The sequence below is a fragment of the Shinella agrisoli genome, assembly GCF_046557955.1.
GTDB lineage: Bacteria > Pseudomonadota > Alphaproteobacteria > Rhizobiales > Rhizobiaceae > Shinella.
Genome location: NZ_JBJIEP010000001.1, coordinates 277,754 through 387,039, shown reverse-complemented (window position 1 = coordinate 387,039; position 109,286 = coordinate 277,754). Strand labels below are relative to the sequence as shown.

The following is a 109,286-nucleotide window of genomic DNA, read 5'->3' as shown; positions in this document are numbered from 1 at the left end:
CAACCGCATCAACGTCGCCATCGCCATCTGGCAGTGGGGCAGCTATTTCAATCCGGCCGAAAAGCTGAAGGGCATCCGCCTCGACATCGCCGAGTACCGCCGCCCCGATCCGCGCACCGCGCCGTCGAAGTCCAAGGCCGCCGGCCTCTACATGATCTGCACGATCTCCAAGCACGCCGCCGAGGCCAAGGGCTATGCGGATGCGCTGATGCTCGATTATCGCGGCCAGGTGGCCGAGGCGACCGGCGCCAACGTCTTCTTCGTCAAGGACGGCGTCATCCACACCCCGCTGCCCGACTGCTTCCTCGACGGCATCACGCGCCGCACGGTCATCGACCTTGCCAAGCGCCGCGGCTATCAGGTGGTCGAGCGGGCGATCATGCCGGAAGAGCTCTCCGGCTTCTCCGAATGCTTCCTGACGGGCTCGGCCGCGGAGGTCACGCCGGTCTCGGAAATCGGGCCGTACCGCTTCACGCCGGGCACGATCTCGGAAACGCTGATGAACGACTACATGAAGGAAGTCTATCCGGTTGCCGCCGCCGCGGAATAAGCGGCGGGCATAGCCCTCCCGATAGCTTTCCGGTGAATAGGCGGCCCTTTCGGGCCGCCTTTCCGATGCAGCCGTCAGGCTGCCTTCTTGCCGAGCACCGCACCGACGATGGCGGTCAGCACGCCGCCGCCGACGAGGCCGCCGATGCCGTCGGCAACCAGGCCGGTGAGGCCCGCTTCGCCGCCCACCAGTTGCAGGAGGAGACCGCCCCCGACGCCGCCGATGGCGCCGACGACGGTCCGCACGATCGCGCTCACGGCCGCCTGTTTGAGGGCGGCGCCCGCGACATTGCCGCCGACGGCGCCGGCGACGAGCTGCGTGATGATGGGCACCAATGCTTCCATGACTTCCCCTCCGAAAGGTCCGCCCGGAAGCAGAGAGTGGTCCGGGCCGGATGCCTGCCTCGTTGCCGGGGCGCGGTCTGGAGCCCGCGCGCCCGCTGCCGAAAAATTCGGCACCCGCAACGTGCGGACAATTTTGGGATCTGTCAATTTGTCCGAGTGGCTCGTGCACCGGAGTCTTGCAAAAGCAAAGAGGCGGCCGCTCGGCGGCCGCCTCTTCCTTCCCCGCAGTGGCTTGGTTGCCGCGGTTGTTATTCTGCTGCGATGACGCCCCGGCGGATCTGGTCCTCCTCGATCGATTCGAAGAGCGCGCGGAAATTGCCCTCGCCGAAACCCTCGTCGCCCTTGCGCTGGATGAATTCGAAGAAGATCGGGCCGATCACGGTCTTCGAGAAGATCTGGAGCAGGATCTTCGTCATGCCGCCGTCGACGACGCCTTCGCCGTCGATCAGGATGCCGTGCTTCTTCATGCGCTCGACCGGCTCCTCGTGGCCGACGACGCGCACATAGGAGCGGTCGTAATAGGTGTCCGGCGGGCCGGGCATGAACTTCACGCCGTTTTCGGCCAGCCTGTCGGTCGCGTCGTAGATCGCGTCCGTGCCGACGGCGATGTGCTGGATGCCTTCGCCCTTGTACTTCTTCAGGTACTCGACGATCTGGCTCGTCTCGTCCTTCGATTCGTTGAGCGGAATGCGGATCTTGCCGCAGGGCGAGGTGATGGCGCGCGAGACGAGGCCGGTGATGCGGCCGTCGATGTCGAAGAAGTGGATCTGCTTGAAGCCGAAGAGCTCGCGGTAGAAATCCCACCACTTGTCCATGTTGCCGCGATAGACGTTGTGGGTCAGGTGGTCGAGATAGTAGAAGCCGACACCTTCGGGCTTCGGATCGCGCTCGCCCGTCCACTCGAACTCGGCGTCATAGGCCGAGCCCTTGGCGCCGTACGTCTCGACGAAATAGAGCAGGGAGCCGCCGATGCCCACGATGGCCGGCACGTCGAGCGCCTTGTCGTCGCCCTCGTAGGGCGTGGCGCCCTTGGAGACGGCATGCTCGAAGGCGTGTTTTGCATCGACCACGCGCCAGGCCATGGAGGCGGCGCAGGGGCCGTGCAGCTCCGTGAACTTCATGGCATGCGAGCCGGGCTCGGCGTTGACGACGTAGTTGATGTCGCCCTGGCGCCAGACGGAAATCGCCTTGGTGCGATGCGTGGCGACCTTGCTGTAGCCCATGCGGGCGAAGAGGTCTTCCAGCTTTTCCGGCTCGGGATGGGCGAACTCGACGAACTCGAAGCCGTCCGTGCCCGCCGGGTTGTCGGCCGTGATCTCGGCCGGCGGCGCGTCATGCGGAAATGGGCCCATCGTTCGTCCTCCTCGAAATTGATGTGGAGGGAAGTATGACGCGATTTCCATGCAATGTGCGTGCATAGTGCTTGCGCTTTGGCAATTCCATGCCATGTTCGTGCATGGAGAAGGGAAATGGAGGGCAGATCGTGCAACTGGATGAGTTCGACCGCAAGCTGCTGACGCATCTGCAGGAGGACGCGCGCCTGACGAACAACGAGCTGTCGGAGCGCATCAATCTCTCGCCCTCGCAATGTTCGCGCCGGCGCATCAGGCTGGAGGAGGAGGGCATCATCCGGGCCTACCGGGCGGAGCTCGACCGGGAGAAGCTCGATCTCGGCATCGTCATCGTCGTCACCGTGACGCTCTCGACCCACAACCGCGACAATGCCGTGCGCTTCGCGCGGTTGATCTCCAACCTGCCGGAGGTGCTGGAGGCCTATTCGCTGACGGGGGAGATGGATTACATCATCAAGGTCGTGGTGCCGAACCTGAAGGCGCTTTCCGCCTTCGTCAACGACGTGCTTCTGCCGCACGAATCCGTTTCGCATGTGAAGACGGCCATCGTGCTCGATACGCTGAAGGAAACCACGGCCCTGCCGCTCTGACCACTGTTGCCTTGAAGCAACAGCCGCTCGCCTTGCCTGTTCCCTGTGGAACTGGCCGGATTCCCGCGTCGTTGTAGAAGCGATCCAGCAATGTGGGGCCGAACGCGGCCGAAGCCAGAGGGAACAGGACAATGCAAGCCGATCCGAAGAAGCAGAACCCGGTCGCCGACCGCCTCCGCCCGGTGGTCTATCTCTATGCCGCCATCAATATCGCGGTCGTCGCGCTTCTCTTCTCCACCGTCTCGCCGACGCTCGCCACCGGCCCCGCCCAGGAGATGGCGAGCCTGCGCTGAGTTCTCGCTTGGTCTTCGCGCGCGCTTGCGGCTATACGGGTTCGACACGCGGCAATCGAGCGAGGACCTCATGGGCATGCTTCAGGCGGGCATCATTCCCGTCACTCCCTTCCAGCAGAACTGCACCATCATCTTCGACACCGAGACGAAGGAAGGCGTGGCCGTCGATCCGGGCGGCGACGTCGAGGTTATCCTTGAGACGGCCAGAAAAAGCGGCATCGCCTTGCAGGCGATCTGGCTGACGCACGGCCATATCGACCATGCGGGCGGCGCGAAGGAACTGAAGGACGCGCTCGGCATCGACGTCATCGGTCCGCACAAGGACGATCTTTCGCTGCTCCAGCGGCTGGAGGCGCAGGCCTCGATGTTCGGCGTGCCGATGAAGGTGGCGAACGTGGTGCCGGACCGCTGGCTGGAGGACGGCGATACGGTCTCCTTCGGCGATCACGAGTTCGAGGTCTACCATACGCCGGGCCATGCGCCCGGCCACGTGATCTACTTCAACCGCAAGCAGGGCTTCGCCCATCTCGGCGACGTGCTTTTCCAGGGCTCGATCGGGCGCACCGACCTGCCGGGCGGCAACCACCAGCAGCTTCTGGATTCGATCCGCGACAAGGTGTTCCCGCTGGGAGACGAGGTCGGCTTCCTCTGCGGCCATGGGCCGGGCGGAAAGATCGGCGAGGAACGGCGCACCAACCCGTTCCTGCGCGGGCTTTAGGAGAGGAGAAGGGTACTCTCAGCCTGTTGACAGGCCTTGCCCTAAGCCCTCCGTCATCCTCGGGCTTGGCCCGAGGGCCGGCCATGACGAAGGAGAGGTTGGGCGGACTTTGCCGGAGGTGAGGGCGCCGCACGGCGCCCTTCTCGTTTCGATGCTTCCGGTGTCAGCCGGCGACGCAGAAGTGCTCGCGGCCGTCATAACCGACGAAGGTGCCGGTATCCGGGTTGAACGAGCGGTAGCGCCGCGAGCAGTATTCGTACCAGGACTGCGTCCAGGGCTCATAGCTCGGCGCCGGGCGATAGATCACGCGCCGTTCGGGCTCCGGATAGTATTCCGGCTCCACATAGACGCGGCGCTCGTCATAACGCGGCTGCGAGGCGATGGCGCCGCCGATGATCATGCCGGTCGCAAGCCCCAGCGCGCCGCCAATGAGGGCATCGCGGTCGCCGCGGTGGCGGCGATGATGGCGGTAACCGTCTCCGCGCCAGTAGCCGTCGCGATCGCGCGCCTCGGCGAGGCCCGCGGTTGCGGTGAGCGTCGTCGCGGCGACGGCAACGGACAGCACGAGTGTCTTGATGACTTTGTTCATGACGTCGTTCCTTTGGATCCGGCCCATGCCGGTCGATCACGGGAACAAACTAGAAGACTGAGGCTGAATGGAGGCTGAATGAAAAAACCCGGCATCTCTGCCGGGCTTCAACTGAAAGTCCTGAGAGAGCCGGATCAGCCGGCGATCTGCAGGTTGACCGCCTTCGGCCCTTTGCCGCGGCGATCGGGTTCCGTGTCGAAGCTTACCTTCTGGTTTTCGGAAAGGCCGTTCAGGCCCGAGGCCTGCACAGCAGAAATGTGTACGAAGATATCCGCACCACCGTTGTCGGGCTTGATGAAGCCGAAGCCCTTCTCGGTGTTGAAGAATTTTACAGTGCCAGTTTCGGCCATGCGTCAGGTCCTTTTCTCTCTGCCCGTATGGATTTGGCGGCGGGCAGCATAACAGTTTTGCCCCGAGGGGCGTTAGGCAGGCAGTTCTCGAGGTTGAGGAAAGGGTCCTGTTTTCACCGCAGCCAGCCAACCACAGGGTCACAAGGACCATCCAGATGTTGGCTGCCCGGAATTGTTTCGCGTCTCCGGCGCGCTTTTATTCAAGGTCTTCCCGTGTTCGCAAATTGCCCGAACGGCGCAAGAGTGATGCGTTTGCGTTAAATTGGCAAGCAAAAGTTTTGGTACGCGTCCAAGGCGCCTCACTTTGGTCAAATTCCGGGCGATTGCCAAAAAATCCCGCAATTTCCACGGGGTTTTTACGGTTCTAGTATGATTTATATTGCGGCGCCGAAGAAAAGGCCGGCGGCAGCGCGCAGCCTTGGCCGCCAGCGGCGTCAGTCCGTCGCGGTGGAACGGAAGACCCGCAGCAGCGCGCCGTCCGTGTCGTCCGTCAGCAGGAGCAGCGCGCCGTCGGGGGCGACGATAACGTCGCGGATGCGGCCGAACTCGCCGTCGAACAGCCGTTCCTCCGAGACGATCGCGCCGCTTTCGTCGCGCTCGAGGCGGGCGACGAGCTGGTATTTCAACGCGGCGACGATCAGGTCGCCCTCCCATTCCGGGAACATCGCGCCGCGATAGACGGCGATCGCGCCGGGCGCGATGGACGGATCCCAATAGTAGAGCGGCGGCTCGTAGCCCTCGGCGGAAGAGCCGAGGTCGAATTCCGCGCCCGAATAGTGCCGGCCGTAGGAGACGAGCGGCCAGCCGTAGTTGCGGCCGGGCTGCGGATTGTTGATCTCGTCGCCGCCGCGCGCGCCGTGCTCGGCGGAGAGCAGCGTGCCGTCCTTGGGGTCGATGGCGAGCCCCTGCGGATTCCGGTGGCCCTTCGACCAGATTTCCGCAAGGCCCTCGGACGTTCCGAGGAAGGGGTTGTCGGCGTGCGGGCTGCCATCCGGGTTGATGTGCAGGATCGCGCCGGCGTGGTCGCGCGGATCCTGGGAGCGGGAGCCTTGCCCGCGGTCGCCGATGCCGAAGAACAGGCTGCCGTCGCCGGCGATCGCGATGCGCGAGCCGAAATGCTGGCCGCGCGGGGTGAGGCGGTTCATCAGGAAGATGCGGGCCGTGTCCTGAAGCCTGGTGCCGTCGTCCGAGAGCCTTGCCCTGGCGACGGCCGTGCCGGCACCGCCGTCGCCGCGGGCGCTATAGGTGAGGTAGAGCGTGCGGCTGCGGGCGAAATCGGGGGCGAGCGCGATGTCGAGCAAGCCGCCCTGGCCGTTCGTCGCGACCTCCGGCACGCCGCTGATGGGCGCGGAGACCTTGCCGTTGCGCACGATGCGGAGCGTGCCGCCCTTTTCCGAAACGAGATAGCCGCCGTCCGGCAGGACTTCGACCGACCACGGCTGCTTCAGGCCGCTTGCCAGCGTCTCGACGGCGAGCGCGGCCTTCTTGCTGGGGAACTCGCGCACTTCCGCGGCGGAGAATACGGGAGAAAACGTCAGGGCGAGGAAGACTGCGGCAGCCGCGCCGTTCAGAATGTCCTTCAAGCCGCCGGTGTCCCTTCGCATCGCCATCTCCCGCCCTTTGCCGTTAACTGGCCCGGAACACGGCGGCTTTCAAGGGCGATGCCGGCGGGCGGAAGTCACTTTTGCGTGGGTTCGAACTGCGAGGCGCTCTTCTCGATGCCCGAGGTCTTGATCGTGTCGATCGCGACGGCGGGGGGCGAGACCAGGCTGACGACCATGGCCACGCAGCCGGCGAGGGCCGTCATGGCGATCAGGAACATGGCCCGGGATTCCCGTGCCTTCGGCGTGCCGTCGGTCTTGTCTTCATCCAGAAACATCGTCGTCCCCTTTTCTCCGCTTTTTCCGCGCTGTGGGTACGAAAAGGCCTGCCGAAATCGGCGCGACAAGGACCGAATTGCGGCAAGGCCCGACATTTATTGCGGCAAAAAGATGGCATGGTAAAAAAGCCGGATTTTCAGCATATTCCGGCGAATAGACCGGGCATTTGCGCCGTTCTAGACGCCGCGTCTGCCGAAGTGGCGTAGGGGGCGCACGACACGGGTCTCGGCGGTCGCCGGGGAAGCCTCCGGCGGCGCCGGCGCGGGCTCGTCCGGCAGTTCCGGAAAGGCGAGGTTGAAGCTCGTCGGGGCGAGTTCGGGACGGGCCAGCAGGTAGCCCTGCATCAGCGGACCGCCCATCTCGCGGCAGAGGGCGATCATGTCCGGCTCCTCGATGCCCGCGACGACGGCGCGGATGCCCTTGCGGGCGAACTGGCCGACCACCACGCGCAGCAAGGCAAGGCCCGCGGAGTTCTCCGCAAAGCCGCGCAGCCAGGCGGGATCGAAGGTCACGAATTGCGGTTTCAGGCGCTGCAGGCGTTCGAGGTCGCGGTCCTCGCCGGTATAGTCGTCGATGGCGATGGAAAAGCCGCTGTCATGCAATTTTGCGGCGAACCGCGCCAGCGCGTCGGGATCATCGAGGGGATGCTCGCGGATCTCGCAGGCGATCGCTTCGGGCGGCAGGCCCGCCTCGTGGGCCGCAAGCCGCAGCCGCTCGACCTCCTGGCGCATCGCCTGCGCCGTCATGTAGAGGCCGGTGTGGAAATTGACGACGAGGGCGGCATGGCGGCGGCCGAGCGCACCGGTGTTGAGGATGTGCAGGCTGCGGCAAAGACCGTCCACCGCCGCGCGTTCGTCCGCGGGCACGCCCTGGAAGAATTCCGCCGGCGAGCAGGGCATGCCGCCCGTGCTGGCCCGGATCAGGCCCTTGAAGGCGGCGATCTGCAACTGGCCGTCGGTTCGTTCGCAAAAGATCGGCTGGAGCGCGGATTGCAGGAGGTAAGAGCCGTAGACGGCGCTGAAGGCGCCGTCCGGCTGGCGAACGAGGTTGGAGAAGATGCTTTTTTCGCTCATGCAGCGCACCATCCGCTGGAACGATGTCGACGGTGCAAGCATAGGAGGCACCCGTTAACGCCGGCTTAATCCTTCGCGTAAAACTTTTTGCTGTTCCTTGTCGTTTCAACCATTTCGTGTGGAAGGGCCGGGGCGAGACGGCAATCCATTCGCGTCGTTAATGGCGTTCATGAAAATTTGCGCGCGGGCCCGCATTTCCCGCTTTTTTCGCCCTTCGCGCTTGCAAGACCGGCCCACATTCGACATAGACCTAACCGCTATGGAGCCCGGCGCTCCGGGTCCATGGCGCCAAGCCGTCTTTGAACCCGATGAGGACATCTCCATCATGGCCTTTCTTGCCGACGCCCTTTCCCGTGTGAAGCCCTCCGCCACCATCGCCGTTTCCCAGAAAGCGCGCGAGCTGAAAGCGAAAGGCCGCGACGTCATTGGGCTCGGCGCGGGCGAGCCGGATTTCGACACGCCGGACAACATCAAGCAGGCGGCGATCGAAGCCATCAACCGCGGCGAGACGAAGTACACGCCGGTTTCCGGCATCCCGGAACTGCGCGAGGCGATCGCCAGGAAGTTCAAGCGCGAGAACAACCTCGACTACACCGCCGCGCAGACCATCGTCGGCACGGGCGGGAAGCAGATCCTCTTCAACGCCTTCATGGCGACGCTGAATGCGGGCGACGAGGTTGTCATCCCGACGCCCTATTGGGTCTCCTACCCGGAAATGGTGTCGCTGTGCGGAGGCACGCCGGTCTTCGTGGCGACGACCCAGGAAAACAAGTTCAAGCTGAAGGCCGAGGACCTTGAGAAGGCCATCACGCCGAAGACCAAGTGGTTCATCTTCAACTCGCCGTCCAACCCGTCGGGCGCGGCCTACAGCCACGACGAGCTGAAGGCGCTGACGGACGTCCTGATGCGCCATCCGCATGTCTGGGTGCTGACCGACGACATGTACGAGCACCTGACCTACGGCGACTTCAAGTTCGCGACCCCGGTCGAGGTCGAGCCCGGCCTCTACGACCGCACGCTGACGATGAACGGCGTCTCCAAGGCCTATGCGATGACCGGCTGGCGTATCGGCTATGCGGCCGGTCCGCTCTCCCTCATCAAGGCCATGGACATGATCCAGGGCCAGCAGACGTCGGGCGCCTGCTCGGTCGCCCAGTGGGCCGCCGTCGAGGCGCTGAACGGCACGCAGGACTTCATTCCGGAAAACAAGAAGATCTTCGAGGGCCGCCGCGACCTCGTCGTCTCCATGCTCAACCAGGCCAAGGGGATCGAGTGCCCCTCGCCGGAGGGGGCCTTCTACGTCTATCCGTCCTGCAAGGGGCTGATCGGCAAGACGGCGCCGTCGGGCAAGGTCATAGAGACGGACGAGGACTTCGTGTCGGAACTGCTGGAAGCCGAAGGCGTCGCCGTCGTGCACGGCTCGGCCTTCGGCCTCGGCCCGAACTTCCGCATCTCCTATGCGACCTCGGAGGCGCAGCTGGAAGAAGCTTGCAAGCGCATCCAGCGCTTCTGCGCCGCCTGCACGTGAGCCGTCTCCTCCTTTGCAAATGAGAAACCCGCCGGAAACGGCGGGTTCCGACCGCCGACGAAGCCGCCAAACCTTCCCGTCATGGTCGGCCTCGCGTTTTTTCTCGTCCGCTCGGTGAAATTTTCGCCTTCGTTGCCGATATAATGAAGCGATACGGAAACACCGGAGCAGCATGATGAAAGCCACGTCCCTCTCCCTCGCCGCCCTGCTGGCGCTCGCCGCTACGGCTTCTGCCTTTGCCGCCGACAATTATGGCGACGGAAGCGAAGAGGCGCCGCGCGGCAGGATCGTCGTCAGCGAGCGCCCGGCGATGATGACGGCCTGGGACTACTTCTTCAACAATCCGGAGAAGTACCGCCTGACGCGCAACGATCCCGGCGAATACCACGTCGGCGGCATGCGCCGTTAAAAGGGGACGCCTGGAACTGCGGCGATTTTCTAAAGCCCGATCATCGTCAGCATGATGAAGGTGGCGAAGAGGATGAAATGCGTCATGCCCTCGATGGCGTTCGTCTCGCCGTCGTTGAGGTTGATGGCCGCGGCGATGAGCGTGATCGCCACCATGACGGTCTGCGTGGGCGACATCGCCATGACGAAGGGCTGGCCGGTGTAGAGCGCGATCGCCTCCATGACGGGCACCGTGAGGATGACCGTCGAGAGCGAGGCGCCCATCGCGATGTTGACGACGGACTGCATGCGGTTGGCAAGCGCGGCGCGCAGCGCCGTCAGGATTTCCGGCGCGGCGGAGATCGCGGCAACGACCACGGCCATCAGCGCCGGCGGGGCGCCGGTGCCCTTGAGGCCGGTGGACAGCATCACCGACATGACTTCGGCAAGCGCGCCGATCAGCACGACGCCGACGACGATGACGATGATCGAGAACGTCGCCGGCTCGTTTTCGTCCGGCGCCTTGCTCGGCAGACCGTCCTTCCGCTCGGCGCGCGGATAGGCGTAGCTGAAGAAATAGCTGTGCGCGCCGACCTGCATGCGCAGGAACAGGGCGTAGAGCGCCATCATCGCGCCGATGGTGAAGGCGGAGTAGAGGTGCCAGCTTTCGCGCGGCACGAATTCCGGCACGACCATGGAGATGCCCATGGCCGTCAGGATCATCACGCCGTAGGTCTTGCCCGAATCGTCGTTGTAGGGCTGCTCGCCGTGGCGGATGCCGCCGAGCAGGGCCGCAAGGCCGAGGATGCCGTTGATGTCCAGCATCACGGCCGCGTAGATCGTGTCGCGCACCAGCGTCGGCGACGTCTCGCCCTGCATCATGATCGCCAGCACGACGACCTCCACCAGCACGGCCGAGAGCGTCAGGATCATCGTGCCATAGGGGTCGCCGACCTTGGAGGCGAGGATTTCCGCATGATGGGCGATGCGCGTGGAAACGAGGATGATCGCGGCGACGAGTGCAAAGGCCGCCACGAGCACCGGAAGGCGCCCCATTTCCAGCAGGCTGTGCTCCGTCGCATAGGCGATGACCGCGGCGGCGAGGCCGACGAACAGGAAACGTTCCTTCAGCAGGCTGGTGAGCATGGGGCGGGCGGGCTCCTCGATGACGGCGCTGAAGGTAGATGTAGCCGAGCCATGCAAAAAGGAAACGCCCGCGGCGGAGGAAACCGCGGGCGTTCCTCACGCTCCCCTGGGCAGCCGGGCGCCGGATTGCGCGGCCTCCCGGCATGCGGAGCGTCAGGCGACGTTTTCCAGCACCGGATAGTCCGTATAGCCCCTGGCGCCGCCGCCGTAGAACGTGTCCTTGTCCGGCGTGTTCAGCACCGTGTCGTTCTTCAGCCGCTCCACGAGGTCCGGGTTGGCGATGAAGAGCTTGCCGAAGGCGACGAGGTCGGCCTTTCCGCTTTCCACCGCGTCGATGGCGAGCGCCCGGTCGTAGCCGTTGTTGACCATCCAGGCCGCCTTGCCGCCGGCGGCATGGTAGGCCGCACGCAGCGCCGCGTAATCGAACGGCTTGTCGCCCTGCCGGTGATCGCGCGCGCCGCCCGTGGCGCCCTCGATGACGTGGATGTAGGCCAGATCGTACCTGGCGAGCCCCTCGACGATGTAGGTGAACAGCGGCTGGGGATCGGGATCGGAGGCGTCGTTCGCGGGCGTCACCGGCGAGATGCGGATCGCGGTGCGGCCGGCGCCGATCTCCTTCGTGACGGCGTCGACCACCTCGAACAGGAAGCGGGCACGGTTCTCGATCGAGCCGCCGTATTCGTCGGTGCGGTGGTTGCTGCCGGAGCGCAGGAACTGGTCGATCAGGTAGCCGTTTGCCGCGTGGACCTCGACGCCGTCGAAGCCGGCATCGATGGCGGCGCGGGCGGCGCGGCGATAGTCTTCCACGATGCCGGGAAGCTCATCCTTCTCCAGCGCGCGGGGTTCGGACGTCTCGGCGAAGCTGCCGGTGCCTTCGGGGTCGATGAGATAGGTCTTCGACTTGGCGCGGATCGCCGAGGGAGCGACCGGCTTTGCGCCGCCGGGCTGGAGCGATTCGTGCGAGATGCGGCCGACGTGCCACATCTGCACCACGATCTTGCCGCCGGCCTTGTGGACGGCGTCCGTGACCTGCTTCCAGCCGGCAAGCGCTTCCGGCGTATAGAGGCCCGGCACGTCGGCGTAACCCTGGCCCTGCTGGGTGATGGCGGTGGCCTCGGTGATCAGCAGGCCGGCGCTGGCGCGCTGCTCGTAATAGGCGGCGTTCAGCGTGTTCGGCACGGCGCCCGGCGAACGGTTGCGCGTCAGCGGCGCCATGACGATGCGGTTGGCAAGCTGGATGTCGCCGATCTTGATGGGGTCGAAGAGCGAGGTCATGAAAAGTCCTTTTTCTGGGAGGGCGCCTAGAGGACGCGGTTGATGTGGTGGAGAAAGGCCGCGATCTTGTCTTCGTCGCGTTTGAAGAACACCCACTGGCCGACCTTGCGCGTCGTCACGAGCCCGGCGCGCTGCAAGGTGGCGAGATGGGAGGAAACCGTGGACTGCGAGAGGTCGCAGCGCTTTTCGATCTGGCCGGCGCAGACGCCGAATTCCAGCGGATGCTCCTGGCCGGCGAAATACTGTTCCGGCTCCTTCAGCCAGGCGAGAATCTCCAGCCGCTTCGGATGGGCGAGGGCCTTGAGGATTTCGTCGGTGTCGAGCGCGGTCATTCGGTCCATCGTGTTCCGGCGATGTCTATATCGATCTTTACCGATATTGGGTTCGCCATTTTCCGATACAAGGGAGTCGGCAAAAAAAGAGGGCCACAAGCGAAGCTTGGGCCCTGCAAAGTCAGAAGGTTCAAAAACCTCCAGAGGGGAACAGCCAACGCGCGGCACTGGGAGGAGAAAGACCGCAAGTGCGTCGGCTGTCCTAGATATGGGGGAGGGAAGGCATTTCTGCAAGAGAAACGCGTGCCAAGTTTTGCGGGAACTTTGAAATTTCTGTCTTGGTTAATGAAAGGCAAAAAAAGAGGGCCGCAAGATCAACTTGGGCCCTTTATAGTTTTGAAGGTAATAAAACCTCCAGAGGGGAACAGCTGCTGCGGTGGCACTGGGAGGAAAAAGCCACCAAAGTGCATCAGCTGTGCGCGATATGATGGTTTTTTGGGCATACATCAATCATTTAATGTGCATGCCAGCCATGCGTGAGGCGCAGGCCTTGCCGGAAAGCCCCTGTCAGAAGTTCCAGTTGCGCGCCTTGGCGACGATGAAGTCCCTGAAAACCTTGAGCTTGGCGGAGTTCTTCATCTCGCTCGGATAGCAGAAATAGGTGTCGAACGAGGGAATGTCGGCGCTCACGGGCAGCTGGATAAGTCCCGGATCGCGGCCGACAATATAGTCCGGCAGCATCGCGATGCCGATTCCGAGCAGGCAGGCGCGCTTGATCGAGGTCTGGCTGTTGATCTGCAGCACGGAGGGGCGGGGATTGTCCGAATCGCGGCCGGCGACCTCCAGCCAGTTGACGTCGAGCAGGTAGCTCGGCGCAGGCTCGCCGAAGGTGATGATCTTGTGGTTGTCGAGGTCGTCGATCGACTGCGGCTCGCCGTAGCGGTTGATGTAGGAGGGCGCGGCGTAGATGTGCATGTGCACGGTGAACAGGCGGCGCTGGATGAGGTCGGACTGCTGCGGCTCGCGCAGGCGAATGGCGCAGTCGGCGTGGCGCATGTTCACGTCCAGCTCCTCGTTGTCGAGGATGAGCTGCACCTGCATGTCGGGATAAAGGGCGAGGAACTCCTGCACCTTGTCCGTCAGCCAGCCCTGGCCGAGGCCGACGGTCGTGGTGATGCGCAGCTTGCCGCTCGGCTTCTCGGTGTTCTCCGTCAGCTGCACGCGCACGCTTTCGAGCTTCATCAGCACGTCGTGCGCGGTGCGATAGAGGATCTCGCCCTGCTCGGTGAGGATGAGGCCGCGCGCATGGCGGTGGAAGAGCTTTATGCCGACATCCTGCTCCAGCGCGCTCACCTGGCGGCTGATGGCCGATTGAGAAAGGTGCAGCTTGTCTGCGGCGTGCGTGAACGAGCCGGCCTCGGCCGCGGCGTGGAAAATCCGCAGCTTGTCCCAATCGAGCGGCATTCTATCCCCCATATGTCTGTAAGGCGGGGAGCGCGTGCCTCCCGCCCGGTCGCTGATTCGACTGTTCCCACTCGGCAGGTCGGACGAGACCGCCTCCCTTCGTTGGCGGCTTCTACTCGGCCGCAATTGCGACAGGCATATGACCTGCAAGGTATTTTTCGGTTTCCAGCGCCGCCATGCAGCCCATGCCGGCGGCCGTGACCGCCTGGCGATAGATGTCGTCGGTGACGTCGCCTGCGGCAAAAACGCCCGGCACGTCCGTCGCCGTCGAATCGGGGGCGGTCCACAGGTAGCCGTTCGGCTTCTGGCGCAGCTTGCCCTTGAAGAGCTCGACAGCCGGCGCATGGCCGATCGCCACGAACACGCCGTCCGTCGCCATGTCGCGCGTCTCGCCGGTCCTTACGTTGCGCAGCTTCACGCCGTTGACGGAGGCCGGCATCGGGGGCTTGGCCTCGGCGCCGAGATATTCGACGACCTCGTGATCCCAGACGATCCTGACGTTCTCCCTGGCGAACAGCCGCTCCTGCAGGATCCTCTCGGCGCGGAACGCGTCGCGGCGGTGCACGACCGTCACGCTCCTGGCGAGGTTGGAAAGGTAGAGGGCTTCCTCGACGGCCGAGTTGCCACCGCCCACGACGATCACGTCCTTGCCCCGGTAGAAGAAGCCGTCGCAGGTGGCGCAGGCCGAAACGCCGAAGCCCATGAACTTCTGCTCGGTGTCGATGCCGAGCCACTTCGCCTTGGCGCCGGTGGCGATGATCAGCGCGTCGGCGGTCCACTCCGTCCCGCTGTCGGTGGAGATGCGGAAGGGCCGCACGTCGAGGTCGACGTTCGTCACGAGGTCGTTGACGATCTCGGCGCCGACATGCTGGGCCTGCTTGAGCATCTGCTCCATCATCCACGGGCCCTGCACCGGGTCGGCATAGCCGGGATAGTTCTCCACGTCCGTGGTGATCATCAGCTGGCCGCCCTGTTCCATGCCGGCGATCAGCACGGGCTCCAGCATGGCGCGGGCGGTATAGATGGCCGCGGTGTAGCCGGCCGGGCCGGACCCGATGATCAGCACCTTGACGTGCCTGCTGTTGACGGATGGGCCGGACATGGTCGTTCCTTCCGGGGTTTTCGACCCCAATCATCGGCCCGCCGCGCGGTCTCGCGCAGGGCACGGGCCAGCGTGTCTCTGTTCGTTGCTCATTTATGAGGGGAGTGCGGGGAGTTTCAAGTGCGCGCGGCCCTTTGCCAACAGGCAAGCGAACGCGCGTGACATATTTGTGCCTATTGCAGTAACAATGTTGCGCTTGCGTGGCGATTCGGGTTACTTCCGGTCGCCATCCTGAAAGGTCTCAAAAGCCCCCATGTTTCGTGCCGAACTCGACGCCATCGACATCCGCATCCTGAAGGAGCTTCAGGCCGATGGCCGGATGACCAATGTGGAGCTTGCCGCACGCGCGGGCATCTCCGCGCCGCCCTGTCTGCGCCGCGTGCGCAAGCTGGAGGAAGCGGGCATCATCGAGGGCTATACGGCGATCTTGAACGCGCCGGCGCTCGGCTACGATCTCGTGGCCTTCTGCATGGTCGGCCTCAAGCACCAGTCGGAGGCGAACCTCAAGGCCTTTGCCGCCGCGACGGGCGAATGGCCGATGGTGCGCCAGGCCTGGATGGTCTCGGGCGACAGCGACTTCCTGCTGCATTGCGTTGCCGAGAACCTCACCCGCTTCCAGGATTTCGTCATCGAGGAACTGACCGCCAATGCGCAGGTCGACACGGTGCGCACCATGCTGACCATCCGCCAGGTCAAGAAGGTCGGGCTGGTCGAGCTCTAGTCGCCGCCTATTGCCTGAGCATAGACGAGGCCCAGCTGCCGGGCCTCGTTCTCGATCGCGAAATTGGCCGTGACGTGGCTGCGCCCGCGGTGTCCTGCCGCCTCCCGGCGGCCATCGTCGTCAAGGAAGGCGGCCGCCGCCTCCACCATTGCCGGCAGGTCGTCCGGTCCGACAAGAATCCCCGTCTCCCCGGCGCCGCCGACGATCTGCTCGCTGAAGGCGCCGACATCGGTTGCGACGACCGGTACCCCGCTTGCCATGGCTTCGAGCGGCGTGAGGCCGAACCCTTCCCATCGCTGCGGCGCGACGAACAGGTCGAGCGCGCGGTACCAGCGGTTGATGTCGGCATGTTCGCCGACGAAGAGGATCCTGTCCGCCAGGCCGGCGTTGCGTACCCTCTGCCTGAGCCCGGCCTCGAAGGCGGCGTGCTGCGGGGTGGTCCGCCCCGCGACGATCGCGGACCAGCCGGGCCTCGACGGCAGCAAGGCGATCATCGCATCGACGAAGAGATCGGTGCCCTTCTGGTGGCGCACGCGGCCGAAGCAGCCGGCGAACTTCTGGCCGGAATTGAGGCCGCACGCCGCTTTTGCCGCCGCCTTGTCCGCGGGAGGCGAGAAACGCTCGACATCGATGCCGTGCATGACGACGGTGTTCGGCACGCCGAGGTAGGAGGCGGTCTTCCTGCTGGTCGCGACCACGGCATCCATCCTTGAAACCAGGAGGCGCGTCCAGGCACTGTGCCTTCGCTGGGAGGCGGACGTGAAGACCAGCTTCAGCTTCATGCGCAGCACGTCGCGCAGAAGGATGCCGGGCAGCATCTCGATGTTGCGGCGCGCATGCCAGATGCGAAGAGGCCGCCGGCCCGGTGCCTTCCAGAGGGCGGGAAGGTCGCGCCAGCGCATTGCCGGCAGATCTCCGGGCAGGCCCGGCCCCAGGGTTGCAACCTTCTGGCCGAGCCTGTTCTGGACGGGGACGAGCTGGATGATCGTGGATGTAACGCCGGACAGCCGCCGCTTGAAGTTCGGCGCGATGACCTCGACGTCCCGCATGTCCTCTACGAATGGCATCTGGAGCGTGTTCAGCCCCAGGTGACGGCGAGGATTTCGTATGCCTTGGAACCGCCCGGAGCGTTCACTTCGATGCTGTCGCCGACTTCCTTGCCGATCAGCGCGCGCGCGATGGGCGAGGAGATGGAGATGCGGCCGGCCTTCACGTCGGCTTCCTGGTCGCCGACGATCTGGTAGACCTTCTCCTCCTCGGTGTCCTCGTCGACGAGCTTCACCTTGGCGCCGAACTTGATCTTGGAGCCGGACATCTTGGAAAGATCGATGACCTCGGCACGGGCCACGAAGTCTTCCAGCTCCGTGATGCGGCCTTCATTGTGGCTTTGCGCTTCCTTGGCGGCATGGTACTCGGCGTTTTCCGAAAGGTCGCCATGGGCGCGTGCTTCGGCGATTGCCTCGATGATTCGTGGACGCTCTTCCTGTTGACGCCAGCGCAGTTCCTCCTGCAGCTTGACGAAACCGCCCTGGGTCATCGGTACCTTTTCAACCATTTTATCCCGTCCTTCAGACCGCGCCGCCCGAGCACCAGGCCCGCGCGGACGCAAAAGAAAACGGTCTCCGGAGAAGAATCCCCGGAACCGTCGAAAGCATTTGAACGCCCCTTATAGCAGATTGCGGCGCCCGAAAGCCAGTTTTTTCGCCGCAGGCCGGGTGCCCGCCCACAGACGCCCGGAACAATCGCCCGGTGCTGCCGTTAGGCCGATAGTGCGGGAGGTGGGCATGGCCATCGACAATACGGTGCACCTGGAAGGCAGGATCAATGCGCATAGGCGCCTGCTCGTCGAGCTCATTTCGGTGGTCGCCGCCATTCCCGAGGCGCGCCAGGCGCTGGTCGCCATGGCGCGCGACAACGAAACGGTCTCCGACCACGAGGAGGATCCCGGCGTCGAGCCCGACGCCGCCTTCGCCGCCCAGCAGATCGCCGACGACGAGATCCGCGCGATCCTGAAGGCCGCGATGGCCCGCCTCGAAACCAAGCTGTGAGGATGGAACGATGGGTATGATGCAGACGATTTCCGGTTACTTCAAGCAGTTCGCCGGCGAGGTGTTCGGCAATCAGGCGGTCTATGACGAAGGACGCCGCGAGGCGGCGGATGCGGGCTATCAGGAAAAGGACGAGCAGGTCGTGCCCGTCGAGCCGCGCAGCGTGCCGGATGCCGACAGCGTCGTCTCGGCCGAGACGGGCCGCGAGAAGATCATCCATGCGGATGCCGTGCCGCAGTTCAAGGTCTCGCAGGTCGGCCGGACCAATGACGGCGTTTCCAGCGCCAAGCCGCGCGTCATCACCGGCAGCGACGATGCGACGGCGCACCGCACGCCGCCGGGCATGGAGGCGCCCGCCCGCGACTGGTCCGTCGGCTTCGACGAGAATGCGCCGCGGCAGGATACCGAGGCGCCCGTCGCCGACTATTCCGATACCGAGCAGCTGAAGCTCTACCGCCTGGTCCCGATCGCCTCGCCGACCGACACGAACTGGGACCTGGCGCCGAACCAGGGCGAGGTGGTGGTGCGCGCCCGCTCCAGCGGCGACGCCCGCGTCGTGGCGGCGGAAGCCGAGCTCGACTATCTGGAGGTCGACGCGCTTCCGGGGGACGGCAACTCCACGACGTCGTCCAGCGCCTTCCGCAACGAGAAACTCTATACGGTCGTCGACGAGACCGACCCCGCCTATCCGGTCGAAGGCCCGCGTGAGGTCGTCGCCGGCACGGTCCGCGTCGACAACATCCGTCCCACCGAGCTTTGAGGAGGCCCCCATGGCGAAGAGCCAGTCCGCCCGCACGGCGGCGAAGCAGCGCGACATCCAGGACGAGGTGGCGAAGGCCGACCGCAAGGAAAAGGGCGGCAAGCCGGACGCCATGCAGGCCGGCGCGCGGCTCTATCCCGTGCCGCCCTTTCCGCGGCAGCATCAGCCCAAGCCGGGCAGCGAGGCCAGGCTCGATCCCCCGCCGATGTACGACGCGCCTTTCTACAAGGGGTCGGAAAAGCTGAAGGGCAAGGTCGCGCTCATCACGGGCGGCGATTCGGGGATCGGCCGGGCCGTCGCCGTGCTCTTTGCGCGTGAGGGCGCGGACGTGGCGATCGCCCATCTTGCCGAAGGGCAGGATGCCAAGGACACGATCGCCGCCGTCGAGGCGGAGGGCCGGCGCTGCATCGCCTTTGCCGGCGACGTCAAGGACAAGGCCTTCTGCCGCGAGATCGTGAAATGCACGGTCAAGGACCTCGGCCGGCTCGACATACTCGTGAACAATGCCGCCTTCCAGGTCCACGCCAAGGACATCCTCGATCTTTCGGAAGAGCATTTCGACGAGACGCTGAAGACCAACCTCTACGGCTATTTTTTCATGGCGCAGGCCGCGGTGCCGCACATGGAGCCCGGCTCGGCCATCATCAACACCGGCTCCGTCACCGGCCTCGAGGGTTCGAAAGCCCTGCTCGACTATTCGATGACCAAGGGCGGCATCCATGCCTTCACGCGTTCGCTGGCAAGCCAGCTCGTCGATCGCGGCATCCGCGTCAACGCCGTGGCGCCGGGACCTGTCTGGACCCCGCTCAACCCATCCGACAAGGAGGCGGAGGACGTCGCCGAATTCGGCGCCGACACGCCGATGAAGCGCCCCGCGCAACCGGAGGAGCTGGCGCCCGCCTATGTCTTCCTCGCCTCGCCGCAATGCTCCAGCTACATCACCGGCGAGGTGCTTCCCATCATCGGCGGCTACTGAGCCGCCGATGATGGGCAGGCTGTTGACTCGATTTTTCAGAACATATAGTGAACAAATATGAAGAAATCGCTGCAGCAACGCCTGGCCATCCTTTCGGATGCCGCCAAATACGATGCCTCGTGCGCTTCGAGCGGAACGGTCAAGCGCGACTCCGTGCAGACGGGCGGGCTTGGGTCGACGGAAGGGGCGGGCATCTGCCATGCTTATGCGCCGGACGGGCGGTGCATTTCGCTCCTGAAGATCCTGCTCACCAATTTCTGCATCTACGACTGCGCCTATTGCATCAACCGCTCGTCCAGCAATGTGGAGCGTGCCCGCTTCACGCCGGAGGAAGTCGTCTGGCTGACGCTGGAGTTCTACCGGCGCAATTACATCGAGGGGCTGTTTCTGTCCTCCGGCATCATCCGCTCGCCCGACCATACGATGGGCGAGATTGTGCGCGTGGCGCGGGAGCTGCGCGTCACGCACGGCTTTCGCGGCTATATCCACCTCAAGTCCATTCCCGACGCCGCGCCGGAGCTCATCGAGGAGGCGGGGCTTTATGCCGATCGCCTGTCGCTCAACATCGAGCTGCCGACGGATGCCGGCATCGGCCGGCTCGCCCCGGAAAAGCGGCCGGAGGGCATCCGCCGGGCCATGGGGGACCTGCGCCGCAAGATCGAGGCGGCAAACGAGCCGACCTTGCAGACGAAGCGGCGCAAGCGCTTCGTGCCGGGCGGTCAGAGCACGCAGATGATCGTCGGCGCAGACGGTGCGGACGATGCGACGATCCTGAAGGCCAGCGCGCGCCTTTATGGGAGCTACGGCCTGAAGCGCGTCTATTATTCCGCCTTCAGCCCCATTCCCGACGCGTCGCGCGCGCTGCCGCTGATCAGGCCGCCGCTCGTGCGCGAGCACCGGCTCTACCAGGCGGACTGGCTCTATCGCTTCTACGGTTTCGGCGTGGACGAGATCACCGCGGCGACCGGCGGCATGCTGGATCTCGACATGGATCCCAAGCTCGCCTGGGCTCTTGCCAACCGCCATGCCTTTCCGGTCGACGTCAACCGGGCGGAGCGCGGGCTGCTGCTGCGTGTGCCGGGGCTCGGCACGAAGACGGTGGACGCCATCCTCTCCAGCCGCCGTTTCCGCCGTCTGCGGCTGGAGGACCTGGCGCGGCTCGGCGTGTCGCTGCGCAAGGTGCGCGCCTTCATCGAGGCGGAAGGCTGGACGCCGCGGCGCCTTGCCGATCGCGCCGACCTCAGGGCGCTTTTCGCGCCGAAGCCGGAACAGCTGTCGCTGCTGTGATGCAGACGATCCCTCTTGTCGGCCGGGGCGACTTTTCCGAGTGGCGGGACGCGGCCCGTGCCCTCGCTGCGGCCGGCGTTTCGCCGCGCGAGGTGGACTGGCGCGCCGGCGGTCCGGACGAGCAGCTTTTTACAGCCGTTCCGCCGGATCTGCCGAAGCCGGATCCCGCCTCGCAGCCGATCACGGTGCCGCCCGCCTTCCTGCCGCTCGCCGAAGCCGTCGTCTGCCATACCGAGCCCGGCCGGTTCCATCTGCTCTACCGGCTGCTCTGGCGCCTGCAGTCGGATCGCCGCCTCCTGGAGTTGACGGCGGACAAGGATGTCGCCTGGGCGCGGCTGCTCGCCAAGAACGTCCATCGCGACGGCCACAAGATGACGGCCTTCGTACGCTTCAAGGAAATCGCCGGGGAAACGGAAGGCCGCCGGCGCTTCTTCGCCTGGTTCGAGCCGTCGCATTTCGTCGTCGCCCGCACCGCGCCGTTCTTCCGCCGGCGCTTCGCCGACATGGACTGGATCATCGCCACGCCGAAAGGCACGGCGAGCTGGGACGGAGAGAGCCTGATCTTCGATACCCGGCCCGGCGAGAATCCCGGCCATGGCGATCCGACCGACGCGCTCTGGCGCACCTATTATGCGAGCATCTTCAATCCGGCGCGTCTGAAGCTGAAGGCCATGCAGGCGGAAATGCCGAAGAAATACTGGCGCAACCTGCCGGAGGCGGACCTCATCCCGGGGATGATCGCCAATGCCGAGGAGGAGGTGCGCGCCATGGCCGCGCGCGCCGCCAGCGATCCGCCGCCGTTCCACCACCGCCTTCAGGATGCGGCCCGGACGGCGGCACAGGCCTTGCCCGCCAACGCCGATCCTTTCGACGCCCTGCGCGAGGAGGCGCGCCGCTGCACGCGCTGCCCGCTGCATTGCACCGCGACGCAGACGGTCTTCGGCGAGGGGCCGCGGGACGCGCATGTGATGATGGTCGGCGAGCAGCCGGGCGATCAGGAGGATCTTGCCGGCCGGCCCTTCGTCGGCCCCGCGGGCCAGGTCTTCGATGCGGTGCTGAAGGAGGCCGGGATTACGCGCGAGAAGCTCTACCTCACCAATGCGGTCAAGCATTTCAAATATGTGCCGCGCGGCAAACGCCGCATCCACCAGAAGCCGGGGAGGGAGGAGATCGAGCATTGCCGCTGGTGGCTGTCCAAGGAGGTCGAGCTCGTCAGGCCCCGCCTGATCGTCGCCCTCGGCGCCACCGCCGTCTATGCCCTCAGCGGCGAACGCAGGCCGCTCAGCCAGCTGCGCGGCAGGCCGCTCGCCATGCAGGGCGACACGATCCTCTACCCGACCGTCCACCCCTCCTATCTGCTGCGCCTGCCCGACGAGGCCGAACGCCGGCGCCATCACGCCCTCTTCGTCGAGGACATGAAGACGATCCGGCATCTGGCAGAAACGCTTGCCGTCGCGGGCTAGGCGGCCTGGGACAAGAGGTCTTTCGGCAGATGGGCCCGCGCGCCGAGCACTTCGAGGCCGACGATCCGGCCGTCGCCGGCAGTCTTCCACGCGGCCATTCCGGTGCCCGGACGGTGGACTCGATCCAGGCCGGGTCAAGCCTGCGCTCCCGCATCACGGTTTCGGCGTGAAGCGAGCAGCGCAGGGGCTTGATCATGGCGGAGCCTCAGAAATACGCCTGCAGCGGCCGGACTTCCAGCTGCCCCTGCTTGAGCGCCTTGATCGCCTGGGCGGCGGCGAGGGCGCCGGCCATGGTGGTGTAGTAGGGCACCTTCTGCATCAGGGCGGCGCGGCGGAGCGACTTCGAATCCGAGATCGCCTTGCTGCCGTCCGTCGTGTTGATGACGAGCTGGACCTGGCGGTTGCGGATGGCGTCCTCGACATGCGGGCGGCCTTCCTGCACCTTGTTGATCTTGACCGCCTCGATGCCCTTCTCGCCGAGGAAGCGCGCGGTGCCGGAGGTCGCCATCACCTTGAAGCCGATGTCGGTCAGCATGCGGACGGCCGGCAGCACGCGCTCCTTGTCCTCGTCGCGGATCGAAACGAAGACCGTGCCCTCGCGCGGCAGGTCGACGCCGGCGCCGAGCTGCGACTTGGCGAAGGCGAGCGCGAAATCCGTGTCGAGGCCGATGACCTCGCCGGTCGAGCGCATTTCCGGGCCGAGCAGCGTATCGACGCCCGGGAAGCGGGCGAAGGGGAACACGGCTTCCTTGACGGCGATGTGCTTGAGGTTTCGCGGGTCCGGCTTCGCGCCATAGGCGGCGATGGCCGCATCGAGGGCTTCGCCGGCCATGACGCGCGCGGCGATCTTGGCGATGGGCGCGCCGATGGTCTTGGCGACGAAGGGCACCGTGCGCGAGGCGCGCGGGTTCACCTCCAGAACGTAGATCGTGCCGTCCTTGATGGCGTATTGCACGTTCATCAGGCCGCCGACGTTGAGGGCCTTGGCGAGTGCCTTGGTCTGGCGCTCCAGCTCGTCGACGATCTCGCCGGAGAGCGTGTGGACGGGCAGCGAGCAGGCCGAGTCGCCGGAATGGATGCCGGCTTCCTCGATATGCTCCATGATGCCCGAGACGAAGACGTCCCTGCCGTCCGAGAGCGCGTCGACGTCGACTTCGGTCGCATTGGTCAGGTAGCTGTCGAAGAGCAGCGGGTTCTTGCCGAGCAGGGTGTTGATCTGGCCGGTCTTGTCGTTCGGGTAGCGCTGCTTGATGTCTTCCGGCACCAGTTCCGGAACCGTGTCGAGCAGGTAGGTCTGGAGCTGGCCTTCCGAATGGATGATCTGCATGGCGCGCCCGCCGAGCACGTAGGACGGGCGCACGACGAGCGGGAAGCCGATCTCGCCGGCCACCAGGCGCGCCTGCTCGACCGAATAGGCGATGCCGTTGTTCGGCTGGGCGAGGTCGAGCTTCTGGAGGAGCTTCTGGAAGCGGTCGCGGTCCTCGGCAAGGTCGATGGCGTCCGGCGCGGTGCCGAGGATCGGGATGCCGTTCTTTTCGAGCGCCTCGGCGAGCTTCAGCGGCGTCTGGCCGCCGAACTGCACGATGACGCCGACGAGCTCGCCGTTGGTCTGCTCGGCCTTCAGGATCTCGATGACGTCCTCGGCGGTCAGCGGCTCGAAATAGAGGCGGTCGGAGGTGTCGTAGTCGGTCGAGACGGTCTCCGGGTTGCAGTTGACCATGATCGCCTCGTAGCCGGCGTCCTTCAGCGCGAAGGCGGCATGGCAGCAGCAATAGTCGAACTCGATGCCCTGGCCGATGCGGTTCGGCCCGCCGCCGAGGATGACGACCTTCCTGCGGTCGGAAATGCCGGCTTCCGAGCGCGTGGCACCGGCAAAAGGCGTCTCGTAGGTGGAATACATGTAGGCTGTCGGCGAGGCGAATTCGGCCGCGCAGGTGTCGATGCGCTTGAAGACCGGGCGTACGTCCAGGCCGTTGCGCAGCTCGGCGACTTCCTTCGGGCGCTTGCCCGAGAGGGTGGCGAGGCGCGCATCGGAAAAGCCCATGGCCTTGAGCATGCGCAGGTTCTCGGCATCCCCGGGCAGGCCATGCTCGCGGATGCGGGCCTCCATGTCGACGATGGCCTTGAACTGCTCGATGAACCACGGGTCGATCTTCGAGCCCTCGTGCACCTCCTCCGGCGTCAGGCCGAGGCGCAGCGCCTGGGCGACCATGCGCAGGCGGTCCGGGGTGGGCGTCGAGATGGCGGCGCGGACGGCGTTCTTGTCGTTGCCGTCGCCAAGGCCGGGGATTTCGATCTCGTCGAGGCCGGTGAGGCCCGTTTCGAGGCCGCGCAGCGCCTTCTGGAGCGATTCGGCGAAGGTGCGGCCGATAGCCATGACCTCGCCGACCGACTTCATGGCGGTGGTCAGCGTCGGCTCGGCACCGGGGAACTTCTCGAAGGCGAAGCGCGGGATCTTCGTGACGACGTAGTCGATGGACGGCTCGAACGAGGCAGGCGTCGCACCGCCCGTGATGTCGTTCTCAAGCTCGTCGAGCGTGTAGCCGATGGCAAGCTTGGCGGCGATCTTGGCGATCGGGAAGCCGGTCGCCTTTGAGGCGAGCGCGGAGGAGCGCGAGACGCGCGGGTTCATCTCGATGACGACGAGGCGGCCGTTCTTCGGGTTGACGGCGAACTGCACGTTCGAGCCGCCGGTCTCCACCCCGATCTCGCGCAGCACCGCGATCGAAGCGTTGCGCATGATCTGGTATTCCTTGTCCGTCAGCGTCAGGGCAGGGGCCACCGTGATGCTGTCGCCCGTGTGCACGCCCATCGGGTCGATGTTCTCGATGGAGCAGATGATGATGCAGTTGTCCGCCTTGTCGCGGACGACCTCCATCTCGTATTCCTTCCAGCCGAGCACCGACTCCTCGATGAGCACTTCCGTCGTCGGCGATGCGTCGAGGCCGCCGGAGACGATGTCGAAGAACTCCGAGCGGTTGTAGGCGATGCCGCCGCCGGTGCCGCCGAGCGTGAAGGAGGGGCGGATGATGGCGGGCAGGCCGATCTCGTCCAGCGCCTGGGCGGCGATCGCCATGGCGTGGCTCATGTAGCGCTGCTTGCGGTCGGTCTCGCCGAGGTTCCACTGGTTCTCCAGCTCGTCCAGCGCCTTGTCGAGCGCGTCGCCGGAAAGCTCGGCCTTCAGCTTGGCACGCTCGGCCTCGTGGACCTTGCGGTCCTGTTCCTTGATGTCGGTGGCGTTGGCGAGCATCGACTTCGGCGTCTCGAGGCCGATCCTGGCCATGGCCTCGCGGAAGAGCGCGCGGTCCTCGGCCTTGTCGATGGCCTCGGGCTTGGCGCCGATCATCTCGACATTGTAGCGGTCGAGCACGCCCATGCGCTTCAGGGAGAGCGCCGTGTTGAGCGCCGTCTGGCCGCCCATGGTCGGCAGCAGCGCGTCCGGGCGTTCCTTGGCGATGATCTTCGCCACGACTTCCGGGGTGATCGGCTCGACGTACGTGGCGTCGGCAAGGCCCGGGTCGGTCATGATCGTCGCCGGATTGGAATTGACGAGGATGACGCGGTAGCCTTCCTCCTTCAGCGCCTTGCACGCCTGTGTGCCGGAATAGTCGAATTCGCAGGCCTGCCCGATGACGATCGGCCCCGCGCCGATGATGAGGATCGATTTCAAATCTTGGCGCTTGGGCATCTCTCTATCCGTTCTCCGGCGTGCGCGAAAAACCGGCCATGGTGAAGGGATCACCGGCCGGGCGCGCATCTATGGTCTTTCAAGGCTAGAAGCGGCTTATAGGCAAATGCAGGGGGGAGCGGAACCCCGAAAATCGCCGAATCGACAGGAAAAGTGCAGCCCGGTTTCAGCGCCGCGCGCCGTCTATGTAGCCCTGGATCGAGCGGCCGACCTCCGCGATGAGCCGTTCGCGCGAAAGGGCGACGACGGGCGGCAGCTTCAGCACGTAGCGGGTGAAGGCGAGGCCGAGGATCTGGGTCGCGACGAGGCCGGCGACGGCCGGTGCGTCCGGCCCTGCGAGCCGCGCGATGGCGGGGGCGACCTGCGTCGCGAAGATCTCGCGCAGCCGCGCGGCGGCAAGGTCGTTGGACGCGGCGGACCGTAGGGCGATCGGCAGGGCGCTGGTGCCGCCGTCGCCTTCCCAGACGGAGAGGAAATGGCGGGCCAGCGTCTCGCCGGCGGCCTCGCGGGGGAGGGCGGCGAGGTCGGGCAGCCGCAGGTCGATGTCGGCCGCCCGGGCGAACAGCATGTCCTTGCCGCCGAAATAGCGGATCACCATGGCCGGGTCGATGCTGGCGGCGGCGGCGATGTCGCGCACCGTCGTGCCGTCGTACCCCCTTTCCGCGAAGAGAAGGCGAGCGGCCTCCAGGATCGCGTCGCGGGTGCGGTCGGACTTCGTTTTCCTGGCCGGGGAATCGCTCATGCGGAGAAAATGCCAACGACTGTTGACAAATTCAAGCCGCGCACATAAAAGTCAACGTGTGTTGATTTTTTTGGAGTCTGAACCATGCTGCCGCAAGAGACCGATGTGCTGGTCGTCGGAGCGGGACCGACGGGCCTTGCCCTCGCCATCGCCCTGCAACAGGCCGGTATCCGCCATGTGGTCGTCGACCGGTTGCCGGCCGGCCACAACACCTCCCGCGCCGCCGTCATCCATGCCCACACGCTCGAGGTGCTCGAACGCATCGGCGTGACCGGCGAACTGGAGCGCCGCGGCCTGCCGCTCACCCGCTTTGCGCTGCGGGATCATGACAAGGCGCTGCTCGAGCTGGATTTCTCCATGCTGCCCTCGCGTTTCGCGCAGATCCTGATGATCCCGCAGGACGAGACGGAGGCGGTCTTTGCCGAGCGCCTGCACAGCCTTGGCGGGGACATCCGGCGCGGCGTCACGGCAAGGAAGGTCGAGCCGGATGCCGCCGGCGCGACGGTGCACCTCGATACGCCGGAGGGAGGATGCACGATCCGCGCCCGCTACGTGGTCGGGGGCGACGGCATGCACAGCGTGGTGCGCGAGGCCGCGGGCATCGCCTTCGACGGCGAGACCTACGGCCAGTCCTTCGTGCTCGCCGACGTGCATATGGACTGGGGACTGAGCGAGGAGGTGACGCTGTTCTTCTCGCCGGAGGGCATGGGCGTCGTCGCGCCGTTGCCGGAGAGCCGCTACCGCATCGTCGCCCCGGTCGAGGAAGCGCCTGAAGCGCCGGATGCGGCCTTCGTGCAGGCGCTTCTCGATGCGCGCGGCCCGCGCAAGAGGCCCGGCCGGGTGCGCGACGTGATCTGGAGCTCGCGCTTCCGCGTTCACCACCGGGTCGCCGCGCGCTATCGCTCCGGCCCGCTCTTCGTCATGGGCGATGCCGCCCACGTGCACAGTCCCGCCGGCGGGCAGGGCATGAACACGGGGCTGGTCGACGCGGTCGTGCTCGGCCAACTGCTTGCCGATGTCGTCCGCGGCAAGGCGCCGGAGGCGACGCTCGACCTCTACGAGGAAAAGCGCCGACCGGCTGCCGCCGAGGTGCTGGAGCTCGCAAGCCGCCTGACGAGGATCGCGACGATGCGCAGTCTTCCCGGACGCATCGTCCGCAACCTCGTCCTGCGTGCGCTCGGCGCCTCGCCCGTCTTCCGCCGCAAGCTTGCCCTCAACCTCTCGGGGCTCGCCCGCAAGGGCCTCGGCATGGTTCCGACGCGATAGGCGGTGCGCGTGAAAACGAGATCGTCAGCGGCCGGCAGGGCATCGGCCGCGAAAGGCGCATGTCAGCCACCTTCCTCGAATTTGATTCCCCCGCAAAAGATCGATACTGGTCTCAGCCATTAGGAAAACTGGGGCATCGCCATGGTTCGGCCCTATCTGCCGCTGAACGCCTTCCGCGCTTTCGAGGCTTCCGCCCGGCATTTGAGCTTCACACGCGCAGCGATCGAGCTGAACGTCACCCAGGCCGCCGTCAGCCATCAGGTGAAGGGACTGGAGGAGCAACTCGGCGTCGTGCTGTTCAAGCGCCTGCCGCGCGGGCTGATGATCACGGCGGAAGGGGAAAGCCTGCTGCCGGTGCTGCGCGACAGCTTCGACCGCATGGCGGATGTCGTGGAGCGGTTTCGCGGCGGGCATGTGCGGGAAATCCTGACGGTGGGCGCCGTCGGCACCTTCGCCGTCGGCTGGCTGCTGCCGCGGCTTGCCGCCTTCCGCGAGCGCCACCCCTTCATCGAGGTGCGGCTTTCCACCAACAACAACCGCGTGGACCTCGCCGCCGAGGGCCTCGACTTCGCCATCCGCTTCGGCGCCGGGGCCTGGCACGGCACGGACGCCGTGCGCCTCTTCGACGCGCCGCTTTCGGTGCTTGCCGTTCCCGCCATCGCCCGCGACCTTAAGGAGCCGGCCGATCTCCTCGGCATGACGCTGCTGCGCTCCTATCGCCGCGACGAGTGGACCCGGTGGTTCGAGGCCGCCGGCCTGCCGCGCACCTTGCCGCCGCAGAACGCCATCGTCTTCGATACCTCGCTCGCGATGATGGAGGCGGTGCTGCAGGGCGCCGGCGTCGGCCTCGCGCCGCCGCTGATGTTCTCGCGGCTGCTCGCCTCCGGCGCCGTGGTCCAGCCGTTCACGACGAGCGTGGCGCTCGGCAGCTACTGGCTGACCCGGCTGCAATCGCGCGCCGTCACCCCAGCCATGTCCGCCTTCGCGGCCTGGCTGGAGGAGGCGGTGGCGGAGGAAGGGCTCGGCTGACGCGGGTCAGGTCAGGCCCGGCATGACCAACACCTTCACCTCGCCCGGCCGCGGCGGATTGGCGACGGCATCCGGCAGGTCGTCGAGGCCGATGCGGCGCGAGATGAGGCGGTCGACCTCGATCTTGCCGGAGGCGATGAGGGCTGCGGCGCGACCGTGCACGAAGGGGTTCAGGAAGGAGGTCAGGATCTTCACCTCGCGGAAGAGCAGGTCGAACGGCTCGAAGGCGACCGTCTCGCCCTGCGGCATCACGCCGAGGACGACGACCGTGCCGCCGTTGCGGGCGAGCCTCGGCGCCTGCGCCATGGTCTCGGCCACACCCGCGCATTCGATGACCACGTCCGCGCCGCCCGGCAGAAGGCCGCTCCTGCCGGTTATACCCGCGACGGCATCGCCGGCGCTGGGATCGAAGGAGCCGGTGGCGCCGATCTCCTCGGCGAGCGTTCGGCGTACTGCCTGCCGCGTGACGAGGACGACGGCGGTGGCGCCGGCGAGGCGGGCGAGCTGCACGACCAGCATGCCGATCACCCCGCCGCCGAGCACCACGACGGAGCTGCCCGCCTCGATGCCGGCCATGCCCATGCCGTGCAGGCAGCAGGCGAGCGGTTCGCAGAACGCCCCATGCTCCGGCGGCAGCGAGAGCGGCAGTTCATAGGCCTGTTTCTGCGGCACGATCGCGTATTCGGCAAAGCCGCCGTCGCGGTGGATGCCGATCGCCTGAAGGTTTTCGCACAGGTTGACGCGGCCGCGCCGGCATTGGACGCAGCGGCCGCAATGGATGTTCGGATCGCCGGTGATGCGCATGCCGGGGCGGAAATGCAGCACGGCATCGCCGACGGCCTCGACGATGCCGGACAATTCATGGCCGAGCGTGACCGGCGGCCTTGAGGGGAATTCGCCGTGGAAGAGATGGCGGTCCGTTCCGCAGATGCCGGCGGCCTCGATGCGTACCAGCAGGCCGTCCGGGCCGGGCACCGGCTTTTCCACCTCGCGCACAAAGAAACCGCCGATCGCCTCCAGCCGTGCCGCCTTCATGCCGTCCTCCCGTTCTCCTCGAAGACGATTGGAGCGGGAACGGAAGGGACGGTCAAGGCTGTCCTCGCTGGGCGGGTTTCAGGTCAGGTTGCGGCGGCGCTCCAGCTCGGCATCCGTCGGCTGGTCGAATTCGAAGGAGCCGGTCTCGACCTCGCCGCTGCACAGATACCGGCTGATGACGATGCCGGAATCGCTCGTGCTCGATTCGACGAGCTTCAGTCCCTTCGGCGCGGAATCCTCGCCGAAAAGGCGCTTGCCCTTTCCGAGGATGACCGGAAAGACCGAGACCTGGATTTCGTCGACGAGCCCGTGCTCGAACAGCGCCTTGAGGAATTCGGTCGAGCCCTGGGTCATGAGGGCCGGGCCGTCCTGCGCCTTCAGCGCCTTCACCGCCGCGACGGCATCGGGGCCGAGCACGTGGCTGTTCTGCCAGCTCGGGCTGAAGCGCGGATTGCGCGTGGCGACATATTTCCTGATGCGGTCGAAGAGCGAGCCGATCGGGTCGTCTGCTCCCGTATGCGGCCAGTGGGCGGCGAAGATGTCGTAGGTCTTGCGGCCGAGCAGCAGGTCGAACGGCTCGGCGAAGAGCTTGTCGATCGTCTGGCCCATCTTCTCGTCGAAGTGCGGCACGCCCCAGCCGCCGAACGTGAAGCCGCCGACCGGATCCTCGTCCGGCCCGCCCGGCGCCTGCATGATGCCGTCGAGGCTGGTGAATGCGCCGACAATGATCTTTCTCATGGGGTCCTCCCGGTAGGTTTGACAGACGGATACCTAGAGACGAACGGCGGGAGCGCCACCCGACGGACGCCGGGAAAAAATTGCCGCCCGGTTCCGGCGGGCTCTTCCTTCCTAGCCCCAGCGGCTGCGCACCGCGTCCGCGCGGCTGCGGCTGACCGGGATTTCCTTTCCGTCCTTCATGCGGATCGCCAGCCGGCCGTCGGCGCGCAGAAGCTTCTCGACATGGATGTCGGCGACGAAATGCGAGCGGTGCACCCGCAGGCCGGGCGTGCCGCCGATTTCCTCCAGCGCATCGGAAAAGCGCAGGAGGATCAGCTCGCGCCCGCGGCTCGTCGTCACTTCGGTGTAGTGGTCGGCGACGGTGATGTGCAGGATCGGCCCGCGGTTCTCCGGCTTCAGGCGGCGCAGCAGCGGCACGTCCGCCTGCTCCTGCGCCGGCGGGGCGGGAGAAAGCGCTTCGGCCTGCTTGCTGCTCATCGTCATGAAGGTGAGCCCGCAGAACAGCGCGGAGAGGAGAAGGCCGCTCACGATGCTTTCGGTGAGGCCCGAGAGCGTCGGCGTGCCGCCGAAGGTCAGACGGCTGATCGCTTCCGTCGCGAGGCCGACAGGAACGCCGGCGATCAGCGTACCGAGCGCCATGCGGCCCGCAAGGCTCGCGATCCTGTGCAGCAGAAGCGTGTTGGCGATGACGATGGTGGTGACGGCGATGCCCCAGGCGACGGCGTGCAGCACCAGCCAGAAGCCGAGCCGCGGCACGGTGGCGAGCCGCTCCGTCGTGCCGTAGGGACCCGTCACCCAGAAGATCAGCACCACGGCGCCGAAGGTCGCCCAGAAGCGTGGCGAGCGCAGGAAGACCTGCAGTTCACGAAGCGCGGATTGCAGGAATGGGCGTTCCACGTAGTTTTCCCGTCCGTTCGGGCCAAAGCGTTTGAGGCGCCCCGATCAATGGCGCAAGCGGGGGCCGAATTCAACCGCACCCGGAGACGCCATGACTCTCGAACCGCTTCTCAATGCCCCCTTCGCCGTGCAGTTCCATGTGGCGACCGTGCTTCCGGCCGCCGTGCTCGGCGCTTTCCTGCTCGCCCGCCCGAAGGGCACGCCCACCCACCGTTTCCTCGGAAAGGTCTGGCTGCTCATGATGGTCACGACCAGCTTCTCGACCTTCTTCATCCACGATCTCAGGACGGTCGGGAACTTCAGCCCCATCCATCTCCTGTCCATCTACGTCATCGCCGGCAGCGTGCCGGCTGTCGCGGCCGCGCGCCGCGGCGACATCCGCGCGCATCGGGCCCAGGTCGCCGGCATGTATTTCGGCGGCATCGTCGTGGCGGGGCTTTTCACCCTGGTGCCGCGCCGGGTGATGGGGGCGATGATCTTCGACGGCGCCTCCGGTCTCGCAAGCGGGCTGGCCGCCGCGGTCGTCGGCGTCCTGTTCGTCGCGGCGGGCGCGCTTGCGGTCCGCGAAGCCGGCTGGGCGACCCTCGTCAGGGCGGCCTTCCGGCGGCGCTGACACGGCGCTTTTCGTTTTGCAAGCAAACCCGGCAGGCCCTATAAGCTGATGCCGAGGAACGAATTCACGCCGTGAGCGTTCGTCGGCCATCAATGCGGGGAAATGCGCCATGGAATGGAAAGGTCGTCGCCAGTCGAGCAACATCGAGGACCAGCGCGGGGCCGGGCCTTCGATGGGAGGCAACAATCCCTTCGGCCGCGGCGGCGGGTTCCGCATTCCGATGGGCGGACGCCGGGCCGGCGGCGGCATGAGCATCGGCACGATCATCTTCCTCGTCGTCATCTACTTCGTCTTCAAGGCGATGGGCATCGACCTGCTGCAGGTGTTGGGCAATGGCGGGCAGGTCAGCATGCCGGGCTTCGAGCAGACGGAAAGCGCAAGCCGCCGCACCTCGCCGCAGGAAGAGGAGACCAAGGCCTTCATGGCGACGGTGCTCGCCGAGACCGAAGACACCTGGAACGGCATCTTCCAGGCCGCCGGCGAGCGCTACGAGGAGCCGAAGATGGTGCTCTTCTCCGGTTCCGTGCAGTCGGCCTGCGGTTTTGCCTCGGCAGCGTCCGGCCCGTTCTATTGCCCGGGCGACCGCAAGGTCTATCTCGACATGAGCTTCTTCGACGAGCTTGCCAGCAAGTTCGACGCCGCCGGCGACTTCGCGCAGGCCTATGTCGTCGCGCACGAGGTCGGCCATCACGTGCAGAACCTCACGGGCGTGCTGCCGCGCTTCAACCAGCAGCGCCGCACGATGAGCGAGGTCGAGGCCAACCAGATGTCCATCCGCGTCGAGCTCCAGGCCGATTGCTACGCCGGCATCTGGGGCAAGTACACCGAGCAGAAGGGCCTTCTGGAACGCGGCGACCTCGAGGAGGCGCTGAACGCCGCCACCCAGATCGGCGACGATACGTTGCAGAAGCGCATGCAGGGCTTTGTCGTGCCGGAAAGCTTCAACCACGGCACGTCCGAGCAGCGCCGCCGCTGGTTCCAGCGCGGTTTCGATACCGGCCGCGTCGATGCCTGCAACACCTTCCAGGGCGACGTCTGACGCCGCATGATCGGCCTGAACGAAGAGACCCTCCGGCCCGTCGGCCGGAGGGTCTTTCGTTTCATGCCTGCTTTTCGCTATCCATGTGCACGAGCTGGGCGGCCGGGTAGCGCTCGCCCGCGGCGGCGCCCTTCGGCATTGCGGCCTCGATCGCGGCAAGGTCGGTTCGGCTGAGCGCGACCTGCTGCGCGCCCAGCGCCTCGGCCAGCCTATCGCGGCGGCGGGCGCCGACGAGCGGCAGGATGTCCTCGCCCTGCGCCGCGACCCAGGCGATGGCGAGCTGCGCGACGGTCACGCCCTTCTCCTCGGCCACGCGGCGCAGCGCCTCGACGAGCGCGAGGTTGCGCTCGACATTGCCCTCCTGGAAGCGCGGGCTCGCGGCGCGGAAATCGCCGCCGCCGGCCGCACCCTTCTGCCAGTGGCCGCTGATAAGGCCGCGCGAGAGCACGCCATAGGCGGTGACGGGAATGCCGAGCGCCCGGCAGGTCGGCAGGATGTCGTCCTCGATGCCGCGGGAGACCAGCGAGTATTCGATCTGCAGATCCGAGATGGGGTGCACGGCCGCCGCGCGGCGGATCGTTTCCGAACCCACCTCGGAAAGCCCGATATGGCGGATGTAGCCGGCCTTCACGAGATCGGCGAGCGCACCGATCGTCTCCTCGATCGGCACGGCCGGATCGAGGCGGGAAGGGCGATAGATGTCGATATGGTCGGTGCCGAGCCGTTGCAGCGAATAGGAGAGGAAGTTCCTGATCGCCGCGGGGCGGGAATCGTAGCCGCTCCAGGCACCGTCCGGGCCGCGCAGCGCGCCGAACTTCACGCTGAGCACCACGTCCTCGCGGCGGCGGCCCTTCAGCGCCTCGGCGATCAGCATCTCGTTGTGGCCCATGCCGTAGAAGTCGCCGGTGTCGAGGAGGTTGATGCCGGCATCGAGCGCGGCGTGGATGGTGGCGATGCTTTCCGCCCGGTCGGCCGGGCCGTACATGCCCGACATCCCCATGCAGCCGAGCCCGATGGTGGAAACGACGGGGCCGGCCTTGCCGAGGGTGATGGTCTTCATGGTGTCTCTCCTGTGATCTGCCTTTCGGTCGCCTCCCTTTTACCGTGCCAGGCTTTGTGCGATAATCCGTTCTCTCTTGAACAGCTTGTGCGGTTTCCCGAACAGTGAGCCAGATCCCCCTTGCCGACCTCGATGCCTTCGTCGCCATCGCGCGGGTGAAGAGTTTTCGCGCGGCGGCGAAACTGCGAGGGGTTTCCGCCTCGGCGCTCTCCGAGGCGATGAGGCGGCTGGAAGCGCGGCTCGATCTGCGCCTCTTCAACCGCACGACGCGCAGCGTGACGCTGACGGACGCCGGCGAGCGCCTGCTGGAGCGGCTGGCGCCCGCGCTTGGCGAAGTGGAGGCGGCGATCGACGGCGTCAACAGCCTGCGCGACAGGCCCGTGGGCCGGCTGCGGCTCAACGTGCCGGGCATCGTCGCCCGCTTCGTCCTTCCGCCGATCGCGACGCCCTTCCTTACGGCCTATCCGGGCATCACGCTGGAGGTCGCCGTCAACGATGCGCTGGTGGACGTGCTGGCCGCTGGCTTCGACGCCGGCATCCGCTACGAGGAATCGCTGCACCAGGACATGATCGCCGTGCCGATCGGCCCGCGCCGCCAGCGCTACATCGTCGCCGCCGCGCCGTCCTACGTCGCGGAGCACGGCGCGCCGCAGCACCCGCGCGACCTGATGCACCACCGCTGCATCCTGCATCGCTTTGCGAGCGGCCATGTCCTGCCCTGGGTCTTCGAGCGGGGCGGGGAGCGGGTCTCCATCATGCCGCCCGCCGCCCTCGTCTCCGAATCGAACGAAATGGAGCAGCATGCGGCGGCCGCGGGCCTCGGCATCGTCTGTACGTTCGAGGAGTTTCTGGCGCCGAACCTTGCCTCCGGTGCGCTGCAGGTGCTCATGCCGGACTGGATCCAGACCTTTTCCGGCCCCTTCCTCTATTATCCGAGCCGCACGCTGATGCCCGCGCCGCTGCGCGCCTTCGTCGATTTCGTGAAGGCCAACCCCTGGCCGGACTGACGCCTTGCATCACCGAAGCGCCTGCAAACCATCAAAACTTTGCGATGTTCACGGATTGTTTCGCTGAAAAAAGTGAAATAGGACTCGCCGCCTGACATTTTTGCCCCCGCGGGGGCGCCATTCGTTTCGAGGTGAAACCATGATCGATGCCAGGTCCACCCGGCGCGGGCTCTTCCTCGTCTTCATGATCATGTTCCTCGACGTGATCGGCATCGCCATCATCATGCCGGTGCTGCCGACCTATCTGCGCGAACTGACGGGCGACGACATCAGCCAGGCGGCGATCGACGGCGGATGGCTGCTGCTCGTCTATGCCGGTATGCAGTTTCTCTTCGCGCCTTTCGTCGGCAACCTCTCGGACCGATTCGGCCGGAGGCCGGTGCTGCTCGCCTGCATCCTCACCTTCGCGATCGACAACCTCATCTGCGCGCTGGCGACGAGCTACTGGATGCTCTTCGTCGGCCGCGTGCTGGCGGGCATCAGCGGCGCGAGCTTCGGCACGGCCGCCGCCTATATCGCCGACGTCTCGACGGACGAGACGCGGGCGAAGAATTTCGGGCTGATGGGCATCGCCTTCGGCACGGGCTTCGCGCTCGGCCCGGTCATCGGCGGCGTGCTCGGCGAGTTCGGCCCGCGCATCCCTTTCTATGGCGCGGCGGTGCTCGCCTTCCTCAATTTCGTCGCCGCCTGGTTCCTGCTGCCGGAAAGCCTGGCGCCGGCGAACCGCCGCCGCTTCGACCTTTCCAGGGCCAATCCGCTCGGTGCGCTCCTGCAGATGCGCAACTATCCCGGCGTGCTGTGGGTCGGCCTCGTCTTCTTCTGCTACTGGCTGGCGCATGCCGTCTACCCGGTCGTCTGGTCCTTCGTTTCGGCGTTCCGCTACGGCTGGAGCGAAGGGCAGATCGGGCTGTCGCTCGGTATCTTCGGCGTTGGCGGGGCGATCGTCATGGCTTTCGTGCTGCCGCGCGTCGTGCCGAGGCTCGGGGAATACCGCACGGCGGTCGTCGGTCTCTCCTTCGCGGTGCTCGGCCTCGCCGGCTACGCCGCCTCCTGGCAGGGCTGGATGATCTATGCGGTGATCGTGCTGACGGCGCTCGAAAGCCTGGCCGATCCGCCGCTGCGTTCCATCGCTTCCGCCCGCGTGCCGCCCTCCGCGCAGGGCGAATTGCAGGGTGCGCTCACCAGCGTCTCGAGCATCACCACGATCATCGGGCCGCTCATCTTCACGCAGGTCTTCAGCCGCTTCACGGGGCCGTCCGCGCCGGTCGTCTTCGCCGGCGCGCCGTTCGCCCTGGCGGGGCTGATCCTCTTTGCGGGCCTCCTGATCTTCGTCGTGAAGCTGAGAGGGGCCGGTGCCGGCCCGACGGGGACTCTGGCCGCAAAAAGCGCCTGAAGCGCTTTCAAACGCGGCATTCCGGCGGAGTTTCCGCGCGAATCCGGCGTGCAGAGCCCGTTTCCGAGCATTTTTGATGAAAAGATCAAATCTATTCGATTGATCGCCGCCCGATCTTGTGATCGGAAGCGAGGCGAAAGTGAGAACTATCATGCACATCGCACCTCATCGCGAGGACAACGGCTGGGGCGCGCATTTCCGCGCGACCTTCGCCCTCGGCGTGCCGCTGATCGGCGCGCAGCTCGCCCAGCTCGGCATCCACACGACGGACGTGGTCATCCTCGGACGCCTCGGCGCCGCGCACCTTGCGGCGATCGTGCTGGCGAGCCAGTTCTTCTTCACCATCTTCATCCTCGGCTCGGGTTTCTCCAATGCCGTCATGCCCATGGTGGCGCAGGCCTATGGCCGGGGCGACACCGTGTCCGTCCGCCGCGCCGTGCGCATGGGCATGTGGGTCGTGCTGATCTACGCCCTCCTGATGACGCCGATCTTCTACAATGCCGAGAGCATCCTGCTCCATGCCGGCCAGAAGCCGGAGGTGGCGGCGCTCGCCGGCAGCTATCTGGAGATCGCGCAATGGGGGATGGCCCCGGGACTTCTCTTCATGACCCTGCGCGGCCTCGTGAGCGCGCATGGCCGGGCGGGGATCGTGCTCTACATCACGATCGTCATCCTGACGGTCAATGCCGTCTTCGCCTATGCGCTGGTGCTCGGCCACTTCGGCCTGCCGGCGATGGGCATCGTGGGGGCGGCCATCGTCTCGCTCGGCGTCAACATCCTGAGCTTCGTGCTCATCACCGCCTATATCCAGTTCCGGCCCGAGATGCGCCGCTACGAGCTTTTCGTGCGCTTCTGGCGGCCCGACTGGCCCGCATTCCGCGAGGTCGTCCACCTCGGCCTGCCGATCGGCCTGACCATGCTTGCGGAGGTCGGCCTCTTCACGGGCGCCTCGCTGCTGATGGGCAATATCGGCACGCTGGAGCTCGCCGCCCACGGCATCGCGCTCCAGCTCGCCTCCATCGCCTTCATGATTCCGCTCGGCCTTGCGCAGGCCGGGACGGTGCGTGTCGGCGTGGCGCACGGGCGCGGCGACCATCTCGGCATCGTGCGCGCGTCCTGGGCGGTGCTCATCGTGGCTGCGGCCATCGCGGTCGCGGGCGGCATCCTCTTCGCGCTCATCCCGACGACGCTCGCCTCCATCTTCCTCGGCAAGACCGGCAAGGATTCGGCGGCGGTGCTTGCGATCGCCGGCCCCTTCGTGGTGATCGCCGGCGTCTTCCAGCTCGTCGACGGGATGCAGGCGATTGCCGCCGGCCTGCTGCGCGGCCTGAAGGACACGCGCATCCCGATGGTCCTGGCGCTGATCTCCTACTGGCCGATCGGCTTCCTCTCCGCCTGGTTCTTCGCCTTCCCCGCGGGTTTCGGCGGCATCGGCGTCTGGTTCGGCTTCCTCGCCGGCCTTTCGGCCGCCTCCATCCTGCTTAACTGGCGTTTCTACCGGCTGGTGAGGCAGGCGCGCTGACCACCAAGACGACAGGCCCCGGGCGCGATGTCCGAGGCCTGTCGTCTTGGTGGAATGGGGCTTAAGCCCGTTCGGGAATGGCTTCCTCGCCCTTCCTCTCGCGCACCAGGTTGATGAAGCGGCGGAAGAGGTAGTGGCTGTCCTGCGGGCCGGGGGAGGCTTCCGGGTGGTGCTGCACGGAGAAGACCGGCTTGCCGGTAAGACGCAGGCCGCAGTTCGAGCCGTCGAACAGCGAGACGTGGGTTTCCTCGACGCCCTCCGGCAGCGAGGAGGAAGCGACGGCGAAGCCGTGGTTCATCGAGACGATCTCGACCTTGCCGGTCGTGTGGTCCTTCACCGGGTGGTTCGCGCCGTGGTGGCCCTGGTGCATCTTCTCGGTGGTCGCGCCGACGGCAAGGCCGAGCATCTGGTGGCCGAGGCAGATGCCGAAGACGGGGATGCCCGTCTCGATCAGCGTCTTGATGACCGGCACGGCATATTCGCCGGTGGCCGCCGGGTCGCCCGGACCGTTGGAGAGGAAGATGCCGTCCGGCTTCTGGGCCAGCACGTCGTCCGCGCTGGAGGTCGCCGGCATGACGGTGACCTTGCAGCCGAGGCCGGAGAACAGGCGCAGGATGTTGCGCTTCACGCCGTAGTCGAGCGCGACGATGTGATACTTCGCGTCGCCTTCCGCGAGGTCTTCGTAGCCCTCGTTCCAGACCCACGGCTTCTCGCTCCAGCGCGAGGACTGGCCGGAGGAGGCGACCTTGGCGAGGTCGAGGCCGACGAGGCCGCTCCAGGCCTTCGCCTCCGCCTTCAGCGTCTCGACGTCGAAGACGCCGTTCGGATCGTGGGCGATCACCGCGTTCGGCGCGCCGTTCTCGCGGATCCAGGCGGTGAGCGCGCGCGTGTCGATGCCGGAAAGGCCGATGATGCCGCGGGCCTTCAGCCATTGGTCGAGGTGCTTTGCGGCGCGGTAGTTCGACGGGTCGGTGATGTCGGCCTTGAAGATCGTGCCGACGGCGCCGTGGCGGGCGGCGGGCGTCAGGTCCTCGATGTCCTCGTCGTTGGCGCCGATATTGCCGATATGCGGGAAGGTGAAGGTGACGATCTGGCCGAGATAGGAGGGGTCGGTCAGGATTTCCTGGTAGCCCGTCAAGGCGGTGTTGAAGCAGACTTCCGCGGTCACCTTGCCGGTGGCGCCGATGCCCTTGCCTTCGATCACCGTGCCGTCGGCAAGGACGAGCAGGGCGGTCGGCTTTTCGGTGGTCCATGCGGGGGTCGAGGTCATGAGTATCCCGTTTCCGGCACCGAGCGCTTGAAAGGTCCAGCGTCGGGCACCATTTAGATCGCAGGCAAAGGCGCGCGGAAACCCGCGTTGGTTCGCCCTGATTGCCGATTTTCGTGCAGGTGCCGGAAAATAGACAAAGCGGATGACGGGGTCAACCGCCTCCTTACGGATTGCATGGAATTATAAAGCATTGAAATTCAATCGCTTGCGTAATCCGTTTGCCGGCGGGCCCTCTGCCGGTCTATGAGCATGCACAATCGAACGATGATCGAGGCCTTTCGTGCGTCCGGCGCCGGCGGCCTCCAATGGAGAAAAGAATGCGCGAGACCATCGCAAACGCCCTCAAGGATGCGCTCAAGGCCAAGGACGCCTGCCGTGTCTCCACGCTGCGCCTGATCCAGGCGACGCTGAAGGACCGCGATATCGCCAACCGCGGTGTCGGCAAGGGCCCCGTGGAGAACGACGAACTCCTGCAGATCCTCGCCAAGATGATCAAGCAGCGCGAGGAATCCGCCAGGATCTTCGCCGAGAACGGCCGCCCGGAGCTCGCCGCCCAGGAGCGCGAGGAAATCGCCGTGATCAAGGGCTTCCTGCCGGAACAGCTTTCCGACGAGAAGGTCCGGGAACTGATCGCCGGCGTCATCGCGGAGATCGGCGCGCAGGGCCTGCGCGACATGGGCAAGGTCATGGCTGTGCTCAAGGAGCGCTATCCCGGCCAGATGGACTTCGCCAAGGCCTCGGGCGTGGTGAAGGACCTGTTGAAGTAACGGATGGAAGGGCGGCCGAAGCCGCCCTTCTTTCGTCTCGTCCTGTGAATTGCTGTGGGCAGGGCGGTAGTGCTGGCGGTTGGCCGCCCGCATGGTTATATGGACCTCGACCGAGGTACCCATGCGCTTTTCCAATGCCTTCCTAGACGAGATTCGCGACCGCGTCCCCATTTCGGACGTGATCGGCAAGCGCGTGACCTGGGACCGCAAGAAGACCAATGTCTCGCGCGGCGACTACTGGGCCTGCTGCCCGTTCCACGGCGAGAAGTCGCCGAGCTTCCACTGCGAGGACCGCAAGGGCCGCTACCATTGCTTCGGCTGCGGCGTTTCCGGCGATCATTTCCGTTTCCTGACCGATCTCGACGGGCTCTCCTTCCCGGAAGCCGTGCAGCAGATCGCCGATCTGGCGGGCGTCGCGATGCCCCAGCCGGACCCGCAGGCCGAGCAGCGCGAGAAGGAGCGCATGGGCCTCGTCGAGGTTATGGAGATGGCGGCACGCTTCTTCCAGGACCAGCTGCAGACGCCGGCGGGAGCGAAGGCGCGCGCCTATCTGCGCGACCGCGGGCTGGCCGGCCGCACCATCGAGACCTTCCGCCTCGGTTATGCGCCGGACAGCCGCAACGCGCTGAAGGAGTTCCTCGCCGGCAAGGGCGTGCCGAAGGAGGCGATCGAGGCGTGCGGCCTCGTCGTGCACGGGCCGGAGATCCCCGTTTCCTACGACCGGTTCCGCGACCGCATCATGTTCCCCATCCTTTCTGTCCGGGAAAAGGTCATCGCCTTCGGGGGACGCGCCATGTCGCCGGACGCGCCGGCCAAGTACCTCAATTCCAACGAGACCGAGCTCTTCCACAAGGGCAGCGTGCTCTACAATCACGCCCGCGCCCGCAAGGCCGCCCAGGGCGCCGACGGCGCGGGTACGGTCATCGCGGTCGAAGGCTATATGGACGTGATCGCGCTGCATCAGGCGGGCATCGAGAATGCCGTGGCGCCGCTCGGCACGGCGCTGACGGAAAACCAGCTCGAGCTGCTCTGGAAGATGACGCCGCAGCCGGTGCTCTGCTTCGACGGCGACGGGGCGGGCATCCGGGCTGCGAACCGCGCCGCCGACCTTGCGCTGCCCTTCATCAGGCCGGGCCGCACGGTGCGCTTCGCGCTGCTTCCCGATGGCAAGGACCCGGACGACCTCGTGCGCCAGGAGGGCCGCGCGCCCTTCGACAAGGTGCTGGCGAACGCCCGCCCGCTGGCGGACATGATCTGGAACCGCGAAGTGCAGGGCGCGACGCTTGACACGCCGGAAAGCCGCGCCGAGCTGGAATCGCGCCTGCGCCGGATCGCGGCGGCGATCGCCGACGAGGACGTGCGCCGCCACTACCAGCAGGACATGCGCGACCGGCTGAACGCCTTCTTCCGCCCGGGCCCGCGGCCGGGCGGCGGCGGCTTTTCCGGCGGCCGGCAGGGCAGGGGCGGCGGCCGCGGCGCGCCGCAGGGCAATGCGGCTCCTTCCGCGATCTCCGACCGGCTGGCGCGCTCGACACTAGTGCGCGGCGCGCAGGATCTGCCGGCGCTGCGCGAAAGCGTGCTGGCGCTCACCGTGGTCAATCATCCGGGCCTGCTCTTCAGCGACTACGACGAGATCGCCATCATCGAATACGAGAACCGCGACCTGCAGCGCCTCTGGTCTTCGCTCCTCGGCATCGCCGGCTCGGTCGGCGCGCGGCTCGACCGCGAGCGGCTGGTCGAGGAACTGGAGGCCGCCGGTTTCGGCGTGCTTCTGAAGGGCCTCGACCAGCAGATCCGCAATTCCCGCCTGTGGACCGCGACGGCGGAGGCGGCGCCGGAGGACGCCCGCGAGGGCTACCTCCAGGCGCTCGCCCTTCACAAGCGCACCCGCGCGCTGCTGTGGCAGCGCCGCGAACTGGAGCGGGAGCTTGCCGTGGCGACGGAAGAGGGCGACGACGAACGGGTGCCGCAGATTCTCCGCGCGCTTCAGGAAGTGCAGATGGAGACGGTGCGGATGGAGAACCAGGAGGCGATCATCGAGGGCTTCGGCGTGCTCTCCGGCCGGGTGAAGGGGCCTGCCGGGAAGTAGGCGGACCGGGTTGCCTCCCCAGGGCGCAGGCGCCATAGTCGCCGCAAACGAAGACGGAATCGCATGCTCGACATTTCCACCGATAGCGCCCGCCCATCGCCGCTCGACGTGCTCAAGCGCGTCTATGGCTACGATGCCTTCCGCAGCAGGCAGGAAGAGGTGGTCGGGCATGTGACGGCGGGCGGCGATGCGGTGGTGCTGTTTCCGACCGGCGCCGGCAAGTCCCTCTGCTTCCAGATCCCGGCGCTCTGCCGGGACGGGGTCGGCATCGTCATCTCGCCGCTGATCGCGCTGATGCGCGACCAGGTGGAGGCCTTGAAGCAGCTCGGCGTGCGCGCGGCGGCGCTCAACTCCTCGCTCACGCGCGAGGAGTTCTTCTCCGTGCGCAATGCGATGCGCACGGGCGATCTCGACCTTCTCTACGTCACGCCGGAGCGCATCGTCACGGACGGCTTCGCCGAGCTTGCCGCCGATGCCCGCATCGCGCTCTTCGCCATCGACGAGGCCCATTGCGTCTCGCAATGGGGCCATGACTTCCGGCCGGAATACCGGGCGCTCGGCGTGCTCGGCGAACGCTATCCCGGCGTGCCGCGCATCGCGCTGACGGCGACGGCCGATCCGCACACCCGCCAGGACATCATCGAGCGCCTCGGCCTTGGCGGCGCGAAGGTCTTCACCACCAGCTTCGACCGGCCGAACATTTCCTACGAGATCGCCGAGCGCGACCAGGCGCGCCAGCAGCTCCTTCGCTTCCTGTCGCGGCACAAGGGCGAGAGCGGCATCGTCTATTGCCTGTCGCGCGCCAAGGTGGAGGACACCGCCGACTGGCTGAACGCGCAGGGCATCCGCGCGCTGCCCTACCACGCGGGCTTCGACCGGGCGGTGCGCGAGGCCAACCAGGATGCGTTCCTCAAGGAGGAAAACCTCTGCCTGGTCGCCACCGTCGCCTTCGGCATGGGCATCGACAAGCCGGATGTGCGCTACGTCGCCCATCTCGACCTGCCGGGCTCCGTGGAGGCCTATTACCAGGAGACGGGGCGGGCGGGACGCGACGGCCTGCCGTCCGAGGTCTGGATGGCCTACGGCATGGCGGACGTCGTGCAGCGGCGCAGGATGATCGACGAGGGCGGGGCGGCCGACGAGGTGAAGCGCATCGAGCGCGCCAAGCTGACGGCGCTGCTCGCCATCTGCGAGACGGCCGGTTGCCGGCGCAAGGCGATCCTTGCCCATTTCGGCGAAGCCCATCCGGGCCATTGCGGCAATTGCGATACGTGCCGCAATCCGGTCGAGACCTGGGACGGCACGGAAGCCGCCATCAAGGCGCTCGCCGCCGTCTACCGCACCGGCGAACGGTTCGGCGCGGCCCATGTCATCGACGTGCTGGTGGGCGCCGCCAACGAGAAGACGGAGCGCTTCGGCCACACCTCCATGCCCGTTTTCGGCGCCGGCAAGGACATCGCCCCGCGCGTCTGGCAGTCGATCTTCCGCCAACTGCTCGCCATGGGCCTCGTCAGCGTCGATCACGCCGCCTACGGCGCGCTGAAGCTCGAGCCGGAGGCGCGTGCCGTCTTCCGCCACGAGCGGCAGGTCTTCTTCCGCAAGGACCGGCCGCAGGCGGGCCGCAAGGCGAAGGCCGGCGGTTCGCCCGCCGCCCGCGAGCGCTCCAACCTCTCCGGCTCCGACCGCGAGCTTTTCGAGCTGCTGCGCGCCGAGCGCCTTGCCATCGCCAAGGAGCTCGACGTGCCGCCCTATGTCGTCTTCCCGGATACGACGCTGATCGCGCTCGCCAAGGAGCGCCCGCGCGACCGCGAGGAACTGCTGGACATTCCCGGCATCGGCCTTTCCAAGCGCGACCGGTTCGGCGACGCCTTCCTGGCGGTGATCGAGGCGTTTGCCGGTTAGGCCGATTTTTTCACCGGTCCTGTCGGAACGTTCCGCCTTCTTTCGTCCTTGAGCATCTTCACCAAGGAGGACGTCACGATGAAGGTCACGCAGCATCTCTGGTTCGAGAAGGACATGGAGGCCGCCATCGGCTTCTACACATCGCTCATCCCCGGTTCCTCGGTCCACTGGGTCTCGCCGCTTCCGGCGGAGACGCCGAGCGGCCCGCCGGGCAGCGTCAGGATCGCGAGCTTCACCCTCGGCGACCAGCGCTACATGGCGATCGAGGCCGGTCCGCTCGATCCGTTCAACCACAGCTTCTCCATCATGGTCGAATGCGAGACGCAGGGAGACCTGGACCGGCTCTGGGACGCGCTCAAGGAAGGCGGATCGGTGGAGCAGTGCGGCTGGCTGAAGGATCGCTGGGGCCTGTCCTGGCAGATCGCGCCGACCAGGCTCGGCGAGCTGATGAGCGATCCGGACCCGGAAAAGGTCAAGCGGGTCACCGAGGCCATGCTGAAGATGGTCAAGCTCGAGATCGCGCCGCTGGAGGCCGCGGCTGCGGGATGAGGGCGCTTGCGGCCTACATCCTGACGGTCATCCCCCCGTCCACCACCAGCACATGGCCGTTGACGAAGGAGGCGGCGTCGCTCGCGAGGAACAGGGCGGCGCCGGCGATCTCGTCGGGCCTCGCCCAGCGCTGCACGGGAATGCGCTGGCGCACGAAGGGCATCAGGCCCTCGTCGGCGGCCATCGCCGCATTGGTTTCCGTCGCGAACCAGCCGGGCGCGATGGCATTGCTGGTGATTCCGTGGGGGCCGTATTCGACGGCCATGCTGCGCATCAGGCCGGTCAGGCCCTGCTTGGCGGCGGGATAGACGCCGTCGTTCGGCATGGCCACGTGGCCGCCGATCGAGGTCAATGCGATCAGCCGGCCGTGGCCGTGCCGTTTCATGATCGCGGCTGCGTCGCGCGACAGGCTGGCGGCGGCGGCAAGGTCGGTGCGGATCAGCTCGTCGATCGCCTCGTCGTCCATCTCGGACAACGGACGGCGGTCGCGCGCGCCGACATTGTTGACGAGCACGTCGAGCCGGCCGTGCCGGTTCTCTATGTCCGCAAGCGCGGCGCGCTGGGCTTTCCGGTCGGCGATGTCGAAGGCCGCGGCCGAGGCGCTGCCGCCAGCGGCGGCGATCGTCGCGGCGGCTTCGTCGAGCGTTGCGGCCGTGCGCCCCGTCACCACCACATGCGCGCCGGCCTCCGCCAGCGCCTTGGCGATCTCGAAGCCGAGGCCGCGCCCGCCGCCGGTCACGAGCGCCACGCGCCCCTTCTGGGAAAACCTGTCCAGTATCGTCATGACCCCGCATCCTTTCCTGGCATAACCGGACAGCGGCAGGGCGCTTCTGTCAACCCTTGCGCCGATCGCCCGCGAGCGTGCCTGAAAACATGGCTGCGGCCCTTTACGCGGGCTGTTGCTGCGCTAGAACTATCGCGTGGAGCAACATCGCCGGCATCACGATCAAAAAGACAGGCCGGCGTGCATCGGAAGGGGAGCCGGGCCCATGAACAGATCGACCTTGCCGCTCGACGGGGCATGCCGCTGCGGGCGGGTTCAGATCCGCATCAGCGCGCCGCAGATGCTCACCATGTTCGAGGATACGGGCTGGTACAGTCCCTTCGTCGAGACCTATACGAGCGAGAAGCTCGCCTGGGCGGTGACGCCGGCCGTGCACCGCTACGAGAAATTCCCGCCGATGGAGGACTATGAAAACTCGTCGCCGCCTATGCCGCGCATGCCGCCTGAACCGTCGCCGTCTTCACATCTCCTGTCATCTTCATGAGTGCGTGCCCATGACCTCCGCCTTCCTCGCCCATCTCAGAACCGAACTCGACGGCCTCAAGTCCGCCGGCCTCTACAAGTCGGAGCGCGTGATCACCTCCAAGCAGGGCGGCGAGATCGCCGTCGCCTCTGGCGAACGCGTGCTGAACTTCTGCGCCAACAACTATCTCGGTCTTGCCGACAACGAGGACCTTGCACAAGCCGGCAAGCAGGCGCTCGACCGCTACGGCTACGGCATGGCCTCGGTGCGCTTCATCTGCGGCACGCAGGAGGAGCACAAGCAGCTCGAGGCGCGCATCTCCGCCTTCCTCGGGCTGGAGGATACGATCCTCTATTCCTCCTGCTTCGATGCCAATGGCGGCCTCTTCGAGACGCTGCTTTCCGAGGAGGACGCCATCATCTCCGATGCGCTGAACCATGCCTCGATCATCGACGGCGTCCGCCTCTCGAAGGCCAGGCGCTTCCGCTACGCCAACAACGACATGGCCGCGCTGGAGGAGGAATTGAAGAAGGCCGAGGGCAGCCGCTTCAAGATGATCGCCACCGACGGCGTCTTCTCGATGGACGGCATCATCGCCAATCTTGAGGGCGTCTGCGACCTTGCGGAAAAGTACGGCGCGATGGTCATGGTGGACGACAGCCATGCGGTCGGCTTCGTCGGCAGGCATGGGCGCGGCTCGGCGGAGCATTGCGGCGTGGAAGGCCGCGTCGACATCATCACCGGCACGCTCGGCAAGGCGCTCGGCGGCGCGTCGGGCGGCTACACCTCCGGCCGGCGCGAGGTGGTGGAATGGCTGCGCCAGCGCTCGCGGCCCTATCTCTTCTCCAACACGCTCGCCCCTGTCATCGCTAGCGCCTCGCTCAAGGTCTTCGACCTGATCGAAAACGGCGATGCGCTGCGAAAGCGTCTCTACGCCAATGCCGACCTCTTCCGCATCGAGATGACGAAGCTCGGCTTCACCCTTGCGGGGGAGGGCCATCCGATCATTCCCGTCATGCTGGGCGATGCGAGCCTTGCGCAGGAAATGGCGAGCCGCATGCTGGAAAGGGGCGTCTACGTCATCGGCTTTTCCTTTCCCGTCGTGCCGCGCGGGCAGGCGCGCATCCGCACCCAGATGTCGGCCGCCCATAGCGAGGCGGATGTTCGAACGGCGATTGAGGTCTTCGCCGAAGTCGGGCGCGAACTGGGCGTCATTTGAACTGCCTTCTGAATCCCTTGCGGAGTTTTCGTCATGTCGAACATGATGCGTGCGCTGGTTAAAGCGAAACCTGAGGTCGGGCTCTGGATGGAGCATGTGCCGGTGCCGGAGGCCGGTCCGAACGACGTGCTGATCCGGGTGAAGAAATCCGCCATCTGCGGCACGGACGTGCATATCTGGAACTGGGACCACTGGGCGCAGAAGACGATCCCGGTGCCGATGGTCGTCGGCCATGAATTCGTCGGCGAGATCGCCGAGATCGGCTCCGCCGTCACCAAGTACAAGGTGGGCGAGCGCGTCTCGGGCGAGGGGCACATCGTCTGCGGCAAGTGCCGCAACTGCCGCGCCGGGCGCGGGCACCTCTGCCACTATACCAAGGGCGTCGGCGTCAACCGGCCGGGCTCCTTCGGCGAGTTCGTCGCGATCCCCGAGCACAATGTCGTGCCGATCCCGGACGACGTGCCGGACGAGGTGGCGGCGATCTTCGATCCGTTCGGCAATGCCGTGCACACGGCGCTCTCCTTTGATCTCGTCGGCGAGGACGTGCTCGTCACCGGCGCCGGGCCGATCGGCATCATGGGGGCGATGGTGGCGAAGCGCTCCGGCGCGCGCAAGGTCGTCATCACCGACATCAACCCCGTCCGCCTCGACCTCGCCCGCAAGGTCGGCATCGACCATGTGGTCGACGCCTCCAGGCAGGACCTTTCCGACGTGATGACCGAGATCGGCATGACGGAGGGCTTCGACGTCGGGCTTGAAATGTCCGGCGCGCCGGCCGCCTTCCGCTCGATGATCGACACGATGAACAACGGCGGCAAGATCGCCATCCTCGGCATCGCGCCGGACGGTTTCGGCATCGACTGGAACAAGGTCATCTTCAAGATGCTCACGCTGAAGGGCATCTACGGCCGCGAGATGTTCGAGACCTGGTACAAGATGATCGCCTTCGTGCAGGGCGGGCTCGACCTTGCGCCGATCATCACCCACCGCATCGGGATCGACGATTTCCGCGATGGCTTCGAGGCGATGCGCTCGGGCAATTCCGGCAAGGTCGTCATGGACTGGTAATAGAAGGAGGACCTGGGATGAGGTACGAGGGAAGCTGTCATTGCGGCAACGTCGCCTTCGACAGCGGCGAGGGGATCAGCCCGAACGGGAACAGGATGGCGGCGATCAACCTGCGGTGCCTTCCGGCGATCGATCTTGAGACACTGGCGATCACCAAGATGGACGGGCGCTCGTTCTGACGAAGTGATTCGGGCGTGCGTGCGCCGGGTTGCGGCTCTTGTCTTTCCGGGATTTGCGCCTACATGAAGGCTCAATCGCCCGGATCCGCTGACAGTCCTGTCCGCGAACCCGAATCGGAACCTTTTGCGGCTTTTTTGCCGGAAAAGCTTGACGTAACCGAAAATTCTGGGAATCACCATTGTTGGCTGTGAAGGAATGGGTACGGCGGATCGGGAAGTCATGTCAATTGTGTTGCCTCGGCAACATGCCCACCATCCTGCGGGCCGGGACGTGGTTAATCGGGATTTAATTGTCAATCCGTTAGGTCAGGAACGCTGATTTGCGTTTGCGCATGCCGAAGGGCGATCGGCTGCGGGAGACCCTGACTGCTTGGAAACTGATGCTCAGGAAAGCGACGAAATAAATGGCGACAAAGGTCAAAGAGAACGAGGAAGTCGAAAACGAACGCGAAGGCGCATCCGACGGCCCTCTTCTCGATCTTTCCGATGATGCCGTCAAGAAGATGATCAAGGCCGCCAAGAAGCGCGGCTATGTCACGATGGACGAGCTGAACTCCGTCCTGCCCTCCGAGGAAGTCACCTCGGAGCAGATCGAGGACACGATGGCCATGCTTTCGGACATGGGCATCAACGTCATCGAGGACGAGGACGCCGAAGAGGCGGCCCAGGGCGACGACGAGGGCGGCGACGACGACGGTGACAGCGAGGGCGGGGAACTCGCCGCTTCCGGCGGCACCGCGCTTGCGGCCGCCAAGAAGAAGGAGCCGACGGACCGCACGGACGACCCGGTGCGCATGTACCTGCGCGAGATGGGCTCCGTCGAGCTCCTGTCGCGCGAGGGCGAGATCGCCATCGCCAAGCGCATCGAAGCCGGCCGCGAGACGATGATCGCCGGCCTCTGTGAGAGCCCGCTGACGTTCCAGGCCATCATCATCTGGCGGGATGAACTCAACGAAGGCCAGACGCTTCTGCGCGAGATCATCGACCTCGAGACGACGTATTCCGGTCCCGAGGCGAAGGCTGCCCCGCAGTTCCAGAGCCCGGAGAAGATCGAGGCCGACCGCAAGGCGGCCGAGGAGAAGGAAAGGAACCGCAAGCCGCGCGCTGCCGCCAACGACGACGACATCACCAATGTCGGCGGCGAGGGCCTGCCGATCGAGGAGGAGGAAGAGGACGACGACGAATCGAACCTCTCGCTCGCCGCGATGGAAGCGGAACTGCGCCCGCAGGTCATGGCGACGCTCGACACGATCGCCGAGACCTACAAGAAGCTGCGCAAGCTCCAGGACCAGCAGGTGGAAGCCCGCCTGCAGGCGACCGGCACGCTGTCGCCCGCCCAGGAGCGCCGCTACAAGGAGCTCAAGGACGAGCTGATCACGGCGGTCAAGTCGCTCTCGCTCAACCAGAACCGCGTCGACAGCCTCGTCGAGCAGCTCTACGACATCAACAAGCGCCTCGTGCAGAACGAGGGTCGCCTGCTGCGTCTTGCCGAGAGCTACGGCGTCAAGCGCGACTCGTTCCTCGAGCAGTACAACGGGGCGGAGCTCGATCCGAACTGGATGAAGTCGATCGCCAACCTTTCGGCCCGCGGCTGGAAGGAATTCGCGAGGAACGAGAACACGACGATCCGCGACATCCGCCAGGAGATCCAGAACCTCGCCACCGAGACCGGCATCTCCATCTCGGAGTTCCGCCGCATCGTGCACATGGTCCAGAAGGGCGAGCGCGAGGCGCGCATCGCCAAGAAGGAGATGGTGGAGGCCAACCTGCGCCTCGTGATCTCGATCGCCAAGAAGTACACGAACCGCGGCCTGCAGTTCCTGGACCTCATCCAGGAGGGCAATATCGGCCTCATGAAGGCGGTCGACAAGTTCGAGTACCGCCGCGGCTACAAGTTCTCCACCTATGCGACCTGGTGGATCCGGCAGGCGATCACCCGCTCGATCGCCGACCAGGCCCGCACGATCCGCATTCCGGTGCACATGATCGAGACGATCAACAAGATCGTGCGCACCTCGCGCCAGATGCTGCACGAGATCGGCCGCGAGCCGACGCCGGAGGAACTGGCCGAAAAGCTCGCCATGCCGCTCGAGAAGGTCCGCAAGGTCCTGAAGATCGCCAAGGAGCCGATCTCGCTGGAAACGCCGGTCGGCGACGAGGAGGACAGCCACCTCGGCGACTTCATCGAGGACAAGAACGCGCTGCTGCCGATCGACGCCGCCATCCAGGCGAACCTGCGCGAGACGACGACCCGCGTGCTGGCCTCGCTGACGCCGCGCGAGGAGCGCGTCCTTCGCATGCGCTTCGGCATCGGCATGAACACGGACCATACGCTGGAAGAGGTCGGCCAGCAGTTCTCGGTCACCCGCGAACGCATCCGCCAGATCGAGGCGAAGGCGCTGCGCAAGCTCAAGCACCCGAGCCGTTCCAGGAAGCTGAGAAGCTTCCTGGACAGCTAGGCAAGCCGCAAGCTGCGCTCGTTCCTCGACGGCTGAGGCAGCGGAGACACGGAAAAAGCCCCGCGACACGAAAGGTCGCGGGGCTTTTTGCCGTTCGGGAACGGCAAGGCGCCGACGGCCTTCGGGCGGGCGCCTTGCCGCCTACCAGCCGCCGCAGCTCTTCAACTGGCGCGAATAGTTGACGGCCATGGTCGCGGCCCGCTTCGCACCCGCCTTTGCGGTCGCGCTCCAGTTGCCGCGCTGGTAGCCGGTATGGCCGTGATAATAGGCGATGTAGAGCCGGTAGGTGTCGTTGAGCGCAATGCCGTTCTTGCGGTTGCTCTCGCTGTGGTACCAGGCGATGAAGCGGATCGCATCGCCGAAATCGGTGCGCTTGGCCGCCCAGCGGCCCGTCACCCGCTTGTATTGCGCCCAGGTGCCGTCGAGCGCCTGGGAGAAGCCGAGCGCGGTCGACTGGCGCTTCCACGGGATGAAGCCGAAGAGCTTCGTGCGCGGCGGACGCGCATTATGCCGGAAGCCGGACTCCGTGTAGATCGTCGCCATCAGCACGGGAACGGGCACGCCGTATTCACGCTGGGCACCGTAGGCGGCGCGCCGCCAGTTGTCGAAGAGGCCGTCACGTTGCTCGAAGATGGCACAGGCATTCTGCGTCTGTCGGGGGACGGACGCGCATCCGGCGATGAGCAGGAGGACGACGATCAATACGCAACGCATCGCAGATCCTCAAAATTTCCGGATGTTTATAAATGGTAAATCTTAACAATCCGTTTTGATTCAATTGCGATTCATCGTCTCCCATTCATGGACGTGATCCGCTTATCAAATATGCAAATGCATTATTTTGTTGCGCTTTTTGCCCTTCCGGCCTAATCAATCCTCAGCACGCCGGCCCTTCGCGCACGATTGTTCCGGACCGTGAAAGTACCGCTCTGCCATCGGATTTCGGCCGGCGCCGACCGGGCGCATGACGGTTTGCGACCGGGCCTTTCCAAGGCCCCAGTTCAGGAGAAAGACCATGAAGAAGCCAATTTTCGCCGGTGCCCTGCTTGCGGCCTCCGTCGCCTTCGCGCCGCTCGCCCATGCCGACATCGTCATCGGGCTCATCGCGCCGCTGACCGGCCCGGTTGCGGCCTATGGCGACCAGGTCAAGAACGGCGCGGAAGCTGCCGTCGCCGAGATCAACAAGAACGGCGGCATCCTCGGCGAGCAGGTCGTCCTCAAGCTGGCCGACGACGCCGGCGAGCCCAAGCAGGGCGTTTCGGCGGCCAACCAGATCGTCGGCGAAGGCATCCGTTTCGTCGTCGGCCCGGTCACGTCCGGCGTTGCCATCCCGGCCTCCGACGTTCTGGCCGAAAACGGCATCCTGATGGTCACCCCGACCGCGACCGCCCCGGATCTCACGGCCCGCGGCCTCACCAACGTCCTGCGCACCTGCGGCCGTGACGACCAGCAGGCCGAAGTCGCCGCCGCCTATGTGCTGGCGAACCTCAAGGACAAGAAGGTCGCCGTGATCCACGACAAGGGCGCCTACGGCAAGGGCCTTGCGGATGCCTTCAAGGCGGCGCTCAACAAGGGCGGCGTTACCGAGGCGCTCTACGATTCGGTCACCCCGGGCGACAAGGATTTCAGCGCGCTGATCACCCGCCTCAAGTCCGACGGCGTCGAAGTCGTCTATTTCGGCGGCTATCATCCGGAAGGCGGCCTGCTCGCCCGCCAGCTGAAGGACCTTTCGGTCGACGCCACGATCATCGGCGGTGAAGGCCTGTCGAACAGCGAATACTGGGCGATCGGCAACGAGGCTGCGGCCGGCACGCTCTTCACCAACGCTTCCGACGCGCTGAAGAGCCCCGATTCCCAGGCGGCCGTCGCCGCCCTCAAGGAAAAGGGCGTCCCGCCGGAAGCCTTCACGCTCAACGCCTATGCCGCCGTCGAAGTGCTGAAGGCCGGCATCGAGAAGGCCGGCAGCGCCGAAGACGCCGGCGCCGTCGCCACGGCGCTCAAGTCCGGCGAGGCCATCCCGACCGCCATCGGCAAGCTCACCTACGGCGAAAGCGGCGACCTCACCTCGCAGAGCTTCTCGCTCTTCAAGTGGGAAGACGGCAAGATCGTCGCCGCCGAATAAGGTTCGGCGCATCGGGAATGGAACGCCGGGGTTTTGCCCCGGCGTTTTCGCTCGTGGGAAGGATGCGGTTCACGAGGCGCCTGCGGTCGTTGATCCTCGGGCTTGACCCGAGGATCAACAGCCCCAAGCTGACTGCCATCCGTCACCGCCCCGCCCGGAACCTCTCCTTCAGCCGCGCGATGTCCGCCTCGCTCCAGTCCGTGACATCGGTCACCGCGATCCACGGATCGATGTAGTGTTCCCCGGCATAGACATGCCCCAGTCCCATGGGCGCGGTCGTCGCCATCGCCATGTCGAGCGTCAGTTGCAGGAAGGTGACGACGGGATACCACTGGAAGTCCGGCGAGACGTCCGGCCCGCGGGGCGCAGCCATCCAGGCGGGCTGGCGGTAGAAGGCGTAAGGGTCGTAGAAGGTGACCGGGTCGCTGGCATATTGCAGGTAGACGATGCGCATCGGTCCCCACCGGCCGCCCGCCTCCGGCAAGGCGTTGCGCTGGCTGGTGAAGCGCACGTAGGAGCCGTCGCGGAAGCGCGGCAGCCAGGCGGGCGTGCCGGCGTTGCGGTCCGCCGTCATCTTGCGCCAGATGCGGCTGGGGAAGGGCGGGCCGGCCCAGAGCGCGCCCTGATAGGGATCGCCGATCACCTCGAAGAGTTCCGCCGACTGCTCGGACGACAGCGCGCCGAGGCTGAGGCCGTAGAGATGGAGCTTCGGGCGGCTTTCCTTCGGCAGGCCCGTCCAGTGGCCGTAGACGGCGCGGAAGAGCGCGCGCGCCGCCTCGGCGCCGTAGTCGGGCTCGGCGAGCAGCGAAAGCCAGCTCGCGAGGTAGGAATACTGGATGGCGACGCTGGCGATATCGCCGTGATGCAGGTACTCGACCGTGTCGATCCCTTCCGGGTCGATCCAGCCCGTCCCGGTCGGCATGATGACGATGAGCGTGGAGCGCTCGAAGCCGCCGACGCGGATCAGTTCGTCGAGCGCGATCTTCGCCCGCGCTTCGGGCGTCTCGGCGGCGTTGAGGCCGGCATAGACGCGCAGGGGCTCGAGCGCCGGCTTGCCGGTGAAGGCGGAAATCTCCGCCGCCGTCGGGCCGCTTGCCACGAAGGAACGCCCCATGCGGCCGAGCTCGTCCCATCGCACCAATGAGGCGGCGCTTCCGGATTTCATGGGGTCGGAAGGCTCGGCCGTATCCGGCTCGATCACCTGGTCGAGCCGGCGGAACGACGAATCGGCCGTGTGCAGCACGAAGCGCACGAGCAGGCCGTCCGCCAGGGTCCAGAACAGCGTGGCGGCAAGCGCCGTGCCGATGACCCAGGAAAGGCGCCGCGGGGCCGCGCGGCGCGAGGTGCTGGCGAAGAGCCGGACGAAGAGGGCGAACAGCCGCCCGAGGCCGAACAGCACGAGGAACACGGCAAGCGCGATGAGGCCGACATAGAACGGATGGGCCGTCTCGATCGGCGGCAGGTGCATCAGCGTGCGGATGGAATTCTGCCACCCGGCCGTGCGCCAGAGGAAGGCGAGCACCACGGCGCCGCAGACGCCGCCGGCAACCGCCTTGATCCAGAGCCGTGCGCGATCCTTCGGCTCGGGCAGCTCCAGCCAGAGCCAGAGGACGGCGAGGAGCACGCCGAGGCCGTAGCCGCATGCCATGGCGACGCCGGAAAGCAGCCCTTGCGTGAGATAGGTGCGCGGCAGGAGGCTCGGCGTCAGCGAGGCCGCGAAGAAAAGCGTGCCGAGCACGAGGCCGGTGGCGGAGAGGGAGAGCACAAGACGCCAGAACCAATCCCGCACGACGATCTCCAATCCGCTTCGCATGCCTTACGCCGCAAACCTTGCACGCCGTTCCGGGCGGTGCAACCGGCCTTCCGCCCTTCCGGTGACGCTTGGTGTTTCCGGGCGGTTTCGCCGCGGGAGGCAGACGACATGATGCGCAAGACGGTGGACACCGCGATTGCCGCGCGGCTGGCGCGCGAAGCGGTGCGGCTGAACGCCGAGATCGGCGATCCGACGAAAGCCTCGTAGCCTGCGGGGCCCCCGCAAACAAAAATTTCACCCCCCTTGTCGGATCGGCGCGGCGTTCCACGTCCTTGTTATGTCTGAACCAAAGGAGGAGACGATCATGACCTATGTCGATGGATTCCTGCTGGCCGTGCCGAAGGCCAAGCTGGAGGTTTACAAGGAAATGGCGCGCACGGCGGGCGATATCTGGAAGGAATACGGTGCGATCGATTATGTCGAATGCATCGGCGACGACGTGCCCTACGGAGAGGTGACCTCGTTCCCCCGCGCCGTGCAGGCAACCGATGACGAGATCGTGATCTTCTCGTGGATCACCTACGAATCCCGCGAGCGGCGCGACGAAATCCTTGCCAAGGTGATGGCCGACGAGCGGTTGCAGGAGGAAGCCTGGAAGGACGTCTTCGACGGCAAGCGCATGATCTTCGGCGGCTTCGAGGCCTTCGTCGAGTTGTGAGCGAGGGGCGGGTGCGTTATCAAGCACCCGTTACCCAAGGAAAGGGCTTGCCATGATAGACCTCTACTACGCGATCGTCGGCACGACGACGGACACCAATGCGGGCCTGGCGCGATTCATGGGCGTGATCCTCGCCTTCATCGTGATCGTCGGCACGCTGTTCTGGGCGATCGGCTGAGGCGGGCCGCGCCGTGCCGCAGACGATCGTGACGGTTTCGACCCGCGGGCAGGGGCTCTACGAGTTCACGGACGAGGCCGAGGCTTTCGTGCGCGATGCGGGCATCGGGGAGGGTGTGCTCACGGTCTTCGTGCGCCACACCTCCTGCTCGCTGCTCGTCCAGGAAAATGCCGACCCCGACGTTAGGCGCGACCTCGACCGGTTCTTCCGGCGCCTCGTGCCGCCCTCGGACGATCCTTCCATGCGCTGGATCGTGCACACGATGGAGGGGCCGGACGACATGCCGGCCCATATCAAGGCGGCGCTGACGCAGGTTTCCATCGGCATTCCGGTCATGGCCGGGCGCCTTGCGCTCGGCACCTGGCAGGGTCTCTACCTCTTCGAGCATCGCGACCGCCCGCACCGGCGCGAAATCGTGCTGCATCTCGGCCCTTGACGGAACTGCGTCACACGATGGAACGTTCCTGCGGCGGTCCATCGAGAGGAGAGGTTCATGGCTGGCACCGAGAGCATCAATCACGCCGTCATCGAGGCGCTGAACGCCCGCGACTTCGCGGCGCTCGCCGATAAGGTCCACGAGGATGTGGCGATTTCCGGCATCGGGGAGGGCAGCGACAACGGCCGCGAGGCGTTGCGCGAGCGCCTTGCCCGGCATTTCGAGGCCTATGACGAAACCTATGGCGATGCGCTGGTGATGAGCGATGCGCTCGGCCACAATGTCGCGATCCGCGTGACGGCGCGCGGCAAAGGCCCCGAAGGCGCCGCCTATTCGAAGGAAAAGGTCCTTCTCCTCGAGCTGGAGGACGGCACGATCAGCCGCATTGCCGTCTTTGCCGGTTCATGAAGTTGAACGCAGCCTGAACGGCGGATTCGGACTGCGTTCAGGCATGCCGTCCTATGGTCTCCCCAATCGCCGGCCAGAACGGCCCGGCCGGAGCGAACAGGAGAACCTTCCATGACGTCCATTGTGAAAAAGACCCTTCTTGCCGCAGTCCTCGGCCTCGGCGCGATGGCTGCCTCCGTTCCGGCCGCCTCCGCCGCCGGCATCGACGTGAGGATCGAGACCGTCGGCTACCGCAACGGCTTCCTCCAGGTGCAGGACCGCGACGGTGGCCGGGACGGCTGGGGCCGCGACCGTGACCGCGGCCGCGATCGCTGGGACCGCCGCGATGACCGCCGCCATGGCGGGTGGGGCCGCCGCGGCCGGTGCTCACCGGACCTCGCCGTCGCCAAGGCGCGCGATTTCGGCCTGCGCCGCGCCCGCATCGCGGACATGTCGCCGCGCCGGGTCGTGGTCGAAGGTTTCCGCCGCGGCGATTACCGCCGCATCGTCTTCGCCAACGATCGCGGTTGCCCGATCATGTGGCGTTAAGGAGGGAGGCCGGTCCCGTGCCGGCGTCCTCCTGACGGAAACCGTCCACCTTGTCACCCCCGGCTGGCGGACGGCCACCCTCCCGGTTCTGCCGGGAGGGTTTTTGCGTTCCGCTCCGCAGGAAGACAGGCCGGTTGCCGGTTGCGGCGGCCGATGTTCGCGGGTCGGCCACCGGCAGCACGCCCAAAGGCTGGTCCATCTCATCGCCCGCCGGATTATCGCAGCATGCGCCTGCCGGCCTTTCCGGTGACGATGACACATTCCGTCAGCCTTGCGCGCGGCCGGTCCGGCTGTGCGTCCGCCATGTTCGCCCCTCGGCGACGGCGCGGCTTTTCCTCGTGGAGGACGATCGGCAAGGCGCGGCGAGCCCGAGGGGCCGGCAAGTCGCCGCTGCAAACGAAGAGGGCCGGTTTCCCGGCCCCCGCTGCGTTCGGTCGGCGTGCTTACCCTGCTCAGTTGTCGAGCGCGAAGGTCACGTTGACGACGACGGAGTAGCTGTTCTCGCCGGTGGCAAGCGGCACGGCGCCGCCTTCGGCATAGTCCTTCGCCACGGCGCGCATCATCGGCATGGGCTCGGCGCGGTAGCTCGTTTCCGAAATCTCCAGCACGCGGCCGAGGCCGACGCCGGCGGCGTCCGTCAGTTCCTTCGCCTTGGCCATGGCGTTCTCGACGGCCTTCTTGCGCGCCGCGCTCACGGCGGTATCCGGCTTGTCGTTGACGAAGCGGATGCCGCCGCCCTGGTTGGCACCGAGCGTCACGGCCTTGTCGAGGATCTCGCCGAGCTTGCCGAGGTCGCGCACGCGCAGCGTCACCGTGTTGGTGACCTGGAAGCCGAGAAGGACCGGCGGCGGATTCTCGCCCGCCGAGCTCTGCGGATACTGGTACTGCGGGTTGATCATGAAACCGGAGGTCTGCAGGTCGCGCTCCTCGATGCCCGCTTCCTTCAATGCCGCGAGAATCTCGGCCATGGCCTTGTTGTTGGCATCGAGCGCCTCGCGGGCGGTCTTGGCGTCCTTGACGACGCCGAGGTCGATCAGCGCCATGTCGGGAGCCATTTCGGCCTTGCCTTCGCCCGTGACGACGATGGTCGATTCGCGCGGCTTCGCCGTCTCCTGCGCCTTTACGGCCACCGGAACGGCGGCGGCGAGAGCGAGCGTGAGGGCGACGAGGCTGGCGCCCGTGCGGCGGCCCAAGCTTCCGTGGAACATGATGGAATGTCTCCTGATGGTTGTGTCCCTGGCGCCGTTCTTCGCGCGCCATTGTGTAGAGAATACGGCAGCGCTTGTGAGACGGGCCGAATTCGTCTAGACGCATTCTTGCCGTCGGCCGCCATTGACCGACGGCCCCCGGCCGCCCGGCCGGGCCGGGCCTGTAGCTCAATGGTTAGAGCCGGCGGCTCATAACCGCTTGGTTGGGGGTTCGAGTCCCTCCGGGCCCACCATTTTCTCTTTTTCTCCTATATTTTTCAATGTGTTACTGATGTATTTGGCTAACGCCGAAAACGGGTTAGCCAATTTCTGTTTTTCGTTCGTTCTCATCCTACATCCTTAAGCTTCGCGATTGCGGCCTGTGCGAGCCGTTTTTTGTTCACGGCGGCGCAATAGGTTTCAATCTCTTTTATGTTCGTGTGGGTGCAGGGCGAGCTTGAGCTTGCCGACACTGACATTCTCATGGAGTATCACGACTGGTCGCTCGCCGACCATTCGCCGAAGCTGGAGGCCAAGGACTTCGCCATTCAGGCGACGGCGGACACGTTCGAGATCGACATCGACCAGCAGCGGCTATTCGTGAAGTACGCTGACCAGAGCGCCCAGCTTCTGCTTGACATCCCTGTCGAGGGCTGGAGCGAACAGACGCTTGTGCTGTTCCTCGATCGTCAGGTGCGAGACAAGTTCGTCGGACAGGGGGAACTGGTCCGCTGGTTGACCGAGTTGGTGAACTACCTGACCGGGCCGCGCAACATCCCATTGTCGGCGCTGATGCAGTGCAAGTATCCGCTCGCCCGCAAGGTCAAGGAGCGTATCGCCGAAATCCGCGCCAAGGAGCGCGAGGGCGTCTATCAACGCTCGCTGTTCGCGCCAGACGCGAAGCCCGAAATCTCCTTCGACAGCGGCTTCGTATTCGCCGACAACATGTTCGCCGGGGTCCGCACCTATCGTGGCTCCTATCGGTTCTCTAGACACTTCACTGGTTGGGATCAGGTCGCCGCTTTCGATGGGGCCGACGATGGCGAAGAGTTGAACTGCGCCAAGCTGCTCGACAGCCTGACAGAGGTTAAGCACTGGATCAGAAACGTACCGCGCCACCCGAAAGCGTTCTGGTTGCCGACCGCATCAGGCAAATTCTACCCCGACTTCGTAGCCGAACTGACCGATGGCCGCATCCTGGTGGTGGAGTACAAGGGGGAGCATCTCACTGACGCTGCCGACACCGACGAGAAACGGGCCATCGGGGCGCTCTGGGAGAAGGCCAGCGGCGGCAAGGGGCTATTCCTGATGGCAGAAAAGCAGATTGACGGGAAGGACGTGCGGCAGCAGCTAAGGCAAAAGGTCAGTAAACAATAACTAAGCATCACTGCATTGCAGCCGGGGGAATGCAATGAAATCACCGCGTTTTGACACACGCGCCGCTCCATTACGCAAAATCTTTTCTCCTTCCAACCTTGAGCGAATTTGGAAGGGGAAAGTTCGCATCGCTATGCGCGATCAGTTTTTGAACGATGGCATTGAAAACTTTGATTTCCACGTCGCTCGGAAAGCAGAGTGCCAAAAGCTGTCGAGGCTGATCCTAGACGGCGACTACGTACCTGCTCGCGCTCAGCGAATACTGGTCGAGAAGAGCAAGGGCCTTTGTCGCCAATTGGTCATTCCAAGCGTACGGGATGTGATTGTCCTTCAATGCCTCTCAGATGCTCTTTATGCTGAGATACGTGGAAAAGCTCCAACCAAGAAATCATTTTTCGAACCGAAAGAGCACAGCTTTTCGTCCACACGCCACGACTACGGCACCTTTGCTGCGTGGCTGAATTTCCAGAAGGAACTTTTCAGGTTCTCGAAGAGCCGTGATTTCATCGTCGTTACTGATATAGCCAACTACTATGACAGCATTTCCTACGCGCACCTTCGAAACGTCATATCTAGTATTTCTGGCGTCCAAGAGTGCGTTCTTGATATGCTGATATATGTCCTGTCTGACCTCCTTTGGCAACCTGATTACACTCCGAGGGTGGAGGTTGGCCTCCCTCAAATCAACATGGATGCCCCTCGACTTCTTGCCCATTGCTTTCTCTACGAACTGGATGCATTCCTTGACAGTGATCCGTCTCGCGATTTCGTTCGCTACATGGACGACATAGATGTTGGCGTTGACAACATCGTTGCCGCCAAGAACGTGCTGCGGTCAATCGATCTTGTTCTGCAAACGAAACAGGTCCGGCTGAACAGCGGAAAAACACAGATACTGTCACGGACCGATGCCCTAAAGCACTTTCGAACGCACGAAAACGCTCGTCTCGATTTTCTGGAGAAGCGGATCGACCGCAAGTCGAATGGTGGCCTTGCTCTGGATCGTGAGCGGCGTTTCGTTGAGGCCAGTATCCGAAAAGGTTTGAAAAGGGGTAGCTTCGATACGGGAGCCGGCGACAAGATACTCAAGCGCTGGTTCACTCTGGCCGGAAAGACGGAAGCCCGGATTGCACCGAAGGCTCTCTTCAAAATCGTCACGCTCCGTCCAAGCGTGCGCGAGAAAGTATTCAGCTACACACGGCAGCTTCCGCTGTCATCGGCCAAGGCTCAGATGTTGGCTGACGCAGCAACCTCTGGTCTTCTGACCGACGATGCCGGAATGGTGGAGATGTCGAACCATCTCGTGGAAACGCTGGTCCTGTCTCGGTATCGGATAGATAGCCATATCGAATTTCTTTCGGAAGATGTTCGCCATAATGTTCGCGATATGACGATGCGTGATAGGTCCTGGTTCCCCCTCCCGGAGCAGCGTCATGTTTTTTCCGTCAATCTGCTTCACTTGGCGCACGAACGGCGATTTGCTGATCCACCGGCGAAGCGTCTCTTTTGATATGTCCAGCTCGGAGCAGTACCATTCCTGGGGATGAGCCGCCCATAGGAAGCCATCAAGTTCGTGGGGCTGGTTCGCGATACTGTCGGCAATCAGCTTGCGGAGTGGTGCGATCTTTGAGGTTGTTTGTTTGTTCATCGTCCTTCTCCCACGTATGAACGTGGTTCGCTGCCGAGGACGGACGTGCTATAGCTGCATCGTTCACCCGGCGATTGGATGCGCGGAGTGTTCTCAATGGCCTCGGCTGGGTACGATCCACCGAGGCCGTTTTCTTAGGAGGGTGTGCAGCGATTGCTGCTGTGGCTATGGCTCACTTGCGTTAGCCAATCGCGGAAATAGCCTTTTTGATCCAATCCTGAGCTTTTTGGTGGTTAGCCAAATCAACTGATTGAAATGATTGGATAATGACGGAACCTCCGGGCCCACCAGTTATTGCACCTGCTACATGATGCAAGGTCGAACCATCTAAAAGTCGCTCGGCGGCGCGGTGGGCGGGCGGGGAACGGTATCCACTCAAGCACTGCAAAATCGAATTGCGGACGATATGCTTGGCGGGCCACCCTTGCGGCATTGGAGCATGAATTGGAACTCAGGCAGCTGAAATACCTCGTCACCGCGGTCGAATGCGGGAGCCTCGGAAAGGCGGCGGCGCATCTCGGGATGGCGACATCCGCCCTGAGCCAGCAGATAAGCCGGCTCGAGAGCGAGCTGTCGACAAGGCTGCTTGTCCGCGGCGCGTCCGGGGTCACTCCGACGGAAGCCGGCGCGGCGTTCTGCCGTCATGCGATGCTCGCCCTCAGGCATGTCGATGCCGCGGCGGCGAGCGCACAGGGCGCACGCCTTTCGGGCATGGTCTCGCTCGGGCTGGCGCCCACGACGGCCTCCGTCATGGCCTTGCCCCTCATCGAGGCGATGTCGCGCCGCTATCCGAGCATCCGCCTCCAGCTCGTCGAGGGAATGTCGGGCCATCTTGCCGGAATGCTGAAGCTGCGCCAGATCGATCTCGCGGTGCTGTTCAACGCCGAATCCGTGACTTTTGCGAAAGGTGAAGCGATCCCTCTGCTTGACGAGAGCCTTTTCCTGATCGGTGCCCCTTCCGAAGGAGGTGGGGATACTCACGACACCCCTGTTGCCCTCCGTGATCTTTCCGGGCTGCCCCTTATCCTGCCGAGCCGAGGGCATGGCCTTCGGGCGAGCCTCGACCGATCGTTCGAGGCGGCCCATGTGGCGCCGAACATCGTGATGGAGATCGATTCCCTCGCGGTGATCATGGACGTCGTGGTGGCCGGTCTCGGATACACCATCCAGCCGGGGGCGGCGCTCGCGCGCGCCTCCGTCGGCGGGCTGGCGGTCCGCCCGATCTCCGACAAGGAGGTTCACCGCACCAATCTCCTGGCCAGCCTCCCCGAGCACGAGCTCTCGCCCGCCGCGCTCGCATTGCGCGCGCAGTTGCGCAAGGTCGTCGCCGGCCTTGTCCGCGACGGGCGATGGCTCGGAGCCACCCTTCACGATCGGTGAAGGCGCCTTCATATTCCCCTGATGGCCGCGGTCCGGCGACTTGCCTAAAGGTTGGCCGAGACCTTTCGGGAGAGACGGATCGTGATCGACGTTCTTATTGTCGGGGGCGGGAACGCGGCTCTGTGCGCCGCCTTGATGGCGCGGGAAGCCGGCGCTTCGGTCCTGATGCTGGAGGCCTCGCCAAAGGAATGGCGGGGCGGCAACTCGCAGCATACCCGCAATCTCCGCTGCATGCACGACGCGCCGCAGGACGTGCTGGTCGAGGCGTATCCCGAAGAGGAATACTGGCAGGACCTCCTCAAGGTGACCGGAGGCGAGACGAACGAGCATCTCGCCCGCCTCGTGATCCGCGCTTCGTCGAGCTGTCGGGACTGGATGCGGCGGCACGGCGTGCGCTTCCAGCCGCCGCTTTCCGGCGCACTCCACGTCGCCCGGACGAACGCATTCTTCATGGGCGGCGGCAAGGCGCTGGTGAATGCCTATTACCGCAGCGCCGAGGCTCTGGGCGTGAAGATACGCTACGACACACCCGTTACGGAGGTGCTCCTCGACGGGGACCGGTTCGTCGGCGTCGTGACGGAGGCCGGCGAGCGGATCACGGCGAAGGCCTGCGTTCTTGCCGCCGGAGGCTTCGAATCCAACCGGGAATGGCTGCGCGAAGCCTGGGGGAGGAACGATCGCGGGGAGTGGCCCGCGGACAATTTTCTCATTCGGGGCACACGCTTCAATCAGGGCGTTCTCCTGAAGTACATGATGAAGGCCGGAGCGGACACGATCGGCGATCCGTCGCAGGGCCACTGCGTGGCCATCGATGCCCGCGCTCCGCTCTATGACGGCGGTATCTGCACGCGCATCGACTGCGTGTCGCTGGGCGTGGTCGTCAATCGGGACGGGGAGCGCTTTTACGACGAGGGCGAGGACTTCTGGCCGAAGCGCTATGCCATCTGGGGCCGGCTCGTCGCCCAGCAGGCGGGGCAGATCGGCTACTCGATCATCGACAGGAAGGTGATCGGCAGGTTCATGCCTCCGGTCTTTCCGGGCGTCGTCGCCGGCAGCCTTCCCGAGCTTGCGGCAAAGCTGGAGCTTCCGGTCGGCGCGTTCATGCGCACGCTCGAGGACTACAACGCCGCCTGCCGGCCCGGGACATTCAATCACACGGTGCTGGACGATTGCAGGACGGAAGGCGTGGTTCCCGCCAAGACCCATTGGGCCCAGAAGATCGACACGCCGCCCTACTACGGCTACGCGCTGAGACCGGGGATCACCTTCACCTATCTCTCCCTCAAGGTCGACGACACTGCCGCGGTGCGGTTCGCGGACAGGCCGAGCCCCAATCTCTTCGTGGCGGGAGAGATGATGGCGGGGAACGTGCTCGGCAAGGGATACACGGCAGGCGTCGGCATGAGCATCGGCACGGCATTTGGCCGGATCGCCGGAACGCGTGCGGCCGCTGCGGCGCATGCCGCCTGAACGATCGGGAGAACTGAGATGGCTGCGATAGAGACGCTGATGGACCTCGCCGACGAGGCGAAACGGGAACTGGACGCCAACGCGGCCGAGGTGGACCGCATCCTCCACATCTGCAACGCCTGTCGATACTGCGAGAGTTTTTGCGCGGTGTTTCCCGCGATGACCCGGAGGCTGGATTTCAACGTCGCGGATGCGCACTATCTCGCCAATCTATGCCACAACTGTTCCGCATGCCTCTATGCGTGCCAGTATGCGCCGCCGCACGAATTCGGCGTGAACGTCCCGAAAACCTTGGCCCAGGTCCGGCGGGACACGTACATCGAATATGCATTCCCGAAAGCCTTCGGCGAACTCTACCGGCGCAACGGCCTGACGGTCGCGATGGCCGTGAGCCTCGGCGTGGCGGCGTTCCTGATCGCAGCCATCATGATCAAGGGAAGCCTGTTCGTGCATGGCCTCGAAGGGGAGTTCTACGCGATCTTCCCGCATAATACGCTGGCCGCCGTCTTCGGCGCGGCGTCGCTGTTCTCCCTTGTCGCGCTGGCGATCGGCGTGACGCGGTTCTGGCGGGAGGTTTCCGAGCCCGGCAAGCCCGTTCCGCTGGCGAATGCCGTCGGGGAGGCGGCACGATCGGCGCTGACGCTCCAATACCTGGACGGCGGCCACGGCGATGGCTGCAACAACGAGGACGACGCCTTCACGCTGTGGCGCCGCCGTTTCCACCACTTCACATTCTACGGGTTCATGCTGTGCTTCGCCTCGACGTCGGTGGCAACCCTCTACCACTATCTCTTCGGTCTTGAGGCTCCTTATCCGATCTTCAGCCTGCCGGTCGTCCTCGGCACCCTTGGCGGTATCGGCCTCCTCATCGGGCCGGCAGGGCTCTTCTGGCTGAACGTACGGCGGAACCCGCAGCAGACAGACGAAAGGCAGAACGCCATGGACCGCGGTTTCATCGCGCTGCTGTTCCTCATCAGCCTTACGGGGCTGGTCCTGCTCGCGTGGCGTGACAGCGCGGCGATGCCGCTCCTTCTGGCCGTCCACCTCGGTTTCGTGATGGGCCTGTTCGTGACGCTGCCCTATGGGAAGTTCGCGCACGGGATCTTCCGTTGCGCGGCGCTTCTGAAGCATGCGATCGAAAAGCGGCGGCCGAACCCGGTGCAGGCCGGAGCGGACTAGGCCGCCTGGCATCATGGAGGGCGAGCGCGACGAAAGAGCCGCCGCTTCAGGCGTCTTTTTCTTCGTGGATTTCCCGCGCGGCGGACTGGATCGCCGATACGATGCCCATGTAGCCGGTGCACCGGCAGATCTGGCCGCTCAGTTCGGAGCGCACCTGGCTTTCGGTGGGGACACCGTAGCGGCGGATGATGTCGACCGACATCATCAGCATGCCGGGCGTGCAGAAGCCGCATTGCAGGGCATGCTTCTCATGGAAATGGCGGCGCACGATGTTCATGAGGGCATCGGTCCGGGTTCCTTCGATCGTGCGGACGGTGCTGCCGACGCATCTTGTCGCCAGCACGATGCAGGATCGAACCGGCGTCCCGTCGAGGTGGACGGTACAGGCGCCGCATGCCCCGTGATCGCACCCGACATGCGTGCCGGTCAGCTGCAGCTTTTCGCGCAGCAGATCGGAGAGGCTGTCGCGCGGATCGAGAAGAACGGTTTCTTCCCGGTCGTTGACGGTCAGTTTCACCTCGACCATGATCTTGCCTCCGCGATGGCGCATGTGACGGTGTGGACGTGGCACCGCATCTGATAGGGCGTGGCGTCTTCATGGGCCGCCGCGACGTCCTCGGCGATAATGCCCGAAAGCGCGTCCGCGCCGATGCCCGGCTGCCGATCGAGCGCCGCGGACGTGCCGGCCAGCAGCCGGGCGCAGCTTGCCGTGCCGCCGAGCGCCACGCGCGTCGGCCGGCAGTCCTTTCCGAGAACCGCAATGGCCAGGGAATCCGCGAAGGCGCCGCTTTTGCGGTTCACCTTGCCGACGCCCCAGGCGCAATCGCCTTGCTTCGGAATATCGATCCGGACAAGAAGCTCGCCCTGCTCGAGTGCGGTCGTATAGGCGTCGACGAGGAAGTCCTCGACGGCGAGACATCGTTCGCCCTCAAGCGAAGCAATCGCGATAGTCGCGCCGAGCGCCAGCAGGCAGACGGGCCAGTCCGCGGCCGGATCGCAGAGCGACAGGCTCCCGCCGATCGTTCCCATGTTCCGCACGGCCCTGTAGGCGATCTTCGATGCGATCCTCTGAAGCAGGCCGTTGAAGGAGTCGCGCCCCAGCCCGTCCTCGATGGCCGCATGAGTGACCAGCGCGCCGATCGAAAGGGCGGCTTCCGTCTCGCTCAGCGTTTTCAGTTCGCGAAGGCGGCTGATGTCGACGAGCGTCTCGGCCGATGCGACCCTGAGGTTCAGCATCGGCAGCAGGGATTGCCCGCCGGCGATGACAGCGGCGTCGTCGCCTGCGGAAAGCACCTTGAGCGCTTCTTCAAGGCTTGCCGGCCTGACATAGTCGAAAAGAGCGGGCTTCATTCCGCAGCCTCGCGTAGAAGGGCATCGGCGACGGTGTCGGAGACCCGCCTCGGCGTCATGGGGGTCACCAGGAACTTGGCCTTGCAATCCCGGTAGGCGTCATTCAGCGCGTTGGCGATGGCTGCCGGCGGCGCGATGGCCCCGCCTTCGCCCATGCCCTTGACGCCGAATTCGGTGCTTTCGGCGGGCGTGACCATGTGCTTGATGCGGAAGTTCGGTATCTCCGGTGCGCAGGGGATCATGTAGTCGCCGAAGGTGGTTGCGACCGGCTGTCCGTTTTCGTCGTAAGGCAGTTCCTCGTACAATGCCGTTCCGATGCCCTGTGCGACCCCGCCGATGATCTGCCCGTCGACGATCATCGGGTTGATCAGGTTTCCGCAGTCCTCCACGATCACGTAGTCGATGATCTCGGTCATGCCGGTGACCGGGTGGGACAGGAGGGTGACCGCATGTACGCCGTAGGAGAAGACGCCGCCTGATTCCGGCGGTTCGTAGGTCTCCGTGGCCTCCAGGCCCGGTGCCGCGCCGGCGGGCAGGAGTTCCGGCCGGATGTTGGCCGCCCGCGCGATGTCGGCGATGGAGACCTCGCCGGAGCGGCCCCGGACGCACGAGCCCCCAAGCGTCACGTCCTCGACCGCTTCCTGAAGAAGCCCGGCGCCGATGGTCTTGATCCTGGCCGCGAGCGTGCGGCTCGCCTTCGCTACCGCCCCGCCCGAGAACACGATGCTGCGCGAGGCGAAGGTGCCGAAACCCTGCGGCGACAGGCCGGTATCGCCATGGCGGACCAGGATGGCCGACGGATCGACGCCGAGTTCCTGCGCGGCGATCTGGGACAGGGAGGTTTCGAGCCCCTGTCCGTGGCTCTGGATGCCCACCAGCAGATGCACGGTGCCGTCGGGCAGCATGCGTATTGTCGCGGATTCGAAACCGGGGACGACGCGCGATCTTCGCTTCACCCATTCCAGGGTTCCGTGGCCGCTCTGCTCCGTGTAGACGGCAAAGCCGACACCCAGCCTGCGTCCGTCCGGCTCGCCCTTGTGCTGCCGCTCTCGAAGCGCGGGCAGGTCGATCATCTCTAATGCGTGTTCGAGCGCCCCGGGATAGTCGCCGTTGTCCAGCCTCAATCCGCCGGCAGTGCGGTAGGGCATCATCGCCGGCTGGACGAGGTTCCTGCGGCGGATCTCGACGGGACAGCATCCGAGTTCGCCGGCCAGTTCGTCGATCATGCGTTCGATCGCAAAACAGGCGCCGGGCCGCGCAACGCCGCGATAGGGGCCGATCGGCGCCTTGTTGGTCGCGACGGTGTGCGTGTCTATGTGGAGATGCTCGATCGTGTAGGAGCCGGGCAGGTTGCGGGCGGCCATTCCGGTTTCCATGAACGGGCCCGACGGCCACAGCGCGAACGCCCCCGCATCCACGTGCACGCTGCCTTCTATGCCGAGGACCCGTCCCTCCGCCGTGGCGTAGAGCGTCAGGTCGTAGTGATGCTCGCGCGCCTGCACCGATGCGATCAGATGCTCGTTGCGGTCCTCGATCCAGCGGACGGGATGATCCACCTTCGTCGCCAGCGCGGCAATGGCGATCTCTTCCGGCATGAGGCGGTTCTTGCCTCCGAAGCCGCCGCCGACATCGGGTGCCACGACGCGGACCTTGTGTTCGGGAATGCCGAGCGCCAGCGAGATCCCGTGGCGCATGACATGCGGGCCCTGCGTCGAGGAGTAGACGACAAGCTCGTCGAGCCGGTGGTCGAGATAGGCGACGACGCCCCGCGTTTCCAGCGGATTGGTCGCCTGGCGGTTCATCTTCAGCCGCCGGCGCATCTTGACGGGCGCGTCCCGCACGGCGGCGATGCTGCCCTCGGAAATCGTCGCGTCGATGAAGGAGTTGTCGGGCCAGTCCTCGTGGAGCAGGGGAGCCTCGGCCGTCAGCGCTGCGATCGCGTCGACGACGGCCTCCAGTTCTTCGATCTCGACGTTCACCTCCGCGGCAAGGTCCTCGGCGCCGGCGCGGTTCGCTCCGATGCACATGGCGATGGTCTGGCCGACGAAGAGCACTTTCCCGTCCGCGAGCGGTGGATATGCGGCGTTCCGGAACGTCGCCATTTCCGGGCCGCCGGAGATCGGGTTGAGGGGTTGGAGGTCTTCGAGCGTGAAGACGGAGGCCTCCTTGCCTTCCGGTTTTTCGATCGAAACCAGACGCCCGTGCGCGGCGGGGCTGCGGACAAAGGCGACATCGCGCATGCGCGGCAGGCGGAGGTCGGCCACGAAGGTGCTGGCGCCCGCAAGATGCCGACGGTCCTCCTTGCGAAGCATGGATCTTCCGATCCATCCCCCCTCGTTTTCCGGCTCTTTCGCGTCAGCCATACGACCCCGTTCCCTGAAATTGACCGGCCTGCAATGCCTGGCGAGCGCAGCAGCCTACACCGCTGGCGGAAAGCAGACTAACGGTCGTAGCCTCTGATGCAAATTATAAAAACGCTCGCATTAATCGTTTCTGCTGATATGTTGAGGCGAGCGCCGGGAGCGAAGTTCCGCGCGGCAAGGGATCGTCTGCATCATACCGGAGGGCGGCACATGGGAACGCAGATTTCACTTCGGCATCTGCGATGCTTCGCGGCCGTGGCGCGAACGGGATCCTTCACCGTCGCCGCCCAGCAGCTGTTCAAGACGCAGTCCTCCCTGACCGCCACGATCAAGCAGCTCGAGGACATTGCGGGCGTCCAGCTCTTCGACCGTACGACGCGGCGCGTGGAGCTGACGAAGGATGCGGTCTGGTTCCAGGAGGTGGCCGAGCGCATCATTCGTGATTTCGACAATGCCGTCGCCGATCTTCAGGCCACGGCCCGCAGCGAGCACGGAAACATCAAGATATCCGTCGTGCCGTCCATGATGCCGCACATTCTGGCGCCGGCGCTGGAGGCGTTCCGCAAGTCCTATCCGGATGTGAAGATTTCCGTCCGGGACGAAGGCTCCGAGAAGACCGAACGCGCCGTCCTCGAAGGAACCACGGATTTCGGCCTGTCCTCGCCGCTGAACCATTTCGCGGACCTCGATTACCGGCCTGTCCTCGCCGACCCGTTCGGGGCCGTGTTTCCGAAGGACCATCCGCTGGCGAGCCATAAGGGCGACCTGACATGGGCGGACCTGCGGGACCACAACTACGTGGCGCTCACCAAGGACACGGGTATCGGTGCGCTCATCCGGCACTTCCCCGATCTCGAACCCAAGCATCGCGGGACCGAGGTCGATTACGCCTCCAGCACGACGTCGCTTTATGCTCTCCTCAAGCTCGGCGACCGGATCACCGTCCTGCCGTCGCTCGCCGCCCATACGGGGCAGATGGCGGAGTTCGAGTTCCGCGAGCTGCACGAGCCGAAGATCGAGCGCGAGGTGTGCATCATAACACGCCACATGCGCTCCTCCTCGCCGACCACGCGCAGGGTCCTGGAAATCCTGATGAAGACCATCCGGGAGACGAAGCCCGTGCACGGCGTGCGAATACTCGACACCGCCTTCACCTGAGCTTGCCCCGGCGCGGAGGGAGGGCCGGCTCCCGTTGGTTAGCCGGAACTGACCTTTTCGTTGAATTTTCCGAAGAATTCTCCGGCGAGCTTCTTGGATGTCGATTGAATCATGCGGCTGCCGAGCTGGGCGAGCTTGCCTCCGATGTCCGCCCTGGCCGCATAGGTCAGCACCGTAACCCCCGGAGCCTCTTCCCGCAGGGTGACATCGGCGCCGCCTTTCGCAAAGCCCGCCACGCCGCCTTTTCCCTCGCCGGTAATGGTGCACGATCGCGGCGCGTCGATGTTGGAGAGCTCGACCTCGCCGAGGAAGCGGGCTTTGATGGGACCGATCTTGATGGTGACGGTCGCGCTGAAGGCGTTCTGCCTGTCGGCAACCAGCCTTTCGCAGCCTGGGATGCATTGCTCCAGCACGGCGGGGTCGTTGAGCGCCTGCCACACCCGGTCGATCGGCGCGGATATACGTTCTTCGCCAGACATGTCGATGGCCATGAAAGGATCCTTTCAGTTTGGCAGGATTGAATCGCGCATGAAGGCCGGCCGTTCGCTCACGACGTCTCCTTGGACCTGGCGCCCGCTTCCGAGGTCTGCGTCGTCTGGAAGCTGCCCCGGCCGCTTGCGATGAGGCGGCCTTCTCCATCGAATATCTGGGCTTCGCTGGTCCCGATGGTCCGGCCGAACTTTATCACCTTGCCGCGCGCGATCAGGTTTCCCTTCCTGGCGACCCGGTGATAGTCGACGCGCAGATCGATCGTCAGCACCGGGCCGCCGATCTTGTTGATCATCGCGAGGTTGGCGGCAAAATCGATCAGGGCCGCGTGAATGCCGCCTTGCGTCTGGCCGACGACCGGGTTTGCGACCCATTCAGGCCGCCAGGTTGCCTCGACCTCGATCGTATCCTCGCCGAGCGACACGACCTTCAGGCCGAGCCAGGAAAGAAAGGCACTCCGGTCGATGATCGCCTGGACGTCGCCGGGGGTCTTGTTGAGGGTGGGCTGGGTCATGCGTTCTCTCCGTGCGTTTCTTCTTCCTTGAGGCGCCGTGCTTCCGCCTCCAGCGCGCGCCGGTCGATCTTGCCGACATTGGTCATGGGCAGCTTGTCGAGGAAGACCACCTTTCGTGGATACTGGTAGGGCGGCGCGTTGCGCAGGACGTGATCCTGCACGGCGCGTTCGTTCAGCGACGATCCCGCCCGCTTCACCACGAAGGCATAGGGAACCGTGTGCTTGATCTCATGCGGCGCCGGAACGACGACGGCCTGCTCGATGTCGGCGTGCCGTTCCAGCACGAGCTCGACCTCCGCGGGGTAGATGTTGTGCCCGCTGGAGGTGAACATGTCGTCCGAGCGGCCCACGAAGTAGTACCAGCCCTGTTCGTCCCGACGGAGGATGTCGCCGGTATTGTACCATCCGTCCGCATCGATGCGCTTTGCGGTCTCCTCGGGATTGTTGAGGTAGCCGCTCATGAGGCCGGGGCTTCGCACCAGCAGCGTTCCGAACGCGTCGCTCTCGCCCCCGACGAGGCGGAACTCGTTTCCGGCGACGGGATAGCCGACCGAATGGCGCGGGCGCGCCAATCCCTGCGGATGATTGCCGAACAGCGCGGCACTGGTTTCCGTTATGCCGAAGATGAGGTTGATCTTGGCGTTCGGGAACAGCTCCGCCACGGAATCGATCAACTGGTCCGAAGCCGGTGCCCCGCCCATCGTCGCAAGCCGGACGAAGGAATAGTCGTTCCCTTCCAGCAGCTCGCGCTGCTGGAGGATCATCGCGAAGATGGTCGGCACGCCGGAGACGATGGTCGGCCTGTAGCGGTTTATGGCCGATACGTAGGTTTTCGCGTCGAACTTGCGCAGCAGCACGACCGTCGAGCCGCCGTACAAGACGCATTTGATCGAATTCATCGCATGCTTGTGATAGAGCGGCGCGGCCACGATCATCGTATCGGCAGGCGAAAAGTCCCGGTCCTGCGAGATGGTCCTGGCGACCCAGCTGTGGGCGCGGTGCGACAGCAGGGCGCCTTTCGGGCGACCGGTGGATCCGGAGGTGTAGGCGATGAAGGCCGTCGAATCGTATTCGGGAACGAAAGGCTCGAAGGGCCCCGGGCGCTTGAGCGCGGTGAGGCCGGCGGCGCCGTCACCGTCGACAAGGACGGCGGGTGTATCGCCGGGCAGGTTCGATGCCAGCGCACGCTCGCAGAAGACGAGCCGGAGGCCGGTCTGCTCCACGATCCAGGCGATGGTGTCTTTCGGCTGGAGGATCCCCATCATCACCGGCACGATGCCGGCGCGCATCGCGCCGTAGAAGACTTCCAGGAACTCGAGCCGGTTGGAACAGTAGACCCCGATCCGGTCGCCGGGACGAAGCCCCCTCTCAAGCAGGCCGCGCGCCACGGAATCGCAGGATGCGTTGTAGGTGGGGTAGTCGACGACGCGCGGGTTTTCCGGATCCCAAAGATCGATGACGGCGAGCTGGCCGGCGGTTTGAAAGCCGCGACCGATGCAGCCGAGATTGGGTATGGTTTCGGTCATGGCGTGACGATCACCTTTCCGAAGATCCGGCGGTCCTCCAGCAGGCGAACCCCTTCGGCCGCACGCTCGAGCGGCAGGCGGACCTCCACGACGGGTTTGAGTTTGCCGGAGGCGACGTAATCGAGGCAGGCGACGATATCCTCGGGAACATAGGCCCGGCTTCCGATGATCTCGGTTTCGCGGTGCCAGAGGAAGCGCACGTCGATATTACAGAGATGGCCGGCCGTGGAGCCGCAGGTCAGGATGCGCCCGCCGGTCGCCATGCTCCGCTGCGTCTGGATCCATGTGTCGCCGCCGGTGAAGTTGACGGCGACATCGACGCCGGTTTTGCCGGTTGCTGTCCAGACTGCGCGGGAAAACTCTGGCGTCTCGACATAATTGATGATGTGGTCGGCGCCCAGCGCCTTGAGCTTCTCGCCCTTCTCCTCGCTCGACGTACAGGCATAGACCTCGCAGCCGGCCATCTTTGCGAACTGCAGGCACGAGACGCCGACACCGCCGCTGGCGCCGAGGATCAGGACCTTTTCGCCGGCCTTTATGTGCCCCCGCGTGAAAAGCATGCGGTGGGACGTGCCGTAGGCGATCGGAAGCGCTGCCGCCTGCTCGAAGCTCACACCGTCCGGAATCTCGATGAGCTGGCGCCCATCGACGGCGATGTATTCGCAAAGGCCGCCGTTGCCGTTCTCGCCCAGCACGCCGCCGGTCGGGAAGCGCGGGAAAAGGACGACGCGCTTGCCGACCCATTCCTGCGAAACGTCGGCGCCGACGGCGCGGACGACGCCCGCGATGTCACCGCCCGGGATGCGCGGCATGGCCGTCGGCATGTCGGGCATGCCGTGGATGACGAAGACATCCATGTAGTTCAGGCCGCATGCCTTGATCTCCACCAGGGCCTGGCCGTCACCCGCCTGTGGTACAGGCCACTCCTCGAGATTGAGCTGGTCGACGCCGCCATGAGCGCGAATGGCCATTGCTCTCATGGTTGTACTGTTCGCCATGATTGAAACACTCCGTTGTTGGTCGAGGGGAGAATAGGAGTGCCGTGTTGACGCTACAAATGATTAGAAAAACGATATTAATCATTTTTGGTTATTAATAACGAGACGCGAACGGTTTCTCCGCCGCCCGGTGGTGTTTCTCCTCCCCGGCAATCCAATTTATTTATAGAAACGAATAGTAGCTGCAAAATAATCATTTGCGCTTCTGACTGCCCGGAATTAGCGTTTTCGTATCGAGGCTGGCAGCAACCGGACGACGTTGCTGAACATCAGCCGGCCGGTTGAGCCGAACAACGATAAATCCGAGGTGAATTCAGTGGCATCGGACAGTTTTTCCGAGGAATGGGCAGGCACTTTTGTTCGTGTCCTCAAGGACAATGACGTAGATCTCGTTACCTACATCCCGGACAACGTTCTGCGTCCGCTGATCGATGCCGTCGAGGCGGATCCGTACTTCACGGTGGTCGTTCCGGCCCGGGAGGAAGAGGCGGTCGCCATCGTGGCGGGCGCTTACATGGGGGGACGCCGCGGCATCACCCTGATGCAGACGAGCGGGTTTGCCACCATTGCGAATGCGCTGGCGTCCCTGGCCTGTCCTTTCCAGCTGCCCGTGGTGATGGTGATTTCGGAGCGGGGCACGCTCGGGGAGTTCCAGCTCGGCCAGTCCATGGTCTGCCGGACGATGCGCCCTGTCCTTCAGAGCCTCGGCATCGAAAACTTCGCCATCCAGGACAAGTCGCAGGTCGAGTTCATCGCGGGCAGCATGATCCGCCAGGCGTTCTCCACCAAGTCCCCCGCCGCGATCATCCTGTCACCCCTGTTGACCAAGCGGCCGCATTGAGGAGACGGGCAAAGATGTCTGTAATCGAAAGCACCCCATCCCGCCATACGGCCAAGATCATGAACCGGAGCGTGCTGACGCGGCGCCTGGTGGCGAAGCTGGACAACGAGGAAGCCGTCATCGGCGGCATCGGCAACAGCAACTTCGATCTGTGGGCAAGCGGACAGCGCCCGCAGAACTTCTACATGCTCGGCAGCATGGGCCTGGCAAGCGCGATCGCGCTGGGCGTTGCCCTTGCGCAGCCCAAACGCAAGGTTTTCGCCCTCGACGGCGACGGGTCGATCCTCATGCAGCTCGGTTCGCTGGGAACCGTCGCGTCGGTCAATCCCGCCAACCTCTGCATCATCCTGTGGGACAACGGCCTGTATCAGATCACCGGTTCCCAGAAGACGCTGACATCGGGCGGCGTGGACCTGGTCGCCATCGCCCGCGGCGCCGGCCTTGCCCAGTCCGAATGGGCCCAGGACGAAGAGCATTTCGACAGGCTCGTCGATGCTGCGCTCGATCGGAACGGCCCCGGATTGATCGGCGTGCGCATCGACGGCGAAAAGCCGGCAGGGACCACCGACCGCGACCCGGCAAGGATCCGCATCAACTTCATGCGGGGCCTGGCGGAGTCGTCGAAGACCGTTTGAACCCGGGAAGGGCACGTCATGTCGAAGCTCCTGATTGCGGGGAGATGGTGCGAAGGCGAAAGCATAGACAGCCTCCGCGACAGTTTCTCCGGAACGGTTTACGGCGAGATGCATGTCGCATCGGCCGGGCAGGTGGAGGAAGCCGTCTCCGGTGCTGTCGAGGCCGCCGCCGGATCCGCCCTCGGTCCTTACGATCGCTATCGCATTCTCATGGATGCGTCCCGGCTGCTGGCGTCCCGGCGGGAGCAGCTGGTTTCCCTGATGCGGAACGAGGCCGGCTTCACGCGGGCCGATGGCGAGAACGAGGTCGGCCGGTGCATTCAGACGCTTGAGCTTTCCGCCGAAGAGGCCAAGCGCCTCAACGGCGAGCTCGTTCCGATGCTTGCCGCATCGGGCGTGCGCGACCGCATGGGGTTCACCATCCGCGCGCCGCGCGGCGTGATCTGTGCGATCACCCCGTTCAACTCGCCCTTGAACACGCTTGCCCATAAGGTCGGCCCGGCAATCGCCGCGGGAAACGCCGTCGTCGTCAAGCCGTCCAGCTACACGCCGCTTTCGGCGGTGGCGCTGTGCGAAGTGCTGATCGAGGCCGGCCTGCCGCCGCAACTGCTTTCGCTTCTGCATGGCCCCGGCGGCCGCATCGGGCGTCAGCTGCTCGCCGACCAGCGCATCGCCTACTACGCCTTTACCGGCAGCACGCAGGTGGGCCGGGAAATCCAGCAGGCCGCGGGTCTTCGCGGCACGCAGCTCGAACTTGGCAGCATCGCGAGCACGATCGTCTGCGACGATGCCGATATCGATCTGGCGGTTCCCAAGATCCTGAACGCCGGTTTCCGGAAGGCAGGACAGGTCTGCACGTCGGTTCAGCGGCTCCTGGTCGACCGCCGCATCGAGGCCGAGTTCACCGCGCGGCTGGTCGAGGCGGTTCGCAAGGTCAAGGCAGGCGATCCGGCCGATCCGGCCGTGCTGGTGGGGCCGATGATCAGCCTGGCCCATGCGGAACGCGCCGAAAGCTGGGTGGCTGAGGCCGTGGCGGCGGGCGCCAAGGTGCTCGCCGGCGGGACACGCGAAGGCGCCGTCATGGCCCCGACCGTGCTTTCCAACGTCGACGAACGGATGAAGGTCGTTTGCGAGGAGATCTTCGCCCCGGTTCTCAGCATCATCCCTTTCGACACGATCGAGGAAGCGGTCGAGCGCGCCAATGCAAGCCCTTACGGGCTTGCGGCCGGCCTGTTCACGTCCAACCTCCACCGGGCCCTGCGCATGGCGCGATCCCTCCGCTTCGGCGGCGTCCATGTCAACGAGGCCTCCAGCGCGCGGGTGGACGTGATGCCGTTCGGCGGCGTGAAGGACAGCGGCTTTGGCCGGGAAGGCCCCGCTTATGCCGTTCGGGAAATGTCCGAAGAACGACTGATAACGATTTCCTATTGAAGCCTGGAGCAGGTCGCAGACAATGAGTGAAGCACCCGATCAAGAAAGCCGGCTGCGTGTGGCGGTCGACATCGGCGGCACTTTTACCGACGGTGTCGCCATGATGGAGCCCGCCGGGCGGATATGGGTGGCCAAGTCCCCCACGACGCCGGCCGATCCCGGGCAGGCCGTTTCGACCGTACTGGAGGATCTGCTGCACCAGGTGGACACGACGCTCGGAGAGGGGGCGGCCGACTTGCGCGAAGTCGTGCATGGCACGACGCTGATCACCAACACCCTCATCGAACGGAAGGGCGTGAAGACCGCCCTTGTGACCACGAAGGGAATGAGGGACGTCCTCAACATCGGACGCGAGTGGCGCTACGACATCTACGACCTCGACATCGAGTTGCCCAAGCCGCTGATCGAGGACGAACGCCGCGTCGAGGTCGATGCCCGCATGGACGCGCGCGGCGAGGAACTCGATGCCCTCGAGGACGGGGACCTCGATGCTCTCGTCCGCGAGCTTTCGCGGATCGACACGGATTCGATCGCGGTCTCGCTGCTGCACTCCTACATCAACACCGACCACGAAAAGCGCATCGGCGAGAAGCTTCGGGCCGCGCTGCCGGGAAAATCGATCTCTCTTTCGTCCGATCTCGCGCGCGAAATCAAGGAGTTCGAACGGACGTCGACCGTCGCGGCGAACGCCTACGTGAAGCCGATCGTCGAGGATTATCTGGAGGAGCTCGATTCGCGCATCGCCAGGGTGAAGCCGGGCACGCCGCTTCGCGTCATGGTCTCCAGCGGCGGGTTCTGTTCGGCGAAGACGGGCGCGGATTCCCCCATTCTCCTCCTCGAATCGGGACCTGCGGCCGGCGTGCTGTCGGCACTGAACACCGCGCAGCAGGTGGGCGTCGACAAGGTGCTTGCCTTCGACATGGGGGGCACCACCGCGAAAGCCTGCGTCGCGGTCGACGGGCAAGCACCGGTGACCCACAGCTTCGAATGCGCCCGCGTCGAGCGCTTCAAGCGCGGCTCCGGCTTGCCCATCCTCATCCCGAGCATCGAGCTTATCGAGATCGGCGCGGGCGGCGGCTCGATTGCGCACAGCAACCGGCTCGGCCTGCTCAATGTCGGTCCGGAATCGGCGGGCTCCGTTCCGGGCCCGGCCTGCTACGGCCGGGGAGGCACGGACGTCACGGTAACCGATGCCGACCTCCTGCTCGGCTACCTGAACGGAGAAAACTTTCTCGGCGGCTCGATGACGCTGAACAAGGCGGCGGCACAGGCCGCGGTGTCGCGCCTTGCCGAAGAGCTCGGCGTCTCCCCGCTCGACGCCACATGGGGCATCTGCAACATGGTGAACGAAAACATGGCGAGCGCCGCGCGGATCCATATCGCGGAAAACGGCTATGATCCGCGCGACTTCACCATGATCGCGACGGGAGGCGCCGGCCCTGTTCACGCTGTCGACGTGGCGCGAAAGCTGCGCATTCCCCGCGTGATCGTGCCGATCGCAGCCGGCGCCGGGTCGTGCCTCGGCATGCTTGCCGCGCCGCCGCGCATCGATCGCGCGTGGTCGAGGCCGCAGCTGCTCGCGGATATCGACTGGCCGGTCGTCGCGCAGAACCTCGAAGCGCTGCGCAAGGATGCGTCGAGCGAGTTGGAGGCCGCCGGTGCAACCACCGTTGAATGGACCGTCGGCGCGGAGATGCGCTACGAAGGACAAGGCGCGGAAATATCCGTGACGGTGCCCTATGCGGACCTGGCCGGCACGCCGGCCCGGACGTTGTTGGAAGCCTTCGAGGCGCAGTATGAGAAGTTGTACGGTCGACTGGTCCCGAATGCTGCCGCGCAGGTGATTACGTGGCGGCTGGTCGGGCGCGCGCCGAACAAGGCGCATGTCTTCGAGTGGGGCGATGACCGGCTCAAGGCAGTTCCCGCGGGCCGGCGCGAAATCTTCCTTCCCCTGCGAAAGCAGTTCGCCGAGGTTCCGGTCTACGACCGCTACTCGACGGCGCCGGGCACGACCCTGCAAGGGCCGCTGATCCTCGAAGAACGTGAATCCACCATCGTCGTCGCCGTCGCCGCTGATGTGGCGATCCTGAGCGATCTGACCGTCTCCGTAACAATCAAGGAATTCGATTGATATGAACACGATCGCACGCGTCAGGACGGCCTCGTCTGACCAGAAGCCGGCAGCCGAATCGAGATTCGACCCGATCGAACTCGAGATTCTCTGGAAACGGCTCATCAGTATCGTCGATGAAGCCTCTGCGGCTTTCGTCCGGACCTGCTTCTCGACCCTGGTTCGCGACGGCAACGATTTCGCGATCGTCCTCACCGACACCAAGGGGCGATCGCTGGCGCAGTCGACGATGAGCCTTCCCGGCTTCATCGGCTGCCTGCCCAACACCGTCCGGCATTTCCTCGAGAAGTACCCGGCCGAGACCATCCGCGAGGGCGATGTTTTCATCACGAACGACCCATGGAAGGGCTCGGGCCACGTACACGACGTTACGACCGCGACGCCCTTGTTCTACAAGGGCAAGCTGGTGGGATTTGCCGCGGTCGTCTCCCATCTGCCCGACATAGGCGGCAAGCTGCGCAGCAACAGCAGCCGCGAGATTTACGAGGAAGGCCTCCAGATCCCGATGATGAAGCTGCTCGACGAGGGCAGGCCCAATGATGTCCTTATCGAGATGATCACCCAGAACATCAGGGTCCCGGAGCAGGGAATGGGGGACATCTGGGCGCAGGTCGCGGGGTGCCGCACCATGGGAGAGCGCCTGAAGGGCCTGCTCGACGTCGTCGACCTCGATGAGCTGGGCGCCGAGGTGCGCCGCCGGTCCGAAATGGCGATGCGGGACGCCATCCGCAAGATTCCCGACGGCGTCTACCATTCGCAGGTCCAGCATGATGGATTTGAGGAACCCGTCGTCATCAAATGCGCGCTCACCGTCAAAGGGGACGAGATCGCGATTGACTACGCCGGGACGAGCCCGCAGCTTCCCTACGCGCTGAACGTCGTGCCGATCTATGCGTTCGCCTATACGGTCTATGGTATCAAGGCCGCCCTCTGCCCCGACATCCCGAACAACGAAGGCAGCTTCGTGCCGATCTCCACGAGCGCGCCCGAGGGCTCTCTGCTCAACCCGTCCTATCCTGCGGCTTCAGGTGGGCGCAGCGCGATCGGCCACCTGCTGCCGCACGCCGTCTTCCAGGCCTGGGCAGACGTGCTGCCGGATCGCATCTGGGCCGCGGGATCGCCCAACTCGTCGCTGACCATGTCCGGCGAATACCGGTCCAAGCGGTTCGCCGTCGTCAACTTTCTCAACGCGGGGCAGGGCGCCAACGCCAGGCGCGCGGGTTTTTCCGCAACGAGCTTTCCGGCCAACCTCGGCAATACTCCGGTGGAGATGATGGAAAGCCTGGCGCCCATCCGCGTCCTGCGCCGTGAACTGAGAAAGGGCAGCGGCGGTGCCGGCAGGAACAGGGGGGGCGACGGGCTGAGCTTCGAGTTCGAGGTCCTTCAGGATGCCTCCGACGTGATGACGTCCTTCCTGATGACGCAGTGCAAGTCGCCCACACACGGCCTGAACGGCGGCGGAAAGGGCGAGCCCGGTCAACTGCTTGTGAACGGCAAACGTGTCGATCCCACCTTGCCGCGTGTCCTCAGGGCCGGTGATCGTGTGCTGATGCAGACTGCCGGCGGCGGCGGCTACGGTGCAGCGTGAGGAAGGACGAAGAGATGACGAAGAACGCCGATATTTCCCGCATCGACCAGAACCATCGGCGCAGCCGCGCGGTTGTTCATAACGGCCTGGTCTTCACGGCTGGGCAGGTGCCGGACGATCTCTCGCTCGACATCGAAGGTCAGGCGCGGCAGGTGCTCGACAAGATCGACGCGCTTCTTGCCGAAGCGGGAACGGACAAGTCGCGCGCGCTTACGGCTCAGGTATGGTTGAGCAGCCGCGAGGATCTCGCGGCCTTCAATGCGATCTGGGACAGCTGGGTCACGCCGGATCACACGCCGGCCCGGATTTGCGGCCGCGTGGACATGAACAATCCGGCCTGCCGCGTCGAAATACAGGTCACCGCGGCAATTTGAAGGAAACTCCGGAGGTCTCCATCTCCGGGCAAGGCTAAAAATAAGAAAATATGGAACTAGGGAACGACAAAAATGGGAGAATATGATGTTGAACCGCAGATCATTTCTTGTGAAAACCGCCCAATTGTCGGCTCTGGCCGCCGTCGGGCTTCCCGCAATGGCTTCGGCCCAGGAAAAAACTGTCCCGTTCTCGCTTGATTTCCGGATCTACGGCGGGAACAGCCCGTTCTTTCTCGGCAACACGGCTGGGATATATAAGGAGCTGGGCTTCTCGGCCAATCTGGAGGGCGCGTCCGGCTCGGCCGAATCCATCCGCCGGCTTGCAACCGGAACGCACCAGTTCGGCTACGCCGATATCCAGACGCTGATCGAGTTCGCCGTCGCCAACCCGGATGCTACACCGAAGCTGATCCTGCCGATCCTGGATCACTCCCCTGCAAGCATCATGACGATCGGCGGGGAAACGATAAAGTCGCTTGCCGACCTCAAGGGCAAGAAGATCGGCGTTGCCGCAAACTCGGCGGCGACGAAGATCATGCCCGTGGTGCTCAAGCTTAACGACATCCCGGAGAACGAGATCGAGTTCACCGCCGTCGACGTCCGCATCCGCGACACCATGCTCCTCCAGCGGGAGGTCGACGGGGTCGTCGGATACGACTACACCTCGGTCTTCAACTTCATCGAGAATGGCGTGAAGCGCGAGGACATCAACATCCTCTACTTCGACCAGTTCGGCTTCGACTTCCCCGGCAACGCGTTGATCGCCAGCCAGAAGGTGATCGACGAAGACCCGGAGTTGTGCAAGGCCGTTGCCTTGGGGACGGCGCGTGCATGGCGCGCGACCTACAAGGACACGGAGGCGGCGATCGCCGCCACCATCGCACGCGAACCCCTTCTCAAGCCGGATGTCGAACTGCAGCGTATCAAGTTCATCCTGGAGACGCATGTCGAGACGGATTCGGTCAGGCAGAACGGTATCGGCCACCTCGATCCCGAGCGCATTTCCAAAGGGCTCAGGCTGATGGCGGAAGGCTTCGGCTGGGAGAAGGCCCCGGAGCTTGCGGACTTCTACGAGGCCGCTTTCCTGCCCGCTGCCGAGGAACTGAAAATCCTGAGTTGATCGCTCGCTTTCACGATGCTGCGCCAACCCCGTCGAGGCGGGGTGGCGCTTCCTGTTTTGAACGATGCACGTATCGGGTCGTGAGTTAGCGCTGGGCGCCCTTTCACGATCTCCTGTTCTCCCGTTCGCGGAGGATAGCCACCCGTGTCGCATGGTACATGGAGCCGAAGAATGAGCAATTTTGTGAAGCTGGAGGGTGTCGATCTACGATACGGGGGGAGCAACGGCGTACTTGCGCTTAACGGAACGGATATCGAGATCAATCGCGGGGAGTTCGCCGCGGTGGTCGGTCCGTCCGGCTGCGGAAAATCGTCCCTGATGAAGCTGGTGACGGGCCTCACCCCTCCGACGGCAGGCAAGATCACCGTCGCGGGGCAGGACGTCGTCGGGCCGCTCAAATGCGTCGGCATGGCGTTCCAGAATCCGACGCTGCTGCCCTGGCGCAAGCTTCTCTCCAACGTGATGCTTCCGCTCGAGATCGTGCAGCCGCATCGCCGCCGTCTCCCGGCTCATCGCCAGGAATATATCGAGAAGGCGAAAGGCCTGCTGAAGATGGTCAACCTGGACGGATTTGAAGAGCGGCACCCCTGGGAATTGTCCGGCGGCATGCAGCAGAGGGCCAATCTGTGCCGCGCACTCATCCACGAGCCGGACCTGTTGATGCTCGACGAGCCTTTCGGCGCACTCGATGCCTTCACCCGCGAGGAGCTGTGGGGTGTGCTTCAGGGCATATGGATGGAGAAGAAGTTCACGACCATCCTTGTCACCCACGATCTGCGTGAAGCCGCCTATCTCGCCGACGTGATCTATGTGATGAGCGCGCGGCCCGGTCGGGTCATCGCGACGCATCGCGTCGATCTGCCGAGGCCGAGGACGATCGAAACGACGTTCGAGCCGGCATTCCTGGAAATCGTTCACGCAATACGCAATCAGATCGCGCAGATCCGCGATGAGATCAAGGCCGCCTGATATGACGTCCTCCAAGAGCTATGTCCTCCATCTCGCCATGCCCTGGCTGGTGATCATCTTCGTCCTCGTCGCATGGGAAGGGGCCGTTTTCCTCTTCAAGGTGCCATCGTTCATCATGCCGTCTCCCATCGCGATCGTGCACGCCTTCGGAGAGTACCAGTCCATCATCCTGCACCACGCCACCCTCACCATGACGAACACCATGATCGGCTTCGGGCTGGGAGTGATCGTCGGGCTGCTGCTGGGCATTCTCATCGGTACGGTGCCGTTGGCCTATTCCGGCCTGTACCCGGTGCTGATCGGCTTCAATTCCGTGCCGAAGGTCGCCTTGGTGCCGATCATCGTCCTGTGGCTGGGCATCGGGCAGCCGACCGCCATCGCGACCGCCTTCGTCCTGTGCTTCTTCCCGATCGCGGTGAACGTGGCCACCGGCCTTTCGACGGTGGAGCCCGAGGTTGAGGATGTGCTGCGCTCGCTCGGCGCCAGCAAGCTCGATCTCATCAAGAAGATCGGTCTTCCGCGGGCGATGCCGTATTTCTTCGCGTCGCTGAAGATCTCGATCACCCTCGCATTCGTCGGCACCGTCATCGCCGAAACCATCGCGTCGAACGACGGCATCGGCTACCTGATGATGCAGGCTTCCTCCCAGTTCCGCGTCCCGCTCATGTTCGCCGGCGTTGCGGTCATCGCGGCCCTCGGCATCATCACCTATGTCGTCTTCGCGTTGATCGAACGGAGGATGACGAGGTGGGCCGTCCGCGGAAAACATTGAGCGCGACCTGGAGGCGGCGGTAGCGTCATGGAACCCGTATCGATGGCGATGGTCTTCGTGGCCATCGCAATCGGGGCCTTTCTCAAGGGGATCACCGGGCTGGGGCTACCTGTGGTGGCTCTCCCGGTGCTCAGCTACCTCTTGGGGCTCCCCCACGCGATCAGCGTGCTGATGTTGCCGATTCTGCTCACGAACCTGCACCAGTCCGTGCAGACGCGGACCGCATGGCGCGAGGCGACGTTCCTGTGGCCGGGCCTCGTGACGGGCGCCGTCGGCCTGAGCGTCGGCACCTGGATCCTCAATGTGATAGATCCGAACAAGCTCAACATCGGCCTCGGGCTGATGTTGTTCGTGTATATAGGCCTGCGGATATTCAGTCCACAGTTTGCGCTTGCGGACAGGTCGGCTTCCCGTCTCGCGCCGCTTGCAGGCTTCCTGGGGGGCTTCGCGCAGGGCTCCACCGGGCTTTGCGCCGCCGTCATCGTTCCCTTCCTGCAGTCGACCCGCATGAGCCGGACGGCCATCGTCTTCACGATTTCGTCCGTGTTCCTCATCTTCTCGATCGTCCAGTTCGTCACCTTCCTGATCGCGGGCCTCATCAAGTCGAGCTTCCTCGTCGAAGGCGTCCTTGCGCTGATCCCGGTCATGCTCTTCATGCCGCTGGGCGGCTGGATCAGCCCGAGACTTCCCAAGAAGATTTTCGACCGCGTCTTCCTGGTCGTTCTCGCCGTCGTGGCCATAGGGCTGATCGAAAAGGGCCTTTGAGGGCGCGCGGGTAAAGCGATGTGTGCCAGGCCTCGCCGATCGTGGTCCGGCGGATAAGCATTCCTTAACCAACCTTGGATAGGACGTCGTTAACGACCCGCCATGATGGCGGGCGCCTGCTAGCATCGGCCGTGCCAAAATGAAACCACTGCTCCCGGCATTCTCGCGCCGTCTCGGCGTTTTCACGGCATTGGCCTCCGTGGCGCTTTCCGTGCCTTCCCTCGCGCAGACCGTCTGGTCCGGCAGCGCGGACAACGAATTCAGCAACGGATCCAACTGGATACCTTCCCTGCCGGGCGCGGGCGATACGGCAGTCGTCGACACCGGCTCGCCGCAGGTGACGAACGACGTGACGATCGGCGCGCTGGATGTCGATGGCGGCGACGTCACCATCACCGATACGGGCACCCTGACCACGGCGAACGGGAGCACGATCAGTTCGGGCAGCGTCGGCATCAATGCCGGCGGGGTCATGAACTCGGATGTGAACCTGAACGGCGGCGCCCTTTCCGTCGACGGCGACCTCAACGGCCGCCTGATGCTCAATGCCGGGAACGTGACCGTCAACGGCACGCTCGACAGTGTCTTGGTCGGCAACGCCACGGCGCTCTCCAACAATGGAGAGGTCGACGGGGTCGATGTCTCCACGGGCGGGACGTTCGTCAACAATACCGGCGCCTCGGCCGGCGCGGTCACGAATGCCGGCACCGTATCCAACGCCGGGACGGTAGGCAGCCTGGCAAACACGGCAGGAAACTTCACCAACAACACCGGCGGAAGGGTGACGGGAAAGACGGTCATGACGGGCGGAACCGTCACGAACAATTTCGTCATCACCGACGCGGACGTCGCCGCCGCGGCCTCCTTCGTCAACAACAACGGCGCTTCGGCCGGCGCGATCAGGAACGCGGGCACGGCCTCCAATGCCGGAACGATCGCATCGCTCCGGAATGAAGCGGGGACGTTCACCAACAATTTCGGCGGCGAGGTGATCGGCGACACCACCGTCACCGGCGGCAGCGTCACGAACAATGCGACGCTCAATGCCGTCGAAGTCGGTGCCGGCGCTGTGTTCACGAATGCCAGCGGCGCCGTCGCGGGCGCCGTCACGAACGCGGGCAGCGCGTCGAATGCCGGTTCGCTGGCCTCCCTCACCAACACGGCCGGCACCTTCACCAACAATGCGGGCGGCCGGATTACCGGGGACACGATCGTCGTCGGCGGGACCGTTACCAACAATTTCGTCATCACCGACGCGGACGTCGCCGCGGCCGCGGCATTCGTCAACAACAGCGGGGCCGTCGCAGGCGCAATCCGCAATTCGGGCACCGTGACGAATGCGGGCGAGGTCGCCTCGCTCCAGAACGATGCCGGCACGTTCACGAACAACGGCGGCGGCACCGTCACCGGCCGGACGACGGTTGGCGGAGGCCGCGTCGTCAACAATGCGACGTTGGCGGACGTGGATGTCGGCGCCGCGGGCAGCTTCACCAACAACAGCGGCGCCACCGCCGGCACGGTCACGAACGCCGGCGAAGCCTCGAATGACGGGACGATCGCAGCCCTCGTGAACAGCGGGGGCACATTCTCCAACACCGGCACGATCGGTGGTTCCGCAACGGTCTCCGGCGGCTCGCTCGTCAACGACGGAACCGTCTCGGGAACGGTCGACGTCTATGGCGGCGGGCTTCTTGCCGGCAGCGGGATCGTCGGCGGGCTCGTCGTCGATTCCGGGGGCGTGCTCGCGCCCGGTCCGGGGATTGCGGCGCTCGGCGTCAGCGGCGACGTGACGTTCCGTACGGGTTCGACCTATCAGGTGGAGATCGACGCCGGCGGGCTCGCCGACAGGGTGGACGCGCTGGGCGCGGCGACGATCGACGGCGGTACGCTCGATATCCGGGCAGCGGCCGGCACCTACGATACGACGACCAGCTACACGATCCTGAATGCCGCCAGCATCTCCGGCACCTTCGACACGGTTTCAAGCCGGTTCGCCTTCCTGTCGCCGACGTTGACCTACGGCACGACCGCCATCGATCTTCGGCTGGATCGAAACGGCGTCCTGTTCTCCGATGTGGCCGAAACGGCAAACGGCCGCGCGACCGCGGCGGCCGTCGAAGCTCTGGGAGCGGGAAACCCGCTCTACGGCGCCGTGCTGTCGCTGGATGCCGGCACGGCGGGCAGTGCGTTCGCGCAACTGAGCGGCGAGGTCCACGCATCGCTCAAGAGCGGGCTGTTGTGGGAGAGCCGCTTCGTCCGCGAGGCTGTCCTCGAGGACATCGTCCGGGGCGCTGACCGGCAAACCGATGACGTGACGGTCTGGACCTCCGGCTTCCTCGCCTCGAATGCACTGTCGGGAGACGGCAACGCCGCGGGCATCGACAGCCAGGCCGCCGGCTTCGTGTTCGGGGCGGACGGGCCGGTTTCCGACCGGTGGCGCCTCGGCGGCATGCTGGGCTACAGCAACAGCGACCTATCGCAGGCAAGCACGGATTCCTATCACGCCGGTCTCTACGCCTTCGGCGGGATCGGCCCGGTGAACATAGCCGGCGGCGCCATCTACTCCCGCAACGATACCGAGTCGCGCCGGGACATCTCCTTCGGCACGTTCACCGATCGGCTGACCGTCGACTATGCCAGTGCGACGAGCCAGGTTTTCGCGGATTTCTCGGGGGCATTCGAGATCGATGCCGTCAAGCTCCAGCCTTTCGTCAACCTGGCCTATGTCAGCCTCGACACCGACGCCTTCCGGGAAAGCGGCGGCGCGGCCGCCTTGTCCGCAACCGGGCGGACGGACGCCATAGCGGCCTCCACGGTCGGCGTTCGCTGGTCCGCGGACCTGCCGACGGACGGCCTGCCCGTCGCCATATCCGGCATGGTCGGCTGGCGGCATATCGCCGGTGACGTGACGCCGTCCACGCGCCTCGCCTTCGCCGGCGGCGGGCCCTTCATCATCGAAGGCGTCGGAATGCCGCGCGACGCCGCGGTGGCACAGGTCGGCATTTCCGCAAAGCTTTCAAAGTCCGCCCGCCTGACATTCAGCTATTTCGGCGAGTTCGGCAGGGATTCGCGCTCCAGCAAGGCGCAGGCGAACCTCTCGGTGAACTTCTAGAACGCGGTCCATGGCTGCTGCCGGAACGGTCAGTAGAGCTTGGCGGGGATCCAGTCGGCGGTTGCCGCGTCGCTGGCGCTGAAGGCGGGCAGTTTTGCGGCGAGTTCCTCGATCGTCTTCACGCCGGCTTCCCGCAGGGCTGCCTGGGTGAGAAGCGCGGGCTTCACGAGGAGCTGGGCCGGCACGTCCTCCCCGGCGATCTTCAGAGCCGCGGCGCGGACCGAGACGGCGCCGACGACGGCGGGATTGGTCGCGACGGTCGCCACCCACGGGCTGCCTTCCTCGGTGATTTCCTGGATGTCGGCGGTCGAGACGTCCGCGGAATAGATCTTGATCCTGTCGGAAATCCCGAGGTCTGCGGCGGCGAGCTTCACGCCGCGGGCGAATTCGTCATAGGGCGCAAAGACGACGGTGATATCCGGATTGGCGGTAAGCGCGGCCTTCGCCTGGTCGGCCGTGCTCGTCGCGGTCGTGTCGCTTACCGTGCCGAAGCGGGCCTTCTCCACGACGCCGGGATTGTCGGCCTTGAATTTCTCCCAGACCTCGTTGCGGCGGTCGAGCGGTGCAAAGCCGGCGACATAGACGTAACCGGCATTGAAGGCGGTCCCGTTGTCCTTGGCGGCCTGTTCGAGGGCGAGGCGGGCGAGCTCGTGGTCGCTCTGCTCGATCTGCGGAATGGCCGGATTGTCGAGGTTTACGTCGAAGGCGACGACCTTGATGCCGGCGTCGAGCGCCTTCTGGGCGACGTCCGTCAGGGATTCCGGCTGGCCGTGGTCGATGATGATGCCCTCGACGCCGAGGTTGATCGCCTGCTCGACCTGGTCGCGTTGTTCGGCGGCGTTCTGCCGGCCGGGAAAGACGCGGAGATCGATGCCGAGCGCCTTTGCCTGCGCTTCCGCGCCGGCCTGGTAGGCCTGGAAGAAATCGCCTGCCGAGATGTAGGAGATGAGGGCCACCTTGACGCCGCCCTTGTCGAAGGGCGAGGGAGCGCCGGAAAGCCCTTCGGCAGATGCGCCCGAAAGACCGATGCCGGCGATGCCGAAAAATGCCGCCGCGCCCGCGGCCGTGAAAGTCCTGATCGCCTGTCGCATGTCATATCCCCCGAAAGGCCGCGCGGAACCTGTCTGCGGCCCCGCACTACACGGTCCGGAAATAATAAAATCTATAGAATATATTGATAATCATGCTCTTCCATTTGCGGCGGGCAAAGCGGAATAATTTGCTGCGGTCCTGTCTTTCGCTCGGAGAATGCGGCCGGTCCGGTCAGCCGCCGTATTCGATGATTTCCAGGCCGGCATTGTAATCGGTCGCGTAGATCAGGCCCTTCGCATCGACGAAGACGTCGGCCGACTGGATGACCCGCGGCCGGCCGGGGCGCTTGTCGAGCATGGCCTTCGGCGCGGCGGGCACCAGCGCGCCGGTCTCGACCGGGCGGTAAGGATCGGAAATGTCGAAGGCGCGGATGCCGGCATTCTGCCAGGTGGCGAAGACCAGCGTGTCCGAGACGAAGCTGCCCGGCCGGTTCTCGTGCAGGTTATGCGGGCCGAAGTGGCCGCCTTTCCGCGTGTAGTCGATCTCGTCCGGGGTCGGGAATGTCGCGATGCTGATCGGGTTCGACGGCTCGCGGATGTCGAAGACCCAGGTGTGCTTGCGCCCGTCCTCCTCGTTGTCCAGCACCGCCTCGTCGGCGACGACCAGCAGGCCGCGCTCGACGAGCGGCAGGGGTGAATGCGTGCCGCCGCCATAGGGCGGCGACCAGTTGTGGTGCTTGATGAGCTTCGGCGCCGCGTGGTCCTTGATGTCGAGCAGCGTCAGCCCGCCGTCGCGCCAGCAGGCATAGGCGGTATCGCCGTGGACGAGCGCGTGGTGCAGCGCATAGCGCTTGCCCTCGGGCGCCTGCGGGTGCTCGCCGGCCGCCTTGTTCATGCCGGGCAGCCACCAGCGGCCGACGAGCTCCGGCTTCGCGGGGTCCGCCATGTCGATCGTCACGAAGATGTAGTCGGTAAAGCCGTCGAGAAGCGCCGAGGCATAGGCATAGCGTCCCCCGACATACCAGAGCCGGTGGAAGCCGACGCCGTCCACGTCGAGCTGGCCGATCCTGCGCGGCCTGTCCGGTGTCGAGATGTCGTAGACCGTCATGCCCGCGGTCCAGGCCCGCTTCGTCTTTGCACCGGCGACCGTCTCACCGATTGATTTCGTGTAATAGGCCTTCTCGTCGGTGAAGGTCTCGACGTCCGCGAAGAGATCGAGCGCGTTGATGACCAGGAGCAGGTCGTCATGGGTTTGCAGATGGATGTTCCATGTATTCGCCGGCGCAGGCACGTAGGTCGTATCGCCCGGCCTCTTCGGGTCGCGCATGTCGACGATGGAAAAGCCCTGCGACCAGGGATGGGCGACATAGGCGAAGCCGCGATGGACCATGAGCTGCAAGCCGTCGCCGCGTCCGCCGATGTCGGAATGGCCGATCAGTTTCATGTTGCGGGCGAAATCGGGCGTCGGCAGGCTCATGGGTGTCTCCACTTGGTCGGGCGAAAGATCATCGGCGCGTCCGCGCCACGCCGTAGGTAAGGGCGAGCGCACCGACGAGCACGGCGCCCTTCACGAAATCCTGCGTGTAGTAGGGCGCGTTCAGCATGGTGAGGCCGTTGAGCAGCACGCCGACGAAGACCGCGCCGACGACGGTGCCGAAGACGTTGGGCCGGCGCAGGCCGAGCACGGCGAAGCCGATGAGGGCGGCCGCAACGGAATCCATCAGCAGCGAGGCGCCCGACGAGACGTCGCCGCGGCCGACGCGGGCGGCGACGATGATGCCGCCGAGCGCGGCGAGCGTGCCGGATATGACGTAGGCGAGGGCCTTCAGCCGGTCCGTCGGGCCGCCTGCGAGCCGCGTCGCCAGCTCGTTGCCGCCCGTCGCGAAGAGCAGGCGTCCGATGCGCGTGCGCTCGGTCAGGACGAAGAGCACGATCGCGACGGCCGCCATGATCAGGACGGGCACCGGCACGACGCCGAACAGGCTGGAGCGGCCGATCAGCAGGAAGAGCGGATCGTACCGGCCCGTTGCGGTCGAGCCGTCCGGCAGGATCAGGCCCGGCGAGATCGACCGGCCGGCCGTCGGGATCAGCTGAAGCCCGGTCAGCAGGAACATCATCGCGAGTGTCGCCAGCAGGTCCGGCACCTTGAGGCGAACGATCAGGAAGGCGTTGGCGAGGCCGACGGCGGCGCCGAACAGCAGGACGAGGGGAACGGTTGCGAAGGCGCCGAGCCCCCACACGATCATGATGTAGCTCGCGGCCATGACGCCCGAGGCCGCGACGGCCCCGATCGACAGGTCGAATCCGCCGACGGCGAGCGTAACGGTCACGCCGGCGCCCAATACGGCGACGACCGAGACGGCCTGGAGGATGCTCATCAGGTTGTTGATGTTGATGAAGGCCGGCTGGGCGATGGTGAAGCCGATCACCATCGAGAGGAGCAGGATGAAGACGGCGCCGGCGCGCAGCGCCTCGCGCAGGGTTTCGCCGCGTGCCGTCCCGCCGGTCCCCGCCGCGGTGTCGTCCCGTGCCGGTGTCATGATGCGAGATCCTCTTTGCGTTCCGGCGCCATGCCGCCGCGGATGGTGTGGCGGTCCATGACGAGCACGCGGTCCGCGACCTCGATCGCCTCTTCCGGATCGGAGGTGGCGATCAGGGTCGCGCGGTCGGTGCGGCTGCGGATGGCGCCGATGATGTCGTGGCGCGCGCCGACGTCGACGCCCTGGAACGGTTCGTCGAGCAGGAGCACCTTGCCGGGCTCGACTTCCCAGCGGGCGAGCACGACCTTCTGCTGGTTGCCGCCGGACAGGGTCCAGACGGACGCGGCCGGACCGGACGCCCTGATGCCGAGCCTTGCGATCGCATCCTCCGCCCGGGCGCGCTCCTTGCGCCGCCCGACGAGGCCGGAAGGATACCAGCGGGAAAGATGCGGCAGGCTGATCGTCGCGGCGATGGATTCGCCGGGCCAGCCCCCCGGCATCAGGGAGGCGCGGTGCCGGTCCTCGCCGGCCATCGCGACGCCGGCCTCGATCGCCTCGCGCGGGCTGGAAGGCGCATAGGGCCGGCCTTCCAGACGCATCGTGCCGCCCGCGAGCCGGCCGTGGCCGAAGATCGCCGACAAGAGCCGGCTCTTGCCGGCCCCGAGCACGCCGGTGATCGCGACGACCTCGCCGCGCCGCAAGGCCAGGTCGAACGGCTCGCTGCCGGCAAGCAGCCGGGCGCCGGAAAGCTCCAGGACGGGCCCGCCTTCGCCGCGCCGCGCATCCGGGCGGGCCGAGGCGAGCGGGCGGCCGATCATCGTCTCGATCGCCGCCGTGAAGTCGACCGGGCGGCCGAACGTCTGCACGATGCGCCCCCCGCGCAGCACGGCAACCCGGTCGGCCAGCGCTTCGAGATCGGCCGTGCGGTGGGAGATGTAGAGGATGGCGATGCCGCGGCTCTTCAGCTCGCGCAGGGTGCCGTAGAGCCTGCGCGACTCGACGGCGGACAGGCTTGCCGTCGGTTCGTCGAGGATGAGGAGCTCCGCCTTGTTGGCGAGCGCCCGGGCGATGGCGACGAGCTGGCGATCGGCCGCGGACAGCTCGGCGAAGTCGCGCTCGACCGGCAGCTCGAAGCCCGCCTCGCGCAGCATCGCCTCTGCCTCCCGGCGTACGCTGGCGCGGGAAACGAAAAAGGGCCGGCGCGGGTCGACGAAGCGGTTGAGCAGCAAGGCATCGCCGACGGTGAGCCCCGGGATTCCGACGAGATCCGTCGACTGGTGCACCGTCACGATGCCGCCGGCGGCGGCTTCGGAGGGTGTCGCCGCGATATAGGGACGCCCCTTGAACGTCACGGAGCCGGAATCGGCCGTCAGGATGCCCGACAGGATCTTGACGAAGGTCGATTTGCCCGCGCCGTTGGCGCCCATCAGCGCCACGATCTCGCCGCTGTCGATGGTCAGGGACATATCGACAAGCGCCCGCGTCGATCCGAACGATCGGGAAAGGGCTTGAGCTTCGAGCAGGGGCATGGGTGTTGGCCGGCTTGCGATCTTGCACCTATTTGCTTGTGTCGGACGCCGCGTCACAAGCACCGGCTTTGCGAAGTGCCGGCCGGGAAAAGAAAATTATTCCTGAGGAGGCCGCCGGGACGGGCGGTCTCAAAGGGCGGCCCACTCAAGCAAGAGGGGAACAGTATTCCGCTTTGAAATACGCAAAAAAGATAGAATTTCTGTCTTTGAGGGCCGCGAACGCTACGCTGGCCGTCGATAGCCAGGGTGGCCGGTCCTTGCGGTTCGATTACGGCGGCGGCGATGCCCGCTTCGGCCGGAAATGCTCTGGCACGGGCGGAATTGTCCGCGAGGTAGGATATGCCGAAGAAGCAACTGCATCTGGGGGCCTTCATGCGGCCGGTCAGCCTTCACACCGGCGCATGGCGCTATCCGGGTTCCTATCCGGACGCGAACTTCAATTTCCGCCATCTGAAGTCCTTCGCGCTGAGGCTGGAAGCGGCGAAGTTCGACGCGTTCTTCATGGCGGATCATCTCGCCGTGCTGAACATGCCGGTCGAGGCGCTGCGCCGCAGCCATACCGTCACCTCGTTCGAGCCCTTCACGCTCCTGTCGGCGCTCGCGGCGGTCACGGAGCGCATCGGTCTCGTGGCGACGGCATCGACGACCTTCGACCAGCCCTATCATATCGCCCGCCGCTTCGCCTCGCTCGATCACATCAGCGGCGGCCGGGCCGGATGGAACATCGTCACCACCGCCAACCCGGACGCGGCCCGAAACTTCGGGCTGGACGATCATCTGGAGCATGGCGAGCGCTATGTGCGGGCGCGCGAGTTCTTCGACGTGGTGACGGGCCTGTGGGACAGCTTTGCCGACGACGCCTTCATAAGGGACGTCGAAAGCGGAATCTTCTTCGACCCCGAGCGCCTGCATGTCCTTAACCATAAGGGCCCGCAGATCAAGGTGCGCGGGCCGCTCAACATCGCCCGGCCGCCTCAGGGATGGCCAGTCATCGTGCAGGCCGGCCAGTCCGAGCCCGGCAGGCAGCTGGCGGCGGAGACGGCCGAAGCCGTCTTCTGTTCGCCGCGCGATCTGGCTGCCGGCAAGGCCCTTTACGCCGACATCAAGGGCCGGCTCGCCGCCCTCGGCCGCCCGCGAGACAGCCTCAAGATCCTGCCGGCAGCGTTCGTTGTCATCGGGGATACGATCGAGGAGGCACGCGCCAAGCGCTTCAAGCTCGACAGCCTGGTGCACTATGAAAGCGCGATCGCATCGCTGTCCATCGCGCTCGGGCACGACGTGTCGGCTTTCGATCCCGATGCGCCTCTGCCTGCCATCCCAGAGACGAATGCCAGCAAATCGAGCCGGGCGCAGGTCTTGAAGCTCGCCGAGGAGGAAGGGCTGACCGTCCGGCAACTGGCGCAGCGTTACGGCGGATATGCCGGCCTTGCCTTTGTCGGAACGGCGCAAACCGTCGCCGACGAAATGGCGGCATGGCTGGACGGGGAGGGCTCCGACGGATTCAACGTCGTGTTCCCCTATTTGCCGCAGGGCCTCGACGATGTCGTGGGGAAGCTCGTGCCGGAGCTCCAGCGTCGAGGCCTTTTCAGGAAGGATTATGAAGGCACGACGCTGCGCGATCACCTGGGCCTGCCGCGGCCGGGCAACCGGTTCTTCGCATGACAGGCCGGAACCCGGCGCCGAAACTGAATCAGCATGCGAAGATTGCCCCGATACGGGAAATATTTTTCTTCTTAGTCCGATGTAGGCAGTTGAGTTGGTTTTTTCTTCTAATCCCCAGCGAATTTCGGTTGAGGTCGGGAAGGGGAAATAGTATATAAAAATTATAGGCTATTAACCCGGATGAGACGGAGCAGACAGGATGAGCCATTCCGCTTTGACGCCCGTGGTCGACATCCGCGGTGCTTCCAGCCAGTCGTGTTGCCCTTCGTTTTGCGCTGAATGTGATTCTTGAGCCCGCTGCGGGCGTTTCGGCAACAGGATTCGAAGTGCGACGTCATGAGCAAGCAAGTTATTGAATATGCGGGCGTGCCCGTCGGCATCGCGGTGCCCGAGGAGGGGCTGCTGCGCTTCATCGCCGTCAAGTTCCACGTCTTCGAGCTCGACCAGCGCCGGTTTGCGACGCTCGGCCAGCTCAACAGCGCGGTCCGTTCCCACCTGTCGTCGGGCGAAAGACTGGCGGCCTGACGGGCGAGCGGGCATTCATCGGGTATTGCCGGCGGGCGAGGCGGATGCGGCGAGCCTGCCTTGCCTGCGCAGATGGACGATCTGGAAAGTCAGGCCGACGATGAGGATGACGAGGAGACCGGCTTGCGCGCCGAGGAGAAGCGGCGAGTTCAGATCGGTGACGAAGGGATGGCCGTCCGGAACCCGGCGCAGGATTTCGGTGACGGTCGGCAACATCAGCAGGAACGCCGTCAGGCTGAGGAAGACCGTCTCGATATAGGTGCCCGCACGCCCGAGGCTCGGAATGAGACCGACGCCGTATCCGGCGAGCAGCAGCAGGATCGTTGCCGCACCAACCCCATAGCTCACCGGCTGATGCGCGACGAGGAACACCGTGACCGCGCCGATCATCATCGAGACGAAATAAGCGAGGCCGGGCGCCGACCGTGGGACGATCCTTCCGTGACGCGCAAACATGTAGATGGCCAGCGGAATGGCGGGCAAGCTGCCGAGCGTATGTACCCAGCCGAGCGGCGAGATTCCAAACATCTTGATCTCCGTTGTGTCGAGAGTGTTATCTACCTACTAATCGGTAGGTTTTCGTGGTGCAGTGAGCAAGCCTTGCTCGGCGCGGTTCAGGCGCCCGGCGCTGGAGTCACTGCGGTTTCAGTCTCTGCAGGGTCGGGCCGAGGATGGTGGCGAAGACAGCAGGCGTTCCGTAAGCGCGGGCCGATAGCATCGCGCCATGGACAGTCGCCATGAACGCTTCCGCCTCCACCCGTGCCGAACCGGAAACGGTCAAGGAGCCTCGCTGCTGGCCGCGTTCCATGACGGACGCCAGCCATGTCGAGAGAGACCGAAAGAATGCCCGCACCTCCGCGGCCACTTCGTTCGGAAGCGCCGGAAGCTCGCTGGCCAGCATTGCGCATACGCAGAACGGCAAGCTTGCATCTTCGATGCACCTGGCCCAATGGCCCGTGTAAGCCTGAATGAGCTCGAACGGTTCGGGCACGTTGCGCTCGAGCTCGGCCATCCCGGCTTCGGCATTTTCGCGGTAACGCAGCACAAGCGTCCGCACCAGATCCGCCTTGCTCGGGAAATGGTGATGGATGCTGGCCTTGCGTATTCCCACCACGGCTGCGATGTCCGCATAGCTGAATCCATTATAGCCGCCGGCCACGATCAGCTTTTGCGCCGAAGCCAGGATTTCTTCGGAAGTCGTCGAAAGATTGCTCATGACGTCTGTCTACCTTCTAGTAGGAAGATCGTCAAGGGCGTGGAGCCGGGCTGGGGAGAGGGCGCTCAGGCAATCTCGCCGAGATGCCGGCGGACCCATTCGGCCTCTTCGGAAGCCGTGCGCCGGAAGTGCCGCTTGAAGTCGCGGCTGAACTGGGCGGGGCTGGCATAGCCGATCGATGCCGCGACCTCGGCGATCGTCCTGTCCCGGCGCGCGATCATCAGCCGTGCCTCGTGGAGCCGCATGGCCTTCACGTATTGTATCGGCGTGCTGCCGGTCAAAGCCTTGAAATGGACGTGGTAGGAGGGGACGCTCATGCCCGCTTCGCTCGCCAGAGCGGCGACCGAGATCGGCGAACCGTAATTCTCGCGCAGCCGGGCGATGCTTTGCACGATCCTCCCCGAAGGCCCGCGCTGTTGCAGGGCCGCGATCATCGCGCCGCCTTGCGGGCCGACCAGCACCCGGTAATGCAGCTCGCGCAGGATGCCGGCGCCCAGGACCGCAAGCTCGACAGGATCGTGCAGCGTGCGCAGCAGCCTCAGCACGACATCCTCGATGGCCGGCTCCATTCTGCTCGACACCAGGCTTTTGACCCTGCCGGAGACCTCGCGGGCGCCTGCTTGCTCCACGATTTCGGCGGCCAGCCGCATGTCGAACTCGACATAGACGGCAAGAAGGGGGCGTTCGGGGCTCGCCACGGATTCCATCCGGAACGGAACCGGCACCGACACGGCCAGATAGTGCTCCTCGTCATAGAGGTAGACCTCGCCTTCAAGCATGCCCCGCTTGCGGCCCTGCAAGACGAAAACCGCGCCCGGCTTGTAGAGCACGGGAACGTCGTGAAGCACCGCCTCGGTCCTGAGGATGCGCACGCCAGGAAGCGGCGTCGGATTGTATCCCGGACGGGGAGCGAGATGGCCGGCCAGTTCCACGAGCTCGCGGCGCTTCGGCGGTTCTTTTTTCCTGTTCATAGGATCTGGCAAGAAATTCAGAGTTTCGGCAATCGATGCCTGCCTGCCTGAATAGTATCGGTCAAAGGCATCGAGCGATCAACAGGAGAACGCCAGCATGCCATCCAGGACCTTCTTCATCACCGGCGCGAATTCCGGCTTCGGCTTCGCAATCGCGGCGGCCGCAAGCCGCAAGGGCCACAAGGTCGTCGGCACCGTCCGCTCGCAGCGGTCGCGGGCCGATCTGGCGGAACGCCTGCCGGCGGTGCACCCGGTCCTGTGCGACGTGACGGAATTCGAGCGGATAGCCGAGGTCGTCCGGAAGGCCGAGGAGGATCATGGCCCGGTCGATGTGCTGATCAACAATGCCGGCTACGGCCACGAGGGGATCCTTGAGGAATCGCCCCTCGAAGAGATGCGGCGCCAGTTCGACGTGAACGTCTTCGGCGCAGTCGCGGTCGCCAAGGCCTTCCTGCCGCGCTTCCGCGAGAGGCGCCGCGGCTTCATCGTGAACGTGACCTCGATGGGCGGCATGATCACGATGCCCGGCATCGCCTATTACTGCGGAAGCAAGTTCGCCCTCCAGGGCATTTCCGAGGTCATGCGCGCGGAGATGGCGCCGTTCGGCGTGCATGTGACGGCGCTATGCCCCGGCTCCTTCCGGACGGACTGGGCCGGGCGCTCGATGGTCAGGACCGGGCGTTCTATCCCGGACTACGATGCGCTGTTCGATCCCATCCGGCAGGCGCGGCAGGCCAAAAGCGGCAAGCAGCTTGGCGATCCCGACCGGCTCGCGGCAGCCGTCCTGGACCTGATCGATTCCGATGACCCTCCGCCGCAGCTCCTGCTCGGCAGCGACGCTCTCCGGCTTGTGTCGGAGAGGATCGAACGCCTCGAGCAGGAGATCGAGGCATGGAAATCCGTTACCGTTTCGACCGACGGGTGACGGCGGCGGGCGGGCGGACCGCTTCCTCCCGCCGTGCGGCCCAGGCCAGCAGCGCATCGAGCGCCGGGCACAATGCCTGGCCCCATTCCGTCAGGCAATATTCCACCTTGGGCGGCACCTGGTGGTGGACGATACGGCGCACGATGCCGTCGCTCTCCATCTGGCGAAGCTGCTGGATCAGCATCTTCTGCGACACGGCCGGTATCGCCCGCTCGAGGTCGGAGAACCGCATGACGTTGCCGCCGAACAGGTGGAACAGGATGATCAGCTTCCACCGGCCTTCGAGCAGCTTCAGCACGTTTTCGACGCCTTCGGCCGCCGTCTCGCGCGTATGGCCCCGGGATTGCTTACCTTCAGGTGAGTACCTTACTTTTTTGTCCGTTCTTGTCATTTGTGCAGGGTAGGGCGATTTATGCCCCGAGACAACACAAATCGGAGAACCGTTATGCCGATCACCCTGCCGGAACCGGTCGCGGCCTATTTCGCCGCCGATCAGAACGATGGCGATGCCGTCGCCCTTTGCTTCACCGAAAACGCCGTCGTCACGGACGAGCGCCGGACCCACAGGGGCCGCGATGCCATCCGCCGATGGAAGGGCGAAGCGTCCGCGAAGTTCCGCTACACCGCCGATCCCGTTGCGGTCGCCAAGGAAGGCGATCAAACCGTGGTGACGGCGCATGTCTCGGGGGACTTCCCCGGCAGTCCGGTCGATCTGCGCTATGCGTTCGTTCTGGACGGCGGGAAGATCGCGCGGCTGGAGATTGCGCCATGAGCTTCGATCTCGGCTTGAGGGGCAAGCGCGCCCTGGTGACGGGCGGAACGAAGGGCATCGGCGCGGCCGTGGTCGAGGCGCTGCGCGAGGCCGGTGCGCGCGTGGTGACGACCGCGCGCGCCGTGCCGGCGGATTCCGTGGCGGACGTTCACTTCATCGCCGCCGATCTCACAACGGCCGAAGGCTGCGCCGATGTGGCCTCAGGCGTCGTCGGTCGTCTCGGCGGCGCGGACATCATCGTGCATGTGGTGGGCGGTTCGTCTGCGCCCGGCGGCGGGTTCGCGGCGCTGGACGATGCGGAATGGATGAGGGAGCTGAGCTGGAACCTCATGCCGGCCGTCCGCATCGACCGCGCGCTCCTGCCGGGAATGATCGCCCAAGGCGCGGGCGTGGTCGTGCATGTCACCTCGATCCAGAGCCGCTTGCCGCTTCCCGAATCCACGACCGCCTATGCGGCGGCGAAGGCCGCCCTTTCGACCTACAGCAAGAGCCTGTCGAAGGAGGTCGCGCCGAAGGGAGTGCGTGTGGTTAGGGTTTCTCCCGGCTGGGTGGAGACCGAGGCCGCGGTGGCGATGGCCGCGCGCCTCGCCGAACAGGAGGGCACCGACTATGAGGGCGGCAAGCGGATCATCATGAATTCCCTCGGCGGCATTCCGCTCGGCCGACCCGCCAGGCCGGCGGAGGTTGCCGATCTCGTCGCCTTCGTCGCCTCCCCGCGCGCCGGCGCGGCGACGGGCACGGAATTCGTCATGGACGGCGGCACGATACCGACTTCGTGACGGGAGGACCTGTCGCGGCATGCTCGGCGGCGCTGCGGGCGGCAGCGGTTATGTTTCAACCTCCGCCGTCCACCGGCATTGCGGAAAGGACTGGCAGCCCACGAACCAGGAGCGGTCCTGCTCGTTCTGGCGCATGACCGTGGCGCCGCCGCATCGCGGGCATTTGCGCTGGGAGGACGGCGGCGTCGGGTGGGGCGGGGCGACCGGCGGGGCCTCGCCGTCGCGCGCGCAGGCCAGGCAGAGCCGCGTTCCGGGGGCTGCGGCAATGCGCGAAAGCGGGATGACGGCATCGCACGCCGCGCACCTGACGATGTTGTCGCGGTCGTAGACCAGCCGGCCCTTGTCGTCGTAGAGCCGCTTCACCAGCTGCCGGCATTGCGAGCACCGCAGCTTCTCGACGAGCGCGACGGCGGAGGCAAGGTCGAGCTCGGTTCGCGTGTGCGCCATGACGTCGCCGCGATCCAGCCGCGCCCGGTGGCCGCAACCGCATTCACACTCCACAAATGCAAGCGTCCTCATCCGCCTAGCCCGTTTTGGCGGAGCGCCGGCGGCTCGTCTTGCCGAGAAGCCTCGTATCGTCGGCCTCCAGGGTCGGGCTCTCCAGCTCCTTGCCAAGCATGCGGGAGAGAACCCGGCGCGCATTGGCGGCGCAGTCCATGTCGCCGGGCTTTGCCTCTATGTCCTTGAGGAGCGCGACGAGCTGCGCCTTGCTCTGGGCCAGCCGGGCCTCCAGCGCCTCGATATCCGCCACCTTGCGGCGGAGCGCCTCGACCAGGGTGCCATGGTCCCAACGATCCAGATCGGGCGGCAGCAGGGTGCGGATCTCATCGAGGCTGAAGCCGGCGGCCTGCGCGGTGGTGATCAGTTCGAGCACGAGCACCGCCTCCGGCGGATAGGTCCGGTAGCCGTTCGGCCGGCGGTCGACCGTCTTCAGGAGCCCTGCGCTTTCATAGAAGCGGATGCGCGAGTTCGTCAGCCCCGTGCGCTTTGCCAGTTCGCCGATATTCATCTGCAAAAATTCCTTCAAAAGACCGCTTGACCCTAAAGTTAGCTTAAACGTTATGGTTTGTCCAAATCTAATTTGGAGACCTCCCATGACCCTGTTTTCCCCGCTGGCGCTGCCCAACGGCGCGACTATCCCGAACCGCATCGCCAAGGCCGCGATGGAAGAGAACATGGCCGACGATGACCATGCGCCCTCCGAGGGGCTGATCCGCATCTACCGCGCCTGGGCCGAAGGCGAGGCGGGCCTGATCATCACCGGGAACGTCATGGTCGATGCCCGCGCCATGACCGGCCCCGGCGGCGTGGTGCTGGAGGACGGGCGCCACCTCGACCGCTTCCGGGCCTGGGCGGAGGCCTCGCGCGCAAAGGGCGGGCAGGTCTGGATGCAGATCAACCACCCCGGCAGGCAGATGCCGGCCGGGCTCGGCCAGGAGACCATTGCTCCCTCCGCGATTCCTCTCGATCTCGGGGCGCAGTCGAAGCGGTTTGCCGTGCCGCGCGCGATGACGGCGGCCGACATCGCCGATGTCGAGCGCCGTTTCGTCGAGACCGCCGTTCTTGCCGAGCGCGCAGGCTTCACCGGCGTCGAGGTCCATGCGGCGCATGGCTATCTCCTCAGCCAGTTCCTCTCGCCGCTCACCAACCGCCGGCAGGACCGCTGGGGCGGAAGCCTGGAGAACCGGGCACGGCTGCTGCTCGACATCGTGCGCGGCATAAGGGCCGCCGTCACGCCGGGCTTTGCGGTCGCGGTCAAGCTCAACTCGGCCGATTTCCAGCGCGGCGGCTTCTCGCCCGAGGATGCACAGGCCGTGGTCGCCATGCTGGCGCCGCTCGGCGTCGACCTCGTCGAATTGTCCGGCGGCAGCTACGAGGCGCCGGCGATGATGGGGGCGGCACGCGACGAGCGCACGCTGGCGCGCGAGGCCTATTTCCTCGATTTCGCCCGCGACATCGCCAGGGTCGCCACCATGCCGCTCATGGTGACGGGCGGCATCCGTCGCCGCGAGGTCGCGGAAAAGGTGATCGAGAGCGGCGTCGCGATGGCGGGCATGGCCACGGCGCTGGCGATCGAGCCGGACCTGCCCCGCCGCTGGAAGCAGGGCCGGAACGACGCGCCGGCGCTGAAGCCGATCACCTGGAAGAACAAGCCGGTGGCCTCGTCGGCCCATATGGCGGCCGTCCGCTATCAGCTGGCGCGCCTCAGCGACCGGCGACGCACGGCGCCTGGCGTCTCCCCGGTCTGGGCGCTGATCCTGTCGCAGCTGGACGCGAAACGCCGTGCCCGCCGCTATCGCCGCTGGATGGGGACGCGGGCGGCGGCCGCATGAGCGCGCGACGCCGTGGGTCGATTTCGATGCTTGACCTTAAAGTCGGGTTTAACCTTACCATGATGACCGTCGATGGTCATCCGCCAGTCAGTGAGGGCGCAGCATATGCATGAGCATGACCGATTCGCCGAGGTGGAGTTCGGTGGCCAGAAGGTCAGCGTCCCCGCCGGAGGCTACTATGACCGCTTCCGGATGAACCCCGACCTCGACGAGGTGGCGCGCGATCCCGCGGCCGGAAACATCGACTTCTTCCGCCGCATCCCCAAGCAGAAGGTCGCGTCGAGGGTAGGCCCGGCGTGGGCGCCGAACTTCTACTACCGCAGCAGCAGCGTCCAGCTCCTGTTCCTCGCGCCGGCCGACCGGCTGCGTGCGACGCTGCCGCCGCCGCTCGAGCCGCTGCGGGCCTTTCCCGGATACGGCCTGGTGGCGCTGACCTTCTTTTCCTATGCGGTCTGCGACAACGACCCCTACGACGAGGTCTCCATCGCGGTGGTCGTCCGCCGGCCGGGCGCGCGGGGCCCGCACCTTCCGGAGCTGCTCGGTTCTATCAGGCGCCGGAGCTTCTTCGCGCATGTCCTGGCGCTGCCGGTCACGACGGAGATCGCGCGGGTGCGCGGGGTCTACGGCTACCAGCTGCCCAAGTGGCTGGCCGATATCGATGTCGGCATCGGCCCGGACGTTCGGGCCAGTATCGCTGCCGGCGATGGAAAACCGGACCTGACGCTGCGCGCGCCGCTTCCGGCCCTGCGCACCGTCCCCCCGCAATCCCGCATGGGCAGGAACACGATGATCCACAGGATCGACGGGGAGTGGCACCAGACCGTCGTTGAGAGCAACACCCTTTCCTTCGCCCAGAAGCTGCTCCCGCGGGATGTGAGCCTCACGCGCGGCGGCGGACCGATGAGTGAACTCCTCGGCGGGCTCGGCGTTTCCACCATTCTGCGCCTCGATGTCGTCAAGGACGCGCAACTCGTCCTGAACATGCCGACGCGGCTGAAGGCGTTCGATCCTGCCCCGGGGTGACGGGGCATGCAGCCTCCTTCGCCATCACGGCAAAGGTTGAAAACAGATCTTTCAACACACGAAAGGGAGACGAGACCATGACGTTCGTAACGACACAGGACGGGACCAACATCTTCTTCAAGGATTGGGGCCCGAAGGACGCGCAACCCATCGTTTTCCACCACGGGTGGCCCCTCAGCGCCGACGACTGGGACGCGCAGATGCTGTTCTTCCTGGCCGAGGGGTTCCGCGTCGTCGCGCATGACCGGCGTGGCCATGGCCGGTCGAGCCAGGTGAGCGAGGGCCACGACATGGACCACTACGCGGCCGATGCCTCGGCGGTGGTCGAGCACCTCGACCTGAAGAATGCCGTCCATGTCGGCCATTCCACCGGCGGCGGCCAGGTTGCCCGCTATGTGGCGAAATACGGCCAGCCCCAGGGCCGGGTCGCCAAGGCGGTCCTCGTCAGCGCCGTTCCGCCGCTGATGGTCAAGACCGGCGACAATCCCGGCGGCACGCCGATCGACGTGTTCGACGGTTTCCGGGCTTCGCTGGCGGCCAACCGCGCGCAGTTCTATCTCGACGTGCCGTCCGGCCCCTTCTACGGCTACAACCGCCCCGGCGCCGAGGTCTCGCAGGGGATCATCCAGAACTGGTGGCGCCAGGGCATGATGGGCAGCGCCAAGGCCCATTACGAAGGCATCAAGGCCTTTTCCGAAACCGACCAGACGGAAGACCTGAAGGCCATCACCGTGCCGACGCTCGTCCTGCAGGGCGATGACGACCAGGTCGTCCCCTACGAGAACGCCGCCATCCTTCAGGACAAGCTGCTCGCCAACAGCACGCTGAAGATCTATCCGGGCTTCTCGCACGGCATGCACACGGTGAATGCCGACGTGATCAATGCCGACCTCCTGGCGTTCATTCGCGGATGATTTCCGCGCGCCGGGCCGAAGGGCCCGGCGCACCGCCATGCTATCCTGCAAGCGCCGCCCGGTGCCCAACGCCTTCGTGAGATGCCATGACCCTCCACGTGCAGCCCGATCAAAACGCCGATATGGCCGAAGTCCTCGATCGCCAGCGCAGCGCCTTCCTGAAGGACGGGCCGCCGTCCTTCCGCGACCGCAAGGACCGGCTGGCCAGGCTGCGCGCCGCCGTTCTTGCGCACAGGGCAGCGATCCAGGAGGCGATCAGCGCGGATTTCGGCCACCGCTCCCGCCATGAGACCGACCTCATGGAGCTCTTCGGCGTCATCCAGTCGATCGACTACCTTGCGCGCAACCTGCGCCGGTTCATGAAGCCCGAGCGCCGGCATGTCGGCCTCTTCTACCGGGCCGGCCGGGCCTATGTGGACTATCAGCCCAAGGGCGTCGTCGGGGTGATGGCGCCGTGGAACTATCCGTTCTCCCTGACGATCATTCCGCTCGCCACCGCGATTGCGGCGGGCAACCGCGCCATGCTGAAGCCCTCGGAGCTGACGCCGCGAACCAGCGAGGTGATCCGCCGCATGCTGGAGGCCGTCTTTGCGCCGGAGGAGGTCGCCGTCGTGCTCGGCGGCCCCGAGGTCGGCGCCGCTTTCAGCGGGCTGCCCTTCGATCACCTGCTCTTCACCGGCAGCACGGCGGTCGGCCGCAAGGTCATGAAGGCGGCGAGCGACAATCTCGTGCCGGTGACGCTGGAGCTCGGCGGCAAGAGCCCGGTCATCGTCGAGCGCGGCCATGTCGACGACCGGACGATGGGCAGCATCGTCTTCGGCAAGCTTTCGAACGCCGGGCAGACCTGCGTCGCACCGGATTATGCGCTGGTGCACGAGGACGACCTCGAAGCCTTCGTCAAACTGTACGACGCGGCCGTGGCGCGCGCCTATCCCGATGGGCCGGACAGTCCCGACTACACCTCGATCGTCAACGACCGCCACTACGACCGCCTCAAGGGCCTCATCGAGGATGCGAGAGCCCGCGGCGCGCGGGTCGTCGAGGCCGGGATACGGCCGGAGACCGCCGCCGCAAGGCCGCGTACGCTTGCGCCCACGCTCGTCGTCGGCGCGGGCGACGAAGCCGCGATCATGCAGGAGGAGATTTTCGGTCCGCTCCTGCCGGTGCGGACCTATCGCACGATCGACGAGGCCATCGGCCATGTGAACGCGCGGCCCCGCCCGCTGGCGCTTTACTATTTCGGCGGCGAGGGCGCCGACCGCGCGAAGCTGCTGAGGCTCACCACGTCCGGCAATGCCGGCATCAACAACACGATGATCCATGTGGCGCAGGACGACCTGCCGTTCGGCGGCATCGGCCCGAGCGGCATGGGCGCCTATCACGGCATCGAGGGGTTCCGCGCCATGAGCCACGCGAAGGGCGTGTTCGTCCAGGGCCGCTGGAACCTGCCCGGCCTGCTGCGCGCGCCCTTCGGCAGGCTCGTGGATTTCGCCCTCAGGGTGACGCTGGGCCCATCGGGGAGGTGAGGGCAGCCAAATGCGGGCGGCAGGCCGGCGGTCGGCCGGATGTCCGCCGCTCCGGCGGACCCGGCGAGGCATCGAGGTCACGTCCTCGAATGATCCAGGGCCGATACGGCCGGGCGGGATGCTGCCTGCGCGGCTTCGCCCGGGGCGGCCGAACCTTCCGGCTCGCCGACGAGCTGCCGGATTTCCCGTTCGTCCAGGGTCTCCTTCTCCAGCAGGCGGCGGGCGGTGCGCTCGAGCACGTCCCGGCGTTCCGCCAGCAGGCCGACGGTCCGCTCGAACGTCTCGTCGACGATCCGGCGCACCTCCTTGTCGACGGCGGCGGCCGTCTCGTCGGAATAGGTGCGTTCCTGCGGGCCATAGTAGGGCTGGTCGGTGGCGAGGAACGAGCGCCGGTCCTTCTCCAGTGCGATATGGCCGAGCCTCTCCGACATGCCGTAGCGCGTGACGATGGCACGGGCGATGTCGGTGACCTTGGCGAGGTCGTCCGCGGCGCCGGTGGACAGATGGCCGAACACGATCTTTTCCGCCGCGCGGCCGCCGAGGAGCACCGCCATCTTGTTCTCCAGCTCCTCCAGCGTCATCAGGAAACGGTCCTCCGTCGGCCGCTGGATGGTGTAGCCCAGCGCGCCGATACCGCGCGGGATGATCGAGACCTTGTGGACCGGATCGACGCCCGGCAGCGCCATCGCCACCAGCGCGTGCCCCATCTCGTGATAGGCGACGATCTCGCGCTCCTTCGAGTTGAGCAGCCGGTTGCGCTTTTCGAGACCCGCCACGATGCGCTCCACCGCATTGTTGAAATCCTCCATCGTCACCGCGTCGGCCTTGCGGCGGGTGGCGAGCAGCGTCGCCTCGTTGACGAGATTGGCGAGGTCCGCCCCCGTGAAGCCGGGGGTCAGCGCCGCGATCTTTTCCGGCTCGACGTCCGGCGCGAGCTTCGCCTTCTTCAGGTGCACGTTCAGGATCTGCACGCGGCCCTTTCTGTCCGGCCGGTCGACGAGAACCTGCCGGTCGAAGCGGCCGGCGCGCAGCAGCGCCGGGTCGAGGATTTCCGGCCGGTTCGTGGCGGCGAGCAGCACGAGGCCGGTCGAGGGATCGAAGCCGTCCAGTTCGACAAGGAGCTGGTTGAGCGTCTGCTCCTTCTCGTCGTGGCCGCCGGCCATCGGGCCGATGCCGCGGGCGCGGCCGAGCGCGTCCAGCTCGTCGATGAAGATGATGGCCGGCGCCTTGGCCCGGGCCTGCTCGAAGAGGTCGCGCACGCGCGCTGCGCCGACGCCGACGAACATTTCCACGAACTCGGAGCCTGAGATGGAGAAGAACGGCACACCGGCCTCGCCCGCCACGGCCCTTGCCAGCAGCGTCTTGCCGGTGCCCGGCGGGCCGACCAGCAGCACGCCCTTTGGCATGCGCCCGCCCAGCCGGCCGTAGCCTTGCGGATCCTTGAGGAAGTCGACAATCTCCTTCAACTCGTCCTTGGCCTCGTCGACGCCGGCGACGTCCTTGAAGGTGACGCCGGTGTCGGACTGGACGTAGACCTTCGCCTTCGACTTGCCGATCTGCATGAGCCCGCCGCCGATGCCGCCGCCCATGCGCTTCAGCGCGAACATCCAGATGCCGACGATAAGGAGGACGGGCACGACCCAGGACAGCAGGTCGCGCAGGAAGGTGCTTTCGATCTGCCCGGTGACGACCACGCCGCGCTCCTGAAGCTGACGTGCGAGGTCGGGCTCGACGCGGGTGGTGATGAACATCGGCCGGCCGTCGACCGGCTGCTTGAAGGTTCCCTGGATGAAGCGGTCCGATACCGCCACCTCCGCTATCCTGCCCTCGTCAAGGTAGGTCTCGAACTGGCTGTAGGGAATCTGCGCCACCTGGGTGGCGGTGGTGAAGAAATACTGGAACGCCATCAGGAGGAAGAAGGCGGCGATCCAGTACCAGATGTTGAACTGCGTTTTCTTGTTCATCTCCATGGTTGCCGCTCCATTTGCCTCACGACCGGAAAATGACGGCTGCCGTCACGGTTCAGGTCCAGCGCCAGTATAGCGCGCCGGTCCGTGATCGCGCTGCGTAAATCTGCCACGGAAGAGACCGACGGCCGGCTGGTGCCTCCGTCCGCCCGAGGCCGGGCGGGAAGGCGCGAAAATGGCCCGGCACGGGGCCGGGCCGGGCATGACGTCATGCCGCTGAATACGGCCGGTCGCTGCCGAGCCACAGGCTGACTGCGGCGAGGGCCGCGACGACGAGGCCGGCAATCACGTGGACCCACGTCGCTGCGGCGGCGGCCGAGAAGCCCAGCGCCCAGGGTGCGATCACCGCCCACAGGCCGAGCGCGACGTTGGCCCATTCCTCAACCCGATGGAACGCATAGAGCGCGGCAACCGCGATCAGCGTCACGGCAGCGCCGACGATCCAGGCATTCCATGCGGCATAGGTTTCGGCCGCATAGCCGAGATACCAGGGTGACAGCAGAAGACCGAGACCGGCGACGATATTGACGATATCGAAGGCCGTCCGGTTGTCTGAAGACAGAGACTTCAGCATCGTTCATTCCTCCTTGTCGGTTTGCTTGCGTCATCAATGAACCGTCTCCCGCGCACGGGAGGCGGGGGCGGCGGCGGCGCTTCCGCAACCGCCGCCGCAAAGCCTGGAATCCGGATCGGGAGGAGGCAGAGAACGCCTTCCGTCCGCTCCGGGCAGAAACGGTTCGAGTTCATGCTCGCAGAACGCGCATGCTGCGATCTCATGCAGCGCAAGCTCGCTTGCACTGCGGTCGTCCGTGTCGAGCCTCGGCTCGGCGCCCCGGGCGAGCGCCCTGCTGCGCGCGGCCGCTGCAAGCGTCAACGCGAACCGGTTGGGCAGAACCTTCTGGCAGTCGAAAACGAGATGCGGGTCCATCGCTGCACCTCATGCCGCCTCTCGCGTGCCTGAATCATCCCGGCCGCCCGCTACCTCGCGTTCGAGCGCGAGCAGCGCCTGCTCGACCTCGTCGAGGCGTGACGGCCGGTCGTTCTCAGGCATGCCCTCATTGGTCGCCTGGTCGATCAGGTATTCCGTCCAGGCCCAGTTCATCAGGATCGAACGCCTGGCCTCCAGCGTCAGCGACGGATCCCGGATCACGCCCATGGGCGTGGCCCAGCCTTCCGGGCCCTGGGGATCGTTGCGGTTCGCCGCGCCGTCGAGGGCGCGGCCGTAGCTCTCCCGAAAAGCGGCAAGTCCGAGCCGGTCGAGCGTCGCATCGCAGAAGGCATGCATCGACCGCCCGGCCCGCGCGGGCTTCTCATCGACGGGCCGGCTGCGGTCGGTGGCGGTCCGCCCGGCCGGGGCCTCGATGACATAGGTCAGGCCCTGCCGTTCGGCGTAGCGGACGGCCGATTCCAATGTCGGAAAATTCAGCTCGACCTGGGTCAGCGTGTCGCGGCCGCCCGTATAGCCCATCAGCGGCTCGATGAAGGGCGCGGCGCGCCGCTCGAAGACGAGGCGCCAGCCCCTCGCGCGTGCCGTGCCGGACGTCGTCACCGGGCGGGACGGCCTGCAGATGCGCGCGATCGCGTCGTCCGGGAAAACCGAGCGTCCCGTCGAAAGGGGCTTTTGCCGGTTGTCGTTGGACGGCCGCCCCAGGCGGATCGGTATTCTGGTTGTTCTGTTGACCTGTCTTGTCGTCTCCATCGTTCATCCCTCCCGCTTGGCGAAGGATGCCGCCGGCGGCGGCCGGATGGCCCGCCGCCGGCGCCTGCCATGCGTCAGCTCTTGATGGCGATGCGCTTGACCTGCGACTGCGCCTTCTCGCTCTTGGGCAGCGTCACGGTCAGAACGCCGTTCCTGAAGCTGGCGTCGACCTGGTCTTCCTTGACCTCGTATCCGAGCGGGATGCGCCGCTCGAAGCGCCCGTAGAACCGTTCGGAGAACTGCTTGTCCTTGTCCTCCGTCTCGGAGCGCTTCTCGCCCTTCAGCGTCAGCACGCCGTCGTCGAGCAGGACCTCGATGTCCTTCTCTTCGAGGCCGGGGATCTCGGCCGTCACCTTGACCTCCTTCTGCGTGTCGGAGATCTCGACGCTCGGCCAGCCGCCGCCGAAGGCGGAAGCGCGGCCGAGGGACGGGAAGCCGGAGCCGAAGCCGCGGAAGACGTCGTCGAAC

At 65.5% G+C, this 109,286-nt stretch carries 107 protein-coding genes and 1 tRNA gene (2 of these 108 running past the window's edge); 61 read left to right on the top strand and 47 right to left on the bottom strand.

Annotated features, from left to right (window positions below):
• Positions 1-550: the 3' portion of a branched-chain amino acid aminotransferase gene (locus tag ACIIOY_RS01850; protein ID WP_411032899.1), read on the top strand. The gene continues 338 nt to the left of window position 1, outside the view; only the last 550 of its 888 coding nucleotides appear in the window; its start codon lies beyond the left edge, outside the window; it ends in the stop codon at positions 548-550.
• Between the two features lie 74 nt (positions 551-624).
• On the opposite strand, the gene ACIIOY_RS01845 is transcribed toward ACIIOY_RS01850, so the two are convergent.
• Positions 625-894: a hypothetical protein gene (locus ACIIOY_RS01845; protein ID WP_411032898.1), complete on the bottom strand. Its 270-nt coding sequence runs from the start codon at positions 892-894 to the stop codon at positions 625-627.
• Between the two features lie 248 nt (positions 895-1,142).
• A complete protein-coding gene (gene hppD / locus ACIIOY_RS01840) occupies positions 1,143-2,246 on the bottom strand; it encodes a 4-hydroxyphenylpyruvate dioxygenase (RefSeq protein WP_411032897.1) in 1,104 nt (367 codons plus the stop codon).
• Positions 2,247-2,335: 89 nt separating this feature from the next.
• Here hppD and ACIIOY_RS01835 point away from each other — a divergent pair, with 89 nt between their 5' ends.
• The 3 genes from ACIIOY_RS01835 (at position 2,336) to ACIIOY_RS01825 (ending at position 3,847) form a co-directional block, all read left to right on the top strand.
• On the top strand, positions 2,336-2,836 hold the full coding sequence (locus ACIIOY_RS01835; RefSeq protein WP_411032896.1) for an Lrp/AsnC family transcriptional regulator: 501 nt from the start codon (positions 2,336-2,338) through the stop codon (positions 2,834-2,836).
• A gap of 131 nt (positions 2,837-2,967) precedes the next feature.
• Positions 2,968-3,129, top strand: coding sequence for a hypothetical protein (locus tag ACIIOY_RS01830; protein ID WP_411032895.1), 162 nt, complete (start codon positions 2,968-2,970; stop codon positions 3,127-3,129).
• A gap of 76 nt (positions 3,130-3,205) precedes the next feature.
• Positions 3,206-3,847, top strand: a complete 642-nt coding sequence (locus ACIIOY_RS01825; RefSeq protein ID WP_411033045.1) for an MBL fold metallo-hydrolase — start codon at positions 3,206-3,208, stop codon at positions 3,845-3,847.
• Between the two features lie 163 nt (positions 3,848-4,010).
• Here ACIIOY_RS01825 and ACIIOY_RS01820 read toward each other — a convergent pair whose 3' ends face one another.
• The 5 genes from ACIIOY_RS01820 to ACIIOY_RS01800 all read right to left on the bottom strand — a co-directional run bounded on the left by ACIIOY_RS01820 (position 4,011) and on the right by ACIIOY_RS01800 (position 7,739).
• The gene (locus tag ACIIOY_RS01820) at positions 4,011-4,436 is read right to left on the bottom strand and encodes a BA14K family protein (RefSeq protein WP_411032894.1); all 426 of its coding nucleotides are present in this window, start codon (positions 4,434-4,436) and stop codon (positions 4,011-4,013) included.
• Positions 4,437-4,570: 134 nt separating this feature from the next.
• Entirely contained in the window at positions 4,571-4,786 is a 216-nt protein-coding gene (locus ACIIOY_RS01815) for a cold-shock protein (protein ID WP_064330734.1), read from the bottom strand.
• A gap of 434 nt (positions 4,787-5,220) precedes the next feature.
• Positions 5,221-6,390 carry a PQQ-dependent sugar dehydrogenase gene (locus ACIIOY_RS01810; RefSeq protein ID WP_411032893.1) on the bottom strand — a complete coding sequence of 390 codons (1,170 nt, stop codon included), beginning with the start codon at positions 6,388-6,390 and terminating at the stop codon, positions 5,221-5,223.
• A 74-nt stretch (positions 6,391-6,464) separates the two neighbouring features.
• Positions 6,465-6,665 (bottom strand): hypothetical protein, encoded by a 201-nt coding sequence (locus ACIIOY_RS01805; RefSeq protein WP_411032892.1) that lies wholly within the window; start codon positions 6,663-6,665, stop codon positions 6,465-6,467.
• Positions 6,666-6,842: 177 nt separating this feature from the next.
• Positions 6,843-7,739, bottom strand: a complete 897-nt coding sequence (locus ACIIOY_RS01800; RefSeq protein ID WP_411032891.1) for an EAL domain-containing protein — start codon at positions 7,737-7,739, stop codon at positions 6,843-6,845.
• Between the two features lie 325 nt (positions 7,740-8,064).
• Here ACIIOY_RS01800 and ACIIOY_RS01795 point away from each other — a divergent pair, with 325 nt between their 5' ends.
• A complete protein-coding gene (locus ACIIOY_RS01795; protein ID WP_411032890.1) occupies positions 8,065-9,267 on the top strand; it encodes a pyridoxal phosphate-dependent aminotransferase in 1,203 nt (400 codons plus the stop codon).
• A 175-nt stretch (positions 9,268-9,442) separates the two neighbouring features.
• Positions 9,443-9,676, top strand: a complete 234-nt coding sequence (locus tag ACIIOY_RS01790) for a hypothetical protein (RefSeq protein ID WP_411032889.1) — start codon at positions 9,443-9,445, stop codon at positions 9,674-9,676.
• Positions 9,677-9,705: 29 nt separating this feature from the next.
• On the opposite strand, the gene ACIIOY_RS01785 is transcribed toward ACIIOY_RS01790, so the two are convergent.
• From ACIIOY_RS01785 to trxB, 5 genes are all read right to left on the bottom strand, one after another.
• Positions 9,706-10,800, bottom strand: coding sequence for a calcium:cation antiporter (locus tag ACIIOY_RS01785; protein ID WP_411032888.1), 1,095 nt, complete (start codon positions 10,798-10,800; stop codon positions 9,706-9,708).
• Between the two features lie 153 nt (positions 10,801-10,953).
• Complete coding sequence (locus ACIIOY_RS01780) at positions 10,954-12,075, bottom strand: alkene reductase (RefSeq protein WP_411032887.1); 1,122 nt, start codon at positions 12,073-12,075, stop codon at positions 10,954-10,956.
• A 26-nt stretch (positions 12,076-12,101) separates the two neighbouring features.
• Positions 12,102-12,416 (bottom strand): ArsR/SmtB family transcription factor, encoded by a 315-nt coding sequence (locus ACIIOY_RS01775; RefSeq protein WP_411032886.1) that lies wholly within the window; start codon positions 12,414-12,416, stop codon positions 12,102-12,104.
• Positions 12,417-12,914: 498 nt separating this feature from the next.
• Positions 12,915-13,811 (bottom strand): LysR family transcriptional regulator VtlR, encoded by an 897-nt coding sequence (locus ACIIOY_RS01770; protein ID WP_411032885.1) that lies wholly within the window; start codon positions 13,809-13,811, stop codon positions 12,915-12,917.
• A gap of 112 nt (positions 13,812-13,923) precedes the next feature.
• Positions 13,924-14,913, bottom strand: coding sequence for a thioredoxin-disulfide reductase (gene trxB, locus ACIIOY_RS01765; RefSeq protein WP_411032884.1), 990 nt, complete (start codon positions 14,911-14,913; stop codon positions 13,924-13,926).
• Positions 14,914-15,166: 253 nt separating this feature from the next.
• Between trxB and ACIIOY_RS01760 the strand changes: the two genes are divergently transcribed.
• Positions 15,167-15,634, top strand: a complete 468-nt coding sequence (locus ACIIOY_RS01760) for an Lrp/AsnC family transcriptional regulator (protein WP_411032883.1) — start codon at positions 15,167-15,169, stop codon at positions 15,632-15,634.
• Here ACIIOY_RS01760 and ACIIOY_RS01755 read toward each other — a convergent pair.
• Positions 15,631-16,701: a glycosyltransferase family 4 protein gene (locus tag ACIIOY_RS01755; protein ID WP_411032882.1), complete on the bottom strand. Its 1,071-nt coding sequence runs from the start codon at positions 16,699-16,701 to the stop codon at positions 15,631-15,633. The two genes, ACIIOY_RS01760 and ACIIOY_RS01755, sit on opposite strands and share 4 nt — an antisense overlap.
• Before the next feature lie 11 nt (positions 16,702-16,712).
• Positions 16,713-17,189 carry a transcription elongation factor GreA gene (greA, locus tag ACIIOY_RS01750; RefSeq protein WP_411032881.1) on the bottom strand — a complete coding sequence of 159 codons (477 nt, stop codon included), beginning with the start codon at positions 17,187-17,189 and terminating at the stop codon, positions 16,713-16,715.
• 229 nt (positions 17,190-17,418) lie between these two features.
• Between greA and ACIIOY_RS01745 the strand changes: the two genes are divergently transcribed.
• From ACIIOY_RS01745 to ACIIOY_RS01725, 5 genes are all read left to right on the top strand, one after another.
• Entirely contained in the window at positions 17,419-17,682 is a 264-nt protein-coding gene (locus ACIIOY_RS01745) for a hypothetical protein (RefSeq protein WP_411032880.1), read from the top strand.
• A 442-nt stretch (positions 17,683-18,124) separates the two neighbouring features.
• Positions 18,125-18,442, top strand: a complete 318-nt coding sequence (locus ACIIOY_RS01740; protein WP_411033044.1) for a hypothetical protein — start codon at positions 18,125-18,127, stop codon at positions 18,440-18,442.
• Positions 18,443-18,452: 10 nt separating this feature from the next.
• Complete coding sequence (locus ACIIOY_RS01735) at positions 18,453-19,418, top strand: SDR family oxidoreductase (RefSeq protein WP_411032879.1); 966 nt, start codon at positions 18,453-18,455, stop codon at positions 19,416-19,418.
• Positions 19,419-19,475: 57 nt separating this feature from the next.
• A complete protein-coding gene (locus tag ACIIOY_RS01730; protein WP_411032878.1) occupies positions 19,476-20,705 on the top strand; it encodes a putative DNA modification/repair radical SAM protein in 1,230 nt (409 codons plus the stop codon).
• Positions 20,705-22,168, top strand: a complete 1,464-nt coding sequence (locus tag ACIIOY_RS01725) for a UdgX family uracil-DNA binding protein (RefSeq protein ID WP_411032877.1) — start codon at positions 20,705-20,707, stop codon at positions 22,166-22,168. Before ACIIOY_RS01730 ends, ACIIOY_RS01725 begins: the two co-directional genes overlap by 1 nt.
• A gap of 205 nt (positions 22,169-22,373) precedes the next feature.
• Here ACIIOY_RS01725 and carB read toward each other — a convergent pair whose 3' ends face one another.
• Both carB and ACIIOY_RS01715 read right to left on the bottom strand, forming a co-directional pair.
• Entirely contained in the window at positions 22,374-25,856 is a 3,483-nt protein-coding gene (carB, locus tag ACIIOY_RS01720) for a carbamoyl-phosphate synthase large subunit (RefSeq protein ID WP_411032876.1), read from the bottom strand.
• Positions 25,857-26,022: 166 nt separating this feature from the next.
• Positions 26,023-26,598, bottom strand: coding sequence for a TetR/AcrR family transcriptional regulator (locus ACIIOY_RS01715; protein ID WP_411032875.1), 576 nt, complete (start codon positions 26,596-26,598; stop codon positions 26,023-26,025).
• Positions 26,599-26,682: 84 nt separating this feature from the next.
• Here ACIIOY_RS01715 and ACIIOY_RS01710 point away from each other — a divergent pair, with 84 nt between their 5' ends.
• Together ACIIOY_RS01710 and ACIIOY_RS01705 are read left to right on the top strand one after the other, a co-directional pair.
• Positions 26,683-27,864: an FAD-dependent oxidoreductase gene (locus tag ACIIOY_RS01710; RefSeq protein WP_411032874.1), complete on the top strand. Its 1,182-nt coding sequence runs from the start codon at positions 26,683-26,685 to the stop codon at positions 27,862-27,864.
• Between the two features lie 141 nt (positions 27,865-28,005).
• Positions 28,006-28,893, top strand: a complete 888-nt coding sequence (locus tag ACIIOY_RS01705) for a LysR family transcriptional regulator (protein WP_411032873.1) — start codon at positions 28,006-28,008, stop codon at positions 28,891-28,893.
• 6 nt (positions 28,894-28,899) lie between these two features.
• On the opposite strand, the gene ACIIOY_RS01700 is transcribed toward ACIIOY_RS01705, so the two are convergent.
• From ACIIOY_RS01700 to ACIIOY_RS01690, 3 genes are all read right to left on the bottom strand, one after another.
• Entirely contained in the window at positions 28,900-29,928 is a 1,029-nt protein-coding gene (locus ACIIOY_RS01700; RefSeq protein ID WP_411032872.1) for a zinc-dependent alcohol dehydrogenase family protein, read from the bottom strand.
• Positions 29,929-30,006: 78 nt separating this feature from the next.
• Complete coding sequence (locus tag ACIIOY_RS01695) at positions 30,007-30,666, bottom strand: dihydrofolate reductase family protein (RefSeq protein ID WP_411032871.1); 660 nt, start codon at positions 30,664-30,666, stop codon at positions 30,007-30,009.
• Between the two features lie 111 nt (positions 30,667-30,777).
• Positions 30,778-31,563: a LytTR family DNA-binding domain-containing protein gene (locus tag ACIIOY_RS01690; protein WP_411032870.1), complete on the bottom strand. Its 786-nt coding sequence runs from the start codon at positions 31,561-31,563 to the stop codon at positions 30,778-30,780.
• A 91-nt stretch (positions 31,564-31,654) separates the two neighbouring features.
• Here ACIIOY_RS01690 and ACIIOY_RS01685 point away from each other — a divergent pair, with 91 nt between their 5' ends.
• Both ACIIOY_RS01685 and ypfJ read left to right on the top strand, forming a co-directional pair.
• Complete coding sequence (locus ACIIOY_RS01685) at positions 31,655-32,176, top strand: DUF2306 domain-containing protein (RefSeq protein ID WP_411032869.1); 522 nt, start codon at positions 31,655-31,657, stop codon at positions 32,174-32,176.
• 109 nt (positions 32,177-32,285) lie between these two features.
• A complete protein-coding gene (ypfJ, locus tag ACIIOY_RS01680; RefSeq protein WP_411032868.1) occupies positions 32,286-33,215 on the top strand; it encodes a KPN_02809 family neutral zinc metallopeptidase in 930 nt (309 codons plus the stop codon).
• A gap of 61 nt (positions 33,216-33,276) precedes the next feature.
• Here ypfJ and ACIIOY_RS01675 read toward each other — a convergent pair whose 3' ends face one another.
• Positions 33,277-34,275 carry an aldo/keto reductase gene (locus ACIIOY_RS01675; RefSeq protein ID WP_411032867.1) on the bottom strand — a complete coding sequence of 333 codons (999 nt, stop codon included), beginning with the start codon at positions 34,273-34,275 and terminating at the stop codon, positions 33,277-33,279.
• Between the two features lie 104 nt (positions 34,276-34,379).
• Between ACIIOY_RS01675 and ACIIOY_RS01670 the strand changes: the two genes are divergently transcribed.
• The 3 genes from ACIIOY_RS01670 (at position 34,380) to ACIIOY_RS01660 (ending at position 38,197) form a co-directional block, all read left to right on the top strand.
• Positions 34,380-35,282, top strand: a complete 903-nt coding sequence (locus tag ACIIOY_RS01670; protein WP_411032866.1) for a LysR family transcriptional regulator — start codon at positions 34,380-34,382, stop codon at positions 35,280-35,282.
• Between the two features lie 100 nt (positions 35,283-35,382).
• Entirely contained in the window at positions 35,383-36,675 is a 1,293-nt protein-coding gene (locus tag ACIIOY_RS01665; protein WP_411032865.1) for a TCR/Tet family MFS transporter, read from the top strand.
• A gap of 151 nt (positions 36,676-36,826) precedes the next feature.
• Complete coding sequence (locus ACIIOY_RS01660) at positions 36,827-38,197, top strand: MATE family efflux transporter (RefSeq protein ID WP_411032864.1); 1,371 nt, start codon at positions 36,827-36,829, stop codon at positions 38,195-38,197.
• Between the two features lie 61 nt (positions 38,198-38,258).
• On the opposite strand, the gene carA is transcribed toward ACIIOY_RS01660, so the two are convergent.
• Positions 38,259-39,467, bottom strand: a complete 1,209-nt coding sequence (carA, locus tag ACIIOY_RS01655; RefSeq protein ID WP_411032863.1) for a glutamine-hydrolyzing carbamoyl-phosphate synthase small subunit — start codon at positions 39,465-39,467, stop codon at positions 38,259-38,261.
• A gap of 317 nt (positions 39,468-39,784) precedes the next feature.
• On the opposite strand from carA, the gene ACIIOY_RS01650 reads away from it, so the two are divergent.
• The 4 genes from ACIIOY_RS01650 (at position 39,785) to ACIIOY_RS01635 (ending at position 44,774) form a co-directional block, all read left to right on the top strand.
• Positions 39,785-40,234, top strand: a complete 450-nt coding sequence (locus ACIIOY_RS01650; RefSeq protein WP_411032862.1) for a GatB/YqeY domain-containing protein — start codon at positions 39,785-39,787, stop codon at positions 40,232-40,234.
• A gap of 121 nt (positions 40,235-40,355) precedes the next feature.
• Entirely contained in the window at positions 40,356-42,323 is a 1,968-nt protein-coding gene (dnaG, locus tag ACIIOY_RS01645; RefSeq protein ID WP_411032861.1) for a DNA primase, read from the top strand.
• 63 nt (positions 42,324-42,386) lie between these two features.
• Positions 42,387-44,225, top strand: a complete 1,839-nt coding sequence (gene recQ, locus ACIIOY_RS01640) for a DNA helicase RecQ (RefSeq protein WP_411032860.1) — start codon at positions 42,387-42,389, stop codon at positions 44,223-44,225.
• Between the two features lie 78 nt (positions 44,226-44,303).
• Positions 44,304-44,774 carry a VOC family protein gene (locus ACIIOY_RS01635; protein ID WP_411032859.1) on the top strand — a complete coding sequence of 157 codons (471 nt, stop codon included), beginning with the start codon at positions 44,304-44,306 and terminating at the stop codon, positions 44,772-44,774.
• A gap of 13 nt (positions 44,775-44,787) precedes the next feature.
• Here the strand turns inward: ACIIOY_RS01635 and ACIIOY_RS01630 are convergent, their stop codons facing one another.
• A complete protein-coding gene (locus ACIIOY_RS01630) occupies positions 44,788-45,558 on the bottom strand; it encodes an SDR family oxidoreductase (protein WP_411032858.1) in 771 nt (256 codons plus the stop codon).
• A 205-nt stretch (positions 45,559-45,763) separates the two neighbouring features.
• Here ACIIOY_RS01630 and ACIIOY_RS01625 point away from each other — a divergent pair, with 205 nt between their 5' ends.
• The 5 genes from ACIIOY_RS01625 (at position 45,764) to rpoD (ending at position 50,946) form a co-directional block, all read left to right on the top strand.
• Entirely contained in the window at positions 45,764-46,042 is a 279-nt protein-coding gene (locus ACIIOY_RS01625; RefSeq protein ID WP_411032857.1) for a hypothetical protein, read from the top strand.
• Between the two features lie 10 nt (positions 46,043-46,052).
• Positions 46,053-47,240: a glycine C-acetyltransferase gene (locus ACIIOY_RS01620; protein ID WP_411032856.1), complete on the top strand. Its 1,188-nt coding sequence runs from the start codon at positions 46,053-46,055 to the stop codon at positions 47,238-47,240.
• A gap of 33 nt (positions 47,241-47,273) precedes the next feature.
• On the top strand, positions 47,274-48,308 hold the full coding sequence (gene tdh / locus ACIIOY_RS01615; RefSeq protein ID WP_411032855.1) for an L-threonine 3-dehydrogenase: 1,035 nt from the start codon (positions 47,274-47,276) through the stop codon (positions 48,306-48,308).
• A 17-nt stretch (positions 48,309-48,325) separates the two neighbouring features.
• Positions 48,326-48,487: a hypothetical protein gene (locus ACIIOY_RS01610; RefSeq protein WP_411032854.1), complete on the top strand. Its 162-nt coding sequence runs from the start codon at positions 48,326-48,328 to the stop codon at positions 48,485-48,487.
• A 404-nt stretch (positions 48,488-48,891) separates the two neighbouring features.
• On the top strand, positions 48,892-50,946 hold the full coding sequence (gene rpoD, locus ACIIOY_RS01605) for an RNA polymerase sigma factor RpoD (RefSeq protein WP_411032853.1): 2,055 nt from the start codon (positions 48,892-48,894) through the stop codon (positions 50,944-50,946).
• A 141-nt stretch (positions 50,947-51,087) separates the two neighbouring features.
• On the opposite strand, the gene ACIIOY_RS01600 is transcribed toward rpoD, so the two are convergent.
• On the bottom strand, positions 51,088-51,660 hold the full coding sequence (locus tag ACIIOY_RS01600) for a transglycosylase SLT domain-containing protein (protein WP_411032852.1): 573 nt from the start codon (positions 51,658-51,660) through the stop codon (positions 51,088-51,090).
• A gap of 301 nt (positions 51,661-51,961) precedes the next feature.
• Here ACIIOY_RS01600 and ACIIOY_RS01595 point away from each other — a divergent pair, with 301 nt between their 5' ends.
• Positions 51,962-53,068: a branched-chain amino acid ABC transporter substrate-binding protein gene (locus tag ACIIOY_RS01595; RefSeq protein ID WP_411032851.1), complete on the top strand. Its 1,107-nt coding sequence runs from the start codon at positions 51,962-51,964 to the stop codon at positions 53,066-53,068.
• A gap of 142 nt (positions 53,069-53,210) precedes the next feature.
• Here ACIIOY_RS01595 and ACIIOY_RS01590 read toward each other — a convergent pair whose 3' ends face one another.
• On the bottom strand, positions 53,211-54,881 hold the full coding sequence (locus ACIIOY_RS01590) for an alpha/beta hydrolase (protein WP_411032850.1): 1,671 nt from the start codon (positions 54,879-54,881) through the stop codon (positions 53,211-53,213).
• A 304-nt stretch (positions 54,882-55,185) separates the two neighbouring features.
• Between ACIIOY_RS01590 and ACIIOY_RS01585 the strand changes: the two genes are divergently transcribed.
• The 5 genes from ACIIOY_RS01585 (at position 55,186) to ACIIOY_RS01565 (ending at position 57,089) form a co-directional block, all read left to right on the top strand.
• Complete coding sequence (locus ACIIOY_RS01585; RefSeq protein ID WP_411032849.1) at positions 55,186-55,539, top strand: DUF1428 domain-containing protein; 354 nt, start codon at positions 55,186-55,188, stop codon at positions 55,537-55,539.
• 52 nt (positions 55,540-55,591) lie between these two features.
• Positions 55,592-55,717, top strand: coding sequence for a hypothetical protein (locus ACIIOY_RS01580; RefSeq protein WP_411032848.1), 126 nt, complete (start codon positions 55,592-55,594; stop codon positions 55,715-55,717).
• Positions 55,718-55,730: 13 nt separating this feature from the next.
• A complete protein-coding gene (locus tag ACIIOY_RS01575) occupies positions 55,731-56,153 on the top strand; it encodes a secondary thiamine-phosphate synthase enzyme YjbQ (RefSeq protein WP_411032847.1) in 423 nt (140 codons plus the stop codon).
• 57 nt (positions 56,154-56,210) lie between these two features.
• Complete coding sequence (locus ACIIOY_RS01570) at positions 56,211-56,561, top strand: nuclear transport factor 2 family protein (protein WP_411032846.1); 351 nt, start codon at positions 56,211-56,213, stop codon at positions 56,559-56,561.
• A 111-nt stretch (positions 56,562-56,672) separates the two neighbouring features.
• The gene (locus ACIIOY_RS01565) at positions 56,673-57,089 is read left to right on the top strand and encodes a hypothetical protein (protein WP_411032845.1); all 417 of its coding nucleotides are present in this window, start codon (positions 56,673-56,675) and stop codon (positions 57,087-57,089) included.
• Between the two features lie 452 nt (positions 57,090-57,541).
• On the opposite strand, the gene ACIIOY_RS01560 is transcribed toward ACIIOY_RS01565, so the two are convergent.
• Positions 57,542-58,297, bottom strand: coding sequence for an SIMPL domain-containing protein (locus ACIIOY_RS01560; protein WP_411032844.1), 756 nt, complete (start codon positions 58,295-58,297; stop codon positions 57,542-57,544).
• A gap of 157 nt (positions 58,298-58,454) precedes the next feature.
• Between ACIIOY_RS01560 and ACIIOY_RS01555 the strand changes: the two genes are divergently transcribed.
• From ACIIOY_RS01555 to tcuB, 6 genes are all read left to right on the top strand, one after another.
• Positions 58,455-58,530: transfer RNA gene (locus ACIIOY_RS01555), tRNA-Ile, on the top strand.
• A 178-nt stretch (positions 58,531-58,708) separates the two neighbouring features.
• On the top strand, positions 58,709-59,653 hold the full coding sequence (locus ACIIOY_RS01550) for a hypothetical protein (RefSeq protein WP_411032843.1): 945 nt from the start codon (positions 58,709-58,711) through the stop codon (positions 59,651-59,653).
• Positions 59,654-59,687: 34 nt separating this feature from the next.
• Positions 59,688-61,163 carry an RNA-directed DNA polymerase gene (locus tag ACIIOY_RS01545; protein WP_411032842.1) on the top strand — a complete coding sequence of 492 codons (1,476 nt, stop codon included), beginning with the start codon at positions 59,688-59,690 and terminating at the stop codon, positions 61,161-61,163.
• Positions 61,164-61,745: 582 nt separating this feature from the next.
• Positions 61,746-62,681 carry a LysR family transcriptional regulator gene (locus ACIIOY_RS01540; protein ID WP_411032841.1) on the top strand — a complete coding sequence of 312 codons (936 nt, stop codon included), beginning with the start codon at positions 61,746-61,748 and terminating at the stop codon, positions 62,679-62,681.
• A gap of 81 nt (positions 62,682-62,762) precedes the next feature.
• The gene (gene tcuA, locus ACIIOY_RS01535; protein ID WP_411032840.1) at positions 62,763-64,151 is read left to right on the top strand and encodes an FAD-dependent tricarballylate dehydrogenase TcuA; all 1,389 of its coding nucleotides are present in this window, start codon (positions 62,763-62,765) and stop codon (positions 64,149-64,151) included.
• A 39-nt stretch (positions 64,152-64,190) separates the two neighbouring features.
• Complete coding sequence (gene tcuB / locus ACIIOY_RS01530; protein WP_411032839.1) at positions 64,191-65,330, top strand: tricarballylate utilization 4Fe-4S protein TcuB; 1,140 nt, start codon at positions 64,191-64,193, stop codon at positions 65,328-65,330.
• Positions 65,331-65,376: 46 nt separating this feature from the next.
• Here the strand turns inward: tcuB and ACIIOY_RS01525 are convergent, their stop codons facing one another.
• From ACIIOY_RS01525 to ACIIOY_RS01515, 3 genes are read right to left on the bottom strand one after another with little or no spacing between them, the layout of a single operon-like run.
• Positions 65,377-65,856: a (2Fe-2S)-binding protein gene (locus ACIIOY_RS01525; RefSeq protein WP_411032838.1), complete on the bottom strand. Its 480-nt coding sequence runs from the start codon at positions 65,854-65,856 to the stop codon at positions 65,377-65,379.
• On the bottom strand, positions 65,844-66,680 hold the full coding sequence (locus ACIIOY_RS01520) for an FAD binding domain-containing protein (protein ID WP_411032837.1): 837 nt from the start codon (positions 66,678-66,680) through the stop codon (positions 65,844-65,846). Before ACIIOY_RS01520 ends, ACIIOY_RS01525 begins: the two co-directional genes overlap by 13 nt.
• On the bottom strand, positions 66,677-68,992 hold the full coding sequence (locus tag ACIIOY_RS01515) for a xanthine dehydrogenase family protein molybdopterin-binding subunit (protein ID WP_411032836.1): 2,316 nt from the start codon (positions 68,990-68,992) through the stop codon (positions 66,677-66,679). The genes ACIIOY_RS01520 and ACIIOY_RS01515 overlap by 4 nt, the downstream gene beginning before the upstream one ends.
• 261 nt (positions 68,993-69,253) lie before the next feature.
• On the opposite strand from ACIIOY_RS01515, the gene ACIIOY_RS01510 reads away from it, so the two are divergent.
• The gene (locus ACIIOY_RS01510) at positions 69,254-70,201 is read left to right on the top strand and encodes a LysR family transcriptional regulator (RefSeq protein WP_411032835.1); all 948 of its coding nucleotides are present in this window, start codon (positions 69,254-69,256) and stop codon (positions 70,199-70,201) included.
• Positions 70,202-70,239: 38 nt separating this feature from the next.
• On the opposite strand, the gene ACIIOY_RS01505 is transcribed toward ACIIOY_RS01510, so the two are convergent.
• The 4 genes from ACIIOY_RS01505 to ACIIOY_RS01490 are packed head-to-tail and all read right to left on the bottom strand — an operon-like array spanning position 70,240 to position 73,701.
• On the bottom strand, positions 70,240-70,692 hold the full coding sequence (locus ACIIOY_RS01505) for an SRPBCC family protein (RefSeq protein WP_411032834.1): 453 nt from the start codon (positions 70,690-70,692) through the stop codon (positions 70,240-70,242).
• A gap of 56 nt (positions 70,693-70,748) precedes the next feature.
• A complete protein-coding gene (locus ACIIOY_RS01500) occupies positions 70,749-71,204 on the bottom strand; it encodes a PaaI family thioesterase (protein ID WP_411032833.1) in 456 nt (151 codons plus the stop codon).
• The gene (locus ACIIOY_RS01495) at positions 71,201-72,730 is read right to left on the bottom strand and encodes a class I adenylate-forming enzyme family protein (RefSeq protein WP_411032832.1); all 1,530 of its coding nucleotides are present in this window, start codon (positions 72,728-72,730) and stop codon (positions 71,201-71,203) included. The genes ACIIOY_RS01500 and ACIIOY_RS01495 overlap by 4 nt, the downstream gene beginning before the upstream one ends.
• A complete protein-coding gene (locus ACIIOY_RS01490) occupies positions 72,727-73,701 on the bottom strand; it encodes a quinone oxidoreductase family protein (protein ID WP_411032831.1) in 975 nt (324 codons plus the stop codon). The genes ACIIOY_RS01495 and ACIIOY_RS01490 overlap by 4 nt, the downstream gene beginning before the upstream one ends.
• 286 nt (positions 73,702-73,987) lie before the next feature.
• Here ACIIOY_RS01490 and ACIIOY_RS01485 point away from each other — a divergent pair, with 286 nt between their 5' ends.
• From ACIIOY_RS01485 to ACIIOY_RS01435, 11 genes are all read left to right on the top strand, one after another.
• A complete protein-coding gene (locus ACIIOY_RS01485) occupies positions 73,988-74,569 on the top strand; it encodes a thiamine pyrophosphate-binding protein (RefSeq protein WP_411032830.1) in 582 nt (193 codons plus the stop codon).
• Between the two features lie 14 nt (positions 74,570-74,583).
• Positions 74,584-75,204: a thiamine pyrophosphate-dependent enzyme gene (locus ACIIOY_RS01480; RefSeq protein WP_411032829.1), complete on the top strand. Its 621-nt coding sequence runs from the start codon at positions 74,584-74,586 to the stop codon at positions 75,202-75,204.
• 18 nt (positions 75,205-75,222) lie between these two features.
• On the top strand, positions 75,223-76,635 hold the full coding sequence (locus ACIIOY_RS01475) for an aldehyde dehydrogenase family protein (RefSeq protein ID WP_411032828.1): 1,413 nt from the start codon (positions 75,223-75,225) through the stop codon (positions 76,633-76,635).
• 22 nt (positions 76,636-76,657) lie between these two features.
• Positions 76,658-78,766: a hydantoinase/oxoprolinase family protein gene (locus ACIIOY_RS01470; RefSeq protein ID WP_411032827.1), complete on the top strand. Its 2,109-nt coding sequence runs from the start codon at positions 76,658-76,660 to the stop codon at positions 78,764-78,766.
• A 1-nt stretch (position 78,767) separates the two neighbouring features.
• Complete coding sequence (locus ACIIOY_RS01465) at positions 78,768-80,354, top strand: hydantoinase B/oxoprolinase family protein (RefSeq protein ID WP_411032826.1); 1,587 nt, start codon at positions 78,768-78,770, stop codon at positions 80,352-80,354.
• A 14-nt stretch (positions 80,355-80,368) separates the two neighbouring features.
• Positions 80,369-80,728, top strand: a complete 360-nt coding sequence (locus tag ACIIOY_RS01460; RefSeq protein ID WP_411032825.1) for a RidA family protein — start codon at positions 80,369-80,371, stop codon at positions 80,726-80,728.
• 157 nt (positions 80,729-80,885) lie between these two features.
• Entirely contained in the window at positions 80,886-81,848 is a 963-nt protein-coding gene (locus tag ACIIOY_RS01455) for an ABC transporter substrate-binding protein (RefSeq protein WP_411032824.1), read from the top strand.
• Between the two features lie 171 nt (positions 81,849-82,019).
• A complete protein-coding gene (locus ACIIOY_RS01450; RefSeq protein ID WP_411032823.1) occupies positions 82,020-82,817 on the top strand; it encodes an ABC transporter ATP-binding protein in 798 nt (265 codons plus the stop codon).
• 1 nt (position 82,818) lies between these two features.
• A complete protein-coding gene (locus ACIIOY_RS01445) occupies positions 82,819-83,589 on the top strand; it encodes an ABC transporter permease (RefSeq protein ID WP_411032822.1) in 771 nt (256 codons plus the stop codon).
• Positions 83,590-83,631: 42 nt separating this feature from the next.
• The gene (locus tag ACIIOY_RS01440; protein WP_411032821.1) at positions 83,632-84,354 is read left to right on the top strand and encodes a sulfite exporter TauE/SafE family protein; all 723 of its coding nucleotides are present in this window, start codon (positions 83,632-83,634) and stop codon (positions 84,352-84,354) included.
• Between the two features lie 139 nt (positions 84,355-84,493).
• On the top strand, positions 84,494-87,466 hold the full coding sequence (locus ACIIOY_RS01435) for an autotransporter outer membrane beta-barrel domain-containing protein (protein ID WP_411032820.1): 2,973 nt from the start codon (positions 84,494-84,496) through the stop codon (positions 87,464-87,466).
• A gap of 29 nt (positions 87,467-87,495) precedes the next feature.
• On the opposite strand, the gene ACIIOY_RS01430 is transcribed toward ACIIOY_RS01435, so the two are convergent.
• From ACIIOY_RS01430 to ACIIOY_RS01415, 4 genes are all read right to left on the bottom strand, one after another.
• A complete protein-coding gene (locus tag ACIIOY_RS01430; protein ID WP_411032819.1) occupies positions 87,496-88,557 on the bottom strand; it encodes a substrate-binding domain-containing protein in 1,062 nt (353 codons plus the stop codon).
• A 172-nt stretch (positions 88,558-88,729) separates the two neighbouring features.
• Positions 88,730-89,974, bottom strand: a complete 1,245-nt coding sequence (locus ACIIOY_RS01425; RefSeq protein WP_411032818.1) for an LVIVD repeat-containing protein — start codon at positions 89,972-89,974, stop codon at positions 88,730-88,732.
• Positions 89,975-90,002: 28 nt separating this feature from the next.
• On the bottom strand, positions 90,003-91,037 hold the full coding sequence (locus tag ACIIOY_RS01420) for an ABC transporter permease (RefSeq protein ID WP_411032817.1): 1,035 nt from the start codon (positions 91,035-91,037) through the stop codon (positions 90,003-90,005).
• Positions 91,034-92,506 carry a sugar ABC transporter ATP-binding protein gene (locus ACIIOY_RS01415; RefSeq protein ID WP_411032816.1) on the bottom strand — a complete coding sequence of 491 codons (1,473 nt, stop codon included), beginning with the start codon at positions 92,504-92,506 and terminating at the stop codon, positions 91,034-91,036. Before ACIIOY_RS01415 ends, ACIIOY_RS01420 begins: the two co-directional genes overlap by 4 nt.
• Before the next feature lie 339 nt (positions 92,507-92,845).
• Between ACIIOY_RS01415 and ACIIOY_RS01410 the strand changes: the two genes are divergently transcribed.
• Both ACIIOY_RS01410 and ACIIOY_RS01405 read left to right on the top strand, forming a co-directional pair.
• On the top strand, positions 92,846-94,168 hold the full coding sequence (locus tag ACIIOY_RS01410) for an LLM class flavin-dependent oxidoreductase (protein WP_411032815.1): 1,323 nt from the start codon (positions 92,846-92,848) through the stop codon (positions 94,166-94,168).
• Positions 94,169-94,504: 336 nt separating this feature from the next.
• A complete protein-coding gene (locus tag ACIIOY_RS01405; protein ID WP_411032814.1) occupies positions 94,505-94,693 on the top strand; it encodes a hypothetical protein in 189 nt (62 codons plus the stop codon).
• Between the two features lie 15 nt (positions 94,694-94,708).
• On the opposite strand, the gene ACIIOY_RS01400 is transcribed toward ACIIOY_RS01405, so the two are convergent.
• The 3 genes from ACIIOY_RS01400 to ACIIOY_RS01390 all read right to left on the bottom strand — a co-directional run bounded on the left by ACIIOY_RS01400 (position 94,709) and on the right by ACIIOY_RS01390 (position 96,880).
• Positions 94,709-95,221: a hypothetical protein gene (locus ACIIOY_RS01400; RefSeq protein WP_411032813.1), complete on the bottom strand. Its 513-nt coding sequence runs from the start codon at positions 95,219-95,221 to the stop codon at positions 94,709-94,711.
• Positions 95,222-95,327: 106 nt separating this feature from the next.
• Positions 95,328-95,909, bottom strand: a complete 582-nt coding sequence (locus tag ACIIOY_RS01395; protein ID WP_411032812.1) for a TetR/AcrR family transcriptional regulator — start codon at positions 95,907-95,909, stop codon at positions 95,328-95,330.
• 65 nt (positions 95,910-95,974) lie between these two features.
• Positions 95,975-96,880, bottom strand: coding sequence for an AraC family transcriptional regulator (locus tag ACIIOY_RS01390; protein WP_411032811.1), 906 nt, complete (start codon positions 96,878-96,880; stop codon positions 95,975-95,977).
• A 97-nt stretch (positions 96,881-96,977) separates the two neighbouring features.
• Here ACIIOY_RS01390 and ACIIOY_RS01385 point away from each other — a divergent pair, with 97 nt between their 5' ends.
• Positions 96,978-97,805 (top strand): oxidoreductase, encoded by an 828-nt coding sequence (locus ACIIOY_RS01385; RefSeq protein WP_411032810.1) that lies wholly within the window; start codon positions 96,978-96,980, stop codon positions 97,803-97,805.
• Here ACIIOY_RS01385 and ACIIOY_RS01380 read toward each other — a convergent pair.
• Positions 97,783-98,196, bottom strand: a complete 414-nt coding sequence (locus ACIIOY_RS01380) for a winged helix-turn-helix transcriptional regulator (protein WP_411032809.1) — start codon at positions 98,194-98,196, stop codon at positions 97,783-97,785. The two genes, ACIIOY_RS01385 and ACIIOY_RS01380, sit on opposite strands and share 23 nt — an antisense overlap.
• Before the next feature lie 54 nt (positions 98,197-98,250).
• Here ACIIOY_RS01380 and ACIIOY_RS01375 point away from each other — a divergent pair, with 54 nt between their 5' ends.
• Together ACIIOY_RS01375 and ACIIOY_RS01370 are read left to right on the top strand one after the other, a co-directional pair.
• On the top strand, positions 98,251-98,577 hold the full coding sequence (locus ACIIOY_RS01375) for a nuclear transport factor 2 family protein (RefSeq protein WP_411032808.1): 327 nt from the start codon (positions 98,251-98,253) through the stop codon (positions 98,575-98,577).
• Positions 98,574-99,356, top strand: coding sequence for an SDR family oxidoreductase (locus ACIIOY_RS01370; RefSeq protein ID WP_411032807.1), 783 nt, complete (start codon positions 98,574-98,576; stop codon positions 99,354-99,356). Before ACIIOY_RS01375 ends, ACIIOY_RS01370 begins: the two co-directional genes overlap by 4 nt.
• Positions 99,357-99,404: 48 nt before the next feature.
• Here ACIIOY_RS01370 and ACIIOY_RS01365 read toward each other — a convergent pair whose 3' ends face one another.
• Together ACIIOY_RS01365 and ACIIOY_RS01360 are read right to left on the bottom strand one after the other, a co-directional pair.
• On the bottom strand, positions 99,405-99,803 hold the full coding sequence (locus tag ACIIOY_RS01365; RefSeq protein WP_411032806.1) for a topoisomerase DNA-binding C4 zinc finger domain-containing protein: 399 nt from the start codon (positions 99,801-99,803) through the stop codon (positions 99,405-99,407).
• 76 nt (positions 99,804-99,879) lie between these two features.
• Positions 99,880-100,365 carry a MerR family transcriptional regulator gene (locus tag ACIIOY_RS01360; RefSeq protein WP_411032805.1) on the bottom strand — a complete coding sequence of 162 codons (486 nt, stop codon included), beginning with the start codon at positions 100,363-100,365 and terminating at the stop codon, positions 99,880-99,882.
• An 85-nt stretch (positions 100,366-100,450) separates the two neighbouring features.
• On the opposite strand from ACIIOY_RS01360, the gene ACIIOY_RS01355 reads away from it, so the two are divergent.
• From ACIIOY_RS01355 to ACIIOY_RS01340, 4 genes are all read left to right on the top strand, one after another.
• Complete coding sequence (locus ACIIOY_RS01355) at positions 100,451-101,689, top strand: NADH:flavin oxidoreductase/NADH oxidase family protein (RefSeq protein ID WP_411032804.1); 1,239 nt, start codon at positions 100,451-100,453, stop codon at positions 101,687-101,689.
• Between the two features lie 105 nt (positions 101,690-101,794).
• The gene (locus ACIIOY_RS01350) at positions 101,795-102,712 is read left to right on the top strand and encodes an acetoacetate decarboxylase family protein (protein WP_411032803.1); all 918 of its coding nucleotides are present in this window, start codon (positions 101,795-101,797) and stop codon (positions 102,710-102,712) included.
• A 77-nt stretch (positions 102,713-102,789) separates the two neighbouring features.
• Complete coding sequence (locus tag ACIIOY_RS01345; RefSeq protein WP_411032802.1) at positions 102,790-103,626, top strand: alpha/beta fold hydrolase; 837 nt, start codon at positions 102,790-102,792, stop codon at positions 103,624-103,626.
• Positions 103,627-103,712: 86 nt separating this feature from the next.
• The gene (locus ACIIOY_RS01340; protein WP_411032801.1) at positions 103,713-105,152 is read left to right on the top strand and encodes a coniferyl aldehyde dehydrogenase; all 1,440 of its coding nucleotides are present in this window, start codon (positions 103,713-103,715) and stop codon (positions 105,150-105,152) included.
• A gap of 77 nt (positions 105,153-105,229) precedes the next feature.
• Here ACIIOY_RS01340 and ftsH read toward each other — a convergent pair whose 3' ends face one another.
• From ftsH to ACIIOY_RS01315, 5 genes are all read right to left on the bottom strand, one after another.
• The gene (gene ftsH / locus ACIIOY_RS01335) at positions 105,230-107,122 is read right to left on the bottom strand and encodes an ATP-dependent zinc metalloprotease FtsH (protein ID WP_411032800.1); all 1,893 of its coding nucleotides are present in this window, start codon (positions 107,120-107,122) and stop codon (positions 105,230-105,232) included.
• A gap of 205 nt (positions 107,123-107,327) precedes the next feature.
• Complete coding sequence (locus ACIIOY_RS01330) at positions 107,328-107,693, bottom strand: SPW repeat protein (protein ID WP_411032799.1); 366 nt, start codon at positions 107,691-107,693, stop codon at positions 107,328-107,330.
• A gap of 33 nt (positions 107,694-107,726) precedes the next feature.
• The gene (locus tag ACIIOY_RS01325) at positions 107,727-108,047 is read right to left on the bottom strand and encodes a DNA-directed RNA polymerase subunit omega (RefSeq protein WP_411032798.1); all 321 of its coding nucleotides are present in this window, start codon (positions 108,045-108,047) and stop codon (positions 107,727-107,729) included.
• Between the two features lie 9 nt (positions 108,048-108,056).
• Complete coding sequence (locus ACIIOY_RS01320) at positions 108,057-108,818, bottom strand: NADH dehydrogenase ubiquinone Fe-S protein 4 (RefSeq protein WP_411032797.1); 762 nt, start codon at positions 108,816-108,818, stop codon at positions 108,057-108,059.
• Positions 108,819-108,892: 74 nt separating this feature from the next.
• Positions 108,893-109,286, bottom strand: the 3' portion of a protein-coding gene (locus ACIIOY_RS01315) for an Hsp20/alpha crystallin family protein (protein ID WP_411032796.1). 116 nt of this gene lie beyond the right edge of the window; the window shows 394 of its 510 coding nt (coding positions 117-510); its start codon lies off the right edge, out of view — the gene reads right to left on this strand; it ends in the stop codon at positions 108,893-108,895.

Excerpts from the sequence above, each read along its gene's own strand:
- ACIIOY_RS01845 (WP_411032898.1), bottom strand. The coding sequence starts at position 894 with ATGGAAGCATTGGTGCCCATCATCACGCAGCTCGTCGCCGGCGCCGTC.
- hppD (WP_411032897.1), bottom strand. The coding sequence starts at position 2,246 with ATGGGCCCATTTCCGCATGACGCGCCGCCGGCCGAGATCACGGCCGAC.
- ACIIOY_RS01835 (WP_411032896.1), top strand. The coding sequence starts at position 2,336 with ATGCCATGTTCGTGCATGGAGAAGGGAAATGGAGGGCAGATCGTGCAA.
- ACIIOY_RS01830 (WP_411032895.1), top strand. The coding sequence starts at position 2,968 with ATGCAAGCCGATCCGAAGAAGCAGAACCCGGTCGCCGACCGCCTCCGC.
- ACIIOY_RS01825 (WP_411033045.1), top strand. The coding sequence starts at position 3,206 with ATGCTTCAGGCGGGCATCATTCCCGTCACTCCCTTCCAGCAGAACTGC.
- ACIIOY_RS01820 (WP_411032894.1), bottom strand. The coding sequence starts at position 4,436 with ATGAACAAAGTCATCAAGACACTCGTGCTGTCCGTTGCCGTCGCCGCG.
- ACIIOY_RS01815 (WP_064330734.1), bottom strand. The coding sequence starts at position 4,786 with ATGGCCGAAACTGGCACTGTAAAATTCTTCAACACCGAGAAGGGCTTC.
- ACIIOY_RS01810 (WP_411032893.1), bottom strand. The coding sequence starts at position 6,390 with ATGCGAAGGGACACCGGCGGCTTGAAGGACATTCTGAACGGCGCGGCT.
- ACIIOY_RS01805 (WP_411032892.1), bottom strand. The coding sequence starts at position 6,665 with ATGTTTCTGGATGAAGACAAGACCGACGGCACGCCGAAGGCACGGGAA.
- ACIIOY_RS01800 (WP_411032891.1), bottom strand. The coding sequence starts at position 7,739 with ATGAGCGAAAAAAGCATCTTCTCCAACCTCGTTCGCCAGCCGGACGGC.
- ACIIOY_RS01795 (WP_411032890.1), top strand. The coding sequence starts at position 8,065 with ATGGCCTTTCTTGCCGACGCCCTTTCCCGTGTGAAGCCCTCCGCCACC.
- ACIIOY_RS01790 (WP_411032889.1), top strand. The coding sequence starts at position 9,443 with ATGAAAGCCACGTCCCTCTCCCTCGCCGCCCTGCTGGCGCTCGCCGCT.
- ACIIOY_RS01785 (WP_411032888.1), bottom strand. The coding sequence starts at position 10,800 with ATGCTCACCAGCCTGCTGAAGGAACGTTTCCTGTTCGTCGGCCTCGCC.
- ACIIOY_RS01780 (WP_411032887.1), bottom strand. The coding sequence starts at position 12,075 with ATGACCTCGCTCTTCGACCCCATCAAGATCGGCGACATCCAGCTTGCC.
- ACIIOY_RS01775 (WP_411032886.1), bottom strand. The coding sequence starts at position 12,416 with ATGGACCGAATGACCGCGCTCGACACCGACGAAATCCTCAAGGCCCTC.
- ACIIOY_RS01770 (WP_411032885.1), bottom strand. The coding sequence starts at position 13,811 with ATGCCGCTCGATTGGGACAAGCTGCGGATTTTCCACGCCGCGGCCGAG.
- trxB (WP_411032884.1), bottom strand. The coding sequence starts at position 14,913 with ATGTCCGGCCCATCCGTCAACAGCAGGCACGTCAAGGTGCTGATCATC.
- ACIIOY_RS01760 (WP_411032883.1), top strand. The coding sequence starts at position 15,167 with ATGTTTCGTGCCGAACTCGACGCCATCGACATCCGCATCCTGAAGGAG.
- ACIIOY_RS01755 (WP_411032882.1), bottom strand. The coding sequence starts at position 16,701 with ATGCCATTCGTAGAGGACATGCGGGACGTCGAGGTCATCGCGCCGAAC.
- greA (WP_411032881.1), bottom strand. The coding sequence starts at position 17,189 with ATGGTTGAAAAGGTACCGATGACCCAGGGCGGTTTCGTCAAGCTGCAG.
- ACIIOY_RS01745 (WP_411032880.1), top strand. The coding sequence starts at position 17,419 with ATGGCCATCGACAATACGGTGCACCTGGAAGGCAGGATCAATGCGCAT.
- ACIIOY_RS01735 (WP_411032879.1), top strand. The coding sequence starts at position 18,453 with ATGGCGAAGAGCCAGTCCGCCCGCACGGCGGCGAAGCAGCGCGACATC.
- ACIIOY_RS01730 (WP_411032878.1), top strand. The coding sequence starts at position 19,476 with ATGAAGAAATCGCTGCAGCAACGCCTGGCCATCCTTTCGGATGCCGCC.
- ACIIOY_RS01725 (WP_411032877.1), top strand. The coding sequence starts at position 20,705 with ATGCAGACGATCCCTCTTGTCGGCCGGGGCGACTTTTCCGAGTGGCGG.
- carB (WP_411032876.1), bottom strand. The coding sequence starts at position 25,856 with ATGCCCAAGCGCCAAGATTTGAAATCGATCCTCATCATCGGCGCGGGG.
- ACIIOY_RS01715 (WP_411032875.1), bottom strand. The coding sequence starts at position 26,598 with ATGAGCGATTCCCCGGCCAGGAAAACGAAGTCCGACCGCACCCGCGAC.
- ACIIOY_RS01710 (WP_411032874.1), top strand. The coding sequence starts at position 26,683 with ATGCTGCCGCAAGAGACCGATGTGCTGGTCGTCGGAGCGGGACCGACG.
- ACIIOY_RS01705 (WP_411032873.1), top strand. The coding sequence starts at position 28,006 with ATGGTTCGGCCCTATCTGCCGCTGAACGCCTTCCGCGCTTTCGAGGCT.
- ACIIOY_RS01700 (WP_411032872.1), bottom strand. The coding sequence starts at position 29,928 with ATGAAGGCGGCACGGCTGGAGGCGATCGGCGGTTTCTTTGTGCGCGAG.
- ACIIOY_RS01695 (WP_411032871.1), bottom strand. The coding sequence starts at position 30,666 with ATGAGAAAGATCATTGTCGGCGCATTCACCAGCCTCGACGGCATCATG.
- ACIIOY_RS01685 (WP_411032869.1), top strand. The coding sequence starts at position 31,655 with ATGACTCTCGAACCGCTTCTCAATGCCCCCTTCGCCGTGCAGTTCCAT.
- ypfJ (WP_411032868.1), top strand. The coding sequence starts at position 32,286 with ATGGAATGGAAAGGTCGTCGCCAGTCGAGCAACATCGAGGACCAGCGC.
- ACIIOY_RS01675 (WP_411032867.1), bottom strand. The coding sequence starts at position 34,275 with ATGAAGACCATCACCCTCGGCAAGGCCGGCCCCGTCGTTTCCACCATC.
- ACIIOY_RS01660 (WP_411032864.1), top strand. The coding sequence starts at position 36,827 with ATGCACATCGCACCTCATCGCGAGGACAACGGCTGGGGCGCGCATTTC.
- carA (WP_411032863.1), bottom strand. The coding sequence starts at position 39,467 with ATGACCTCGACCCCCGCATGGACCACCGAAAAGCCGACCGCCCTGCTC.
- ACIIOY_RS01650 (WP_411032862.1), top strand. The coding sequence starts at position 39,785 with ATGCGCGAGACCATCGCAAACGCCCTCAAGGATGCGCTCAAGGCCAAG.
- dnaG (WP_411032861.1), top strand. The coding sequence starts at position 40,356 with ATGCGCTTTTCCAATGCCTTCCTAGACGAGATTCGCGACCGCGTCCCC.
- recQ (WP_411032860.1), top strand. The coding sequence starts at position 42,387 with ATGCTCGACATTTCCACCGATAGCGCCCGCCCATCGCCGCTCGACGTG.
- ACIIOY_RS01635 (WP_411032859.1), top strand. The coding sequence starts at position 44,304 with ATGAAGGTCACGCAGCATCTCTGGTTCGAGAAGGACATGGAGGCCGCC.
- ACIIOY_RS01630 (WP_411032858.1), bottom strand. The coding sequence starts at position 45,558 with ATGACGATACTGGACAGGTTTTCCCAGAAGGGGCGCGTGGCGCTCGTG.
- ACIIOY_RS01625 (WP_411032857.1), top strand. The coding sequence starts at position 45,764 with ATGAACAGATCGACCTTGCCGCTCGACGGGGCATGCCGCTGCGGGCGG.
- ACIIOY_RS01620 (WP_411032856.1), top strand. The coding sequence starts at position 46,053 with ATGACCTCCGCCTTCCTCGCCCATCTCAGAACCGAACTCGACGGCCTC.
- tdh (WP_411032855.1), top strand. The coding sequence starts at position 47,274 with ATGTCGAACATGATGCGTGCGCTGGTTAAAGCGAAACCTGAGGTCGGG.
- ACIIOY_RS01610 (WP_411032854.1), top strand. The coding sequence starts at position 48,326 with ATGAGGTACGAGGGAAGCTGTCATTGCGGCAACGTCGCCTTCGACAGC.
- rpoD (WP_411032853.1), top strand. The coding sequence starts at position 48,892 with ATGGCGACAAAGGTCAAAGAGAACGAGGAAGTCGAAAACGAACGCGAA.
- ACIIOY_RS01600 (WP_411032852.1), bottom strand. The coding sequence starts at position 51,660 with ATGCGTTGCGTATTGATCGTCGTCCTCCTGCTCATCGCCGGATGCGCG.
- ACIIOY_RS01595 (WP_411032851.1), top strand. The coding sequence starts at position 51,962 with ATGAAGAAGCCAATTTTCGCCGGTGCCCTGCTTGCGGCCTCCGTCGCC.
- ACIIOY_RS01590 (WP_411032850.1), bottom strand. The coding sequence starts at position 54,881 with ATGCGAAGCGGATTGGAGATCGTCGTGCGGGATTGGTTCTGGCGTCTT.
- ACIIOY_RS01585 (WP_411032849.1), top strand. The coding sequence starts at position 55,186 with ATGACCTATGTCGATGGATTCCTGCTGGCCGTGCCGAAGGCCAAGCTG.
- ACIIOY_RS01580 (WP_411032848.1), top strand. The coding sequence starts at position 55,592 with ATGATAGACCTCTACTACGCGATCGTCGGCACGACGACGGACACCAAT.
- ACIIOY_RS01570 (WP_411032846.1), top strand. The coding sequence starts at position 56,211 with ATGGCTGGCACCGAGAGCATCAATCACGCCGTCATCGAGGCGCTGAAC.
- ACIIOY_RS01565 (WP_411032845.1), top strand. The coding sequence starts at position 56,673 with ATGACGTCCATTGTGAAAAAGACCCTTCTTGCCGCAGTCCTCGGCCTC.
- ACIIOY_RS01560 (WP_411032844.1), bottom strand. The coding sequence starts at position 58,297 with ATGTTCCACGGAAGCTTGGGCCGCCGCACGGGCGCCAGCCTCGTCGCC.
- ACIIOY_RS01550 (WP_411032843.1), top strand. The coding sequence starts at position 58,709 with ATGTTCGTGTGGGTGCAGGGCGAGCTTGAGCTTGCCGACACTGACATT.
- ACIIOY_RS01545 (WP_411032842.1), top strand. The coding sequence starts at position 59,688 with ATGAAATCACCGCGTTTTGACACACGCGCCGCTCCATTACGCAAAATC.
- tcuB (WP_411032839.1), top strand. The coding sequence starts at position 64,191 with ATGGACCTCGCCGACGAGGCGAAACGGGAACTGGACGCCAACGCGGCC.
- ACIIOY_RS01525 (WP_411032838.1), bottom strand. The coding sequence starts at position 65,856 with ATGGTCGAGGTGAAACTGACCGTCAACGACCGGGAAGAAACCGTTCTT.
- ACIIOY_RS01520 (WP_411032837.1), bottom strand. The coding sequence starts at position 66,680 with ATGAAGCCCGCTCTTTTCGACTATGTCAGGCCGGCAAGCCTTGAAGAA.
- ACIIOY_RS01515 (WP_411032836.1), bottom strand. The coding sequence starts at position 68,992 with ATGCTTCGCAAGGAGGACCGTCGGCATCTTGCGGGCGCCAGCACCTTC.
- ACIIOY_RS01510 (WP_411032835.1), top strand. The coding sequence starts at position 69,254 with ATGGGAACGCAGATTTCACTTCGGCATCTGCGATGCTTCGCGGCCGTG.
- ACIIOY_RS01505 (WP_411032834.1), bottom strand. The coding sequence starts at position 70,692 with ATGGCCATCGACATGTCTGGCGAAGAACGTATATCCGCGCCGATCGAC.
- ACIIOY_RS01500 (WP_411032833.1), bottom strand. The coding sequence starts at position 71,204 with ATGACCCAGCCCACCCTCAACAAGACCCCCGGCGACGTCCAGGCGATC.
- ACIIOY_RS01495 (WP_411032832.1), bottom strand. The coding sequence starts at position 72,730 with ATGACCGAAACCATACCCAATCTCGGCTGCATCGGTCGCGGCTTTCAA.
- ACIIOY_RS01490 (WP_411032831.1), bottom strand. The coding sequence starts at position 73,701 with ATGGCCATTCGCGCTCATGGCGGCGTCGACCAGCTCAATCTCGAGGAG.
- ACIIOY_RS01480 (WP_411032829.1), top strand. The coding sequence starts at position 74,584 with ATGTCTGTAATCGAAAGCACCCCATCCCGCCATACGGCCAAGATCATG.
- ACIIOY_RS01475 (WP_411032828.1), top strand. The coding sequence starts at position 75,223 with ATGTCGAAGCTCCTGATTGCGGGGAGATGGTGCGAAGGCGAAAGCATA.
- ACIIOY_RS01470 (WP_411032827.1), top strand. The coding sequence starts at position 76,658 with ATGAGTGAAGCACCCGATCAAGAAAGCCGGCTGCGTGTGGCGGTCGAC.
- ACIIOY_RS01465 (WP_411032826.1), top strand. The coding sequence starts at position 78,768 with ATGAACACGATCGCACGCGTCAGGACGGCCTCGTCTGACCAGAAGCCG.
- ACIIOY_RS01460 (WP_411032825.1), top strand. The coding sequence starts at position 80,369 with ATGACGAAGAACGCCGATATTTCCCGCATCGACCAGAACCATCGGCGC.
- ACIIOY_RS01455 (WP_411032824.1), top strand. The coding sequence starts at position 80,886 with ATGGCTTCGGCCCAGGAAAAAACTGTCCCGTTCTCGCTTGATTTCCGG.
- ACIIOY_RS01450 (WP_411032823.1), top strand. The coding sequence starts at position 82,020 with ATGAGCAATTTTGTGAAGCTGGAGGGTGTCGATCTACGATACGGGGGG.
- ACIIOY_RS01445 (WP_411032822.1), top strand. The coding sequence starts at position 82,819 with ATGACGTCCTCCAAGAGCTATGTCCTCCATCTCGCCATGCCCTGGCTG.
- ACIIOY_RS01440 (WP_411032821.1), top strand. The coding sequence starts at position 83,632 with ATGGCGATGGTCTTCGTGGCCATCGCAATCGGGGCCTTTCTCAAGGGG.
- ACIIOY_RS01435 (WP_411032820.1), top strand. The coding sequence starts at position 84,494 with ATGAAACCACTGCTCCCGGCATTCTCGCGCCGTCTCGGCGTTTTCACG.
- ACIIOY_RS01430 (WP_411032819.1), bottom strand. The coding sequence starts at position 88,557 with ATGCGACAGGCGATCAGGACTTTCACGGCCGCGGGCGCGGCGGCATTT.
- ACIIOY_RS01425 (WP_411032818.1), bottom strand. The coding sequence starts at position 89,974 with ATGAGCCTGCCGACGCCCGATTTCGCCCGCAACATGAAACTGATCGGC.
- ACIIOY_RS01420 (WP_411032817.1), bottom strand. The coding sequence starts at position 91,037 with ATGACACCGGCACGGGACGACACCGCGGCGGGGACCGGCGGGACGGCA.
- ACIIOY_RS01415 (WP_411032816.1), bottom strand. The coding sequence starts at position 92,506 with ATGCCCCTGCTCGAAGCTCAAGCCCTTTCCCGATCGTTCGGATCGACG.
- ACIIOY_RS01410 (WP_411032815.1), top strand. The coding sequence starts at position 92,846 with ATGCCGAAGAAGCAACTGCATCTGGGGGCCTTCATGCGGCCGGTCAGC.
- ACIIOY_RS01405 (WP_411032814.1), top strand. The coding sequence starts at position 94,505 with ATGAGCAAGCAAGTTATTGAATATGCGGGCGTGCCCGTCGGCATCGCG.
- ACIIOY_RS01400 (WP_411032813.1), bottom strand. The coding sequence starts at position 95,221 with ATGTTTGGAATCTCGCCGCTCGGCTGGGTACATACGCTCGGCAGCTTG.
- ACIIOY_RS01395 (WP_411032812.1), bottom strand. The coding sequence starts at position 95,909 with ATGAGCAATCTTTCGACGACTTCCGAAGAAATCCTGGCTTCGGCGCAA.
- ACIIOY_RS01390 (WP_411032811.1), bottom strand. The coding sequence starts at position 96,880 with ATGAACAGGAAAAAAGAACCGCCGAAGCGCCGCGAGCTCGTGGAACTG.
- ACIIOY_RS01385 (WP_411032810.1), top strand. The coding sequence starts at position 96,978 with ATGCCATCCAGGACCTTCTTCATCACCGGCGCGAATTCCGGCTTCGGC.
- ACIIOY_RS01380 (WP_411032809.1), bottom strand. The coding sequence starts at position 98,196 with ATGACAAGAACGGACAAAAAAGTAAGGTACTCACCTGAAGGTAAGCAA.
- ACIIOY_RS01375 (WP_411032808.1), top strand. The coding sequence starts at position 98,251 with ATGCCGATCACCCTGCCGGAACCGGTCGCGGCCTATTTCGCCGCCGAT.
- ACIIOY_RS01370 (WP_411032807.1), top strand. The coding sequence starts at position 98,574 with ATGAGCTTCGATCTCGGCTTGAGGGGCAAGCGCGCCCTGGTGACGGGC.
- ACIIOY_RS01365 (WP_411032806.1), bottom strand. The coding sequence starts at position 99,803 with ATGGCGCACACGCGAACCGAGCTCGACCTTGCCTCCGCCGTCGCGCTC.
- ACIIOY_RS01360 (WP_411032805.1), bottom strand. The coding sequence starts at position 100,365 with ATGAATATCGGCGAACTGGCAAAGCGCACGGGGCTGACGAACTCGCGC.
- ACIIOY_RS01355 (WP_411032804.1), top strand. The coding sequence starts at position 100,451 with ATGACCCTGTTTTCCCCGCTGGCGCTGCCCAACGGCGCGACTATCCCG.
- ACIIOY_RS01350 (WP_411032803.1), top strand. The coding sequence starts at position 101,795 with ATGCATGAGCATGACCGATTCGCCGAGGTGGAGTTCGGTGGCCAGAAG.
- ACIIOY_RS01345 (WP_411032802.1), top strand. The coding sequence starts at position 102,790 with ATGACGTTCGTAACGACACAGGACGGGACCAACATCTTCTTCAAGGAT.
- ACIIOY_RS01340 (WP_411032801.1), top strand. The coding sequence starts at position 103,713 with ATGACCCTCCACGTGCAGCCCGATCAAAACGCCGATATGGCCGAAGTC.
- ftsH (WP_411032800.1), bottom strand. The coding sequence starts at position 107,122 with ATGGAGATGAACAAGAAAACGCAGTTCAACATCTGGTACTGGATCGCC.
- ACIIOY_RS01330 (WP_411032799.1), bottom strand. The coding sequence starts at position 107,693 with ATGCTGAAGTCTCTGTCTTCAGACAACCGGACGGCCTTCGATATCGTC.
- ACIIOY_RS01325 (WP_411032798.1), bottom strand. The coding sequence starts at position 108,047 with ATGGACCCGCATCTCGTTTTCGACTGCCAGAAGGTTCTGCCCAACCGG.
- ACIIOY_RS01320 (WP_411032797.1), bottom strand. The coding sequence starts at position 108,818 with ATGGAGACGACAAGACAGGTCAACAGAACAACCAGAATACCGATCCGC.